This is a genomic window from Lactococcus cremoris subsp. cremoris KW2 (genome assembly GCF_000468955.1).
GTDB classification, from domain to species: domain Bacteria; phylum Bacillota; class Bacilli; order Lactobacillales; family Streptococcaceae; genus Lactococcus; species Lactococcus cremoris.
Window position 1 is genome coordinate 1,845,482 of the sequence record NC_022369.1, and the last position, 115,343, is coordinate 1,960,824.

A 115,343-nucleotide genomic window follows, 5' to 3' on the forward strand; every position below is an offset into this window, starting at 1 on the left:
AACTGTTTTGATTTGCCATTGCTGATTTACTTCTGTTAATTTTATTGCCCCTTTTTGGTCAGTTCTGAGTGTCTTTACCTGATATTTGGCTAAGGTTTCTAAAGTTTCTTGATTGGGATGACCATAGCGATTAGCTTTTCCAACCGAGATTAGTGCAAGTTTAGGATGTATCTCTTTGATGAATTCCGGACTTGAACTTGTTTTACTGCCATGATGCCCCACTTTTAACACATCTACCTGTAATTTGGGATAATTTTGTAGAAGCTTTTTTTCTCCTTCTTGTTCCAAATCTCCTGTAAAAAGAAATTTTGTATGGTAAAAGTTTCCATAAGTCACTATGGAATCATTATTATCCCCTTTTTTAGTGTAACCATTTGATAAAACTTGAAGAAAACTATCAAAAATCGGAATTTTATCCCCAACTTTACTAACATGAATCGGAATTTTTGCTTTTTTTAATTTTTCCACAAAACTACTGTTGGTTAATTCTCCCGGACTGACCCAGATTTCTCTTATTTTTATTTTATCAGCTAAGGACAAGAAATCGCCAACATGGTCAGCATCTGTATGAGTCAGAATAAGTTGGTCAATATGAGCCACCCCCATGGATTCTAAATAAGGAATAAGCGTTTTGTCAGCATTTGATTGCGTCTGCGCTTTTTGCCAATTTTTTTGAGGAAGAGCAAGTCGCCCCCCTGTATCAATCAGAATATTTTCTTTATTAAACTTATCTTGTAGAAAAATACTATCGCCTTGTCCGATATCAACCGCTGTAATGCTTGCTCTCATTGGATTTTTAGTGATGAAAAAAAATAAAAATATAAATCCAACTAAAAAAAATCTCCTTTTTTTATGAGAAAATGAATCTACGAATAAACCAATTAACACAAATAGAATAATTAATTCGAGTGAACTAGGTTTCCCCAAAACAAAGGGGTAATGTAAGGGTAAATCAACTTTATGAACTAGCCATTCTAGAATTTGAAAAATAAAATTTAAATTGAGCGAAAATCCCAAAAATGATATAAGAAAACAGCATAAAAGCAGCGGGAGCAGCATAAAATCAAAAAGAAAACCAAATATAATTGTTAATAATATTGAAAGAGGCTGAAAAATATGGAAATCAAAGATGAGTAACGGAAGAACACAAAGTGAAAGGACTGCTGATTCTGTCAGCACTTTTTTCAATCCATTTAAATTAGAAAAAGGATGGTTAAGCATCGAAATGACAAAAGCATAAAACAAGGTAAGCTGACCGCCAGTCGTCAGTAAAAATTTTGGACTTATGAGCATCAAAACTAATGTCGTCACTCCGATATTATCCAAAGAAGTCAGACGAATATTTTTTTGAAAAAGGGCTCTTAAAACTGAAACTGATAATCCCGTCATAAAAGCATAAAAAATAGAAAATGGAATTTGAACAAGATTCACTATTTCTCTCGTCAGTCCCATGCGAAGAAGTATTTTACGAAACCAATCAATAAAAAAATTTACTTGCATTCCTGATAGAGCAAAAAGATGAATAATTCCTAAAGAGCTGTAAATATCGCTCATCTGATTAAAATCCTTGCTTAAAAAGCCAAAAAGTAAGCCTGTCATATAGTCACTCATCGGTTTTGGAAAATGATTTTGTGTCCAAACAATTGCCTTTCGCCTTAAAGTATGAAGGTCAAAATTCTTTTTTATTTCCACATTTGTAATTTGTTGGATGGTAATCTGTCGATAGATATTTTGACTAGCTAAATATTTTTGGTCATCAAAACCATTAAAATTTCTCTGAGTTTCTGGTATTTGAAGGTTTCCTGTGAAACTTAACTGACAATTTTGACTTAAGTTCTGATAAAATTTTTTCTCTTTTAGACTTTTCAATGTGTCATAGACTTGATAGTTTTGTCCGTTCATTCTCCCCTGAAAACTCAATAAATCACCATTGACTTGAATTGTATCTGAAATTAATTCAATTTTTGAGAGAGTTTTTGGTTGATTTTCATTATCCCTAATACTAAGACTATTGATTAACAGAAAAAATACAGCAAAAACAATTAATATCGGAATCATTAGATAATATTTTCTGAATAAAGCTAGTAAAATTGAGCAAATAAATAAAATAAGCAAGGGTAAATTGTAAGTAAAGATACAAAAATAAAGGAGCACAACAAGATAAGTTAGAAAAATCAGGGGAAATTTAATCAATAGAAATCTCATCTTTCAGTTTTTCTAATGTTTTATCCCCAAAGCCAGATACTTTACCCAAATCCTCTATTGATTTAAAATCACCATTTTTCATGCGAAAATCAATAATATCTTGCGCTTTTTTTTGACCAATTCCAGTCAGTTTTTGTAATTCTGTCAGGTCTGCTTTATTGATATTTACTTTTGGACCACTTGTCGTTGAAATTTGATTACTGACAGAGCTACCAGTAGGACTGTCAGTACTTTCTGAACTTGAACTTTCCCCAACTTTTGGTACATAAATCACTTCTTCATCTTTAAGTTTCGCTGACAGATTGATTGATTTTTGGTCTGCTTGGTCAGTAAATCCTCCCGCTTGCCTAATTAAATCAACAAGGCGCTCATCTGACGAAATTTGGTATACATTAGGTTTTGCAACTGCTCCTTTCAAATCAACCATAATTTCATTTTTATTTTTTTCACTACTGCTACTATTAAATTTACTGACAGAGCTTTTGGTAGAACTAGAGCTCAAATTTTCTACTGACAGAGTTTCAGCTGGCTTTGGTGAATTGGTGAAAATATAAAAAATTCCACCAGCAATAAGTGCACAAACAACTAAAAGCATTATTTTCCAGTATTCTTTTAATTTATCTAAAATTTTTTCCATACTTTTATATACGAAAAAACTCTTGAAAAGTTTCCAAGAGTTAAATTATTAATGTTTTTATTTAAAAATGAACCGGTAAGCCAAGATAATTAGAATAATTAAGATAACAAGAGCCAGTCTTAATGGTGAATTTCGACGCCAAGGATTTTTCTTTTTTCCATTTTTACTGACCACTTTGTCAGCATTTTTTCGCTTTGCCTGTCTTCCTGTCAGTCCTTTAAAGAGTTGACTCATAATCTTCTCATCGCTATAAGAAAGCACATTACGCGCATAAATTTTCTCTCCAGCCTTAGCTATTGCCAGAGTGGCTAGTAACTGTAAGCCAAGAGCAATCCAGGCTTCTGTAGTGGTTGAGTATTGGATGGCTAAACGACTAGTCATCAAAGTTGGACTAATAAAAGGTATAAAACTCAGCACTTTTAAAACAATATTTCCAGGCACAGTTGAGCCTGCAATACCACCAATGTATCCAATCATCGCTAAAAAGGCAATTGGCTGAGTAGCTTGTTGAACTTGGGCTTGTTCATTCACTAAAGAAGCCACAATTGAAGCAAGAATAAGATAACCCAAAATTCCAACCAATGACATCGCGACTAAATAAATTCCAAATCCAAAGGTAATGCCTGAAAGCATTTCACCAATTGCTTTGATTTGGTCTAAATTTCTGATGAATGGATAAGCAACTCCAAATCCGAGAACGTAAATTCCAAGCTGAGTGGTCAGAAGCAAAATAACACCGATAATTTTCCCATAATACTGCACATTTGAGCTTGTTGCCGCAAGTAAAGTCTCCATAATCCGGCTTGATTTCTCATTACCAATTTCTTGCCCTATAATTCCCACATACATCATCATCAATGTGAAAATTAAAATCGAAGCAATTGAACCAATGGCAATATTTGCCCCAGTCTGAGAATTTCCTGTTGATTTTTGCCCAGAACTTGTCTGAGTTTTCATCGTAAATTTAGCTGGACTGAGCAATTCTTGAACATCAGCTGCCGATAGATTTAAACGCTGAGCTGTCTTTGATATATTAACTTGAGTTAGTGCTGCTTGAAAACTTGTTTGGTCAAATTTGACACTTGATTTATTGTCCGTAACAATGGTGTAAGTCCCATCTTCAACAGTCAAAAAACCATCAATTCTCCCTTCAGAAAGCTCATTTTTAACTTCCTTTAAAGAAGATTCATTTTTAATATCAGCTTTTAAACTCTCATTTTTAGAAAGAATTTGAGTTAAAGCAGGATTATCCACGACCGCCAATTGTGGGGTTTGATTGGCCCCGCTACTGATGACCAAACCAATAACTAAGTAGACTGCTCCTAATAAAAAAGGAGAAAGAACGAGAGCCCAAAAACCAACTCCTTTGATGCGACTACGATAAATATTTTTTGCAACAAGCCAAGTTTGATTTTTCATTTCGCCACCCCACTTTTCGCGCTTAGGTCTTCTTGATCATGCTCAGCCACTTCCATTCGGAAAATTTCATCAAGGGAGGGAGGGGATTGAACAAAGGCTTGAACATAGCCATCTTTGGCTACTTTTTGAAAAATTTCACGACCAACATTTGCTTCAGAAATTTTAATTGAACGGCCACTCCCTCTTTTTTCAATTGACTCAACTCCTGAAATTAAGGAGAGTTCATCATTTGATAGGTCCGATTCCAAATAAACACGGGTCCGACCATAAGAAGCTCTGATATCTTCAACAGTACCATTCAATATCGTTTGCCCACCTTTTAGCATCAGCAAGTGGTCAGATAAGAGCTCAACATCACTCATATTATGATTAGAGAAAATAACTGCTGCTCCCTTATCACGACTTCGCTTAATTTCATTTCGCAAAAGTTCTGTATTGACAGGATCAAGCCCTGTGAATGGTTCGTCTAAAATCAAAAATTCAGGTTCATGAATCAAAGTTGCGATAAATTGAATTTTTTGGGCATTCCCTTTTGAGAGTGTCTGAACTTTATCCATTGGTTTTCCAACAACTTCTAAGCGTTTCATCCAATCTTGAAGTTTTAGACGTGCATCTGCCCGTTTCATGCCATGTAGTTCGGCAAAATAAAGAATTTGATCCTCTACCGTCATTTTTTGATAGAGGCCCCGCTCTTCGGGTAAAAAACCAATTTTTTGTTTAATTTCTTGATTTATCGGGCCATCTTGCCAAGTAATTCTTCCTTGGTCAGCTGATATAAAATTAAGAATCATCCGAAAAGTTGTTGTTTTACCTGCACCATTTTGACCAATTAAACCCATAACTTCACCTGGTTTAACCACCATATTGAGATTGTTAACAGCAATTTTGTCTCCAAAGCTTTTGCGAACTTTGTCAATCTTTAATGTCATAATTTTCCTTACACTTCCCTTTTTTTCTAATTATATCATTTTATTTTCACTTTTCACCTACTTTTCTTTGAATAGGTAAGACAAAAATTTGTTAATTTTGTCTTTTTATTTTATCGTTTTCATTTGATTTCTCAACCCATTAAAACACAAGACTAAAAGTAGCAGACTAGCCAAGAAAGCCGGAAGAGCCGAATTATAATTACTCATTCCCCAAAGTAAACCACGCCCCTGTGCTATATAGACTCCAGTATTAATTAAGTCAAGTAAAAATACAAAACTTAGAAAAAGCCATAATACTTTTAATGTTTTCATTCTCCGAATTTTTATGCCAAGTCTCCAGATACGAAAACTAGTAAAAGAAATGAGCAGACTTCCAAAAAGATAAATGAGCTCAATGGTTTGAAGCCAGTAAAAGTGCTGAGGTTCTAAGAGAAGGCCCAGAAGGGTCAGTAGTCCTGCAAAAATCAGGATTGGGATAAAAATGGACCAGATAAATTTGTTCATTTTTTCTTCCTTTCTAATTTATATTTATTTTCTTTAATTTTATTTTAATATTTTTCTTACAAAAGGCAAAATGTTTTACTTCTTTTATAATTTATATAATAAAAAAAACCTTGGTCATTATTCCAAGATTTTTTTTATTTCCTCTTCTGATAAATCTGTCAGTAATTTTGTAGCCTTTACCTCGTCAGATTTTTGTAGTGCTAATTCTAACCAAACAATTCCATACCATTGTTCAAACTTATAACCAGCCTTGGGGAAAAGTCCAATTTGTTGAAATCCAAATTTCTCATGGAAAGCGACACTAGCTGGATTTGGATAAGTAATACAAGCATAGGCCCGTTGATAATTGAGTGCCGCTAAGGCTGTCAGTAACTTTTGATAAAGGGCACTTCCAGCTCCATGTTGTCGCTCCTTTTCATCTAAATAAATTGATAATTCGACCACCCAATCATAAGCCGCCCGTTCACGGTAGGCCCCTGCATAGGCATAACCAATGATTTTACCATTTTCAATCGCTAAAAGATAAGGAAATTGACTCCCAATTTTTTCAATTCGATTTTCAAATTCTTCTAGTGTAGGCACTTCGTACTCAAAAGTAATGGCTGTTTTTTCAACATATGGTCTATAAATCTCTAAAAGTCGCTGAGCATCAGCTTTTTTTGCTAGTCTAAACTCCATCTTATCCCCTTTATAGTTTTTATCTATTATACACCAATTATTAACTAATGACAGAACTTCTCACATCGCTAGATAATAAAATTTTAAAAATAAATAAAAGTGACTATGAGACCTGTCAGTAACTTTCAATTTTTTGAAAAATAAAAAAAGTTGGAAAGTCCAACTTTTACATTTTAACCAACAAGTGTCACAATAATCAAACCAATCAGTGTTAAAATTAGGACAAATCCGGCATTGACAATTGTAAAATATTTTACGAAACCACGCGTTTCGCCCCGCGCATTCATCCGAATCACCTTATAAGCAATCAGTGTTGCCATAGAGGAAACAATTGTTCCAATCCCACCAATATCAGCTCCAAGGACCAAAGAAACAGCATGGGGAGTAAATGGCGAAATCAAGATGGGGGCCGCAATATTAGAAATAAACTGGCTCATAATCACGGTTCCTAAAAAAGAAGCCTGTGGTCCAACTAAGGTATTACTGATAAAATCAGTCAACACATGAATATTAGCGATATTCCCCACAATCAAAAAGAAAAAGATAAAAGTAAATAAAAGATGATAATCAATTCCTTTAAAAAGTCGCGGACGATAAATTAGCACAACTAGAGCAACGATTGCTCCAGCAAGATAAAAATTCACATAACCAAAAACAGAAGCTGCCATTAACAACATCAAAACAACGAAGATAGAAGTTTCAACTTTATTAAATTGATTCACTTTAGTTTCAATAACCAAAGGCTCATTATCGATGAATTGACAAGCAATCATCAAAATCAATAAACCTAAAATCCATAAAGCCCCAGTTCCTTTGAAAAAGTCTAAATTTGTCAGAGGAACACCACCATGATGTGCCGCTACCTTATAAAACGAATAAAGATAGAGATTATGCGGATTTCCTTGCGGAAGCAAGGCAGAACCGATATGACAAGCTGGAACAATTAAAGCTGCCCCAATATAAACTGATTTTCGATTTTTAATTTCTTTAGTAATCGCTAAATAGAGCGGTAAAACCGTCAAAATTGTTAAATCGTTTGTAAAAAAAACGGCTAAAAAGAAGGTAAGTAGCGTCGTAAATCGAACAAGCTGACGCGTTGTTGTACTTCTTTTGACTAAGGTCTGTCCCAAATACTGTAACAATCCTGTTTCCTTAAAACCACCAATGACAAGCATCAATCCTGAAACCGTAACAATGACATGATAATTGAAAAAACGAGTTGTCACTCCACCCAAACTAATGGCAATAATTGCAATAATAAACGAAATCAGAAAAACTTTGTCCACTAGAAACCAGTTTTTAATGGCCGTCCAGATTTTTTGGGATTCGCGCTGAGTAGCTGAATGTTCCACTACTTCTCCTAACTAGCATATAAAATTTTGCACCACAATAAATTATAACATCTAAAGATAACAGTGACAAGCTTTTTCTCACTTAAAAGCGAATTATTTTCAAGTGAACATCTTGACTCAATAGATTCATTATTTTGACGAGATAATCATCTTAAAATTTTATATTTCACAAAACAAAAAATCCCCCTGACTAGGAGGGATCTGAAAGAAATTAAGCTACTCGCTATAGCTTAGTAACGTAACCATGACTTAAAGGTAAACGTTTTCCTATAAGGATAAACATATTCTAACATTTTGTGTATCCGTTTGCAAGAAATAACTGAAATAAAATTAATGTTTTTTTTACATTATAAGTCATATCGATATTTCTCACTTATTCCCGAAAAATTACCATTTTTCTAAGTTCATCGACATTTCCCAAAATTCGTATTCCATCTTACTGCTAATCACAAAAGCTTCAAGCATTTTTTCACGTTCTGACTCATTACTTTCTTGATAAAGTTGATTGATAATGGCACACTCTTTTTCGATTTGTGCCGCAGCCTCTTCACTCGCGTATGTTTCAATCCATCGTTGGTATAAGGCGTTAGAAGAACCCCTATCAATCAAACGAAGTCCAATCTCATGATAAAGCCAAGCGCAAGGCAACATGCCAGCAATAGCTGTATTAACCGTACCATCAACGAGTTGACGATACATATGAGAAACATAATGATAAGCAGTTGGAGCAATAGCGGTTTCTGAAATTTCTTGCTCGGTAATGTCTAAGTCCCTAAAAAAACCTTCTCGAATGAATATTTCACCTTCTTTTAATTCTTCTGCATTTAATTTTAAATGTTCTCGAATCATTTTATCCTCAGTTTTTTCCGCAATATAAAGATAGAGCTTACTAAAGTGCTCTAAATAATAGCGATCTTGAAGTAAGTAATATCGGAAAACATCAGAAGATAAGTTCCCCGTCACTAAACCTTCAATAAAAGGATGTTCAAAACTCATTTCCCAATATTTTGCTGACTTTTCTCTTGCTAATTCAGTAAATAACATTTTCATTTTCCTTAAAATTTTCCATAAGTTAAAAAGTATTTTATATATAACAGTTTTGCACATTATACCATTTTTTAACTGGAACAATGTGCAAAGATCTAGATTATACACTTTGTTTAGACTTCATTTTATCGGCCTATATCCTTTGTTATTAATTTAAAATTTATTAAAACTTCAAGAATAACTTGACCTTTGATAAATTTTATAAAAAAAGAATTTATGATTTAAAATAAATTTTCCAATGGCGATGACAATTTGGATTAAAGACAGCTTTACAATTGATACAATAACCTTGTGAATAATCATTAAAATTCAGCTTTGTTTTACAATGACCACAAAGTACTGGAAAATCTTCTTTTTCAGTAGCCACAAATTGATGATTTTCTAGTTCGTCATGACATTCATAACATGAAAAATATTTTTCACAGCCAGAACATTTTAATGCAACAATATCATTTTCTTGATGGTAATGACTGCACCTGCCCTCATCATCTACCACTTTTCCCCAAATTTTTTCCATCGGTATCTCTCCTGCTTCTCTTACCAATCAACTTTTATAACCTCACCACTCGTGAAAGATTGTAGCTTTCCTGAATCCCCTTTGAGTACTAAACTTCCGTCATCAGCAATTCCTTGTACTTCTCCTTTGACAGAACTCGTTCCTAATTTCAAAGTAACCTCTTTTCCGACTAATAAAGAGCGCTTGCGATATTCTTCAATCAAGTTCGGGTGAGTATAATTTGAAAAATTAGCAATTACTTCCTGAGCCATTTCTGCAATCAATTGATTCCGGTCTATATTTATATTGGGATTAATTCCTTTCACTTTTCCTAATAACTCATCTGGAAATTCCTTAGTTGCCAAATTTAAGCCAATTCCCATAATAAAATTGCTAGCAGAACTCGATTCTAAATCTAAAGCCGCTTCTGTGATAATACCTCCCACTTTATAAGTATCTAGATAAATATCATTAACCCACTTTAACTTAAAGTTTTTATCCTCATAAAATTTTTCAAGTACTTTGACCACGGCAACAGCAGTACTTGTAGTCAATAAACCTATTTTCAAAATATCATGGCTGGGATTAGGTAAAATAAGACTAAAATATAGTCCAGTATCACTTGGCGAATAAAATTTTCGACCGCGCCTCCCATGTCCTTGAGATTGATTATTCGCAACAAAAACAAGCGGATGTTTGACCTCATGAGTCGTCAAATATTGTTTTGCCACTTCCTGTGTAGAAGTCACTTCATCAAAAACGAAAATATCATTTTCAAATTTCATTCCACTATAAAAATTTATCGTATCTTCGTCTAATGATTCATTTCCAATATACTTATATCCTAAATTTTTTCGGCTGACAATCTGATTTCCTTTACGTTTTAAAGTATTGATTGCTTTCCAAATACTCTCACGACTAATATTTAGTTCTTCTGCTAATTCATCTCCTGAAACCCAATTCCCTTTTTGCCGAAGAAGTTCTAACAAGACAAATTGTTTTGTTGTTTGCATAACTATCACTTTCTAAAATAAAGTTCAAAACCTCCTTGCTTTCTAAGGCGTCGAACGATGACGACCGTTAAAATGGCTTTGATACAGTCTCCTGGAATAAAAACTAAGTTAGAAATTAAAGAAGTTAATAGTGGAATATTAGATTGAAAAGATAGCCAGATTGCTCCAACAAAATCCACAAAAATAACCCCAAATAATAAAACAATTATTAACTCTCCAAACCAATTTTGGGAAGTCGTAATTTTTAATTTCTTTAGGAAAAAGCCAATTAAAAATGGGGTAAAGAGCCAGGCTATTTGATAACCACCTGAAGGCCCTAAAAAACTAGCCGCACCACCATTCCCTCCTGTCAGAACAGGTAAACCAATTAAAGCTAAAGCAAGAAAAGCACCTACCGAAATTGTACCATATTTAGGGCCAAGAAGCCCCCCTGCCATCATTATCCCCATATTCTGAAGAATGATTGGCACTGGAATAAAACCAATTGGAATTCCTGGTAAAAATCCCAAGATAATAATAAAAGCAGTCATAAAGGCTGAATAAGTTAATGTTTTGACTTTCTGATTGTTAGTCATGTTGTTACTCCTAATTTTATATTTTACAATAAAAGATTTTTTTATTATACTGGTATCATATCAAATAGTAACCCTATAATCAAATTTTGGTTAACTATTCTTAAAATTATAAGCTTATTGAACAAGGAAACCAGCAATGGAACACAAAAATCAATTTAATTTCTCACATTTAGTTTCTCTTTATGCTGATAAAACAGCTTTAATTATCGGACCAGATAGCTATACTTATCAGCAACTTGGAACTATGATTAAGAAAAGTGCTCAAAAATATAAAAATTCTTTTAAAAAAATTTTGATTGTAAAAAATGAAAACATCATAAATTTTATTACCGAATTTTTCGCAATTATTGAAAGTGGAAATTATCCCCTTGTGATAGATTCTTTTACTCCCAAAACAAATATTGATAATCACTCTCTTCCCGATAACACCTTCTTTTTAGCTGCCACTTCTGGTACAACCGGTCAGCCTAAAATCTACTTACGAGACTGGCTTTCTTGGAAATCAGGCTTTGAAACAATTAATGACTTATTTCAGCTCAAAAAAATTGAAAGTCTGGCAACTACCAGCCCTATGACTACCTCTTTGGGACTTCATAGTTTGGTTTGCTCCTTATATCTTGGTAAAAGCTTCCTCCCCATTACTAGTCCATCACAATTCGGCAAAATTAAAAAAAGTTGGGCTTTATTTACTGTTCCAACCTATCTTTTGAATATTTTTAATGAACTCAGTGCTTTATCTTCTCTCAATACTTTATTTTTAAGCGGAGGAACTTTAAGCCCAGAAACGATTGATAAAATAAAAAATCAACTTCCCTTAACAAAGATGATTGAATTTTATGGGAGCTCCGAAACTAGTTTTATTTCTTGGCAATTTGTAGAAAATGGGAAAAAAACTGCAGCTGTCGGAAAACTTTTCCCGCATACACAAGTTGAATTTGACGATAATCATAGCATCATTGTCAAAAGTCCTTATTTATTTTCTGGATATCTCAATCAAGCTAGCCCTCAGTCATGGACGACTGACGATTTAGGAACTATTAAAAATGACACTCTCTATTTATTTGGTAGACGTGCTGACATTATTGAACACGGGGCTAACAAAATTTTTCCAGAAGAAATTGAGCAATTTGTAAAAGATATATGTCAAGAATGTGCAGCCTTTGGAATATCCGATCAAAAATATGGTCAGAAAATTGCGCTCTTAGTTGTAAAACCACTAGAAAAAGAACTAGTGAAAGAAAGACTAAATCAAGAACTTCCAAAATATAAACGTCCACAAATTTATTTAGAAGCCGAGACACTCTCGCTAACTTCAAATCAAAAACTATCCAGAAAAGAATTAGAACAAAACTACTTTAAAGGAATCTATCATGACTTTTAATAACTCTGTAGGAATAATTGCCGCAAATCGTTTACCAATTGGTAAAATAAATGGTTTTTATAAAAATATTTCCCCTGAAAGTTTGTATCAGAATCTGATTGAACAACAATTTAAGAAAAATTCATTTCTCAAAAAATCTGAGATTGATTATGTCATATTGGGAAATGTAACAAATCAGGGTGGAAATTTGGCCAGACGTTGCGCTTTAAAAGCTGGATTTTCAACTGAGGTCCCTGCTTTCACAATTGATCATCAGTGCGGTTCGGGATTAACAGCATTGATTACGGCCGCAAACTATATCCAGTCGGGTGAGGCCTCCATAATTTGTACAGGTGGGGTAGAAAACACTTCACAATCAAATATCACTATTGATGCTAAGAGTCAATTGCCAATCAAACGGTTTAAAATGGCTCCTGAACCTTATGAAGATCTTGATATGGGAATTATTGCAGATATTACTGCCCTTAAATATAATATTTCTCGTGAGTCTCAAGATCTCTATGCTCTCAATAGTCATCAAAAAGCTAATCAAGCCATCAAAAATAAATCATTGATGAGTGAAGTTCTCCCATATCTGGGCAAGAATTCAAGCATAATCCGAGACCAAACCGTTCGTCCTCATTCATCACTTGAAGCCCTGGCTAAATTATCACCTGCCTTTACTGAAAATGGTCGAACTACTGCTGGAAACAGCTGTCCTATAAATGACGGAGCTTCTTCTCTTATTCTAGCTAATTTAGATAAGCCATTTGATTTTCAAGGCTATTATCTTGGACAAGCAACGATTGCTCTTGCTCCCACAGATTTTCTGCTAGCGCCAATAAAATCAACTGAAAAACTTCTTGAGAAATTCAATCTTAAAGTTGCTGAGATTGAGGCAATAGAATTGAATGAAGCATTTGCCAGTCAAGCCCTCTTATTCCAAAATCATTTTAGGCTTGATGACAGAAAATTGAACTCTTACGGTGGGGCACTAGCTTTTGGTCATCCCTATGGTGCAACCGGTGGAATTTTAATTTCTCGATTATTAAATCGCATAAATAAGCTAGAGAAGCCCTGCCTTGGTATTGCAACTTTATGTATTGCTGGTGGGATGGGAATTTCCATTCTGCTCGGAAATCGGTGGTTTCGCGAATGATTTTACTGACTCAGACAATTATTTCTAAGCATTCTAAAATAAAAAACAAAGAAAAATATCAGATACTTTTTGAAAATCCTTTTTTTGTCAGTAGACTTCCTCAAGTTTGGCAGCTTCTTGAAACTCTTCCTGACAATCTAAAAAATGGACAAAATTGGTTATTGTCAGAAGAGATTAGCCACTTTGCCTCTTCTGATTTTACTTTTGATAAGATTGAACTTTATCTAGTAAGTCAACGAACCACAAGTCATTTTCAAAAATATATTGTGGATTTGAGTTTACAGCTGACAAAGAACAAAAAACTACTGACAGAAATTAAATTAACATTATTATCCGAGGATTCGTGGAATGAAAATATACAAACAAATAAATGAAAGGGATTTGGTAAATTATCTCAAAATAAGTTATGACACTAATCCTTTGCACTCTTTGGAGCAACCAATTATTCCTGGCAATTTGCTTTTATATCTTTTAGAAAAAATGTATCAGAAAACCTATCAGGAACAACTAACATATTTGAAAGTAACTTTTTTTTCACCCGCAGTCTTACAAGAAATTTTATGCTTTGATTTTAATCAAAAAACTTTTCAAATTAATGACACTAATCAAAAAATGATTCTTAAAGGAGTGTGGAACAAATGAAAAAACAAACAATTTTGATTACAGGCGCGACAAGAGGAATAGGTTGGGCACTGGCTCAAGAAGCAATCCGAAAAAAGCATAAAGTCATCCTGACTGGACGCGATCCATTGGCCTTAAAAAAGAGAGCTGATACACTAAAAAAAGACTTTCCAAACGCAGAAATTCAAGCCATTGAATTAGATGTATCTAATCGCCTCAGCATTCAAAAAGCTTCTCAATTAATAACAGAGATTGATATTCTAATTAATAATGCTGGAATTACTGCTGACAGCACCTTTTTAAAAATGACAACAAAGACTTGGGATGATGTTATTTCTACAAACTTAACAGGAGTGTTTAATGTCACCCATGCTCTGATTAATAAGCTTAATCCGGGCGGTCAGCTCATTATGATGACATCAAAATCTGCTCTTTTTGGAAATTTTGGTCAAACAAACTATTCGGCAGCAAAAGCAGGAGTGATTGCTTTAACTAAAACGCTGGCCCAAGAATTAAAAAAGCTTAATCTCCGAGTAAACTGTGTCTCTCCAGCAGCAAAAACCGATATGACACTTCCAATCTTAGAAAAGTTAGAAGAACATTACGGGCAGGAATTACCAAAAGAATGGCAGTTGGGCTCAAGTTCTGAGGTGGCTCATTTTATTATCAATGACTTGATAGACAGACCAGAAACTGGGAAAATTTTTTCAGTGAACGGCTCTGAAATTGGTTATTGGTCAGACCCTGTATTTCATAAACTTTGATAGAAAGAATATAAACATGACTTGGTATCATCAACTTGGGATAAAATATCCACTTTTTCAAGGAGGAATGGCTTGGGCGACTAATGTCGAGTTAGTAGCTGCTGTATCCAATAACGGAGCTTTAGGAATTATCGGTAGTGGTGGCCGAACAGCAAGTGAACTACAGGAAATGATTCGTCAAACTAAAAGACTCACTTCTTCTCCCTTTGGCGTTAATCTAATGCTGCTTGATAAAAATATTGATCAGCTCTTACAAGTCATCTGTGATGAAAAAATATCAGTCGTCACGACTGGAGCTGGCAGTCCTAAAAAATACATTGATACCATTGTGGCTAACCATATCAAACTATTTCCAGTTGTTCCTAGTTTGAAAATTGCCAAAAAAATGTTAGAACTTCCAATAACTGGAATTATCGCTGAAGGGACCGAGGCTGGTGGCCATGTAGGAACGCAAAATCTATCCTCACTCCTTGAGGAAATCGCTTCTCTTTGTCCTCTTCCCCTTATTGCTGCGGGAGGTATACATGATTATCATAGTTTTTCCTCTGCAAAAAATTTAGGTGCTAGTGGTGCGCAAGTTGGTACAGCCTTTCTGCTTGCCAAAGAGTGTCAGATTTCTTCAACCTATCAAAAGCTGATTTGTCAGTCTGAAAAAAATGAAACGATTCTAATTTCAAACAAAAAAGGTCATCTAGCGAGACTCTTAAAAAAACCTTCAGAAACCTCCTCAAACCAATCATTAAAATCTGCAGTTGAACAAGGTGACTTATTAAATGGAGCATTCATGGCCGGAACCTCATCTGCTTATATTAATAAAATTGAACCTGCGGAAACAATTATTAAGCGACTGATGGGAAAATGAATTATTTATTTTGTTTTGGATAAAGCATGATTTGATAGCTTTGCTTCAGATTTTTATATAAAAAATGTTATCCATAATTCTAGATAACATTTTTTATTTTATTTAAGAGATAAAAGATTAATATTCAATCTAAATATTACTTTTTATCAGTTACTAATATTTGTCTGTTTTCGACTTGAAATCACTTTTGAAATCATTGTTACAAGTATTCCTATCATCACTCCAATGACCAAAAGAAGTGGCCATCTCCAATCAAATCCTTTCTTGATTGAAGTGAAAGCTTCGGTAAGATTCTTGATACTCAAAGGTTGTGCAAAGAAATCAAATAATTGATTTTTGTTTGCTTCTTGACTGTGAGTATTAGCTAATACCTTACCGAAATTCTTATTATAATCTTTACTGTCTTTAAGTGATGTATTTCCTGTATTTAAAAGATTATCAGTGTTTTTTAACAACTTTTCGGCAGAACTTTTTGTTTCTTGAGTTGTTGTAACCATTTGCGTAAATTCATTACCATTGTCTTTAATCAATTGGGCACTTTTAGAAGTTTCGTCAGCACTTTTAGAAGTTGAAGTTGATAAATTTGAAATTGTTTTATACAAGTCATCACTTGCTGCTGTATCTTGATAAAGAGCTTTATCATCAGGATTGTATGCTTCCCAAGATTTCAAAGCTAAGTTTTGGTTTTCATTTTTCTTCCATGAATCAAACTGCTGATTAATAGAAGTCATTGTTGTGGAATACCAATCTTGTAGGTCTTTGATATTTTTATTGAAAACATCATCTGGTAAATTTTTAGCTAAAATCTCTTTATTTTTAGTTAGTACATCAATGCTTGTGTTCAAGTCTGTAATTGATTTAATCAAATCATCAATTTTGCTTTGCCCGCTCTTTTTATAATGTTGGACATCTTCATCACTTAATTTATCTTTACGCTTAGCAATATCAATATTTCCATATAAGTAATAAATAGACTCTTTAGATAAATTTTTAAAATCATCAAGGGTTGCAGAATTTGGAAGTTTTATTAACATATCGTCCAAATCATAGTTTGGTTTTCCATAAATCCAAGTAATCAGATTAGCAGTATCATCAATTTGGCTTAATAGTTCTGCAATATCTCCAAAATTATTTCCTCCTAGATATTCTGAAATTTCATTTGCTGGACAAAGTATGTACTTTTCAGAAGTAACATTTTCATTCCCCGTTTCACCCCACGAAAATTTCACCTTAGCTCCTGTGGTTTGCCCTAAAGAAACATTATATTGAATGGTGAATGTAGCAACAGAAGTATTATCTTCATTTTTTGTTGTACCATCGGGATTAGTCGTGATATGATCTTTGTTATAAAGTGTGAGATCATTAGTCCCTACAGTTTCTATAATTTTAGCCTCTTTATTATCAACGGAAGAATTGACATCATATGTGACTTGCACATCAGCTGGATAGTTGAGATTAAGAGAATAATTTACACCTGCAGGTACAGTAATTTTTAATTTTTTTGTAAAAGTTTGCTCTGTATTATTATTAGAAGGGGCATCTCCAAATTTCGCTTGTGCAGGTGTTAGACCAGGATTTACACTTCCATAACGATTAATCAAATCTAGTTCATTTTCATATTTAGCTGTACTGATTCCTTTTTTATGCATGGCAGTAAACAAAGCTGAATAATCTTGACTTGTCCACGCGATGTTGGACACTGAATCATTTAATTTATCCATATAATCGGTTGAGCCAAAGCTATCAGTTTGCCCAAATGAACTTATTAAGTTTTGAGCAAGAGCCTCCCTTGCATTTTCGTCCTTTTGGTAATCACTTGCTATTTTTGAATCATTAAAGTTTGAATTATTTAAGCCTGGGTTAGTTTGAGCAAAAAATTGTGTGTAAAGTTTGTTTTCCAAATCAATTAAATGATCTCGGTTAGCTGTGAGACTATCAATTTGGCTATTAATATCATCATGAATTCCCGTAATTAGCGTATTATAATCCTTCACTTGATTTTGCAGATTAGTTAAGACACCTTTTTCGCTTGAATCATCTTTTTTATAGAAATTAAAGAGATTATTAAGCGTACCAGAGTGTGAATCATCAAATTGTTTAAAATACACTTTTTGGTCATCTTCCGATTGATCAGTAATTCCTTTATTACCATTTTTAAGATTGACATCAGCAATTTGTTTTTGTGTATCAAAATACTGTTTCAAACCCGTTAATTGGCTTGTGAATGTTTTGCTTGTGGAATCAAGCATTGACTGAGTAGATTTTGTAAAACTATTTTGAGACGAAATCCACGCGCTATTTTCTGATTTCAAGCCATTGGCAGAAGAAATAACAGAAGAATAATTTTGTGTTGTTGACTGAAAAGGACCATAGACATCATTAGACAGATTAGTTAAGACATTTCCTTGATTCGTAATCACATCATTCATATTATTCTGTGCTTCTGAGATATTACCTGCCACAGAAGCATAGTACATTTTAACAATGTTTTGATTGAAATCTTTCAAAACACTCGTAATTTTATCATTTAGCACATTTTGTGACAAAGCAGATTGACTAGACTGCAACTTATAATTAACTTGTGATTTGATTGGATTAATATCTTCCAAAGTCAAAATATCATGTGAAAAAGCTTGTGGAATATAAATCACCGCATCAACTGATTTATCTGCATAAGCACGGTCAGCTACAGAACGAGATACCACTTGCCAGTTATATTTAGAATCTCCAGATACCAAACTTACAAAATCTTTCCCAAAGTTATAGTCTTTTTTATTAAAACTTGAAGCAGTATCCTCATTAACAAGGGCAATCGTTGGTTTTGCAACAACTTCTTTCTTTTTAGTTCCAATAGTCAAGTAAACAAAGACGCCTAAAAGGGCGATAAGAGCGACAAGTAAGGATGTAATAATTATCCAATGTCTTTTTTTCATTTTTTTATTCATAATATCTCTTTCATATTTTCAATCATCATTACTGCTTATAAACATACCAAGTTTCATTTGGAGCCTGTTTTAGTTTTCCAGTAACTTCTTCTTTTCTTTGCAATTTTTGATTAAAATAAGTAAAAGTAAGACTTTCTCCTGCCAGTAATTTTTGTCGTTCTTCCTGATTAAAGAAATACGAATCAAAGAAACTGTAAGAGTATAGAATTTTTTCCCCTAAATATTCTCCTTCTGTAATTTTATCAATATATCTTTTTAAATAGTTATATTTTTTAAAAAGGTATTGTCTTTCCTTTTTAGATAAAAATGAAACCACATTATAATTCATTTCATATAGATGGTTAACCTCAGTGATAGTTTCTCGTTCACCGCAGTATTTTTCATAGAGTTCATTAACCTTTTTAGTGTGTTCTATATATGCCAATATTTTTCTTATTTTTCTAGAATCAAACGAAGGAATTTCTCTGTTTGTTTCTAAAAAATTAATTATTTCTTCATATTCTACATTTAACTTCTCATACTCCACAGAAGCTTTTTCTTTTGAATTTAACTTAAAATCAGCTTTCCTTAGATATAAATTAATACCTGTTGTACCCGCTATACCAATAATTGTCCCAATAACAGTGTCTAAAAGCTCCATAACTTACTCCTTTAATCTTTTTTATCTACTAATTTACTTGGAAAATTAGAAACCAAATGTCTCAGTTGTTTGATTTTCATCTGAATTTTCGTTCTCTATGTTTTCTTTCCATTCTCTATATATTTCTAAAAATCTTTCTTCTTCATCAGAATAACCTTTGAAAATGACTTTATCAATATTTTTATTTTGAAAAAATATTGTTGTCTCAGGGTTCATACTCATTGGGTACACTGCACTCATATAATCAGCAAATTTGTCTTCACCTGTTTCTTGATCTGTATATATTGCACCACGTCCCACAATAATTAGTTTTTGCATCCCCTCTTTTAATAGTACGATGCTTCCTAATAGTAATAACTTTTCATTTTGTCCGGTCATATTTATTTTCCTATCTAGTTATTTATTTTCATTCATAATATTTTCTTTAATTTCTTCATAGTCTATGATATGTTTTTTAGTCACATCATTATTTTTTTCTTCTAAATTTGTCCCTTTTATATGTTTTACGAAATATCTAGAGCCATACCACTCAATCTGTGACATTTCTTCCCATTTTCGATATTGTTCACTATATTTTCTTTTATAATATCCTTGGAGAAAAAAGGTAATTCAACATATATCTCTATTAACAGGAATACAATATTTATAATAAACCATAAAGAAGTTATCATAATGAATCCACCTATCCCCGTTTTGATTATTAAAATTTCTGGAAACATTATCTTTAAAATTATATAAATTATAAATAGTAATCCATCTATACTCAAAACATATTTAACAATCCTATTTTTTCTTCCTTGGTCTTTATCAACATCCTCAGTTAATGGAAATAATATCTTTTTCAACGACCTTATTTGATTACCCATGAATAGCGATGTGAGTAAAGTCAATGCAATGTATAAGATTAATATTCCCCATCCCTTTAAACTCTTGAAAAACATCGTTACAAACATTAAATTTATCTCGAGCATTAACCAGATAAAAATATTGTTCACATTTACATGAGTCCAAAATAAGCGTTCTGCTTTAAACCTTATCAAGTGAGAATAAAGCCAAAATATAACAAAGAGTACAAGCATTAGTAAAAATAATCCAAAAGGTAAGAAATTTATATCCGCTTTTGGAATCGGACTATCTTTGTAATGACGAAGTGTTATAGCTTTTGATACAAGATAGATCACATATAGAAGAATAATTAATAAAATTGAAATGATAAAAAGAAGTATAGGTTTCTCATTATCAGTTGAACTATTAATATATTTATTTTGCCAATTCAGCAGTGGGTCATCCTCAAAATTCATACTTTCTTCAAAAGTAGCTGTAAAAATTTTTAATCTTTTCATATATTTATCATCCAAAGCCTATTCTAGATAACCTCGGGAGTTTGGGAATAAATTTTGAAATTTCTTTTGATAGATCTGCACCTTTATTCCAAGTGCCAATTGGATTTTTAATAAAGTCACTTGCTACATTTTTAATTGTATTTAGACCTTCTCCAACCTCATCATACTTTTTATATGCCCAATCCTTCAGATCATCATATGCGTGTGGAAATGCCCATTGAATTCCTGTATTTACAAATCCTACATATGTACTTTCACCTTTTAATCCCATGCTAACTATCTCTTCCTTTTTGAAATTGTTCATGTGCCACGTCATGTTTTCTCCACTAATTACTACTAACGACTCTTTAAATCATCACTAGTAATTAGTAGAATAACTTCTACTATTACTTATCAAACTAGAAACCAATAGTTTCATCAGTTTGAGACTTTTTTTCTTTATCCAAGTCTTCTTTCCATTCTTCATAGACTCTGACATATCGTTCTTCTTCTTCATCGGTAAATCCTTCAAAAACTATTTGGTCAATATCTTCATTATTGAAAAATAGTGCATCTTGTGGATCAATTCCGTTGGGATAAACCACTCCAATATAATCACTAAAAGTTTGACCCTCACCATTATCAAATGATGCTCCACGTCCAACAACCATGAGTTTTGCGGTACCTTCCTTCAAATAAACGATTGAACCTAGTGGTAATATTTTTTCTGACATTTTAACTTCCTTTTCCTTTACTTTATTTTCTTTTTGGCAATTTTTTTCGCTTTACGTTTCCCATACCATTGTTCATCTGTTAATTTCCACGTTTTTTTATACTGATCCTTATATTTTCTAAAGTAATAGCTGGAGATGCTATTTTTTATAATCAACAGTTTTACAAAATATATCGTAAGTAAGCCTAATAATAAAAATAACCAGCTATATACTAAACTCCATAATTCAAAATTTCGTGAAATAAACCCAACTTTAATCGTAACCATATTTATCATCATAATTACTAAAATTATAATAATTAATTTTCGGTTGGAAAAAAAATTCTTTGAACTTTTGCTTTTTTCTTTCGGTAGACTGTAGAGATTTTGGTAAATTACATTCAGCTCACCCCCTATTTGTCTTATCCCAAAAATAATAAGGAGATAAATTTGTAAAAGTATTCCTAACCATCCTACACCCACCAAAGCAAATCCAAATAAAATTGGTCCCAAAGAAACGAATAACAGTAGAGACATAACTGCTCCTGCTATCCCACCTAAAGTGCTGAACGCTACAACATTCCATCTGGGCAGTAAACTTCTTATAATCAACACTACCCAAATAAATATCCATGAAAATACTCCAAATTTAGAGACAACTATAAAAGGTGCCGCCAATCTTGCAGCAAGTACAACATTATTATAATTAAGGATATTTATTTCATCTGATTTAGCATTCAGGAATCCCCCTACCATACTAACTCCCAAAGCATAAAAGAGTATTCCAAAAAATATGATAGCTAATAAGGCAGTCAATATTACATTAACTATTCCCATTTGTTTATAACTATTTTTCACATATTTTTCATACTTTCCTTGAATATTCCTTGATTCATCAAATGAAGCTTGATACAAAGTTTTTTTATTATCCATATGCGTGCTTACCTCCTCCGAAGAAAGAGGTGACATTGTGCCACGCCCCTTGTACAGCTTTACCGACTGATTTACCTGCACTATCTAATTTATCTACAGCCCAATCTCCAGCATGCTCCACAGCTTCATATGCTTTATCTTTCCCTTTAGGATTAAGTGCTCCCCAAATTGCATTTGCACCTCCTGCTACAAAACCTACGCCTGCTCCTATTGCTGTGCCCTCTGGTCCGAAGAAAGAACCAACTTTTGCCCCAGCTAGTGCTCCTTCAATTGGCCCAGCATTCTTCAACTGATTAACCCCCGCATGAACAACAGATTTCCCTGATTTTTGGAATATATCTCCCTTTTCTTTATTAAAGTCTGTGACTATATCATAACCTACGACAAGACCCATTCCAACCCAACCAGCTTTGCCAGCCAATTTTCCTAATGGCTTCAGTTTTGATAACTTAGTTCCTGCAGTAATTGCACCTTTCTTGACAAAATCTGAAGCCCATCCAGCATATTCACCCAGTGGTTTCGTATATTTAGCTATCCCTTTAAAGTCTTTTAATTTTTCTATGTTTTTTAGAAATTGATTAAAGCTTCCATCCATTGAAGACAACAATTTCTTAGCTACTGGATTATCCAGACTTCTTAGTTGTTTTTTTATAGAGCGCCAATCTTGCATTAAATAATTAAATGTTTTTTCACCATGTATTCCAAATCCTGAAAATTTTCCCCGTGTAAGACTACCTGGTTTCATCATCACCATAATAGCCAGAAAATTCTTAGCTCCAAAAGCATTCGCGCCTATTTTGTCTTGAAATGAATGATAGATATCCATAAATTCTTTATATGGTATTCCTGCACGCTTTGCTGCCTCTATAAGTTCATTTTTACTTGGTTCTAAATTTTTAGATTTCTTAAACCATGACTTATCCATTCCTTCCGGCAAACTGTAAGATCCATCTGAATTGATTCTACTTCCATTGAGTGCTTCAACACCTTGCATAGCAATCTTTAAATTAGATACACTATCATGAAACAAGCTATTCGTTGTAGAGTCAAAATGACGCAATTTATCACGCTTTTCTGTCGTTTTGCGAATTTCTTCGTCGACACTGTTACCCCAATTTGACAATTTATTTTTGGCATCTGTAAACTGATGAATCGCTTTATCTACTGCAGCTCCCACAGGATCTGCAATCAATGATAGAATATGGCTTTGATAAACTGCGGTTAGGGCCGTTTGTGCTGCTTTTTGTGCCTCAAGTTCCGCAATATGTGCGGTCAATTTATCTTCATATAATGGTTCATTAGGCATCCCCGACTTTGCTTTGTTAAAGTTTGATAAATCTTGCTTAATCCCATCAATTGCTGAAGTAGTATGTTGGATTGTGGGCAATACACAATCTTCCATCAATCCTAGACCTTTTTTATAAGCCTTACCATCCAGTTTTCCACCTCCAACAATTGTTGTTAAATGTGAGGTTGCCTCTTTAAGGCGTTTTAAAAAGTCTTCACTCATCTGCAAATCATTAGTTAATTGAGTTTTGACTTGTTCGGCATCTCCCGGAATATATATTAATCCCATGCTAAACTGTCCCTTTCTTTTTGGAGGCTTTCTTTTTTATCCTCAGTTTCTTGCGACATCTTTGAATAAGCCAATGCAACTTCTTCTTCTTGATTGTTAATAAAATTACGGATATAAGAATTTCGACCTTGATGCTCTTGTTGTTCCCACTGCGCAGCAATACTTCCTTGACGAATCATTTCACCATCTAATTCCTGAAGTTTATTAAAACTTCGAGAAATTTCATTTTCAAAGTTTTCCAAAGCACGTTTCATTTCGTTCTTTTGGTTTTGAATGTCATCTTGTTCTCGCTCAACATCAAGAATCTGACGATTATATTCTAATCTTTTATCCGCATTTCTATCCTTTACCATCATTTCCCTCCGGAAAATCTATTTCTATCTTGAGTATCTCTGGCTTGAATAATTGTAGCTAAATCTTTGAACTTATCTGCCTGTTTTTTTATACAAGTTGCTAAATCAGACAAATCTGTCAACATTTCTTTGGAAACATTTGCCCCTTTTTTAATACTACCAATATTACTTGACCCAATCGAAATCTTACTTCCTTTAAAACTTCCCGTGTCAACTCCCCAAAATTTGGAAACAGCATCTTGGGCAACATTTATATCAGATTTCATAATTTATCTCCTTCCTATTATTGCGCTAGACTACGAAGTTTATAAAACGGGTCAATTTTTCCCATTGTCATTTCTTCCGACACTTCTTCATCAGATTCTTCAGCTTCTGGAATTTCCGTTAGAGCTTCTTTAAATTGGCTAGCAACTTTAGAAGGCCTTCGTCCATTTTCCATCTGATACAATAAATCCTTTAAGAATTCTTCATCTGCCTCATCAGTATAACCTTCAAAAACCACTTCTTCAATTTCAGAATCAATTAGAGGGAATGTCTCTTGATCGGGTGCTTCACCAAATGGGTGTGGACCAACCAAATATCTTGGTACTGCTTCATCCTCACCTTCTCTCATTGCTCCTCTTGCTAAAACAACGTAAAGTCCTGAATTATTGTCAGTTTCGATCTTGACAATTGATCCCAATCCTAAAAGATTTCCAATTAATTTCAATGCCATATCTATCATTCTCCTTCTTTCTCTGTTGGAATAACAATATTGAATAGTTCCTCATCTTTAATAGAATGAAGGACATTCTTAGCATGAACTTCTTTTTTTACATCCATTGGTAAATTATCAATGAATCGTTGCGTGTTCAAATCACCGCCAAAAAGGAGTTGGTAGGTATTTTCTTTCAAAGGTCCTGTAATACTATAACTATTTGCAATTCGAGACATGTTATCCATGAAAACAAGTTGAACACTAGTATTTTGAAGTCCAATGATTTCTAATACTTGATCAGGACTCATCATTAATTTTTCAAAAATATCTGAAATGCCATTAATGATAACTAATTGTTGATTTTCCTCATTCTTTTCTATTAAATCTTCCAAAGCTTCTTTAACAAGTTGAGATTCTGCCACAAGCATTTTTTTACCAATGTAAAGCGAAACATTCTTCATCAAAAACTCTAAACTATTATTTGTATCAATAACAATAATATTTTCACTAGATACTTGTTTTAAAATTTGGTTTGTTAAGAAAGGATAAATCATTTTTGCTTGTTTAGATGATTCCGGAAAAATACCTAATGTTTTCCCCTTGAAAAGTTCAAATATTTCTGGTTCAGAGCTTGCTTTATTTAAACCAAAGTATAAAACATTACCAGTTTCTTCTGAAATATAATTATCAAAAGTTTTTACATCTAAATCATCTGGAACCATTGGAATCTCATCTGGCAAACTTCCAGACCAAGAGTCGTTCATTGCTGTGATCTCTTGTTCGAGTGCTGCCAATACTTCAACTTCGCTTTCTCCTTTTACTGGTAAGTATATTTGAAGGGCGAGTGGTTGGTCTAGTTTAATTTGAGCACGTCCTGGAAGCTCTACTTGTTCTAACTTATCACGTCCAAATAAATTACTTAAATCACCGTCTTCATTAAGAAAGAGTGCCATTTTAGTTTGGATATTTGCCATCATGTTCATCCGAATGGCATTGTAACGTCCAGCAGTAATGACTAAATAAATTCCGACTGCTGCTCCTTCACGCAAAACTTTCATTAAAAGATTATCAATATTATCTTTACGATTATCGTTTTGGCTTAAACCATCATATGAATCTAGAACATTGACAAGAATCGGTAGTTTCTGCTTAGTTTTAGCCTGGTATTGATTAATATTCGCAACACCTTCTTTTTTGAAAAGTGCCTTACGTTCTGCTAAATTTTGTTCCAAACGGTTAAACATTTTCTGTAACTTTTCATTTTCTTCTAAAGTCACAATATCCGCCACATGGGGGAGATTTTTAAGTGGTAGTAAACCATTAGTCCCAAAATCAAATAAATTAAATTGTACTTGTTCTGGAGTATTTTGTCTTGCCAGATTCATAACCATTGTTTGAAGAGTCACTGACTTCCCAAAGCCTGGACTAGAAAAAATAACGGTATGAGAGGTTTCTTCCAAGTTGTAGTTGTAAACTTCTTGACTTTGCATACTTGGAATATCCAATAATCCCAAAGGAATTGAGAGATTTCGTTTTTTCTTAGTTTTAGGTTCCGCTGTGACAATTGCTTCGCCAAGATTTGGTAGCCACGGTTTATCAGGTTTTGTGTAGCTTGAGTTCTCAAAATTTTTGGCAATTTCTTCTATTGTCGCTTCTAATTGTGTCGGTACATCTTCCTTGACTGCTCCTTGGTCAATGAGGTCTTCACGTGGGTCATAAAGCAATTCCCATTGTCCAGATTCATTAACGCGGTAAATCCGTTCATCTTTGATTTCTTCGGTTGTCGCATGAGGGTTGTAATCAACACCCCCATAACCTGATTGGAAGAGTTCATAAACTTCACTTTCCCCTACTCGAAGATATCCACGCCCTGCATTAGTGATGTGAGCAGCATCTCCTGTTTTAATCAAAGCTTTAGAATTGGCCTCATCTGACATTTTGAGGGCAACTTTAGATTTTGCATTGGCATCAATTTGATCATTGACGACACCATCAGGTTTTTGTGTGGCAAGAATCAAGTGAACCCCAAGTGACCGTCCGATACGTGCAACTGAGGTTAATTCATCTAAGAATTCCGGTACATTTTCTTTTAATTCGGCAAATTCATCAGAAACAAGCATCAAGTGTGGCAGTGGTTTATGTGGATAATTCACACCCTCGCGTGGATTGTTACGTTCACGATAGAGTTTGGTATAGCCAGCAATATTACTTACTCCGTACTCTCTGAATTCACGTTGACGTTTTTTGAGTTCGGCGTTAATAGAAGCTAAAGCTCTTGCTGTTCCGGCACCGTCTAAGTTCGTGATTGAACCCATGAAATGAGGAAGGTCAGCTAGAGTATCAGCAATTCCTCCCCCTTTCCAGTCGATAATCAACATTCCGATGTCTTCTGGTGAAAAGTTAATGGCAAGCCCCATTAAGAAAGTTGTTAAGAATTCAGATTTACCTGAACCAGAAGTCCCTCCGACGATTGCATGAGGTCCATGAACTTGTTCATGTAAATCCCAAAAAGCGAATTCTTTTTTCCCTTTCCATCCTATCATAGACGCGATTGATTTACTTGGTTCCGCCTGCGCCCAGCGTTCAGAAACATTTAAATCTTCAACTGTTTCAACAAGGTACTGCTCAAGTAAGCTCAACCGCTCTGGAATTGCATTTTTTTCTACTTCCATATGTTCTAAGCTAGACATTTGGCGAAGAATTACTTCATAGTTTTCTTTATTTTCAAGTTGAGGATAAGGTTTGTAAACTTTATCCAAATGATGTCCATTATCTTGAATCAAAACGCCTGCTTGTTGATTTTTAACTTCAACAAGGGCCGTGATTGTTTCAGGTAAAAGCTTTTTATCTTCTTTAGCCCAAATCACTGTCACCCCTAAATCGGACATATCCTCAGCTAAAAACTCGTTGAGCCCATGACCAGCAAGGTAAGAATCATCCAAAATCGTGAAGACAAAATGAGGGAGAAAAGTTGGTTTTTCCCGACCAGCAGCATTTAATTCTTGTTTTCTCGAGTTGATAATTTGATAAAAGCTTGACAAAACAATATCTCTTGACTTAGCATTATGCACGATTCCTCGTGTGTTAATTCCTTGAACTTTAAAATGAGGAAGGAAACGCCATTGTTGCCAATCTTTTGCGTAAGACTTTTCAGGTACCAATGTTATGAAATTGAGGTCACGATAGGATTGGAAGAAGGCCATTTGAAGATAAAGGTTTGAAATTGTATCTTTTAAAACATCGTAATTACCAATTAATCCTAGGGTTTGACTTCTTAAATCTAAAGCAATAGGTACATCTTCTTGTTGACTATACTTTTCAACTAATTTTTTAACGTGTGTGGCCCACTCGTCTTCATCACGAGAAGTGTAGTCTGTTTCAACTTTCAAACCTGACGGCTGAGTTCCTGTTCCTAATGAGATTTGTAAGAAATCTTTATTATTAATCATCCGTTCATAAAGACGCGAATCATATTTTTCAATCATCTCTAGCAATTCTTGTGGTGAGGGTTGTTGATAATGGATGATTTCGTTTTCTTGTCGATGTGCCTGACCTATTTTAGAGGTTATCTTCGAAAGATAGGCCTGATAGTCTTCTTCACGATGGCTCTCTCTCTCCAAACGGTCTTTTTTCTCTGTCCGATATTGGGTTACCGTAAAGGTTACTGTCATCAAACTGGCCAGTGCTGTTGCCATCATCATGAGAGGATTACGTCCAGACATAAGAGTCGTAATACTCCCGGCTGCTAGCATCCCTACTGGTGGTAAAATTGCTTTTACTAAACCACCTTTAGGTGCTTGTTCTTTATCTTCAATTTTTTCGTATTTAAATTTTTCTTCAGGAATTTCTAAATTTAAACGGGGAGAACGGCGATATTCTGGAAAATCTTGCGGTTTTTCAAGTTTACGATGTTGCTCTAAGAAAAACTCTGGATTAAAAATAATATCGCGAGCAAATGAAGTTACTTTCCATTGTTCTGAGCGTCTCTCTACCATAAGATCTGGTGTGAGAATACTATCTCCAATATTAACCTCTCGACTAAGGCTATTGGTCAACTTTTCATTATTATAATAGACAAAATCTCCAAGAGGTTTAATAAGTGCTCTAGGATGCTTTTCATCCTCATTATCAATAATTACAAGTGAATCATCCAAAGTTTGGATTGCACGATGTTCATTTTGATTATGAATTATAAGTTCTTGATTATCCAAAAGCAAGAAGTGAGTATGCAAATCTTGCGCAGCAAAAACGATGAATGCGAGCCCTTCAACTTCATTTTTACCTTTAGAAACTCTGCCACCATTTACTAAAACATGGTCATTTACAATCCCAAACATCAAATTTTCATAAGTTACAGTCATTTGCGATTTTGTGAGAGTCACGCGTTCCAACTGGTCTTTTAAGATGAAAATAACGTAGAGAATGTCTTCGGGATGACGGACTTCATACAAGAAATTTTGATTCTCTTTTTGGGAATTTTCTAATTCAAATAGTTCTTTCATATTATTTTCCTAAACTCTTACTTAGCTCTTGAATTTGTTTGTTATATTCTTCAAGTTTTTTCTGTTTTTCATCACCATTCATTGAAGTATTTAGTTTTGTAGCTTGATATAAATCTGTATATGCAAGCAATGTCAGTTGGTCGTCTCCAATGTTTTTAGCTAAGTTCAAAGCTTTTTCAAATTCACCTCGTCCTTGATAAATCCAATAATTCAAGGTATTGTTATCAGTTGTAGATGAGATATTATTTAAAACGGCAGCTTTTTGTGTTTGACTCAGATTTGCCAGATTAATTGATGAAGAAGCTAGGACAAAACGAGCATCTTTAGAGAGTTGATTCGGTTGGTAAGATTTCAAATCATCCAATGTTTTATCATAATGATTTGTGATAAAATCCGCTTGCGCACTCATGATTGCCTTTTGTTTAGGGATTGTAGTTTTTTGGTCAATGACTGTCAAAACAGCCATCGCAATTGCTCCAATTACTGCCACTGATCCAGCATATTTAAAGAAGCGATAGCGTCCTTTAGAAACTTTAACTAAGGCCGCTGCTTCCTTTTGCTTTTCTTTACTCAATTTTGCTTCTACTAAGTGTTGAATTTCCTCAAAAGAATCACATGATGCAATCGCTTGACTAAATTTATCTCTCAAGCTCGTTTCACCATTTACAAAGTTATCGTAAGAAATTTTAGGATTTAATATTGCTAAACTTAGTGCTTTATATTGTGATAAGAATAATTCAGAATCAAAGTTCATTGGAGCCACTCCTTCTCTTATCCCAATATGAACATAAGAAAAGTTCCCATCAATTAGAAAGATATTCTCCGGATGAACAAAAGGTACTTTATAACCTGAATTATGAGCAGTTAGATTTTTTAATTGTAAAATCAATTCTAGGCGTTCAAGTTCTGATTTTCTTTCTAGGATAAGTGACATTAAACTCTTTTCTCTATTAGATAAATCATAAGAAATTTGAAAAGCATATTCTTCATCTTCAGAACTTTCAAGCTTTGTTTTACTTTTAATAAATTCTAGTTCTTGTTGGTTGACTTGTGTGCCTGTTAAGAAAACAATAAACTGATTCTCTTTTCTCTCAACTGCTAATGTGTTCTGTCCATCAAATAATTTCATCTTCTTCTCCTACAATGAGTTGTAAAATATCTCCATTTCCCAACCCTAACTCTTTCAAGGTTAGTCCGCTTCCTAAGGCAACTGATTTTCCTTTAACAATAAAACTCCATTGCTCCGGCAAGTTTTGCCCGTTTGCTTTAAAAGCTTGGGCTAACAATTCAATTAAGCGTCTTGAAGTAACATTTGAAGGAACAGCTAAATCGACTTGTTTTCCTAGCCACTCCAAACTAATTTCAACGTGGTCTTTCATTATTTCCTTCTCTTTCTACGTGTCAAACTTCTAGCAACATATCCGGTTAAAATCATTAATGGTAATGTCAGAAGTAAAAGTATTAACATTCCATTATTCTTAGAGTCTTTCTTCGATTCAGTTGATGCTACATTTGTCTGACTATAATCTCTAAATAATTTCGTTTTAAGACTTTGATAATTCGTTTTATAGAGTTTATTTTGACTTTTTTTACTGAAGTCTATATCATTAACATGCTTTGTTGCTTCTTCAGTATTTCTGGCTTTTTCTTGTGTTTTCTTATCTAAATCTTTTGAGAAAAGTTGAGAGCGAATAGCAAAATCTGAGGTACTAGAACCAGCTCCTGATTGAGTGGTAATCATGTCAGAGTTAAGCTGTAAACTTCCATCACTATCAGCTAAAACAACAAAAGGACTATAAAAAAACAAGAATAGTCCACTAAATATTAAAAATACTTTTCGTTTTTTCATTTAATCTCCATAAAATAAGGTTTATGAGGCCCTATACTCCTTGCCCCTTTTCATATCTACCTTTAGAAAGAGCCAAAATAAAAGAGCACCGCAGGGGGTGCTCATCATTAAAATCCAAAACTTTGAGCATCTTGTGCATCGCGTTCTTCAACAGTATCAGCATATTTATTCAACTGTTGGTTGATACTTTCGAGCAATTCTTCAAATTTACGAACATTTTGTTCTAATTGATTATATTGTTCTAAGTATGCTTGAAAGGCTTGACCTTTCCACTCTTCAGCAATTGTAGAATTCATAGAATTCACTCGTTGAATGGCTTGTTCAATTTGCTCTTTAGATTGAATGTAAACTTGTGCTTGTTGTTTTAGCTCAGCAGGCGTTACGGAAATAGCTCCCATTTTAAATTCTCCTTAAAAAATTAATGTTGTTGTAATCAATACAACTCATTCTCTAACACATGTGTTATATAGACTCCAATTTTTTTACAAGTTTATTTTATCACAATGGATTTGTTATGCCAATAATTTTTTTGTTCTTAAAATGCAAACTAAAAGAACTAAAATAGACAAATAATTTCTATTACATTACTTTTTGATACTTTCTTTACCGCTATTCTTATATTTGCCGCTTCTTACTATTTTTCCAAATGATTTGATGGCAACAAAAAAACGCTTCTTATTAATAAAGAAACGTTTAATAGTATTTTTAAAATTATAAATCTGTAACTTGTACTGATTTTTGGGAATTTTACCCAATAGAACCTTCCATTGAAAAATGGAATTACTTAATCTCATGATATGACCTAAAACATTGATACATAAGCATAAACACTCCTAGAACATTTTTAAAAACGTACCAGATTCATATAGAAGTTTAAGACTTATGCCCCTTTTTTGCCCCTTTTATTTATGGTTCTTGCTGGACTCGAACCAGCGACCGAACGGTTAGCTACCAACTGAACTAAAGAACCTAGTATGATAATCTGTAGCACTTATCTTGGTTATTATATAAGATATATGTGGACGGAACTGCAGATTATCAAAGATACTGTAAAAGAAATCAATTTCTCATCCACTAAATACGTTATAACACACTACTATAAATAATTGACAATTGTCTAAAAAATTGATAATATTTAAATTGTTAGTACCTCTTATTTTTTGTATATACGAAATTTTTTCTGAATTTGTACTAACACTCATCATCCTCTAGTTGGACTCCTTGAAGTCATCCAGCTAGAGCTTTTTTATTTGAAAAAAGCCACTCCGAAGAGCAGCTTAACTCTAGAAATAGGATGAAATCTCACAAACATCCCGAATACATTATAGCATAATATCATTGACAATTGTTCATAAAATTGTTAATATTATAATAGTTAGTGCAAGTTAATCTAGTTTTATACTATATTATTCATACCTTGCTCTAATCACTTTTCGGCACTGGCTTAATGCTAGTGCTTTTTTATATAAAAAAATGCCTCATAAGGGGGAGGAGGCATTTAAGAAAAATTTTATAACGAGCTTCTCATGGATGAAGAAAACTCTAGGAATAAAATATCAGGATAATTTATTATAGCGCTATCATTATTCTTTGTCAATAAAAAAGCGCCCCAGTTAGGAGAGGGACGCTCGGAGTAAACTTTATGAAAAAAGTTTTTTGGAATAAGAACATTATATAACTTTCCGTTTCCGTTGTAAAGAAAAAACGCCCTCGCTTTGGAAAAGGGCGCTTTATCTCTTCATAAACACTTAGCTATTTGTATTTGTAATTGGAATAGCATTCATGATTCCATCATTATAACAATATCAATAAAATGACGAAGTAACATTTATTAACAAAAAAAGCCCTGACCGAAGTCAGGATTTTAATTTACACATTTTTACGATATAGTTTTTCCATTTGTGCTTGATATAGTGGAATAACTGGTGCTTTAGGGAATGCTTTTTGATAATTAGTCCACATTCCTGGGTCTGTAATCCACGAATACATTCCAGCATTAATCATATAGATTCGCTTTGTATCAACTGTTTGAATAAAGTGCATTTCTTCTTCCTCATATTCTATTGTATTATTTATATTAATATCTTCTGTAGTTATTGAATTGCTAGTGCTTCCGCTTCCTGCTAGTGATTTCCATTGATTGGCATTGATATAAGCAAGATTTATATCAAGATTACCGCTCCAATTAGCAAGTGAACCAGCTGAACTATACTGGTGGATAGCCGCTGAACTCCAAGCACCGTAACCGTACCCTTTTCCGTCAGTCCACGGTTCAGATTGATAACCTGTAGGATTCATAGAGGCATATTGCGCAACCCATAAAGGGTTAGTACTTGAAATCGTACTCCAGTTAAACTGGCGAGTAACATCTGATGACATGTAAATCATCGGATTGATTCCAGTTTTTTCTTTTACTCGATTCAGAAATTGACGGGCGCCAACATTTCCCCATGCATTAATTGCCCCAGCTTCAAAGTCTAAAACAAGAACTGCTTTGCCAATATAATTTTTAACAACACTGATAAAAAAATCAGCTTCTGCGATTGGATTTCCTACGCTGGCAAAATGATAGAAACCCAGAAGCTTATTTGTTTGAATCACTTGTCCAGCTTGCTCTTCCCAAGTTGGATTTATATAGTTAGTTCCCTCTGTAGCCTTTATAATGACGAAATCTGAGGGAACAATTCCAGCGTTTAATTCTGCTTGATAGCTGGAAATGTCAATTCCGTTCATATCATTCTCCTTGTTCTGTTGGTTCTGATTTTTCTACTTCTTCAATAATTGGAAAAATAATGTCAGCCGCTTTCTGCGTTGCTTGAGCAACTTGACCAGTAACTTCAACTGCTTTTTCAGTAACCTCTTTAACAGTTTTAACCGGGTCAGAAGTGAAATTCTTTTTCAACTGAGCTAATGATGTTTCAATCTGAGCTTCAATCTGAGCTGGATTGGTTTTGATTTTAATTCGTTTAGCCTCTTCTGTCACATAGTTAATAGCTTCAGACAACTTCTCAGGGTTCTCGTTGAAGTTCTTTTCTGCCCAAGTCACACCTTGATTTGCCAATTTGGCTAAAGCATCGATGTTTTTTACATTGCTATGCTTTTTAGCAGCCTGTGAAATGAAGTAAGACACTACTGTTCCTACTAAAGTTAAAATACCGCTAAAGATTGTCATTAAATTTTGATCCATTTTGTTTTCTCCTTATTTAAAAATTAGTTCGATGACTTCTTTTACCAGTGCAAAAATAATTGCAGAGGAGCCACCTATCCCAAAGATAAGCTTCCAGATATTGCTTTTATCAAGCAGCTTCAATTGAAATTGTCGTTCATCTGAACTCTCGTTTCCTTTAAGAACAGCTTGCAATATTTGAGCATTTTGTTCAGATTGACGAGTATTCTGTTCTCTTAAAAAGCGATTTGATTCATCCACACGAGTCAGACCGTCATTCATTTGCTTTTGCATTTCAACCGACATATCATTAAGTCGAGATAATTCTTTGTCATGTTGCTTGAGCTTGTCCTCGTGTTGCTCCACAAGTTGTTCTAATTCCATAACCCCTGCTTTCTATTTTTCTGGCACTTCATAAGTGGCCAGTTTATTTTTTGAAGCCTCAAACGCTTCTGATATTAATTCGTTTAGCTCATTTTTAGCTTCTTCTGAATTATGAAAATCTTGTGGGCCATTAATTGTTAGCTGTGCTTCTAAAGCTCCCGTTTCATAAGCGGTAAAGCTAAGGTTAGCAACGATATTATCGCCGATAATAATGTCGGTAGTTTCTTGAGTCTGTTTGTTCTTTTTCATTTTTTCTCCTTGTTATGCCGGTGAGGCATCATCGGTAAACCATGTTTGCGTCCCCCGAGGATATCCGCTACTTGTTGCCGGTCCAAACCAAGTACAAACCCCGTCAATTCCAGCATCAATATGCGAACTATTAAAGCTCGAAGTCATATGTGCCGGTATATTTACTGATTTATTAGGTCGATAGCCTAACGGAATTTTACCCACACCGAATTGTTGACCAGAAGTAAGCGATGAATTAATCGTCCCTGTCAAAATTGCAATTACCATTTCCCCACGCCGTTCTAAACTTAAGGTTAAGCCAGCGCCAATTGTTACGGAAGCAGTCTTAGAAGTTTGTCTAATTTCACCATAGACTGTCACGTCGCCTTGCAAAACTGTTTTTCCAACTATCAAAAATTGAAAATTAGGTCTAGCAGATTCTAAAACCAAAGTAACTGCATTAGATTGAGTGTTATGATTATCCATACTAAGTAAAACTGCTTTTTTAGCTGGATCAATAACTTCCCCATCATTAGAGACTGTATTATAATCAGCACTATAGAAAATCAAATTGCCAGAATCAAGAGTAGCTCCTACACTCGTATTAGAGTACCCTCCAGGAACTGAAGGATCAGGTTTTTTGGACACACCCCATGATTTAACAGTCCCATCTTTAACAGACATGCCCGTATCTCCATTTTTTAGCGTGAATGACCCCGCGGTTACATCTCCTAATGCGGTTAATGTCTCTGTGATGATGTTTTTTGCATTTATAAGATTAATAACCCAATTTTTGCCATTCCAATAATACTCAGTATTTGGTTGGATGTTAGTTCCGTCAGAAGCATCAACTGCTGTAATTCCTATATATTTCCAAGTTAAACCTTTAAATTTTGTGGTAGGTTCTTCATCAGAAACAATTTTACCTGGATCACCATCCGAACCATCTTCCCCTGAATCGCCATAAACTGCTTTTTGTTCCACAATATCTTGTGTTAAAGGAGCTTGGTTGAAAGTTGTTCGAGTGATGGACCAAAGGTATTTATTAGTAGCAGTCATTTTTGGCTGACTCGTTTGCCAAACTTCATCTTCCCAAGGATTGGCAGGAGTTGCATCGGTTTGTGTGAGTTGATATTTCTGTTCGATACCAGTCACTGAGCGTCCATCTGTCCCGTCTGTGCCATTTTCTCCATCATTTACGTTGGTTATCGTAACCGAAGCAGTGCCGACTACTTTTTCATTAACAGTAGCTTTATAAGCATAGACCGCTTTTCCATCAATTCCACTAGCGTCCACAGTAATTTCTTGAACGTTTGCTACAAGAGTTCCATCCTTTCTCCACTCATAACTATCGGCTTTAGTTTCTGAAGAATCTGACCCGAAATAAATTCGAGCAGTTAAGGTCGTTGAACCCTTACCGTTCTTAAATTGTAATCCGTTAGTAGTTTCTACTTCCGCCTTATAGGGTATGTTTTGGTCAACTAAATCTTTCATTCTGCCATATAAATCGGCAGAAATTTCACTTTTTAATTTAACAAAATTAGTAAAGGTTATTTTATTATTTAATGGATTAGTAAAACTTATTTCTTGTTCAGATACTCTTGCTGATAAAATTAATCCACCATCTGACTTGTCAAAAGTTGAGTCTTGAACAATTATTGTATCTCCAATATTTAGCTTTTTGTCATTTCCAAGAGCACTTGTAACAGCATTTACTGATACTACTACTTCATAAGTCATTTGAGGATAAGCATATAGTTTAAACTGGCTTACAGCATAATCCCATAAATCATCATTTGAACTTGCGGATGTTTGAACATTTTTATTAGTATATTGATCTGAAGATGTAGATAGGATTTGAGAAGGAAACATATCTCTTGATAAAGGAGCATATGCTGTATTACTACCAGCATCTTTATAAAATTCTAATTGGCCATCAGAATTATAATATTTTCCTTCTATTGATAACCAATTATATTTGTTGTTTGAATCAGTAACAGTAGTTGAATTAAAAAATGTAGATGTTCTATCTCCAGTTGAGGTTATACCATTAATATTTTTACCATAATATAACGTTACATCTTTTCTTAATTGACCAACTCCTCCAGTTTGATATAAATCTAATGTTATATTTTGAAGTGTTCCGTCATCTTTTAGATTTGTTTTAAATTGAAATTCAGCCTTAAAACTATTACAAATAGAAATTATACGAGCTAGTTTTGTTTCGGTACTATCAAAAGAGAGTATTGGATTAGATGTATCTTCATCAATAGTTGAAAAAGGATTATTACCTATTTCAACAACATTATCTGTAATTTTAGCTGCATTTTTAAGATACCAAACAATACTATGGCGAAGATTATTATTATATGGTTCTACATCCTCACTAATCAGTTCAAGATTTAAATTTTCGCATTGTAATTGCATTGAATAATGATCTTGTTGAATATTAATTATATTAAATAAATAATCTTCATCATCGTAACTAAAGCTTATATAGCTTTGTAAAGTCAACAAGGCATAATCAGGATTTACCTTATTAACAGAAAAGTCAAAAGTAGATGTTCCCTCCACTAAATAACGATGCCAATTATCATTAAAATAGTGAAGTGCATCTGGTAGATCATTATTGATAAAACCAATTCTTTTTAATGTTGAGTCATGAATATTTAATTGCATTATAGATACCTTTCTTTCCAAGTCACATCAATATCAGGAGGCACTGCATTATCTCCAAATGAGCAATTAACAATTGATTGACCTGGAGGAACTGAAAATGGTTCTGAACCAGTAATCATCTCATCATTAGCAATTGTAAGTCCTTCTCTTCTATATATTTTTGAACTACTCATATTTACTACAACAACTTCACTATTACCATAATGATGATTATCTGCTGGAATAAATGTTGTAACATCTGTATTGCTATCAATTGTTTTGGTAACATCATTCTTTTGAAAATTAAACATTCTAAGTGATAGATTTGTTATATATTGTGTGTTGACATCTCTTCCTTTTAGTTGCCCCATATATATAAATACTTTTGTACATTTAGTACTTCCAAGCTCTGGAATAGTAATAGGGTAATTTCCTCCTCTATTGCCAAATGTAAAATTGAAAACTCTATCTTTCTTTTGAATTGTAAAATATCCAGTTGTAGAATTAAAATATAAGTTTGGATTAGGAACTTTCCCATCTCCATGACCACCATTATTTAATTCTTGTCCTCCTGGTCCAAATGTTTTCCATGTTCTGGGATGATTACCCCCAATATAAAGTTGAGTTCTAAAGCTATTTCCTCTTGTATCATCTTTATATATTCCTAATCCAGCCATAAGTTTATTGTTAGAATCACAAAATAAAACTTGCATCAGCCCAGTTTGCCCCATTTTTGTTGCTTGCGCCCAAATATTAAATGTTGAAGTAAAATTAGCTGTTCCAACATTTCCTATTTTATCAGCTGGAACATTATAGACTTGCATTGCCCCTTGCATTGACCATGTTCCGCTAGACGGAGGAACACCACCATCTTGTAATCTTAATCCATCATTTTTAAAAACAAGATTTCCTGCAGTTAATAATTGACCATTTTGAGGGTTGCCAACATCATTAGCCACATTAAAATGTCCACTAAAATTACTATTTTGGCTTATACCAGATGGGTTTAAAAGCCATTGAGATTCTACTCTTGTTGTTTCAGTTGTTTTTGAGTCAATCAAAGTTTGATCCTGACTTCCCAATCCAACAACTCCATTTTGACCTGCAATACCTATAAATGCATTATCAGATTTATGAGTAAATTTAAACGTAGGATATGCAGGAATAGTCCCTTGATTATTAATCAAAACATCTACTGAGTTATCTGAATTAACTGTAATGGAACCATTTGTTCCTCCTGAATTATTTGAATTCAATTCTTGTGTATAGCTTGAGATAGCAACACCTGAGGGAACTAAGAATGTTAGGGTTCCTGTTGCCCTTAAAGAAGATATATCTTCAGAAAAAGTAGGTAACTGATCAGGCAATGCATACCAAACTTTATTTGGCTCATCACTAAAAATTAATGGTGAAGGAGTTGAAACATCCAAAACACTAGCAATTTGTTGGCGAATATTAACCCAATCTTTCGGAATACCATCTTTAATGAAAGAAATTGTAATTGTTTTCGCATTAATATAATTATTAACAAATTCTTGACCATATCTTGTAGTTCCTTCTGGTCCAAGATTATTTGTCCATGTTGAGCCAAAATTTCGTTCGATTGAAGTAAATCCATCTACCAAGTCGGAAATATTTTGACCATTAAAACTTATCGTAAATGTCAAATCATAATACCTCCTAATCTATTTTTTCTATTTTGGTATGAATCCTGTGTTTTTTTAATTGTTGGAGCTGCACCTTTAAAGAAACTATTTTCATCAATAATTGGTGCAGGTTGATTTTTAAGAGCTGTTGTTTGTTCTTTTGTCGCTCCAAGAACTTGAGAAAGTAGACTAACAGCTTGAGTTAAAGCAAATTCCATATTACTATTAGAATTTTTTTCATAATTATTAGCATTAATAGTTCTATTTGCTTGGTTCAAAAGTTGAGTCGCTCTTGACTTCTTTTGAGGGTCAAGCGGAATAACCATTTCAGGACGATTTCCTTCAGCTATTTCATAAAATCCATGTGCATCAATGACTCCACCATTTTCATAACCATGTCCATTCCCAAGGAATGATAAGCTTGAACCATAACGGCTTTTAGCATAATTAAGAGCAGCTAATAAGTTATCGTAACCGTTAAAAATATCCCCATGACCGGGGAATTTATTAGCATTGAAAGTTGAGGAAATTGTTTGCATTAATCCTTTTGCAAGGTCACCAGTGATATTGTTAATATCTCCGATATTTCCTTGTACTGCCTTTTCATTACCGCTTGATTCTGTTGCGATTTGGCGAAGTACACGGTCAATCATATCTTGGCTTGTACTCAAGCCGTTAGCTGCAAGCGCCTGTTTAACTTGTCCAGCCCAACGTTGAACACCAGAACCAGATGGTGAACCTTGTGAACCTCCTGCATCTGATTCAGCTTTTTTGAAGAATGATTTTAAGAATTTAATAAAATTATCCTCAGCAGTTTGAGCAGAACCTTTTGCCATCCTAGTTACAACTGGCGGAAAGTCGTTTTCTAAATTATCTAATCCTAATCCATTATAAATAGCTTCTACAACCCCTTTTGGCCCTTTCGAAATAACACTTGTGACATCTTTATAGGTTGATTTAACCCATCCAAGCGCATCTGATAAGAAGCCAGATACACCGTCAGCATGAGCAGGTAAATTAGCTGTTAATGATAAGAATTCTTTTGACATTGAGTGAGGAAGAATCGAAGTACCAGCTTTCAAGTTACGAATTTCAGGGCCCTGTTGTCCAACTGCAAAAATACCACGGCTTGGATGGTGAGCAAGTTCAAACCCTTCTTCACCAACTAAAGCTGTTTCATCTTGCGTTAAACCACGAGTACCTGTCGCAAAACCTTTGAGGCTTACATGCCCAATATTTCCCCAACCCTTATGTAAGAAGTTAAGGACTCCATTAATTCCATCAATAAATGAATTAATTAAATCTCGTGAATTTCTAAATCCTTTACTATATTGGTCAACTGTTTCTCCTTGTTCTTTAGCTGCAGCTTTAACATTTTTATCGGCTTTATCATTAGCTAATTCTACAGTTTTGTCATGAGTTTTTTGAGCCTTATCAGTAACATCTTCTTGTTGTTTTTTTGCTGCTGAAATTGCTCCATCACGTTGTTTTTGAGCATTTTTTACAATTTCATCATATTGGGCTTTAGACATTGATCCATTTTCTGCACGTTCTTTGTCCGCTGCTGCTACTGTCTTCTTGTATTTTTCGTTAGCTGCTTTAACAGCTTCATCTTTTTGCTTTTGAGCCTTATCCTTAACTCCTTTATATTCATCATCAGCCTTTTCAAGCGTATCAATTAATTGTTTTTGATTTAATTTACCTTTTTTATTTTTTAAATCATCAAGTAAATCAAGTTGTTTATTTTGAGCGATCTTAGTAGCAGTATTGATTTGATTATTCATCTGCTCTTCAGATTTTGTTTGTGTTTTAGCATAGTCTTTTTCAATCTTATTCATATTGTTACTATGCTCTTTTTTATTTTGCTCTTGCTTATTATCAAAAGAATTTGTTGCTCTTAAAATTTCAGCCATCATCTCTTTTTGATATTGAGGTGAATTTTTACCGTATTTCTTTTCCAATGCTAAAAGAGCGTCGGTACTTCCGGATTTAATTTTTTTAATTTCAGCATCATGATCTTTAGTTAATCTTGTGTTAGCGTCATTAGCTCTTTTTTGCTCTTTAGAAACACTAGCATAGTAATTATCAGTATTTTTCTTCATCTCATCAAGATTCTTCTTCTGAGCATTTTTTTGTTTCTCATCTGAATCTTTTTGGCCTTTGTTTAATTTGTCAGCCTGTGCTTGACTCAATACACCATTTTTAACTAGAAGGTCAACTTGCTTTTTAGAATCCTTTTCTTGATTTTGATAAAACTTATCAATATCTTTGGACATCTTCGCATAAGCATCAGCAGTTGCTTTCTTAGCTTTTTCAAGTGATTTCTCATCTACAATATCAATAGTTGCTGATTTTTTGATTTTATCCAAGAAGCCTTGGTAGTCCTTAGAGAACTCTTTCATATCTTTTGTTGGTGCTTTTGGGTCGAAATCAACAATAGGTAATTTCTCACTTTTATCTTTTGCATCTTTAATCATTTCTCTAACGGTATCACCAAGCTTTTTACCATACGATGATCCAGCTAGTCCTCCAAGAGACGCCCCAATTACAGTTCCAACACCAGGAATTATTGAACCTATTGCTGCTCCAGCAGCTGCTCCACCTAATGTTCCTCCAACAACATCTCCTTTGTGAACATTACTATCTTTACTTAATAATTCTCCACCAACATTTGAAGCAATTCCCAATCCAGCCACTAATGGAGCTAAGCTCATTAATCTTGGAAGAATTGCAGATATTTTTGATAAACCAGCGGAAGATATTTTTGATAAGCCACCAGAAGCAACAAGTGCTTCACTTTCAGTAGCTAAGCCCCCTTTTGTTACTGTCGAAGCAACTGTTTCAGCTTCAGCGGCGACGCCTTTACCTATAGATGTTTTAATGCCTCCGCCAGATAATGCATCAGATAAAGCATTAATACCTGACATTATTTTAAGTTCATTATTAATTTTTTTAACCATCGATAGAGCATCGCCAATTTTATTAACTGCCCAAATACTAGCGAAAACTTTTGCTGTATTTACAACAAAATCTTTATGTTCCCCGATAAATTTTACGGTATCAACGAGCTTTTGAAATATTTCCGCAATCCAACTAGCTATTTCTTCAAGCCCTTGCTTACCTTCTTTAGAATTAAAAGCCTTAGCCATTGAAGTAGCTGCGTCAGATAAAACTGGCAAGAACTTTTGACCAATCATAATTAAAACAGCCTCACCAGCTGCCTTGAATTGTTTTATCTCCGACTTAACCGATCCCATATTTTTCTTGGCAAGATTTGCAACATATCCTTGACCATCAGCAGAGTTTTTTACTTTATTATTTAGCTCTTCAAGTTCTTTATTATTTTGAGCGAGAATAATACCAGCTTGTTGCCCTGTTGTTCCAAATAATTGTTGAAAAACAGAGTTTTTTTCAGCAGTTCCCATATTTTTTGTATGATCATTTACTATGGACATAATAGTTGTTAAATCCCTTAGGTTACCATTAGCATCTACTAAATCACTATTTTTAATTCCAAGTTTAGAAAGCATATCTTTGGCAGCACCACCAGATTGCAATTGCTCTACTTTATCTTGAAGCTTCCCTATTGCTTCTTTTTGCTTTTCAATAGCTTTAGTTGCTGCTTTAGTATTCCCTGTACCAGAATTAACAACCGCTTGAGCTTCTTCAAGTTTCTTTTGGTGCTCTGCAATTTTTTCATTAAGTGCAGACTCTGATTTAGCAGCATCTTCTTGGCTAGCTGACTGATCACTTAATGCACCAGTAATTGAGTTAATTACTTTACGAAGTCCAGTACCAGCTTTATCAGCTTCTAAACCGTGGTTCGAAAGAATACCAATTGCTGAAGACGCCTCTGATAGTTGAAAACCTGCTGAATGAGATGAGTCACCAACATACTCCATAGCTTTACCCATGCTTGCAAAATCTGTCGCTGTCATATCTGCTGCATAAGCTAATTGATTAACTACATCTTTTGTATTTTTAGTCATTTGTGCTGCATTATCAGTACGCATACCGTAAGCATCAACAACTTGGGAGGTTACGCTCAATACATTATTAAAATCATCGCCAGAAGCAACAGAGGCTTGTAATTCTGAACGCATAGCACCTAAAGCTTCAGTAGATGTATATCCGCGTTTAATAAGTTCTTGATATCCTTCTGCAATTTCTGCTTGAGATTTACCATATTCAACAGAGTATTTAGCGCCATCTTTTTGCATTTGAGCAACATTTTTCGTTACTTCCGCAACTTTTTCTCCACCGGTTACGGCAAGATTTGCTGTTCTAATATAACTGTCTTGTAAATCAGCAGCCATTTGAGAACCTTTTATAGCTGCCGCTCCAATTGCTGCAATACCAAAAGCGCTCTGATATGCTGCATTTTTTACTTTTTGGTATCCTGCTGCCATAGCCGTTGTAGCTTTTTCAGTCGTTTGATAAACAGTATTTAGGCCTTTACCAATGAGAGACTCGGAATTAAACGGCTGCATCTTTGTAACTGCCAAGTTAGCTTCTAAGAGTTTATTTCTATAGTTTAATAATGACGAAGCAGCTTCATTTACCCTTGTTTTTTGCTTAACAAGAGTTTCTGAACTTGTACCCTCAGCAGCTTCTAACCGTTTAAGCTCAGTTACTTGGGCTCTATAAATTTCAGTTTGCTTTGCGTATGAAGTAGATAGACCAGAAACTTCGGCTTTAGCAGCTCCCATTTTATTACGAGTCTTCTCATATAAATCAATTTGAGACTGCATGAGTTTATCATTAGCACTGAGAGATTTATTTAAATCTTCAATTCCTGTTTGTTGATATTCATAAGCTGATTTAGCACGGTTTAATTGCCCAGTCATTGAGGCAAGAGACCGTTCCGCCGTGGTTAACTGAGCATTATATTTTTGATAAGCTTTCTCACCAGCATCAGTATCTCTATTGATTGTCTTCATACCTTCTGAAAGGTTAGCAATATAAGCTTTTTGCTTTTCCATTGCTTCACTAAGACCTTCATAGCGATATTTTGATGCAGAAACAGCATCTCCAGCAGATTTAGCCTGTGCTTCATTAATCTGCCATTCACGAGTACTATCTTTAACTGCTGATTTTAAGCGGTTGATAGCCTCAACAGCCTTTGTCTCATTCAAGTCAATCCCTGTGGTGACTGAATCAACCATTATATCTGCCATTTTTACTCCTTTCTAATTTTTGAGTACAAAAAAACGCCTAATTTATTTAGACGTTTTATTTTTATTTAATTGAGTTTAGTTTAGTTACTCCAAACAGCATTACCATAGGTAACTTTATATGGACCTGTTCCTGGATTATCATAATATAATTTTATTTTAGCTGTTATTCCTGGAGCTATATCTGGGATATCGTTACCATAAGTTGCAGAATCTAAATTCAATGTATTGCTTTGTGAATCAAATACTGATGGATCTGAAGGGTTGAAGTATTGAGAGTCATTTCCCTTATTAGTAAGCGTTAAATCAACTTCTAAAGCTGTCTCCCCATTTTTTGCATCATCCAATTCAACTTGTGCGTTTTCTGTTATAGCAGTAACTGTAATTTCATTTCCTGATTCAGTAGTTGCCGTATTACCAACTTTTAAATTACTTGTTGATGGATCTTCGCTAGATTTATCATTAATATCTACCCAACTTAAAGTTGATTTATATCCATGTTTTGCATCATCTAGTTGTTCTTTTTGAAACATTTTTTTAGCATCATCATTACTTAAAGCGCCATTTTCAACAAGTGTTTTCAAATTCTTCAATGAATCTTTTTCTTGGTTTTCATAGTATGATTTATCATGGGAACTAGATGATTGACTTTGGCTTGTTGATGAAGAACTATTTTTAGATGATTGATTACTTTTTTCTCCGCATGATGCAAGTACTAAAATAGATAAGCAAGCAATCCCCAATAATGATAACTTTTTCATTTAATTTCTCCTGATTTTTAATAAGTAAATTATACCCCTATATACTGCATATTACAAGAGAACAATTATTATTGCCCAAACATCTTCTTCAAATCATCAAATGAAGCCATCTTATTATCTTCATTCGCTTTAAATACATCAATTAAGTCATAATAATCATGATTATCTACTTGCTCTAATGTCCAGTGCCAATTTTCGATAATATTTTTTTCAAATAGTTGTAAATCTATTAATTGATTGTTGTGGTAGACTTTTCGTTCTTCAATGCTTGAACTTTTTTTTCGGCAGAGTCAACCTCCTCAGTAAACATAGTATCGATTTGATCATCATCATACCCTTGAAGTGAAAGAACAAGTTTAGATTGCAAATTCATAAATTGACCACGGTCAAATTCTTCTAATTTATCTACTTCTTTTTTATTTAAACCTAGAATTTCAGTAATAAATTTTTCAGCATTATTAATTACTGACATATCATCAAGAGCGATTGCTTTTGTTAATTCTTCTAGTGTTCCATCCTGAACTGAAGCAAGTTTTTCTTGGCTTTTTGCTAGTTCCAATTGGTAGGCATGCATTTTTTTAATGTTCTTAATTGAAGTTTTAACTTCAAATGATTCTTCTCTAATTTCTGGTAATGATAATTTCATTGTATATCTCCTCTATTTTACTTTTTGTAAAGGAATAGTCAGGTATCGAACCTAATATAATAGACCGTCTATCTATCCCATATAAAAAGCGGATTTCTCCGCCCTTTAATTATGCGTGTGAGGTAGTTGTTGTTGTAGATGATGTAGTAGTAGTTGTAGTTGTTGAATCGTAACCATTAAATACATCTGCCATCATTGTTGTTTCAGTAAAGTTTTCATCCCCACCATCATAGAATTTGATAGCTTCTCCACCCCAACGGCTTACAGAAAATGCTGTAAACGTTAACGCATCGTCAACACGAACATTTGCATTAGTATTAGTTTGCAAGTTCAACGCTGTTTCGTTCATTTTACCAGCAGCGAATCCAACATATTGCGGATTACCAGTACCGATTGTAGTTGTTTGAATCAAGGCTGCTACTTTTGGAACACTTCCTTGTGTATAACCACCTTTACCATCATTAACACGGCCAAGCAATTTGTTTTTAATCGCTACTGGTAGACCATTAAAGTCAAAAGCTACTGAAGGAGTACCTTTTGCAATATCTGCATCTACTTGACCATCATTACCATAAATCATTGTTGGAGCACTTGATACATTAGTGATGTTTGCAGTTTTTGTACCTAACATTTCATCAGTAATTGGGAAGACTCCATTGGTAGATAAACCACCTTCTCCTTTAACGATCGCTCCATTATCATCCAATAGAGCAAGTGTAACCATTTTTAAACCTTTTGTTGCCATTTTAAATTCCTTTCTTAAATAAAAAGCGAGTTAGCTATTTGCTATCTCGCTTAACGTCATGATGCGTTGCACCGTTAAATTTTTAATAATTTGACCTGTGTCAGGGTCTATATAGTGACTTTTTGATTGCGCAATAAGCCAATCATTATTTATAAATGATTTCATCAGATTAATTTCGCTTTGAACAATATTTATATCCGAATCTTCAGCGTTCGAGTAAAAGATTTGAATATAAACACCATACATGAGTGAAATAAAATCTGAGTTACCATAATCATTAGGACCATTATCTGATTCTGTAAGTAAAACCTGAGTTTCATTAATAGAATGTTCTTCTTCTTTGGGGATAGAATCAAGAAAGATTTCATCATGCGGAAAGTCACTAGCTGCAATTATGTCTTGAACAATTTCAACTGGTCTTTTCATAAGTTACTCTCCTTCTTTTTTCTATTAATTATTTTCCTCATTGCCTCAGCTTCTGCTTTTAATATTCCTTGCTGAACAATAGGATTTTTTCTTGTTTCTTCAATAAAATGATCTGCATGAACTGCAACTTCACCAGGCTTTTTATATTTTCTTCCAGAACGTGTTGTAAACTGAGGAAAACGACTACCATTATTAATGATATTGGCAATATATCCTTTTGTATGAGTACCTTTTTCCGTACTTCTTTCCCATCCTACAACACTTTGACCATCTTTAACTCCGTCAATATTCTTATTTTTCATAACAATACTATCTGCTAAATGTGGATCTTCTCCAGTATCACGATGGCGGTAGTGCCTATTTCTAACTTCATAAGCCAATGCTTGCTCAAAAACTTTAGCGCCTGCCTTTGTAACTTCGGCTTTATCTTCTACAGTCATCTTTGTGCTTAATGATTCTGCTTGATTAATGATTAGTTGCATTGCTTCCTCAAAAGTAGCCATATTAAGCTCCTTTCTTCTTCGCTTGAAGAGTCAAAATATCAAATTTAATAAGCTTTGCAGATTCATCTGAAGAAATATTAATAATGTTGTAAAGAACATCATCTATTTGAACACACATTTTCTTTGTAACTAGCTTATTATGTCTAATTGCAATGTCGAATGTATCAGCCGTAGTTGTACCAATTATCTGAAATTGAAGTGCAAGTGATCTCATTTTAGCCGCAAATCGAACATTTAAAACCGTTGCTGGGTCAATTTTTTCAATCTTGCCTCCACTTGGAGCCGTTACTGTTTTAGCAACTCCAATCTGACATTTTCTGTTAAAATCATTCGGTTTGTACGTCTTGACCATCTTGCGCCTCCTTCCACGAAGAATAAAGGCCTCTCAACTGCCCAACCATATGATCTACAGCCGTAGTAGGCGGCATAGTCGTAGAACGATTAATCCACAAATCCATCAAGTAACTAAGAACAGCTACATCATAAATTGGAGAAACATTTTCTACACTGAAAAATGGATCGTCAACTGTATCAGAACTCACTGCATTTTTCACATATGTTGTTGCTGTATCAAAATAAATTTGAAGTTGCGGTTTGCGATCATCATCTTCTGATAGCTGATCTAGTAAGTCATCAACAGTTACTGTCATAAAGCGCCTCCTTTACTTCTTTAACATATAAATCAGATACTTTACCGCTATCCTGATATAAAGCTTCAAGTGGCGGAGTATCTAAATATATTCCTTTGAAAAATAATCCCATATCTTCAGTTACACCAGCATTATGGACAATTTTATTTTTACCTATTGAATCATTAGTTGACCAGGCAAAAGATAATTTATTACTGACTTTTGGAGAAATACCGTAGTGGTACATTGTCCATAATTGAGCCCACATTTCTGCTGTCCATTTTTGTAAAGTTGTTTCAAGTGGTTCAATTGCTCTATAAAGAACAATAGAATTAACATAAACATCATGCCAATATCCAGCTCTAGGATTTTTAATTACCCATTGGGCACCTCCTGAGTTATTTTGAATAGATTCTAACCATTCGATTGGCACTTTTATCGCATCTGTCATTACTTCAAGCGTTCGAGATGAATTAGTGACAGATTTAATATAATCTAGTCCAATGTAACCAATAGTGTCTGAGCAATACCATCTACTTTTTGTAACTGGAACTTTAAACGCTTCTAAATCGAGAATAACAGTATCAGAATCAAGATAAACATAGGTTTCATTCTCTCTTTCAGAATCTTCACTTAAATATCTATAAAATAAATAAGGTTTAATACTTGGGATATAAGACTTATCAAATCTATCATCTTCATATGAATAGACTCTACAATCATTAAATTCCATTAATACAGAATCATCTTCTTTAGCAAATAAAAGGATAATGTCTTTTTTATCCACTCCCAATTTAGACAAACTATTAATCACAGTATGCAATTCCCAAGCAAATCTTTTTTTAGCTGGTTGTGCAAATAAAAATTTCATTATCCTCTCCTATTTTTAAGCGTGGCTAGTTGTAGTTGTTGTAGCCTGAGTTGTTGTAGTTGTAGTTGGTGCTCCAGTGAAGTTCCCTACTTGGTCAGCAATTGCAGCAAATGAACCGGCAACAAAAGCTTCTTTATCTGTTGAAACGACATCAAAACGGTCGATAACACGAATTTTTGTCAAATCTTTTTCAAAAGCACCAGCTCCGATATTAGTTGTCAAAAGCGAAAGATTTTCTCGGTCAAACAAAGTAACTGCTTGTTTTAAATCTCCAAAATAGAGCGGATAAACAGGATTTGAAGCTGTTCCTTTACTTGCTAGCCAACGATCTCCAATTTCAACCACTCGTTTCCCTTTAATTAGGTATTGGTCAGCATTTTTAGGGTCTGGTTGCATCAAGTAATTACCAAGCGCATCCTTAACCAAGCTCAATTTATTGAATCCAGAAGAATTTGTCATCAAAATTGAGGTTGCTTTAATAGCTGGGTCAACGGATGTGTTAATCATTGAGATGATGTCGTCAAAGTTTGCAAGTGTTGGTTTAGTAGGAGCAGCATCCATAACCGCAAGAATGGCTTTATTACGTGTAACAACAACTTTTTTAGCGATCCAACCAGAGAGCCACGCCAAAATATTCTCAGCTGTGTCTTTCAACAAGGTATTAGTGGCTGTAGTAATGCCGCCATAACGTTTGATAACGTATTTAACCAATGAAAGTTTTGGATCATCGTTATCTCCGATTGCTTCGTCTTCAGCATCAAGGTTAGTCAATGCCTTAACATCTGACCATTTCTCATAAACACGAGAACCTGATGCAGTAGTTACATTTTCAACATTGACATATTGCTCAAGAGCATCGTATTGGCGTTTCAAAATATTAATTGCTGTTTTAATATCTTGAGGGATTGTTAAACCAATTGCGTTACCCGCTTCATCAGTGTCAGAAGTCACAAGGTTCACGATTTGAGGGTCGCCTTTAATCATCGCTTTGAAATCAGAAACAAATTTATTTTTTAAATCTTTTTCATCATTGTTTAAAGGTGTTTTATCTTCATTACGCATATTAACGACTTGTTGTGCTTGAGCTTCGACTACTTGTTCATGCCAAGCGTCACGTTTAATTTTTGCGGTTTCATACTGGTTTTTAAGTTTTGCAAAATCTTCTTGAGAAAAATCGTCATCATTCAAAGCATTTTGCATTTTTGCGTTAATGTCAGAAACTTCATTTCCTGACTCTACCCATTTTTCATTGAGTTCATTAAGTGTTAATTCCATTTAAGGCTCCTTTATTTTTCTAATAAAATAGCCAACTTACGAGAACGTAAATCGGCTTGTTTGTTTTCTATAATTGGTTCTTCTTTCGGAGGGTTATTCCGATTTTTGAAATTCATGAAATTCATAAATTCATTAAGTTTATCAGCAGTTGGAATATTGCCGATTGAGTTAGAAAATGCTGGTTTATTAGCATCTACAAACATAATGTTGTCTGCAAATCCTTTATCCACTGCATCTTGAGCTGTCATCCATGTTTCGTTAGACATCAACTGCAATAAGTCAGATTGTTTCATACCAGTTTTTAATTCATAAGCTGCAGCAATAGATTGGTCAACACCATTTAAAACTTTAGCTTCTTGCTCAAAGTCGTCAGCATTTCCTTGGCTACCACTCATAGCCTTATGAATCATCAATTGGGCTGTAGGAGAGATATTTACCGTATCTCCAGCCATTGCAATTACTGAAGCTGCAGATGCTGCCAACCCTTGAATATTTACAGTTACAGGTTTACCATTCATCTTAATAGCAGTATAAATCTCAGAAGCTGCAAATACATCTCCGCCATTAGAAGCGATATTTAAAACAATTTCTTCATCATCAGCATTTACTAAGGCATCATTAACTTTAGATGGACTTGTATAATCGATTCCAAACCAGTCATACATCATTCCGTAACTATTATCAACTACATCTCCTTTAATGTCGATTACTGTCATCATTTACCTCCTTTCTAAGAATAATCACCATGACCACCTCCTTTCCTATGGTACTGGCTCATTACTTTGGCCAGTTGTCTTTTTATTTGTATTTTCAGGGGCTGGTAGGTCTTTAGGAATATATCCTGCTTCTTGCAAGATATATGTAGCTTGATTTTCAGCTACAGCACCCCATCTTGTAGCAGTACTAATAGTAGATAAGTAATTATCACCAAGAGGGTCAATAGCTGGTCTCATGTTAACGCTTATGTGGTCGCTTAACTTATACTCCAATTCACTTATAGCAGGTCTTAAATAGCGATTTAATGCACTTGCGTACATTCCACTTATTTGTTGAATTGAGGATTGTTGGTCACCTTGTCCACCAATATAGCTGTCAGGAAGCCCATATACTTTGGCATATTGCTTAGAAGTCCAATCTGTTTGTGATAATAATTGAGCTACATTTGATTTAATTTCTAGTGCAGTAAATTCTTCAAGGTCATCTAATACTACAGGACCACCACTTCTTGAACGTTTCATAAACGAACGAGAACGAGATGCTTTATCTTTATCACTAAGAAGTCCACCACCTTTAACAGTAAGTACACCAGGAACATTTAATGAACTATTCAATGAACTAATTGTTAATCTATCAGAGGCTCTTTGGATTTTTGATTCACGTCTCAAAGAGTAAAGTGGACTAATTCCAGTTTTACCACCATCAATTGATAGTAGTTTCATATGAATCAAATCGCTCTGTGGAGCTTGTAAAATAGGCTCTATTTTAGGGTCATCAAAAGTGATGTTATAATACATTCCGTTTTCATACTCGAAATAATAAGTATTTACTTGAGATGGCCTTAAATATTCCCATTTCATATCAGCGCCATTAGCATTTCTCCAACGATAAGCGAATGCTTCGCCTCCTAAAAGCAACTGTGCAAACATTGATTGCCAAAACCCATGTTTATTAGCATTAGTACTTGGATTATCAATGATTCCTTGATTCTTTTTCTTTTCAGCATTGATTTTAACTATTGCTAAATCACTAGATAGTTGCAAGATAATAGAAAATAAGTCTGAATTTCTTAATGCTGCACGAGCTGAAACCCATTCATTATTATCACCAAGCAAACTTTCCATTATTTGAGCATCATTTCCATCTGGAAAATAGCTTTGAACACTACCAACTTCTGGCGGATCATTTGTTTGGTTGATAAAGTTTAATATTGGCAAAATCAATTACCTCCCTTCTTTTCTATAAACTCGGAAATTAATCCTGCTAAAATAAAAACAACTGATAAAGTAATTCCTCCAGCTGTTATATTCCACATAAACATTGTTACTGTTATGGTTACTGCAAAAGCAATAAACATAAGTACATCAAATATTTTCCAAATTAAAGAAAATAAGTTTTTAAAAATCTTCATCGAATCCCCAATCATCATCTATTTCATCATCAAGGTCTAATAAGCCAGATTCTTGGCTAGTAACCCATTCTTTTACTTGTTCTGGTGTCATATGCTCAACTTGCCAGCTTCTATCATTTGCCATTCCATAATCTTCAAAATGATTCATACCTTGATATAGAGCATCAATAATTGCATCAACAACATCAATTTTAAGTGTAGCTTTTCGCTTATCTACTTGAATCCCAACTGAGTCTGAGCGTAGAACGGCATTTAATAATGCTTTTTCCATTATTTTGTCATCTAGTCTGCTAACTGTCCCTTCCACAAATATCTTTTGCAAGAATTTAGTAGGATTCATCAATTCACTAGTCCATTGCTTTATAGGTTGTAGATTGAAACCAGTATTATTAAGCAACATTTGAATAACTTTAGTCACTCCCATAGAATCATAACCAAAAAACAAGACATCAAGAGCATTTTCCTCAACATATCTTGTTATCCATTCATAAACCTCATCATCGTTGATTAATCCTTGTTGATGGCTTGTGATTGTACAGAACCCTTTCTTTTCAAGTTCTCTATAGTTAATACCATCTTGCTTTTCTTTGGCTTCAATTGAGCCTGCAGCTTGAAAAGGAATAAACGAATGTTGTTCAACGTGCCATTTCGCTTGCCCTTCTTCACTTACATAAGGGTAAACAAAAGCAACTGCTGTATTATCTGATGACATAGAATAGTCAACACCAACATAACAGCGTTGACCATAGATATTAAATTCAGGAACAATCGCTTTTTCAACATCTGCTAGGTTTAAATAACTGTCTATATCTGATGAAAGCCACATATTAAGATTCTTACATTGGAAATCATGAACAGCACCTGTAAGTACATCATTATCACGCTTATCAAGTAGTCCTTGCATGAGATTATCATGTTCCGAAGCTAAATCTAATAAAGGGTTTGATTTAACCCAAGTATCAGGCTTATAAGTTTCATCTAAACTATCATTACTCCAAATTAAACATAGATAAGTATCAGCATCTCTTAAAAAGTCTTGTTCCATTGCTTGTTGCAGCATCTTCTCATCTTCATGAAAGGGAACTGTAGGGTCAGGATATGCTGTTGAAATTTGAACAAATTGACGGTTAGGAACTTTAACTTGCCCTGATACAATCTTAGAAATCTTCTCACGGCTTTTTACTTCGCCTATTTCATCAAAGATAGCTGTTGTAAAGTGATATGAATCATATTGCCCAGCTTCATGAGAGATTGGACGAATGACATTATTATGATTCCTCATAATAATTTTGTCAGCTTGTAAGCTTAGGTCGGTTTTATCAGCTATATTTTTCCATGGATTAATTGTTCTAAGAACATTAATCATCGATTTTAAATAGCCATATAATTTACCTGTTTGTTTAGCATTAATCGATGAAACTAAAAAGTCCTGGTTACTTAAACCACGACTTTCTACAAAAAATGAATAAGCCATTAATATGGCTAACATATAAGTTTTCCCTTGACCACGTCCTACAGAAATAATTGCGCGACTGAAACGTTTTCCACCTTCTTTATTCCTCCAACCTATTAGTAGAGACAACATAAACTTCTGCCACTCCATTAATTTAGTTGGTTCCATCGTATCAACGTTTGGGGCCATTTTAGAGAACTTCATTAACCTTTTTACATGTTTTACTTCGTAATTAAAAGGAAAATCTTCATTTCCTATCCTTTTTAAGTCCTGTAAATGCCTAAAACATGCTAATTTCATTAAATATCCTGTTGTGTACTTTTCATCTAAGACATCAAAAGCATATTTTGTAGCAGGGTCTTGATATTCTTCTCTAATATCTTCATAATTTAGCGAATGATATGTACCGATAACATCATGGGTTTGAGTTAAATCAATCTTCATCGAAGAAATCCCCCATTCCATCATCTTCATTTTCGTTTGTTTGCATATTAAGTTCCATCAATTCAGAACGTGATTTTGGAGATAAACCTAACTCAGAACCAATCTTTGTAAGATTTTTTATTGCATCTGAGTAAATTTGAGTCATTGGATTACGTTTGAAACCTTGAAACTGTCTATCAATAATTGCACCTGTCATATCTTGCACAGGTTTAAAAATTTCTTGGACCTCACCATGTTTTTTGAGATGTTCGTATGAATTTCTATAAATTTCATACTGAGTACAGTACATTTCGACTAAAAATGAATCAATCTTATCAACTGGTTTTTGTTCCTCAAGAAAGGGAACAGTTTTTCTCCAACAAGCACTTGCGAGAGGAGAAAGGTGTTTAGGAGCGCGATAAGACAACTTCCCGTCATTACTGTCTTTGAACTTCTTAGCTGTCATTTTTTCTCCTTTCTTTTAGTATTTTGACCCCCCCTATATAAAAATTTTAAAAATTGGGTTTTCACGCAAGACGATACCTATGTGTGTGCTTTCCCTGTAAAAATATACGGGGGAGGGTTATTAAAAATTATCGTTCATTTTTTTGAAAATCAGGCACATCTTTTACATTTTTTATGGGGATTACATTTTTAGTTTTATTTCCGTAACCAGTTCCATAATAAATTTGTTCCCACTTAGTTTTCCTTGTGTGGCATTTGCTACAACAGAAAGCCAAGTTATCCATGATGGTCTTACCATTCAAGTCAAACTCAACAGGCACGATGTGGTCCACTATCTTACCAGTTCTTACTCTATTGTGTGCTTTGCAGTACTGACAAAGGAAGTTGTCTCTACGTCTTACTACATCACGTATAGACTTCCATTGCTTGCTTTGATAGAACTTATTCTGCTCTACTTTAATATCGCTATACTCACGCTTGCGTTTGTTATAGTCTTTGTATCGTTTACTATTATCAGTACGATTAGTCCATCGCTCTCTGCTTGCTTGATATGTAGCTTCTTTATCAGCGTGCTTAGTACAATAGTGTAGTGGTCTAATAACCACAGCGTGGCAGTTAGGCTCACGACAGCGTCCAGTCATTGGCATGTTATTTAGCTATCTCCTTAATTAACACTATATCATCAGCTCTAAACAAGTATTCACCTGCAGCAATCCATGGCATACCATTACTTAATTGAGATACAATTGATCCCCATTTTTTATCGCTATATTCAATCTTATAATCACCGTATTTAGTCTCAACATAAATCATCTTACGTTCCATCTTATTCCTCCAACAATAAAAGGCTGCCCAATGGACAACCTATAATAAAATATAATTCAGGATAACGGGATTGAACCGTTCTGTTCTAGCTTATGAAACTAGTGTGACACCTTGCCACCCATCCTGTTTAATTGTGCGGTTTTTCTCCAACCATAATAACACTCTCATTATTAAGTGACTAACCCAATAGGCTCTACTTAAAGCAGCAACTCTTTAAGCTCCTTTTGCTTTTAATGTTAGGACTGAGAACGAAACTCATCAACTTTCACACGATACAGATTTGTTTTTACATATTTTGTAAATAATATCATCTGTTTTTTGCCTTGTGCTACTAATACTAGGCGCTTTTCTTATACCAGAATTTCTTCTGTTCACGGCAAATTGGATTGTTTGATTTACTCCAGAGTTTGATTAAGCTATCACACTCACCCTTATCTGGCAAAGTCATCATCCTGTCGGAATGTGCTTACTTCTATCCAACGAAAAGACCTATGCTCTATGATTATATTATCATGGCACACCTCCAATTTCACACTAGCTTTTACTAGCTCATAACCTCTCGCGATTATATGAAAATATTTCATTAAAGCTATCACTTTAAACAACATTTGCTACTTTACAGCACTTTCAGTAACTGTTAGAAGGCTCTCGGACAAGTATCACCTTGCTTCAACCGAGATGCACAAATTGGAACTGCAGGACTTGAACCTGCGCTAATGTAACCTTACTTCAACGGACTCGAACCGATTTTTCTCGAGGGTTATCGCCCTCGGCTCTACCAACTGAGCTAAGTTCCAACGCTGGTTTTATCGTCCAGCAACGTTATGCAGTATATCCAAACCGAATTAGTTGTTGTTTTTTGCTTTTGCCTTTTACTTCATAATACAAGTATAACAGCAAAAACAAGGGTTGAGGTTTCGTTTTTAGGCAATTTCGTGCCAATTTTTGTCCAAAAATATGCCCTAAAAACAGTGTTGCATTTGTCGATAGATATCATTTCTAAATTTATAGAATATAGTCTTTGCTTTTTTCAATCCAATATCTTTAATTCCTTCAACATCTAAATATTGCATTACTTGGTACCAGTACAAACCAGCATATCCACTATATTTTAGTTCAATAACTCGTTTTTCATCAGGAATCAAGGGCTTAAACCAGAAGTCTAATATCTCTAGCTGCTCTTTCAGTTTAAGATATTCTTCATCACTTTCAAGCTTTTCCTGATTGATAACATGACTTAGTTGTTCCGAACCACCAGAATAGGCTGTGCGAATGCCCAAGTTATCAACTTTTTGTTTGTAAAGATATCTGCTTTCAATTGATTTTATTCTGGCTTCAAGTCTGCCATTGACGTAATCTCCAATAATTCTATCTAACTTATCTGCCATTAATCAAATTCTCCTTTTGTGGTATAATTAAGTTAGAAATTCTTTCAGTGAAGCCCGTTCCCAGCGGGCTTTTTTGTTTAATTAAAATAGTTAATTCCAAAAGCGAGCACTATTATAAAAATCACAGCTAATATTGCAAATATCCATAACCCGATAATCTTAGCTAATAAATATATACCTAAAACATACAGTATAAACAAAGCTACAATTCCAGTTGCAATCAATAACGCTTTACCCATTTAATTTTCACCATCCTCATTTAAGTTAATGAGTACTTCACTACAAATGTTTTCTTTTTCCATAAACTTTTTAGCACTTTTTTCGTCAAAGAAATATTTTTCTACAATACCTTTTGGACCAAGAAAATAACTATCTTTATAAATTACCTTATATTTGTAAAGGTGATATATTTCTATTTCTAATTTGTAAACTTTATTTCTTAACTCAAGCAGTTCATTATTACTATTCAGAGATTTAATCTCACTTTTTAATTTTAAGATCTCTGTTTTACTTGCTTTTTCATTAATTGATAATGCCAGAAGTAAAACTGAAACTGCTATTATGCATAGGGTAATATTTAGTACCATTTAATTCTCTCCTAGTTGAGTTTAACGAGTTCCTAGCTCATTTTATTCGAATCAAATTAAATCTTCTATTTTGCATTCTAATGCTTTTGCAAGAAGTTTATCCCAGCTTTGGTCTTCTGGCAAATCATCATTTTCAAGCCTATTTTTCCGTTCATTGTCTTTAATTAGCTCTATATAGGTTTGTTTAAATGGTTCGACCATTCTTTCAGCTACTTGCTCAACCGAAAGTCCAATTTCTTCTCGTCTTGCTTTTAATTTATTTTTCAATCAACAATCTCCTCGATATAAGCAACTTTGAAAGCTCCGTTGTCAGCAGTGTACCAACCTGCGTTACTTTCGATATACTCAATAACATCAGCATAACTGTCAGCTCCAACTGTATTTTCTACAGTTACGATTCCTTCTGTCTTGCTGATTGCAGCACTATATAACCTAAATTTCTTCATCTCAATCTCAATCCATGTTTTCATCAAGCCATTTTTCATGGCTATGCACGTTCTCTGACTCGTCAAGGTCTGAGCGGTTTAAGCGTTTATCTGTAATGTAGCACCGCCGACAAAAGCGTTCTTCATGAGTGCCAAATAAATACACTCTCCATTTAGACCACTTATGCCCGAACAGCTTACACAAAATTCTCATCCTGCCTCCTCCAGATTATCGTTATTTGACAAACGCTTTTTATGAGCAATACTCATTTTTACTCTAGTTTCAATAGATAAAGTGCTATTCTTTCTAGCTGCTGAAATTCTTGCGTTATGAGTACCATGATTTGCATTTTCTTTTGCCGTAACCCACTCTAAATTATCAATACAATTATTTGTCTTACATTCATCAATATGATTTACTTGAGGTTTTTTGAATGAATTCGGAATAAACGCTTGCGCTACTAATCTATGAACGGAGAAATTTTTTCTTTTCCCTTTAGCGCAAAGCCCAACTATTACATATCCTTCCTTATTATGATTGAACCTCATTTTTTTGATTTTACCTGTATGATTATAATTAAGACTTCTAACATCGCCTAGGTTAGAAACTTCATAATTTTCATACCCTGCAATTACTTTCCAGATTTCTTCCATTGGTTGTCCTCCTATTCCATCGGTGCATTATGACAATATGGGCATTGAGTATCTAGCCCTCTTGTAGTATAGTTTTTTCCACAAATTGAACAATGATATGAATTAACATGTTCATTTATGATTGAATTATATGATTTGATTATCGTCATTCAATCCCTCCCCACCAGTCATTGACCAGCGATATTAGTTTGTCGGTCATAATTTAACGGCCAGTTTCCTATTTCCTTTGTCACGTTTATAACTTGTAGGTGTGCTCCACCAATGTACGGTCTTTAGAGTCACTCCAAACATTTCAGCAAGTTCTTTTGCAGTTCCTTCAGCAAGAAATTCTTCACCCTTATAAACTGCATAAGTAGCATATTCTTTCATCCCTCCACCACTTTCACAAGTTCAACTCCGAGGGATTTGCCTGCGAGGTAGGCAAAACAAATATTTTGATTCTCATCAATCCATTTTCCTATTTTTGTAGCTGCAAGTTGGTTGTCGTAAGGATTTACAGCATTGTATAAAGCGTCTCGTGGAACAGCAATTTTTCTTTGTAAATATTTATTTTGAGTTTCCCAACGTTTATCCAACTCATCCGCAATGCTTTTAGGAATCGTGAGCTGGGCATGAAGCTGTTCTTGGAGTTTTTCAACCGTTTTTTCGCCAGTTAATTTTTTAACTTGACTTTCAGTGTAAACTGCTTCCATGGAACAACCACCCTGACAATAACAATCTTTATCAAACTCATCATGTAAGAATCCATGCACTTTGTTGTAATATCCTATTGGCTCTATCACTACTTCACTCATTTTTCAACTTCTCCACTTCTTTTATTTTTTTAATCTGCCTTTTCATGTAAAGATGAAGTTCTCCAAGTGCTTTCTTCTGTTCCCAAAGGCTATCAGCAATCATGATATCTCTATAATATCGGTCAATATTTTCGTGAACATCTTTCTTTATTTCTGATAGCACCTTTGCAGAGTCCATGGCAAACTTGCTCATTCTCCGTCCTCCACAGGCACAAGCTCAATGAGCGGGTTAATCCATTCAGGATATCTGGTAATTTGTCCGAATTTCCCCATAGTATCTGATTCTATTTCTTCATTAGGGCATATTCTCCCGCTGTTATACTGAATTACAGGTAATCTATATAAAGCTCCACCCATGATTTCTGCAAGTTCTGATTTTGTAAATCTAGAATATTTATTTTCATATCGGCCATCTTTATTTTTAGTATTACATTTTGTAAAACTAACTAATTCGCCCATAAATCCATGACTTATTAGTTGAAAAAATGGCTTGTTCCCATTATTTAATGGGCTAAGAAAAACATAATACATTTTCTCGCTCATTCCGTCACCTCTTTTTTCTTGTTATAAAAATATAATTCAAGTGCTTTGGACATTTTTCTTTTTGTTTCTTCTGAAAGTTTTACACCTCTTCTATTAGATGGTTGACCCTTCCTAGCTTTAGAAACATTTTGATTGTGCCTTCCCCAATTGATATTTTCTTTGGCTGTCATCCATTCGAGATTTTCTACACAATTATCCGTCTTATCTTCATTGATGTGATTGACTTGAGGGAGATTTTTAGGATTCGGAATAAATGCTTTTGCAACCAGCCTGTGTATCAAATGAGCTTTTCCTTTTGTAGAATTGTATAGCCACACTCTTGAATATCCATTTCTTGTTGATACTTCTTTCAAAATCACAACTTTAGATTTTTTTGTGCTTTTTATTCGTCCTAGATTACTCACATAATAACCTTGGTAATCATTGATTTCTTTCCATATCTCTGATTCCATCAATGGTCCTCCACTTTTATCTGTTCATAGCTCCCAGTTTGCATGCTGTCGATTTCTTGCTGGGTGTATTTAAAAGAGTCATAAATAGGCAATTTCTCTTTATCACAAGCATTGTGGCCAACTCTTCGATGAGCCTTTGACATATACCAGTCCACTTGTTCATCGTTCTTACTCATATCAATGTGCTTCAAATAGAACAGTTGCGGTTTTTCGACTTTGAAGCCGTCAAGCCATGCACGCATAAATTCTTCTTGGTGTTGAGAAATCCAAGTTAATATTTTTTCTAATGATTCATCAGATAAATCACTAATAGACTCACCGTATGTAACAGGATTTTTCAACGGGCTATAACCTTTACTTTTAAGATCTTCAATCCACTTTGCAACATCTTCAGGCACGACTGGCAGGGCTTGCTGTGGTTGCCAATCTTTGAATACCGTTAGGAGTTGAGCTTTATTCCAGAACTCTGTGTAATTTGTACTTTTAGAAACTGGTAAATTACTTAATTCTTCTTCAAACTTAGTCATTTTTAATCTCCAATTCTGTTCCAATATATTTTGCTGTCAGAAACCAATCAAGTTTTGGAGAATTTTCTTCTAGCAAAACATTCCAATTAGTCACACTGCAATTAAAACCACTCCGTGACTTTCTGACCTGTGCTGGAGTTGTCACTTGCATAAATCCCGACATATCAAATCCAACTAACCATTGGATTCTTTTCCCTTTTTGATAGAAACCACGTTTCAACTCTTTTTCCTTAACAAAAGATATTAATTCGTTCGCTGTTTCAAACTTAGTCATTTTTCGTGTCCTCCAATACTCTATCTTTAATTTCCTTTTTTGTTACTATTTTCTTTCCGTTCAATATTTCAGAAAGTGTTTTAAATATAAAACGTGAATTTTCATTATAATCTCTATCTATAGTAATTAATTTATGAATGTTATTTAATAATTTATCTATCTTATTTTTTTCCATGTTTTAACCTCTTTCTTATTTTTGGGGGTTTGTGTTATCATATTTTGTACAAAGGAAGTTACTATGACAAATCACATAAAAACTAATGAAGAACTATTCGAAGAACTTCAAGAAAACATCCAAATGCTACAACTTTCCTGTGATAACTACGATGCAGGTAAAAAATTCGTTTCCATAGATATAGCTACTCGATTAAGAGTTATGCTTCATGATACTAAACAGAGTACAAGTCTTTTATCGCATTTGGGATACAAGAACATAAAATTTTTAAATACCGCTTATCCAATTGATCCTCAAAATTTAATGGCAGACTATTGTTTAGTAGGTATAAGTTATAGTCCTGCTGATAATGACCTTGTTTTCTTGCCTTTTCTAAACACAAGCGAAATCAAAGATTGGGTTGAATTTAATAAATGGTGGACTCAGCCAATTTATAGAAACGGTTCAAATACAATCACTCGAAAACAACTCGTCATGCAAATCGCTAATAAAGGTGGTGGTGCTCACAGCGACGGAACTTTGAGTGAAACATTTTATAATTTTTCTAAAAATACAGATGGATGGAGATCAGTCATTTACACTAAAGACGAAGAAGGGAATGAAATAGAATCAGATGGAGAATTTATGGGTAACCTCCATTATGCTTCGTTACGCCAAATAGCGTATGAATTTCTAGAATCTGTTTCTAAAATATAATTTATCGTTTAGTTTCATCTAGCTGCTCCTTTTCAACTACAAATGGCATAAACCACTTGCCGCTGTTTAACTGTATCTGTGCTACATCTTCTTTTTTACATTGGTTCAAGGCTCTTCGTAATGCTAGGTTTTCATCTTTAGATAGCTCTATTACGATATCTTCGCCAATATAACTTCCTTTAGTGAATTTCATTTTGAATCCTCCAAGATAGCTGTAAAACTATTTCCATGCGGTTCTAAAACAAGTATTTTGCGGTTTAAGTATTCAAATGAAACTGCGTTAAGGTCATTACCTTGACTAAATCGGAGTAATTCTTTTTCAGACTTATCTTTCAGAATTACATCTGTTCCTTTTTGCATTACTTTTAGTAAACTTTCAACTGTCATTTCTTATCTCCTTTAAATATCGAATGGGTCATAATTTGGATCGTTTTCTGAACTCCAACACGCTACAGCTTCCCATCCATCAATGTGGCATAATCCGCAAGTTTCGCATGTAAGTTTAGGTTCACACTCATGGCATCCCATGCAATCACAATCTATTTCGTTGCCACATTTATCGCATTTCATTTCTTATCTCCTAATTCTTGAATCCTTTTATGGAAATCTTCCTGCATTTCCTGATTGAATTTATTCTGGCTGTCTAATTCAAATTCTTTTTTGGTTTGCTCACTCGATATATTTTGACTAGCAAGCTTGCTGATTCGCCTAGCTTCATTTCTTGTGTCGTAATATCCCATAACTTATACCTCAAAAATAATAGGGCTGTCGGTGCTATACCTCCTAGAGGGCTTCATTACTCTACCGACTGTATTAAGTTCCTTGCTGCAACACCCTAGTGATTATTTATCCGTTAATTATTTTCATTGCATCTTCAACGCTCCGAGCAATTCCTGCAAGTGCGCCGTTTTTACGCATTGTGTCTAAAAAATTGATTTGGTCAGGTCTCACACGGCCTGTTTCACTTTTTACTTCAATATAAAATACTTGACCGTCTGGTCGAAAACCGTACAAATCCGCATGACCTTTTGGCAATCCTGTATCAAACCAACGACCGTCAATCGTTTGTACTTTCCCAACATTACTGCGAAATATTTTATTTCCAGCTTGCGATACTGCAAGCATTATTTCTGACTGGACTTGATGTTCTGACTTCATAAGTTAAGTTATGGAACAGTTGGAACAGTTTCGATTCAGTCATACCAACATTTGAACCATTGTTCCATTTGTTCCATTAATTTCACACTCCTTTTTTATTTATATATTTATCTTTTTATTTACTATTTCTTATTTATTAAAGGAACAATGGAACAAAAAGATAATAAGTATAGATATATCAAGGTTTTTGAGTTGTTCCATGACTTATTAAATAATGGAACAACTATGGAACAGTTGGAACAGTTTCCCAACACCATATAGGCTTTTCTTTATCTTCACTATCCCAACGGAAACCAATATAATAATTCGGAACATCATTTGTAGGCAAAAACTCATCTTTAGGCCGAATTTTTTTCTTTTGCCAGTTATCAGGTATATTTTTACTTAAATCATTATCAAACTGTCTTTTAGCTAAGGATGTATAACCCGAATCTCTACACCACTCTTGATAGAGCCACCATAAGAAACGAACAGGTAAGACACTTGATTTAAATTGAGGAAACCACTCATTGACAAATTCAATTATTGAGTTGTTCTTTTCTTTGAACTCCTGCATCATCACCTTTGTTGCTTGCGGTTCATCAAATCGTTCAAAGTTTAATTCAATTGCTTTTTTTAAAACATATTGAAGAACTTCTTCGCGGAAAATGTAATCATCTTTGATTGCCCAATTATCGTCCTTAGCAGAAAATGTTTTTCTAAAAGGAATAATTAAGAAACGTCGATAGGTTCCGTTTGTTTTATTTCTGACTTTAGGCAATCCATTTGTAGATTGAATGACCGCTTTTTTATAAAACGAGACATAAGGCTGTTTGCCTTTCTCTTCCACAAACACAGGTTCACCAGTAACTACACTATTAAAGTTTGAACTGTCATCAATGTATAGTCCGGCTTGAACATCATCTCCGATAATCACGGTTTTACCTTCAATCATTGAAAGAGTGAATCGTTCAGAAAATTGATTAATTTTTAAACTCGCTACATTTTGTAATCCAACTAAATTACTAATTAATTGTTGTAATGTTCCCTTACCGTCATTCCCTTCACCGACAAACCAAATAGACTTACGATAAGAGTAATTCCCATTTAAACTTGCTGAGATGACTTGCCATAACAATTTGACAAGTTCTTCATCTCCGCTCATTAAATCAAGTAACCAGTCATCCACATTCCAGCCATTGATATTAGGTGCTTCGATTTCTTCGATATATTCCGTTTCAATTGTTGAAGTGAAAACATATCGGTTAGAAAAAGGTTCTAATTTTTTTGTTTTCTTATTATAGATGCCATTTTTTACAGGAACTAAATCACGGCTTGCTGTACTTTCAACTTCTTTCGCCATGTTTTTAAGGTGAAAGATAACTTGATTTGATTTAGCTTCCGAAAAGCTAGGCTCAAGCCAGAAAATCACATTATGAAAGAAATCTGCTCGTGTTTCATAAATTCCTTTATCAATGTTATAAACAGCCAAACGATCATTAATTTTTACAATTGTCATGTGTTCCTGCATCTTAGTTGCAACAACTAAAGGAGGAACACTTTTTACTTTGTCGTTTTCTTCGAGGTAAAACTCTCTAAATCTTTTGAAATTATTTCTCAGGTCTCTGAGACTCGTAATTTCATTTGTTGGAAAGCTGACAATTTTCTTTGATTCATTATATTCAGCCTCCATCGCTTCGAATTCCATTTCTTCGCCTCATCTCCTTCTTAAACATACTTTCAAAAGTCCTTTCAAACTCTTTATCTTCTAATGGATCACTTGTAGCAAAATTAGCTTGTTTAGCTAATTGATAAACCACATCAAAATCCACATTTCTTAAAAACAAACCACCTATAAATCGAGCTAAAGCATCATTTCTGCCACCACTATCTCCCAAACCATGGACAATTGTTTCAAATAGTTGAGCAGTTTTGCTGCTGCCACTTGTTGTAAATCCTGAAAAATCATAATGGGTATAATTGTCACGGTTTTTCATAATTTGACGAATCAATTCTTTGGGTGCAGTAATAATTGGCAACTGATTATCCCATTTATACTGGCCTTTTCTCGTAACGCTAGGTGGAATCACAACGTAATTATTTTCGTGGGCCTTGATGTCAACTCCTTTTAGAAATCCAATGCGTTGAGTCACGGCCATATCTTCACGTTTCAAGAAAAAGTATTGTCTCCCACCACTTGCCGTTGTTTGTGATAAGGTAGGCTTCCACCATTCTTCATCTAACAGTGGTTGAATGGATTCATAGCCGTTTATATCATTATGAACATCAACGTCTACCACAACGAATTTATCGCACTTCATGGCTAAATTTGCTGTAGGATTTTGTTTCCAAAAAGCTTTGATTTCATCTTCTGTCAGTGGCTCACGATCTGCAAATTCTATCATTGGCTTTTTATCACGAGAAACTGGAATAATAGATATCCCGAGTTTCTTGTAACGTAAGGCCGTCTCAAGCATTATATTTTCCATATTTAGAAAGGTAGAGCGTCGTCGCTAATTTCAGGGGCGCTTTGAGTCGCAAGCATACTGGTTTCCATTTTCTTCACATTCAAGTTTTCGTAAGTCTTGCCATTGGATTCGCTTGTTTCATTCTTAACTGTGACTTTCAAAGCTTTTCCTTCAAGCATCCCAAGATAATCATCTAAGCTCTTGAATTTTGTACCATTTGGAATTCCTGCTTGTTTCGCAAGATTCATAATAGAACCTTCTGGATATTTCCCAGTATCTTTTTTCTGCCAAATTTTATGGAAAATAACACTGTTTTTATGTGGCTGGTCAAAATCAGTACGGATGCGAAGTGGAATATCAAGATAATCAGCTCCATTTGGAGTTGTTTTCTCCATGGAGTGCTCAATAGTTACTTCATAAACACCATCTACAATATTTCCGAATTCTGACGCTTTTTCATAATCGATTTCAAACATTTTTTATTACCTTGTGGCTATAGCCACCCTCTCATTTTTTGTTGTTGGAAAACCCAACCGTTTTTATATCCGTGTTGATTTTTGAATTCAACGAGTTCATCAACACTGTCACACATATCAGCACTGATATATGTAGAAACTCGTTTTTTAAGTTTTTGAACTTTTGCTTCTGTTATTTCTTGAAGCTCAATTTCTTTGATATTTTCAAGCTCTCGCTCAGTTAATTCAGGCTCATGACCACAATATGGACAAGTCCTTGTATTTGAACTATCAAAACATCCGAAACACATCTCACATTGTTTGATTGTCAATTCGCCTTTTGTGTTATACTCAGAACGTTTTTTGGAAATACCACTGAGCGTCCACTCTCTATCCTCATTTGGTAGCCCGTGTCTTGTATAATTTCCAACGTGGTCAATCAGAATCGCTGTTTTACCAGGTTTAGGATTTAATGGCCTCATTGCAAATTGTAAGAATAAGCTGAGTGATTGAGTCGGTCTTAGCATAATGCAAGTTGTCACATCTGGTAAATCAACTCCTTCAGTAAATAATTCAACGTTAATCAGAACTAATATTTCACCAGCTCTAAATTTATTCATGATAGCTTCACGTTCAGTTTTATGAGTTTTACCATGAACCACTTCTGCAGTTATCCCAGCTTGATTAAATTCTTCTGAAATATGTTGTGCTGTTGCTACATTGTGAGCGTAACAGATGGCCTGTTTACCCTTGGATAGTTTATTGTAGTGAGCAATAACATCTCCATAAATCGCTCTTTTAAATGCTTCATCCATTGACTTTTGTGTAAAATCGCCGCTTGTTTTTTTTAGTTGTGAAGTATCAATGATATTTGGGGCATAGTATTTAAAGGGAGCAATATTTCCGTGCTCTTGCAGCCATTTGATGGACTTTCCTGTTATTAAGTCATCAGCCATATCTTCAAATCCTTGACCATTCAAACGAATAGGCGTCCCAGTAAAGAATAGTTTTAAGGCATTAGGGAAAGCTTCCAGTATTTTTTTATAACTATTTGCTTTGATATGGTGTGCTTCATCTACCAGAATGATTTCAGGCGGTGGAAGTTCATCAATTTTCCTAACTAATGACTGAACACTTCCAATCGTGACACATTCCAAATTGACCTGATTTAATTCAAAAGTTTTAACAACCTGATCATTAATTTCTTTTCGGTGACTAAAGAATAGGACATGATTCTTCTTGTCAGTAGCACCTTTGGAAATATCAGCCATCACAACCGTTTTTCCAGAACGTGGTGGACTTTGCACAATGATTGAGCGATTACCTTTTAAGAATGAGCTTTTAATTGATTCCACTAATTCTTCTTGATAATCACGTAACTTCATCTGGTGTATCACCTCCGAAATTAAATAAATCTTCTATCTTACAAGCTGTTCTATCATCTAATCGATTCTTGGCATAAGTTCCTTCACTTCCCTCAAGAATCAAACCTCGTGAGCCTGTTTTTGAATTAACAATGATTCGACCTACTAAATCTGTCAGTCCAAGTAATTGGTTTAAAACAGAAGTTCTGATTTGTGGAACATACTGTGTGATGATTTGCCCAGTTTCTAAATTCAATTCATGCGTATCTTCCCAAGCTGTAACATAGATGTTGATTGGCTTGCTATAAATTGCTGTCAGTATTCTTAAAAAATAGTTCGTCCATTGAGAATAATGCTGCAATTCGTTACTGATACCATTTTTTGATTTTCGTCCTTGTTCAACAAACCAATCTGACTGCAGACTTGAGATATTATCAATTACTAAATTGTCGTATTGATCTAATACGTCATCAATTTCTTTCAAAAAGATGTTAATGTCCTCAGATGGGTGCTCTCTATCAAATGAGATTTTTCCTTCATCATCAATGGTTCTTACATCAACATTTGGGATTCCTTCCAGAACCTTGTGAGAATTATCCATAGATAAGACAATGGTGTTCCCTTTTAAATGTTTAATTTGTGAAGTTTTCCCAAGTCCTGCTTTTCCATAAATTAAGATTCGCCAGTTAGTAGTTCGACTCAAGTCGGTTGCTTTAGTTATTTTCATTATCTAAACCTCAAACTTTCTGACTTCACAAGTTCAGCACCAAGAATCACATTACCTGCTTTAAGTGAATCACTGAGTTTCTTTTCATCCAGTTGCTCTGAATAATAGGCCTTCGGAATCAATGGTTGATTGGTAATCTCTAATTTAGGAGCACTTTTTTGATACCAGAACGTGTGATTGTCCGTTTTTACTTTTTCTTGTTTTGTCATCTTCATAAACTCATAAAGTTTATTTTTGACAAATTTTTCTTTTTTATCGTATGACTTAACTTTTTTCATTTGGTCATCATAAGCTTTTTTGAGAATGTCAGCTTTTGCTTTTTCGACTTCTCTACGAGCTTTCAAATCTTTAATGAAAAAACCGTAACCATCGAATTTTTCTTCCATATTTTCAAAGAATCCGTTACTATCTAACGTATCCATGAAAAGTTCTTCATCTTCATCAGACAAGTTGAGGGCTTCTTGAAACTGTCCTTCAAGCTGATAAAGCGTTAATTTTTCTTCTGCCATTATTTCCTCCGATTTGTTATAATGAAGGTATACACATATACCTAGCCTACGTTGCCGCGTGGGCTTTTTTCTGTCTTATCCATCAGTAAACCTCAAGCAATACTCCGCCGCTTCTAAGTGGCGTAAAGTTCATTGTCTTACCTTGATAAAGCACTGTGTCACTTGTTCGTGTGATAATCCACTTAGCACCTTCGATTAGCGCAGTTTGAAGCGCTTCATCTGCTTCTCTTGATGTTAAAATTGTGTTTTTCATCATTTCTTCCTACTTTTTATAACTTTTATAGCGAGTTGCTTCTTTCCACTCTACAAAATCTTTAAATACTTCTTTATTAATGAAGACAAGTCCGTGAGTTGGATTAAGTACGCCTTTTTTAAATTCAGGTCGATCTCTCATTTCAGTAAGCCAGGCTGTTAATGTGCCTTTTGATAAGCCTTGCCAGACTTCCATAAGGTGTTTTTTGTCGCACCATTCTGCGTCTTCTGCATTTTCAACAGGTAGATAGGTTATTTTTGCGTATGGCATATTGCATCTCCTTTCTTAACGCAATTTGAAATCATCAATGATTTTAAGAATGACTTGATGTGCTTTAGGTGATTGAAGGTGTCCTGAAAGGATATCAATCATTACATTTTTAGCTACTCCGTATTTGGCTGCTAAACTCATTTTTTCAATTCCTGTTTCTTCAATGAATGAATTAACAAGTTTTAGTCCATTGTCACTTGTTGGCATTTTTTAACCTCCGTATATATTTTTGTATAAGAAAAAGTTAGCATATTTGAATCTAGCTCTTGACATTTGTTGTTAAATATCCTACAATAAATGCATAGTTAAAACACCTAACAAAAGCTTTATAAAACATTCTTGGCGGAGCGTTTAAAGTGCTTTTTATAGGTCTATTTGCTAACCAAAAGGCTAACTAATCTCTACAAGAAATATTATAGCATATTTTCCTACATTGTCAATGATTTTGTTGGATATTTACCTATATTTTTTTCTTGTACCCTCTGAAAGGTTGATACAAGTGGATTTATATGAAAAAATAAAAGAGCTTGCAGCTCAAAAAAATATTTCAATTAGACAATTAGAAGAAAAACTTGGATTTGCTAACGCTACTCTTCGGCGTTGGAACAAAAATAAGCCAAGCGTAGATAAAATACAAGCAGTTGCAAAATATTTTAATGTAAGTGTGGATTATTTACTTGGAAATGAAGAATTAAAAAAGACCAATAAGCCAGTTGATTTAAAAAAAGTTATTAGTGAAAAAAAGCCTACCTCTTGGGATGACCCTAGAATAGACTGGAATGAGTGGGTTTCTTTTGATGGTGAACCTATCAGTGATGATGTGAAGAAAATGCTATTTGCAATTTACGGCGACAAACTTACAGACTAATCGGAGGTCTCTATGAATAAACAGGAATTGATAGAGTACCTTCTTTTAGAAATGGAAAAATACAATATTCATATTACTTGTGATGATTGCTTTTCTAAAAATGCTATGGTTAATATCAAAAGAAAGTTGATGATTTATAATCCAACCAAAATATCTGCCTTTAAAATTGCTCATGAGCTTTCCCACGTTATCAATAAAGATATCTGCAGAGGTTCTGAGAATGATACAACAAATCCTCAAGAAGTTAGAGCAAATCGCGAAGCTGTTCTTCTTCTTTGGGAAATATTTGAGGCTAACGGGGGAAGCTACGAATATTTTAATGTGTTTGTAGATATAACAGAATCACCATTTGAACTAGCTGAATCAATCATCAAAAAAGAATATTTAGAGATGCATGAAGCTATCACTGAAATATTTGAAGATGAATTAAAAGTCAGTATTAATAAGCAAGAAATGCATGAATACATTGTAGATTATATTAGCTATTTTGATGTGATTGAATCTGTTAATATTTATCAATTTCTGGATCGTTATCATCTAAGCCATAATTTCTATAATATGGCAGAAATAGAGTTCCAGCAATTATTGGGAGTTGGATAATTTTTTAAATAATGTGCGCCATCACTAAACTGGTAAGGAGAAAATAATGGAAATGTTTACGAAAACACAAAAAGCAAAAAGTGATAACATCTATGAAAAAGAAGTAAAATCACACATAGCTCCAAAGGATGGATTTACACATGTTCTTATGATAAATAGCCTTAGTAAATGGATTAATCAACTTTTTGGAGTAGAAGACAAATATACTACCCAAATAGATAATATTTTAACGAAAATGCAAAAAGAGGGTTATGAAATAATTTCTGTGGAACATACAGCTATTAAAAATCAGGGATTATTTAAGGATATGGAAGGATTCCATACGTTAATTTCTTATAAATAAAAACCAAGAGCAAGCCTTGAACCTCGTTAAAAGAAAGTAATTATATGAATAAAATAGAACTTATTGAAATAAAATCACAAGCCAAATATTGGCTTGTGAGAGCGGAGGGTGGAAGATATTATGATCAATTCAAATATGAACATTTCATATCAGTTCATCATAATGAAATGAGAGTAGCCGATTTTTACTCAAAAGACTTGCTTTTAACAGAAGAAAAGACTATTGAATATTATAAAGAACAAATTGCAAGGAAACATGAGGAAGACAAATTATCAAAACAGCAAATTACATTTGCTGCTAAAAAATTATATAATTTTATCGAAGGCATGAGTATAGGTGATTACGTTGTTGTACCATCAAAAAAATCAAATAAATTTATCATAGGGCAGATAACAAGTGATGTACAAGAAATAGAATCAGCCCCAAATTTACTAATAAATTATGGATATGATAGAAATGCAGATTTGAAAAGGCGAAGTGTTAGATGGATTAATGAAGTTCCAAGAAAAAAAGTTAATGCAAAATTTTTATACAGTACACTTACACTCCATCATTCAATTATTGAAATAACAGAATATGATAAATATATTAATAGTTTAATTTCTCCATTCTACTTCAAAAATGGAAAATTAAATCTTAAATTAAATGTAAATACAGAAAAACCTGTGACTTCAACGATGTGGTCTGCTCTGTACAACTTAATTGACGACAAAAGAAACTTGGAAATAGATGAAGAAATAACTGTTACAAGTAACGTAGAGAGCCCTGGTGATATAAACTTGACCTCAGTCGTTAAATTTGTTTTAGAAAATCAGCAATCTTTGAAGAGCGGTTTGGTAGCGATAGCTATTCTTTTTGGTGAAGTAGATGTTTTTGGTGTTAAATTCAATGGTTTATTCCCTTATATTCACAATAAAAAAATAAGGGATTTAGAAAAACGAAAATTAACTGTTGAAGTTGAAAAGATAGAAAAAGATTCTCAATTAGATGATTTGAAGCGTCAAATAGAAATAGAAAAATCCCGCAAGGAATTGCAGGATATTAGAGAATTGGATATAACTATCGATACACCTAATGTTTCTTACGAAAACGAACCCCAAAGGCAAATGGATTTAGACTTGACTTTGGATGAGGAATGATTTTTATAAAAATCATAAAAATAGAAAATGCGCATAAAATTAAAATATTTGAGAGGCTATATAGGAATATTTCAAAGATAGATAAGACCACTAGATATCCTACAATAACTTGTATTTTATTCAATATATTTACCTCCATTTTGTTTTTCTTAATTTTATAACAATATAAAATAAATATCAAGTGGATATTTATGACAAAAAAATCCGCCCAAACTTTGCACGGCTAGGGTGGATTTAAACTATAAAGTAGTGCAAAAGCTTTTAATAAGCTTTTTTACTATACCATTTTATCAGAAATGAGGTATAAAAATCAAATGTGGATAGAAGATTTAGCGAATGGTAAGTACAAATATTTTGAAAGATATAGAGACCCATTGACAGAAAAATTAAAAAAGGTTTCTGTTACTCTTGATAAAAAAACTCCACGAGCACAGAAAGTTGCACTTAAAGAATTAACTGAAAAAATAAATAAAATACTTTCTCATAATGAAGGAAGTGATATCACTTTTGTTGATTTATATGATGAATATTATAAGAACTGGTCTCCAACGGTCAAAGCCTCATCACTTCGTGGAACAACAGCAAATGATAATCGTATATTAGAGAAAATCGGTAAAAATGCAAAAGCGAGAAATGTAAATCGCCGGTTAATTCAAGATTTAGTAAATGAGATGATGAACGAGGGCTATGCCTATAGCTACTACAATGGTTTCAAGAAAAGATTTCACTCCATTCTAGATTTCGGAGTTAGGATGGGTTATCTTGAAGTAAATGAAGCCAGTTTTGTAAAAGCTCCCAAAAAAACAAAAACTTTTAATGAAGTTCAGGAAAAACGAGATAGTTATCTTGAATTAAGTGATATTAAAAAAATTCTTTCTGTTCTGAGAATAACTTCAAGAGTTGAGCATATTGCCAATTTTGTAGAATTTATGGCATATACTGGGGCTCGTTATGGCGAAACAGCTGCTCTTACAATTCATGAAATAGATTTGGAAAATGGGACAGTAACAATTAACGGCACTTATGACAGGGCGTTGAAAATAAAAACCACTCCGAAGACTGAGTTCTCTTACAGAACAATAACAATCTCAGAAAACATTAAAAATATAATCCAAGAGCAGCTTGACTTATTAGAACTTCATCGTTCTTTGAAAGGTAATGATTTTAATAAAGATAACTATATTTTCTTTACTGTTAATGGTGCTGCGGTTGACTTAGATACTCTCAATGTCGTTGTGAGGAGAGCTGCAGAAAAAGTTGGAATAACAAAGCATATTACATCCCATATTTTTAGGCATTCTCACATTGCTTTACTCGCTGAACTTGGAATACCTCTGAGCGCTGCAATGGATCGAGTGGGGCACACCGACTATAAGACAACTCTTAGCATTTACTCACACGTCACAAAATCTGTTAAGATTGATATTGTTAAAAAACTAAATGAGATTAAATAAAAAAATGCCTCTCAATTACAAGGGGCACTTTTTATTTGCAAGGGGCATAATTAACTTTTAGGGGGCACAAACACATTAATTAATTAACCAGTATGTATCACTAATTATTTAACTTATTTATATATGCCCCTTTAGTGCCCCTTTGAAATTATTTTTTAAAAGATTCAACCAAAAAACATTGATATAACAACACTTTTCTATTTTACCCGATAGAACCTTCCATTGAATAAGAAATCAAGCGATTTAATTCAACAGCATATTCCATTGGTAATTCCTTGGTAAATGGTTCAATGAATCCCATGACAATCATATCTGTGGCTTCTTTTTCTGTCAATCCGCGACTCATCAAGTAATAAAGTTGTTCCTCAGAAATTTTTGAAACTTTCGCTTCATGTTCTAAGGCAACTTGTGAATTGTGAATTTCATTGAATGGAACGGTATCTGATTTTGATAAATCGTCCATCAAAATCGTGTCACATTCAATATGAGAAGCTGATTTTTTAGAATTTTTCCCAAAAGTAACTTGCCCGCGATAATTGACTGCTCCACCATTTTTGGCAATAGACTTTGAAATAATTGAGCTTGAAGTATTTGGTGCATTATGAATCATTTTAGCACCTGTATCTTGATTTTGATTTGCTCCAGCAAAAGCGATTGAAAGCATTGTTCCACGCGCTCCTGGCCCATTTAAATGCACAGCAGGATATTTCATGGATACTTTTGAACCTAAGTTTCCGTCAATCCATTCAACCGTCGCATTTTTTTCTGCAGCAGCACGTTTGGTAACCAGATTATAGACGTTATCTGACCAGTTTTGAATAGTAGAGTAGCGCATATAGCCACCCTCTTCAACAAAGATTTCAACGACTGCCGCATGAAGTGAGCTCGCAGAATAAGTTGGGGCAGTACATCCTTCAACGTATTGAATAGAGGCTCCTTCTTCAACAATAATCAATGTCCGCTCAAACTGTCCTGATTTTTCGTTATTAATACGAAAATAAGCTTGAATAGGAATCTCACATTTGACTCCTTTAGGAACGTAGACAAATGAACCTCCAGACCAGACAGCAGAATTTAAAGCTGCTAATTTGTTGTCAGTTGGCGGAACAAGTTTGCTGAAATATTTTTTGAAAATTTCTGGATAATCACGTAAGCCTGAATCAGTGTCAGTGAAAATAATTCCTAATTTTTCAAACTCATCCTTCATATTATGATAAACAACTTCTGATTCATATTGGGCTGAGGCTCCTGCCAAGTATGAACGTTCAGCTTCTGGAATACCAATTTTTTCAAAAGTATCTTTGATTTCTTGAGGAACATCCTCCCAAGAACGAGCCGCTTTTGCTGATGGTTTTTGATAATAAACGATATCATTAAAATCAATACCAGATAAATCTGGTCCCCATTTTGGCATATCTAGCTTTTTAAAAGCTTCAAAAGATTTTAAGCGAAATTCTAACATCCATTCAGGCTCGTTTTTAGTTTCAGAAATTTCGCGAATGACTTCCTCGGTCAAGCCTAAACCGGTTGTGAATTCAAGTTCTGCATTATCATGAAATCCAAATTTATATTCTTCGAGGTCTTTGACGACTTCTTGTGTACTATTTTCTGTCATTTTTCTTCCTCTTTGGCATTTTATTATTGACAGACTTTTCAGCCTAGCTGACAAGTCTTTAATTTACTGATAAAAAATCTGTCAGTAAATTTTAGCTATTCACCATGAATTACTGTTTCTTGTGCTTCACCAAAATCAATGGCTTTTTTTAGAGCATTCCAAGCTAGGGTTGAACATTTTACCCGAGCTGGAAATTTACTGACACCCGCAAGAAATTGAGCATCTCCAAGTGCTTCTTGACGTTCGTCAGTTTCTCCTGTTACCATTGCTGAAAAAATAGTTGCCAACTCTTTGGCTTCTTCTTTGGTTTTTCCAAGAACAGCCACTGTCATCATTGAGGCTGAAGCTGTTGAAATTGTGCAACCATGACCGCTAAAGGCAATGTTTGAAATCACATCTCCTTCAAATTCAACGGTCAGTCGAATGACATCTCCACAAGTTGGATTATTAAGATCAATCATACAACCTGTATGTAATTCTCCAGCATGACGCGGATTTGATGAATGGTCGAGAATGACTGCACGATATAGATTATCTAATTTAGATAAAGCCACGCTTTCACACTTTCTTTTTTCTAATTTTTATATATTGTTTTGATTTATTTTTTGAAAAAAATTGGAATCTATTCATAAGTAACTGACAGAATTATTATTAGTCAATAAATTTTCTGTCAGTTACTTTTTGCTAATTTAGTCATCAGTCTTTATCCCATTTTTACGAATATATCGAAGGACAAGATTCGCTGCAATCACTACCGCTAAAATAATGATAACAAATAGTATAAGTAAGCCAACCGATCCTTGAACAAGTGAGCGAAAAAGGCTGAGTCCTCCAATAGCATAAATGAAGCCCCATGCTAGATAACCTGGTAACGCAGCAAGCGTATATCTAAACCAAGACCAGTTTGTTAAACCCGCCCCAAATTGAACAGCAGTTTGAAAACCAACCGTTAAAAAAGAGAGGGGAATAATTGGCCAACCAATCCGTTGAATGGCTATAATTCCAGAGGAGGTTTCTGAATTTTTTTCAAGCTTTTTGCCCCACTTTGTTTTTAATATTCCATGGTAACTCAATTTTCCTAGCCAAAAGGTACATTGAGCTCTAAAGAAAACAACAACGAATAAGAAAGTGGTTGCCAACCAAAGTGGGAGGGAGGCGACCCAATTAAGCATATTAATCAAGTTTGAAAAACTCCTTTGTTTTTTGAAGTGCCTCAACCAATTTATCACAGTCTGCTTTGGTATTATAGATATAAAAGCTTGCTCTAGCCGTTGCCGGAGTATCAAGATAATTCAATAATGGTTGAGCACAGTGATGACCAGCTCTTACTGCTACCCCTTCCATATCCAATGCCGTAGCGACATCATGCGGATGAAGTCCTTCAATATTAAAAGCAATGACCCCACTACGTTTTTTGTTATCTTTGGGTCCATAAATTGTTAAGCCTTCAATATTCTGAAGTTTTGGCATCACATAATCTATCAATTCGGCTTCATGTTGATGAATTTGGTCAATTCCAAGCTCTTGAATATAATCAATAGCTGCTCCTAAAGCAATAGCACCCGCAATATTTGGTGTTCCTGCTTCAAATTTCCAAGGAAGTTCTGTCCAGGTTGAATGACTTTCATAAACAAAATCAATCATTTCCCCACCGAATTCGATGGGCTCAAATTGATTAAGTAATTCTTCTTTGCCATAAAGAACACCGATTCCTGTGGGTCCCATCATTTTATGACCTGAGAAAGCAAAAAAGTCCACATTCAATTTTTGAAGGTCAATCGCCATATGAGGGGTAGATTGTGCGCCATCAACGACCAGATAGGCACCCTGTTCATGAGCAATTTTTGAAATTTCCTCTATCGGATTAATCGTCCCTAAGACATTAGAGACATGAGCAATTGACACGAATTTCGTTTGCGCTGTGACTTTTTGACGCAAATCTTCCATATCCAATTCGCCCTCTTTGAGATAAACAAATTTTAAGATTGCCCCTGTTTTCTTAGCTACTTCTTGCCAAGGAACGATGTTAGAATGATGTTCCATAATGGAAATGACAATCTCATCATCTGCTTTCAAGATTTGTCCAGCAAATTGAGCCACCCAATTAATTGAGGTGGTTGTTCCTCTGGTAAATAAGACTTCTTTTGTTGATTTAGCATTGATAAAGGCACGGACTTTTTCACGCGCTGCTTCATATTTTTCAGTTGCTCTCTCTGCTAACGTATGAACCCCACGATGGACATTGGCGTTATCATTTTCATAATAATCCTTTATCGCTGACAAAACGCTCAAAGGTTTTTGAGTGGTTGCTGCATTATCCAAATAAACCAAAGGTTCATCATTAACAATTTGATTCAGAACTGGAAATTCATTTTTGATGCCTTCAAGCATTACATGCCCAGCTTTCTTTCAATAGTTTCAATAAATTCTGCTTGGACTGATTTGACAGGAATTTCACTGACGACTGAGCCAAGGAATCCACGAATAACAAGTCGTTTAGCTGTTTCTTCATCAAGTCCACGAGATTGAAGATAAAATAAATCTTCTTCATCAACCTGCCCAACAGAAGCTGCGTGACCTGCGGTTACTTCATTTTCGTCAATCAAGAGAATTGGATTTGCATCTCCTCGTCCTTTATCAGAAAGCATCAAAACATGAGAAGATTGTTGGGCATCCGCATTTTTGGCTCCTTTGATAATATGACCAATTGCATTAAAGGTCAGAGTTCCTTTATCAAGAATAACACCATTTTGCAAGATATGACCAACAGAATTTAGACCAAAGTTAGTCACTCTTGTGTCAATTCCTTGCGTTTGATGACCTGTTGAAATTCCCACTACTTTTATTTGTGAATGAGAACCATTCCCTTTAAGGTCACTGTCAAAGTCCGCCACAACATTTCCGTCATTCATGACTCCAACTGACCAGTCAACTGTTGCATTATCACCAATTAAACCGCGACGAATAACTGATGCTGTGACATTTTTTCCTAAACGGTCAATGGCTGCAAATTTGACTTGCGCCCCTGCTTTTGCAATAACTTCAACAACTAGATTTGCTGTTGCTTTGGCTGTTTGCTCCCCACTTGTTTCCAAGCGCTCGAGATAATCAACTTTTGCATTTTTTCCTACAATAAGCAAAATTCGTTTATTAAAGGGAACTTCTGATGAACCCTCTTGCATCAAAATTGATTCAATGGGCTCAAGAACTTCCACACCATCTGGAACGTAGAGAACCAAACCAGAATTAAAAGTTGCAGCATTTGCTGCTGTTAAACGACTTTCATTAAAGGGAACGACAGATCCAAAGTTTTCTTCAACTAATTCTGGAATTTCTGTCAAAGCTGAATTAAAATCTGTAAAAATTACCCCTTGTTCAGCCAAGGTTGGTGTCATTTGTTCCATAACCGTTTGGCTTCCAACTTGAACAAGTAAAGGATGATTTGGGATTTCTGTAAAAGTGGGAACAGAGCCAATTTCTTCATTTTCAGAAATTGTTAAATGGTCTAAGCCCCAACGATTGATTTTAACTCGTTCAATATTTGGTAATTCTAAATTTTCAAATTCAAGCGCCGCTTTTTGGCGTAAATCTGACAACCAAGCTGGTTCAGCATGCATTTCTGAAAAGTTTAAGATGTCTTGATTCATAATTATTATTAGCAAGTTTTTATTTTTATAGGTAAACTTATCGATTTATTGACAAATTATTCTGTCAGTAAATTGATGAACAGTTAAACTTACTGACAGCTTTGTCAGTAGATAAAAATAGACTTACTAGCTCCTTTCCTTAAACTTCTTCTTTATATTCTAGTCCAAGTTCCTCAGCAATATTGACATATCCTTCAGTTTCCAGACGTTTAGCCAATTCAGCGCCACCGGTTTTCACCACACGACCATCCATCATGATGTGGACAACATCAGGTGTAATGTAATCAAGCAAACGTTGGTAATGTGTGATAATCAATGCACCAAATTTCTCGCCACGCATCGAATTAACACCTTTTGCAACGACTTTTAAAGCGTCAATATCAAGTCCTGAGTCAATTTCATCAAGAATAGCAAAAGTTGGTTCTAACATCAAAAGTTGTAGAATTTCATTTCGTTTCTTTTCACCACCAGAAAATCCTTCATTGAGATAACGTTCCGCCATCTCTTCTTTCATGCTCAAGACATCCATATTTTTATCCAATTTTTTGATAAATTCCATGACAGAAACTTTATCATCTTCAGCACGTTTGGCATTCATTGCTGCCCGTAAAAACTCTGCGTTAGTGATTCCTGGAATTTCAGATGGATATTGCATTGCAAGAAATAGGCCTAAACGAGCTCTTTCATCAACTTCCATCTCTAAAACATTTTGACCATCAAAAAGAACTTCTCCCTCAGTGACGGTATAATTAGGGTTACCCATAATCGCTGCCGATAAAGTCGATTTACCAGTTCCGTTAGGTCCCATAATTGCATGAATTTCATTGGTATTGATGACTAGGTTGACTCCTTTGAGAATCTCTTTATCTTCAATCGCCACATGAAGATTTTTAATTTCAAGTGTAGCCATTTTTTCGCTCCTTTGAATTGTCAATTGTATTTGACATTTATAGTCTCTATTCTAACAAAAAATTGATAAAATTTGTTATTTTCGCTCATATTATTTTTATCAATCGCAATATAAAAAATAAATGCCATTTGGCTTTTTTAGATACCAAAAAACCTCTATAAAATTAGAGGTTTTTTTATTTTTTATGTCGACTTCTTCGATAATTTTGAATTGGAAATTCTTGTGTCGGTTCATCAACTTCTTCATCTACTACTGAATACTGTTCTTGGTCTTTATTATCTCTTTTGTCAGTCCGTTCAGGGTGAAGAACTTCGTCACGATAAGCTGAATTTCCAACGAATTTCAAAGCTTTCAAGACTGGCTGACGATTTTCACCCAGAATTCCAACAAGTTCAATAAAGATTTCTAGTCCAAAAAGACATGCGATTACTAGTAAGATTCCACCAATTCGACTTGAAAATTGCAAGAGAATCGAGATAAAGGCAAAAATTGAGGCAATTCCATAAATTACAAGTACAGCGCCACGATGCGTAAAGCCAAGTGCCATGAGCCGATGATGCAAGTGCCTTTTATCAGCTGTTGCAATAGATTGTCGATTTAATTTCCGACGAATCATAGCCATGATTGTATCTGTGAGCGGTACTCCCAAAATTAACAAGGGAGTTAAAACGGCTACAGCAGTCGCATTTTTCAAGCCTTGTAAAGAGGCAACCGAGATTATGAATCCAAGGAATAAAGCTCCTGTATCTCCCAAATATATAATTGCTGGGTGATAATTATAGGGAAAGAATCCCATGATTGCAGCTACTACCGTGAAAATAGTAATTGGTAAGAACACATTTGGACTTGGCAGGAAAAAGTAAGAGACAATTCCCATTGTCGTCAGTGAAATAATGGATACCCCACTGGCAAGTCCGTCTAAACCATCAATTAAATTAATCGCATTCGTAATAGCCAGTATCCAAAATACCGTAAAGATAAAGGATAACCAACCCGGAAAAATTAATAAAGGACCACCAAAAGGAATTTTTAAATTATCAAAACGTGCATTGGTAAAGAACCAGATAAAACTCGCAGCAATTGTCAAACCTAAGAGTTTCATTTTAGGTGATATTTCTTTTATATCATCAACCAAACCAGTCAAAACAACAATTCCACCACCCACAATAAAGGGCCAAATGTAACTCAAATAACTAACTAATTGAATGGGATGGTGACCATTTCCGTTTCCGGGAGGTTGGGAATGGATTGGAGGTTGGGCATGCACGATTTGCGGAAGGATAAATAATGTGGCAACCGCAAAAGCAATGAAAATAACCAAACCTCCAGCTGAAGGCATCGGTTTTTTATTGACGCGGCGCTCATTGGGTTTATCCACAGCGCCAATTACCTTAGACACAAAAGTCATAACTGGGGTTAAAATCACTGAAATACCAAAAGTGATAATTATAACCATTAAAAACTTGAGTGCAAAAGGGATTTCTTTTAATGTATCAACCATATTTAGATTTTTCTAAGAACGTCTAAAGCACGCGTTGTGATTAGGCATTCACCATACTCCTGCAAAAATTCTCGACTCATTTTTGTCGCTTCACCATATTCCATCATCCGTGAACGTGTGCTTTCAACATGCATTTTACCTTTTGCTTTTTGATTATCTAAAACAACAAGATAAAAATTACCATCATAACGATAAAATTCTGACTCTTCATCTGCGAATTTCACATTTTTTATTCCAGTCAAGACAGACATCATGTCATCATAACGAATAGAGTAGTATATAAAGTCTGGCTCATGTTCGGCTTCTTCTTTTTTAGCCCCTGGTAAACCAAGTCCAGGTTTAAAATCAGTAATTCCTCGCTCGCGCGCCATATCTGCCCCTATTTCATTTAATTTATTATAAAAACCAGTCATTAATTCTTCAAATTCTTCAGGATCATCTGGAATCTCTCCGCCTTCACCCAACATTGCTTCTTCATGAACAATCATATGGACGCCTTGTGGGAAGGGTTGAATTTGGAAAGTTAACATCCCTACATTTCCAAAACGATTTTCTAAGCCAAGTTCATCAACTAATTCATAGAAAAATTGTTCAATGACTTCTTGATTTCCAAAAAAGTCAGATAACTTGATATCATAATCTGTCAAATCATCAAAAGACAAGGTGATTTTTATAGTGTTTTCATTTATATCCTCATACTTCATTTTGTTTCTCTTTTCTATAATTTATCTTCTATCACTTTACCAGTCTTAATAGTATTATACCACAGACCAGAAAAAAAACAGCACTCATGCCGTTTTTTGATATTCCATATAACTATATGAAACCTTTATTATAAGACTTTAGCTAGAAAGTCTTGGGTCCGTTTTTCTTTAGGGTTTTCAAAGATTTGAGCTGGTTTGCCTTGCTCAACAATTGTTCCATCAGCCATAAATAATACTCTGTCAGCAACTGTTTTAGCAAAGCCCATTTCATGAGTGACAACGACCATCGTCATCCCTTCTTTGGCGAGTTCTTGCATTACTGACAGAACCTCCCCAACCATTTCCGGATCAAGTGCCGACGTTGGTTCATCAAAAAGCATTACATCTGGATTCATAGCCAAAGCCCGAGCAATAGCTACCCTTTGTTGCTGTCCACCTGATAGAGACTGTGGATAGGCTTCTGCTTTATCTGATAAGCCAACTCTTTGAAGTAAATCTTCTGCAGTCTTTAGAGCTTCATCTTTCGTCATTTTCCCTGTTTTTATTGGGGCCAAGCAAAGATTTTCAAGGACTGTCATATTTGGAAAAAGATTAAATTGCTGAAAAACCATTCCCATTTTTTCGCGATGTTTAAAGACGTCTACAGATTTATCAGCAATATTAATTCCTTCAAAATAGACTTCTCCATCAGTTGGTTTTTCTAATAAATTCATTGTTCTTAAAAAAGTTGATTTCCCAGAACCTGATGGTCCAATCATCACAACAACTTCACCTTTTTTTATTTGAATATCAAGTCCTTTTAATACTTCATTCTTCCCAAAATATTTATGCAAATTTTTTATTTCAATTAAATATTCATTCATTATTTCGCATATCCTTTCCCAAGTTTCTTTTCAAACAGAACAAGCAAGCGACTAACAACAAAAGTGACCACAAAGTAGTAAAGTGCAACAAATATCATTGGACTAATTGTTTGGTAAGTCAAATTCGCCACGGTTTGCGCGCCATTGAAAACTTCCATAACCCCAATCGTATAAAGGAGTGAACTGTCCTTAATTATCGTTACAAATTCATTTCCTACGGCTGGTAAAATATTTCGCAATGCTTGAGGTAGGATAACGGTTGTCATCGCTTGTCTTGGTCGAATCCCCAAAGAATAAGCCGCTTCTTTTTGGCCAAGAGGTACTGCTTCAATCCCCGCCCGAACAATTTCCGCCATATAAGCACCAGAGTTCAACGAAATCACGATAATCCCGGGAATCAAACGTCCCAAATCTTGTTGCAAAATTCCTACTTGAAAAGTAGGTAAAGAAATACTTCCCATTAGGCTAAAACCAAGCATGATTTGAACCAGCATAGGTGTCCCACGAAAAATTTCAATGTAGATATTGGCTAGCCAGCGTAATGGAGCAATCTTAGAAATTTTTGCCAATGCTGTGACAATCCCTAAAAGCGTTCCAATTAAGACCACAAAAGCTGAAATAAATATCGTTACAATCATTCCATCATTAAAGTAGGGTAAATATTTCGGTAAAAAATCAAAATTCATATTTTCTCTCTTCTCTTTTATAATTTCTATTTTTATAAAAAAACAATAGCATAATTATAATATAAAAAGTATAAAAATACAATCATTTTTGTATAAAAATTAATTTTAAATAAATAAAAACTCCAATTACGGAGTTTTTATTCTGTCAGTAAATAATCATTCGTTTTTCGGTACTGATGGAAAGTCTGTCAGCGGCAACTAAATGATGAATTTCTCCATCAATTTGTACGGGTTGACTTTCTGCTAGTTCTACGGAAAAGTGTGGATTAACACGATGGAGAAATAAAGGGTGTTTTAAATGAGTTCCACGAAGAACACTCGGAATCAAGGAAAAAGTTCGAAATAAAGAGTGTTTACTGTATTCTACCAAATGAATATCTGCATTTTGGTTGGAAGCTTCTGGGGAAATTTTTACCCCTCCTCCAAAATATGGATGTTTGGTAAAAGTCATCAGGAAAGTTTTTTCTAAAGATATTTGCTGATTTTCTATCTCAATCAAAGCCGGAAATGCTTTTTTAGTGATTAAAACATGTAAAGCGGTCAAAATATAAGAAAAACTCCCTAGCTTTAATTTATTTAGAAATTGCTTAAGTTTTCCTTCATTGGCAGCTTGTACTATCGCCGCATCTAATCCAATCCCAATATTATTTAAAGCATAGCCATTCAATCCTTTAGATTGATAATTCATAATAAAAATTTCATGATTCATTCCACTGCGAGCAGCCTCAAAAGATTCAATTGGGTCAAGAATTAAGTTCAAGCTTCTAGCAAAATCATTACCTGAACCTGATGGAATATACGAAAATGCTTCTTCTTCTGGAAGTTCATTTATAACAAGCGAAATGGTCCCATCACCGCCTATAATCACTAAATGGTCTTCAGCCACTTTAAGTTCTAATATTTGTTTTACTAAATCCCCTTCTTCACCAGGAGCATTAGTTTTAAAAAGTCGATAATCATAATTATTTTTTTCCAAATATGGAATCAGAATCTCCAATGTTCGTGCACCTTTACCTGCACCAGAATTGGGATTTGCAAGGAGATAATAAGTCATAGAATTATTTTACCAAAAATGACAGAGATTTTATGTTTTTAATGATTTTGTCAGTAAATTTAATAAAAAAAGTTACTGACAAAATTTCATCAGTAACTTTTTTATTTATTTTCAAGATTTAAAATTAGTTTTCCACAGTTTCTGTTTCAACTTCTTTTACTTCTGGAGCATTTGTCAAATCAGCTAAAGGTTCGATGTTACGGTAACGGAACATACCAGTACCAGCAGGAATAATCTTACCGATAATAACATTTTCTTTCAAACCAAGCAAGTGGTCTTCTTTACCACGAATTGCGGCATCAGTAAGGACACGAGTTGTTTCTTGGAATGATGCAGCTGACAAGAATGAATTTGTTTCAAGAGAGGCTTTAGTAATACCCATCAAGACTGGACGACCAGTTGCAGGCATTTCACCATTCAAGAGTGCAGTTTCATTCAAAGCTTCAAAATCAGAAATGTCCATCAAAGTACCTGGAAGCACATCAGTTGAACCATTGTCCATGATACGAACTTTACGAAGCATTTGGCGAACCATTACCTCGATGTGCTTGTCACCAATTTCAACCCCTTGTGAACGGTAAGTTTTTTGAACTTCACCGAGCAAGTAAGTTTCCACTGACAAAGCATCACGAACTTGAAGCAAATGTTTAGGTTCAATAGAACCTTGAATCAAAGGCGCACCACGGTGGATAAATTCGCCTTCTTCAACCATCAAGACATCAGCCATACCTACAGTGTAGCTACGAGTATCTGTTTTACCTTTGACAGTAATTTCACGAGTACGAGTTGCGCCATCTTCAACGATTGATTCAACTGTACCAGTTACTTCAGTGATGATTGCTTCCCCTTTAGGGTTACGTGCTTCAAAGATTTCTTGGACACGAGGCAAACCTTGAGTAATATCTGAACTTGACGCAACACCACCCGTGTGGAATGTACGCATTGTCAACTGAGTACCAGGTTCACCGATAGATTGAGCGGCGATTGTACCAACAGCTTCACCAACTTCAACAGCATCACCTGTTGCCAAGTTGATACCATAACAATGTTTACATACACCATGTGGTGTTTTACATGTAAATACTGAACGGATTGTTACTTCTTTAACGCCAGCTTCAATGATTTTACGAGCAATATCTTCAGAAATCAAAGTATCATCGCCAATAATCATTTCACCAGTTTCTGGATGAAGGACTGATTTACGAGTGTAACGACCAACCAAACGTTCAAAGAGTGGTTCAACCATTTCTTTACCAGTTGCAATATCAGCAATCACAAGTCCACGGTCAGTACCACAATCGTCTTCACGAATGATAACATCTTGGGCAACGTCAACCAAACGACGAGTAAGGTAACCTGAGTCGGCTGTCTTAAGGGCCGTATCGGTCATCCCTTTACGAGCACCGTGAGTTGAGAAGAACATTTCCAAGACAGAAAGTCCTTCACGGAAGTTAGAGATGATAGGCAATTCCATGATTTTACCATTAGGAGCAGCCATCAATCCACGCATACCAGCAAGTTGAGAGAAGTTGGAAATATTACCACGGGCTCCAGAGTCCATCATCATAACGATTGGGTTTGTCAAATCTTGTTCTTCAATCAATCGTTTTTCGAGAGACTCTTTTGCATCACGCCAAACACCAGTAACGGCATTATAACGTTCATCATCAGTAATCAAACCGCGACGGAATTGTTTAGTGATTTGTTCTACGCGTTTATGCGCAGCATCAATGATTTCATGTTTATCTTCAACAACAGGAATATCAGCGATACCCACAGTCAAACCAGCCAAAGTAGATTGGTGGTAACCAAGGTCTTTCAAACGGTCAAGGTACTCAGATGTAGCTGTTGTACGGTAACGTTTGAATACTTCGGCGATAATATTTCCAAGATATCCTTTTTTGAATGGACGAACAGTATCGATTCCAGCCAAAACTTCTTTGATGTTTTGACCAGCATCCATAAAGAAGCGGTCATCAGTTGAAGTTGTCAAGTTAACATCAGTTGGTTCATTCAAGTAAGGCATTCCTTCTGGAATGATTGAGTTGAAAATAACTTTACCAACAGTGGTTACCAAGATTTTATCTTGTTGATTTTCAGTCCAAGGCTTATTGAGTGATTTTGTCGCGATACCGATACGTGTATGCAAGTGTACATAACCGTTACGCATTGCGATTTCAACTTCTTCAGGAGTTGCAAAAATCATTCCTTCGCCTTCACGACCTTTTTCTTCCATTGTAAGGTAGTAGTTACCAAGGACCATATCTTGTGATGGTGTAACAACTGGTTTACCATCTTTAGGGTTCAAGATATGTTCAGCAGCAAGCATCAAAAGACGTGCTTCAGCTTGTGCTTCTTCAGACAATGGCAAGTGAATGGCCATTTGGTCACCGTCAAAGTCGGCGTTATAGGCTTCACAAGCAAGTGGGTGAAGACGGATGGCTTTACCATCAATTAAGACTGGTTCAAAAGCTTGAATCCCCAAACGGTGAAGCGTAGGTGCGCGGTTAAGGAGAACAGGGTGTTCTTTAACAACCGTTTCAAGTACATCCCAAACGTCTGAATCTTGGCGTTCAACTTTACGTTTAGCCGCACGAATATTAGCAGCCAATTCTTTTTTTACAAGTTGTGCCATTACAAATGGTTTGAACAACTCAATCGCCATTTCACGTGGAACACCACATTGGTACATTTTGAGTGTTGGACCGACAGCGATAACTGAACGTCCAGAATAGTCAACACGTTTACCAAGCAAGTTTTGACGGAAACGTCCTTGTTTCCCTTTCAACATGTGTGAAAGAGATTTCAATGGACGGTTACCAGCACCAGTGATTGGACGACCACGACGACCATTGTCAATCAAAGTATCAACAGCTTCTTGGAGCATCCGTTTTTCATTTTGAACGATAATATTTGGAGCATTAAGTTCCATCAAACGTTTCAAACGGTTATTACGGTTGATAACACGACGATACAAGTCATTCAAGTCAGATGTGGCAAAACGTCCACCATCTAATTGAACCATTGGACGCAAATCTGGTGGAATAACTGGTAATACGTTTAAGACCATCCAAGATAAAGCATTGCCTGATTTTCTGAAAGCTGACAAAACATCTAAACGACGAATAATTTTTACACGACGTTGTCCAGTCACTGTTTTGAGCTCTTCTTTGAGTTCAGCAACTTCTTTGTCAATATCAACATCATTCAACAAATCTTGAATTGCTTCAGCACCCATTTTTGCAACGAATGAACCAAAACCATTTTTCAAAAGTTGTTCACGATATTCACGCTCAGTCAAGAGTTGTTTTTTCTCAAGATCAGTTTCTTTTGGATCAATTACCACATAACTTGCGAAGTAAATTACTTCTTCAAGTGCACGCGGGCTCATATCCAGAGCGAGTCCCATACGTGATGGAATTCCCTTGAAATACCAAATATGTGAAATTGGAGCAGCAAGCTCAATATGTCCCATACGTTCACGACGTGATTTTGCAGTTGTTACTTGAACACCACAAAGTTCACAGACTTGATTCTTATAGAAAACACCTTTAAGTTTTCCACAAGCACATTCCCAGTCTTTTTGAGGACCGAAAATACGTTCGTCAAAGAGTCCTTCACGTTCAGGTTTTTGTGTACGATAGTTAATTGTTTCTGGTTTTTTTACTTCACCGAATGACCAGTAACGAATTTTTTGTGGAGATGCGATACCAATACGCATACTCTCAAATTTATTTACATCAACCAATTCTTTCTCCACTTCTAATAAATTTAACGCTAGACGATTTTGAGATTAGAGATTTACTGACAGCAATTTTTGTCAGTAAATAAATCTCAAAATATTAATTACAAAATCTTATTTTTCAATATCAGCGTTAATCAAAGCTTCTTCTTCAGCTTCTGCTTGTGCAACAATTGCTTCTTGAGCTTCAAGCATTTCCGGAGTAATTTCTGTATTATCTGGACGAGTCATTACTTCATCTTCATCCAATTCACGCAAGTCAAGAACATTACGATCAGCATCGAGGACTTTCATATCAAGACCAAGTGATTGTAATTCTTTAACCAATACGCGGAATGATTCAGGAAGACCTGGTTTAGGAATACGTTCACCTTTAACAATAGCTTCATAAGCGCGCGTACGTCCAATCACGTCATCTGATTTGTAAGTTAAGATTTCTTGAAGAACATTGGCAGCACCATAAGCTTCAAGCGCCCAAACTTCCATTTCCCCGAAACGTTGTCCACCGAACTGTGCTTTACCACCGAGCGGTTGTTGTGTAACGAGTGAGTAAGGACCAACTGAACGTGCATGGAGTTTATCATCAACCATGTGGTGAAGTTTAATCATGTACATGACACCGACTGAAATTCGGTTATCAAATGGTTCACCAGTACGTCCGTCATAGAGAACTGTTTTCGCATCAGCAGCCATACCAGCTTCTTTAACAGTATCCCAGATATCTTCATCAGAGGCTCCATCAAACACTGGTGTCGCAATGTGAATACCAAGTGTACGAGCAGCCATACCTAAATGGAGCTCCATAACTTGTCCAATATTCATCCGTGATGGTACCCCAAGTGGGTTCAACATGATATCAATCGGTGTTCCATCTGGTAAGTAAGGCATATCTTCCACGGGAACGATATTTGAAACAACCCCTTTGTTACCGTGACGACCGGCCATTTTATCCCCAACGTGAATCTTACGTTTTTGAGCAATGAAGACACGAACGAGTTTATTCACACCTGATGGTAATTCATCACCATTTTCACGGGTAAATACGCGAACGTCATGAACGATACCGCCTCCACCGTGAGGAACACGAAGTGAAGTATCACGAACTTCACGAGCTTTTTCACCGAAGATTGCACGAAGCAAACGTTCTTCTGGTGTTGGATCAGTTTCACCCTTAGGTGTTACTTTACCAACAAGCAAATCACCATCTTTAACTTCGGCACCAATACGGATAATTCCTGATTCATCAAGGTTTTTGAGCGCTTCATCCCCAACGTTTGGAATTTCGCGTGTAATTTCTTCAGGGCCAAGTTTTGTATCGCGAGTCTCTGATTCATATTCTTCAATTGCGATTGATGTATAAACGTCATCTTTAATCAAACGTTCAGACATGATTACGGCATCCTCGAAGTTATAACCTTCCCAAGTCATATAGGCAACGAGTGGATTTTGACCAAGGGCCATTTCTCCATTTTCCATAGATGGACCGTCAGCGATGATGTCATTTTTTTCAACTTTTTCGCCAAGACGAGCCAATGGACGTTGATTATAAGAAGTTCCTGAGTTAGAACGACGATATTTTGTAATATTGTAAATATCAAGTTCACCAGATGTACGGCGAACACGGATTTCATTACCGTCAACATACTCAACTACACCTGCATGCTTAGCAAGAAGGGCAGCTCCTGAGTCGCGAGCGGTTTGATGTTCCATACCAGTACCAATCCAAGGTGCATGTGGGTCAATCAATGGAACTGCTTGACGTTGCATGTTGGCACCCATGAGGGCACGGTTGGAGTCATCGTTTTCCAAGAAAGGAATACAAGCAGCAGCGACGGCGATAACCTGTTTAGGTGAAACGTCCATATAGTCAGCTGTTGAAGCTTCAACTTCAATATTGTTACCTGTATGACGAGCCATAACTGTTTCATTAGCAAAGCGACTATCATCAGTCAATGGTGAGTTCGCTTGGGCTACAGTGTAGTTATCTTCTTCATCGGCAGTCAAATATTCAACTTCGTCAGTAACAATTCCATTCACACGGTCAACGCGACGATATGGTGACATGATGAAACCATATTCATTAACTTTGGCATATGATGACAAGTTGTTAATCAAACCGATGTTTGGTCCTTCAGGTGTTTCAATAGGACACATACGGCCATAGTGAGTGTAGTGAACGTCACGCACTTCATATGAAGCACGGTCACGAGAGATACCCCCAGGTCCTAAGGCAGAGAAACGACGTTTGTGTGAAAGCTCAGACAAAGGATTATGTTGGTCCATAAATTGTGACAACTGTGATGAACCAAAGAATTCTTTGATTGAAGCTGTTACAGGACGAATGTTAATCAAACCTTGCGGTGTGATATTTTCATTTTCTGAAGATGACATACGTTCGCGAATGACACGTTCCATACGTGAAAGTCCGATACGTACTTGGTTTTGAAGTAATTCACCAACTGAACGAATACGACGGTTACCCAAGTGGTCAATATCGTCCACTTTACCGATACCTTCAGCAAGTCCAAGCCAGTAGCTGATGTTTGAAATAACATCGGCTGGTGTCAAGACACGACATTCTGAATCTGGATTACCATTTGAGAGCAATGTCACAACACGTTCTGAATCTTTAGGAGAATAAACTTTAATACTTTGCAAAGTGATTGGTTCTGGAATTACTGCATCGTCAGAAGGTTCAACAACGAAGTTTCCAAGACCATTATCAAGCAATGGTTCGATTAAATCGAGCACATCACGAGTCACAAGTGTATCTGTATTAACAAGAATTTCGCCAGTTTCTGGATCAACAATTGGCTCAGCCAAAGTCAAACCAAGCAAACGGTTTTTAAGAGCTAGTTTTTTGTTAAATTTATAACGTCCAACAGGAGCAAAATCATAACGTTTTGGATCGAAGAAACGCGCAACAAGTAAGCCACGTGAGCTGTCTGCTGTTTTTGGTTCTCCTGGACGCAAGCGGTCATAGATGTCTTTGAGGGCTTCTTCTACACGAGTGTCAGCCGGATTTTTATGAACATCTTTTGCAATTGTGTCTGTCAAAAGTTGAGTTTCACCCAACAATTCAAGGATTTCGTCATCTGAACCAAATCCAAGCGCACGAAGCATTGTTGTGAAAGTTAATTTACGAGTACGGTCAATACGAACATAACCAATGCCTTTAGCATCTGTATCCAACTCAAACCAAGCTCCACGGTTAGGAATTGTGGTATGTCCAAAACTTTCAAGACCATTTTTATCCGTTTTAAGGTGGAAATATGAACCTGGACTACGTACCAACTGGCTGACGATCAAACGTTCTGAACCATTATTGATAAATGTCCCCATTTCAGTCATGAGTGGGAAGTCACCAAAGAAGACTTCTTGTGTTTTTAATTCACCAGTTTCTTTATTTACAAGACGGAAGGTTACATAGATAGGTGCTGAATAGTTTGCGTCATGTGCGCGAGCTTCTTCAACAGTGTATTTTGGGGTTTTCATTTCATAACCAACAAATTCGAGTTCCATTGTACCCGCAAAGTTGTCGATTGGAAACATTTCTTTGAAGACATTTGCAAGACCTTCATCGAGGAAGTTTTTATAACTTAATGTTTGAACTTCGATGAGGTTTGGCAAACCGATTACTTCTTTAATACGTGAAAAACTGCGTCTTGTACGGTGTTTACCGTATTTTACGTCATGTCCTGCCAAGTGTTTTCTCCTCTATTTTTTAGATTTGATTAAAAAAGTCTGTGTTTTTGATGAATTTTTAATTAAAAAAACCGAAAAGTCTGTAGTTTGTCTTTTTAATAACTTTTCTGGTTTATTCAATATAAAAGACGCCAAAAAAGCAACGAAAACAGTAGTGTTTCGTTGCTTACAAAGCCTATGGGGACAATATATCCCACAGATTTTGCTGACAAACCATTATTTCTATTATACTATTTATTGTAGAAATTTTCAAGGCTTATCTAGCTTATCATTCAATTTTTTCAATAATACTTTTAAAGGCTTCTAATTCTGAACGAGATAAGGATTGAACCAATGAAACAAAGGTTTCATTTCGCCGTTTGGTTTCCAGCTCTGACAGCATAATATAAGACATTTGATTTCCGATAAATGTTGATAGAAAATCTGCCAAGATTGCTTCTTCTTGATTTAATGGTGCATCAGTCAAGAGAAAAACAGTTCCTAATCTTAGATGATTCCCTTCAATAGGAATAAGAGTCAAATATTGATTAGCAAATTTTCCTGAGAGTTCTTTTACTGATTTCAAAATTGAATGAGTCATTTGTTCGCTTTCACTCATTTCATATTGATTTAAAATTTCTGTAGATAGTTCTTTGGAAATTTTTTGATAAGTAAAAAAGTTCTGGAGGTTCATATCAGACTGATAGAATTTTTCAGAAAAACCGTAACCAAGAAAATTGCGTTTTGTATCTATCATAAAAAGTGTACATTCTAAAATTTTAGCACTTTTCTCCGCAACATCTTGATAAGGTAATGATTTTTCGAGATCGATAAATGATCTTTTCAAAGTGACATTAATCTCTTTTATTTTGTCATAAATTTCCTTCAACTTCTCTCCCTTTCTCTACCCATAAAAGGCAATGAGTATTCCTATGATTACTTTTATACTACCATATAACGTTTAAGATGTCAATTTTCTTAACGAATTTGCAATAATTAATTTTCCGGCTTAAATATTGCTGCTTTTTTAAGTATTTGCTATTTTATATCTAATGACTATGTGATATAATATATGTGTTACAAATATTAAAAATATTTATTCAATACATATTGAGGTGATTTTAATGTTCTATGACCGTTTAAAAACTTTAGTTATTGATTCTCAGAAATCTTTCAACCAAGTCGAGAGAGAATTGAGATATCCCAGAAATGCCCTAGCCAACTATCGCTTGGGAAAAGAACCCTCTGCCAAAAGATTGACAGAAATTGCTGATTATTTTAATGTCACGACCGAGTATCTTCTTGGTAAAGATGACAAGTACAGTTATAATAAAGCAAAACTCTTGTTTGAGTATCTAACCTTAGACAATAAACAGCATCTGCTTAATTATATTCAAAATCGAATTGATGAGCTTGAACTTCTTGAAAGAGAACCAATCTCTTTGAGTGCTGGGCAATTTGTCTTTTGCGGCGATAACACGTGGGCTCTTCAAGACAGTAAAAAAACGATTAAATTACTCACTAAACAACTTCCTGAAAGTTACGATGCTGTTTTTGAATTAATCGGTGGTTCTTTAGATGATGAAGCCCCTGGAAATGGAGATTTACTCTTCGTTAAATTTACTGATATTGATTATACGGATTCTGTTCGTAATTTCTTATTACAACACGACCATTTTGCCAAATTATTAGTTACAGAAAATAAACTGGTTTGTTTAAGTCGTGATGGCGGAAAACTTGCTGAAGTACCTGATTTATCTTGTAAAATTACCAAAATTTATCGTTTTGGAAGTTCTTAATTTGATTTTTTCCATTAATTTTCATGGCTTTAAAAAGTACTGATAGAATCGTCAGTGCTTTTTATGCAAGTGTGATATAATGTAAAAAATATCCATAATCTTAGGAGGTCGAATATGACTAGAGTTCAAGATGATTTATTTGCTACTGTTAATGCAGACTGGTTAAAAGAAGCACAAATTCCAGCTGACAAGCCCAGAATTTCAGCATTTGATGAATTAGTTTTAAAAAATGAAAAGAATTTAGCTCATGATTTAACTGAGTTATCCAAAAATCTTCCTACTGATAATCCAGAATTACTTGAGGCTATCAAGTTTTATAATAAAGCGGGAGATTGGGAAAAGAGAGAACAAGCTGATTTTTCTGCTGTAAAAGCAGAACTTGCCAAAGTTGAAACTTTACAGTCTTTCAAAGATTTTCAGGAAAATCTCAGTCAACTTATTCTCCATTCACAAACTTCTGTTCCTTTCTCTTTTAGTGTTGAACCAGATATGAAAGACGCGATTCACTACTCTCTTGGATTTTCTGGACCAGGCTTACTTTTACCTGATACTAGTTATTATGATGAAAAACATCCTCGAAAGAAAGAATTACTTGATTTTTGGACGAAAAATACTGCAGAAATTTTAGCTCGCTTTGAAGTGGAAAATGCTGAAGAAATTGCCCAAAATGCCGTCAAATTCGATGAGCTTTTAGTTCCGTCAGCAAATACTTCTGAAGAGTGGGCAAAATATGCTGATCTTTATCATCCAATTGCTACTGACAGCTTTGTCAGTGAAGTTAAAAACCTAGATTTAAAAACTTTAATTAAAGATTTAGTAAAAACTGAGCCTGATAAAGTCATTGTTTATGAAGATCGTTTTTATGAATCATTTGATTCACTTATCAATGAAGAAAACTGGTCAATCATTAAAGCTTGGATGCTGACAAAAATTGCCCGTCGCGCTACTTCTTTCTTCAATGAAGACCTTAGAATCCTTGGTGGGGCTTATGGTCGTTTCCTTTCAAATGTTCAAGAAGCTAGAAGTCAAGAAAAACATCAACTTGATTTGACCGAATCATATTTCAGCCAAGTTATTGGTTTATTCTATGGTCAAAAATATTTTGGAGAAGCTGCAAAAGCCGACGTAAAACGGATGGTTGCTGCAATGATTAAAGTTTACCAAGAACGATTACGTAAAAATGATTGGCTCAGTCAAGAAACTGCTGAAAAAGCAATTGAAAAATTAGATGCCATCACACCTTTTATTGGTTTTCCTGACAAATTACCTGAAATTTATCGTCGCTTAAAAACGACTTCTGGTTCTCTTTACGAAGATGCCCTTAAATTTGATGAAATTTTGACTGCTCGAACCTTTGAAAAATTCTCAGAAGATGTGGATAAAACAACTTGGCATATGCCAGCTCATATGGTCAATGCTTATTACAGTCCAGATAGTAATACAATTGTTTTTCCTGCAGCTATCCTCCAAGCCCCATTCTATTCTCTTGACCAATCATCATCACAAAACTATGGTGGAATTGGTGCAGTTATCGCTCATGAAATCTCTCATGCTTTCGATAATAACGGTGCCCAATTCGATAAAGAAGGGAATTTGAACAAGTGGTGGTTAGATAAAGACTACGAAGCCTTTGAAGAAAAACAAAAAGAAATGATTGAGCTCTTTGATGGCGTTGAAACTGAAGCTGGTCCAGCAAACGGAAAACTCATTGTGTCAGAAAATATTGCTGACCAAGGTGGAATCACTGCTGCGCTAACCGCAGCCAAAGAGGAAGATGATGTTGATTTGAAAGCTTTCTTTAGCCAATGGGCTAAAATTTGGCGCATGAAAGCAAGTACAGAATTCCAACAAATGCTTTTATCAATGGATGTCCATGCTCCTGCTAAGCTCCGTGCCAATATTCCACCAACAAATCTTGAAGAATTTTATGAAACTTTTGATGTCAAAGAAACAGACCAAATGTATCGTGCACCAGAAAAACGCCTTAAAATCTGGTAATTAAATTTATAAAAAAAGTACCTCTTCTAGAAGTACTTTTTTTATCTATCAAAGCAGTTCATCTTCGATAACTATTTTCCCTTGAGTTGTAAATGAAACTCCTTCTTTTTTCAAAAGTTCCATTTGTTCACTTTTGGCAGGTTCCGGCAGTCCAATTGTTCGGTCTGAACGAACTACACGCCACCAAGGAAGTCCATATTTTTTGGACATGGAGTGCAATACTCTCGAAACCTGTCGGGCCCCATTTGAAAGACCAGCCAAGTGTGCCACATCTCGGTAGCTCATCACTTCTCCTTCTTTTAGATTGAGAATGACTTCTAAAATCTTTTTTGTATTTTCGGTGATTTCAGCCATTTTTTATCCTTTTTTAGCATTTACTAATAAGTCTGTCAGCAAATATTTTACTGACAGACTTATTTTTTGTTAAATATGTAGTTTTCGACGGAGAGATAATCCTCTTGGACCAAACCACTTCTCTAAAAGTCCTAGTTTGGCAGCAAACCAGAGGTAAGTATAAAATCCTGCACCACCGGCTATCGCCGCAATAAATACTGACGCAATACGCCCTGGGCTCTTACCGAAGATAAATCCTAAAATAACTTCAACAATAATTACCACAATCGCCATAAATCCTGTCAGTAAAGCTGCCCCCTGAATTCCACGAATTGTATTCTTAATTGAAAAATGAGTTAATTCGTGTAATTTTCTGATGAACAAGAAAACGCCAATTAAGAAGGAAATCGTTGTCGCAAGTAAAGGTCCATAAGTATGGAAAATAAGAATCATCGGAACTTGTAAAACCAATTTGATAACAAGAGTCAGTGTGAAGATTCGCATTGCCAAACGTTTATGATCCATCACCGTCAGCGGAGGATAGACAATCATATAAAGTCCCAATAAGAAAGTTTGTAAGATAGCAAAGACAAACAAGCTACTTTGCAAACCAGAAGGAATTTGGTAAAAAATTGTATAAATTGGTTTGGTCAACAGTGACATTCCAATCACGGCCGGAAGCATAAAGCCAACATATAATTGGAAATTATAACCGACCAATGTTGCAAGCTCACGCCGATTTCCCTGAACATAATGTTCTGTAATCAATGGGTCTGATACAGAACCTAGCGTCAAAGCCACGCCCAATAAAACCATGGTCAATTTATCTGTATTGGCCGAGAAATAACTCATCAAAACAAGTAACTCATTATGACTATAATTTGTTACCCAAGGCATCATATTCATGAAAGTTGAGTTATCGATAATTTTGAAAATTTGAATAGCTGAGCCAATGACAATAAATGGAATAGCGGTATGTAGGGTTGATCTTAAAATTTCTAAAGCATTTATTTTAGACTTTACAGGACCTGGATTGATTAATTTATTAAGATTTCCCGATTTTTGTAAGTAATAAAATAAAACAGCATAGGAACCTAACATCCCGATAAAAGCAGCTAAAGTGGATTGCGTCACAGCATTTTGCCAGTTATGTGAACCTAATTTCATGATAGCAAAAGTCGCCGCCAACATCCAAATGACCCGAACAATTTGCTCTAAAAGCTGACTCATAGCGTAAGCTTTCACTTGATTTAACCCTTGGAAATATCCCCGAATAACGGACATCGAAGGAAAAATCAAGACCGCTAAGGCAAGACTTTTCATGACCGGAATCAAATCTGCACTATCTTTCCCTCCAACGAGTGTCGATAGTGGACCGGCGAGAAAGAACATTAGTCCTGAAGCAATAATCCCTAGAACTAACATGACTCCGAGCATTTGGCGTACCAGACGATAGGCCATATTGGGGTCATCCAAGGTATTGTAACGCGCCACTTCACGCGCGATTGCCGCTGGAATCCCCACTGTTGAAATCAAAAGGAAAAGGGCATAGATGTTATATCCCATGCTAAAGAGGGAGTTAGCTTCATTACCAAAACGTCCCATCCAAGCATACCAAGGAATAATATAGATGACACCTAAAATTTTCCCAATCATATCTGCACCAGTCCGCCAAGCAGCACCCGAGAGCATCTGATCTTTTGATTTTGCAGCCGTTTTTGGTGACTGCTGACCCGTATTCATTATTTTTTCTGAATCTTCCATTGTTCCATTTTACCCTAAGTTCTGTATTTTGACAATAAAAGAATAATTTTAGATCATTAATTCACGATGTCATCTATTACTATCAAGTAAATAAATGGGACATGCGTCAGGTCTTTGCTTATGCTATAATATAGGGTAATGGGATTTTTCCCTTAGTTCCTTGCTTTTAGAAAGGTATCGCACGCTTCGCGATAAATAGGCATTCCTCACATGATTAAACTCGAACAAGTTGTAGAAATACTAAAAAAAGATAATAACTTTCGTGAGATTTCTTCTGCTGGCGAATATTATTTCAATTGGCCAAAAGAAGTAAACTTTGACCAGCTCTCTTATGATTCACGAAAATCAACTAAAGACACCCTTTTTTTTGCCAAGGGTTTAAATTTTAAAAAGGAGTATCTGACAGATTTAGAAGCTGCTTTTTATGTTTCAGAATTTGATTATGAAGTAGCTCTTCCAGCAATTATCGTAACCGATGTTAAAAGAGCAATGGCTCTAATTGCCGCTAACTTTTATGAATTCCCTCAAAATAAATTAAAAACCCTTGCCTTGACTGGGACCAAAGGAAAAACAACTTCTGCTTACTTTGCTAAAGCAATTCTTGACAAAATGAACGGAGGTAAAACTGCCCTTTTATCAACTGCCCAAACTACTCTTGATGGACAAAATTATTTCAAATCAGAACTGACAACACCTGAAAGTCTTGATTTATTGGAAATGATGGCAAAAGCTCTGGAAAATGGAATGACACATTTAGTAATGGAAGTTTCAAGCCAAGCTTACAAGACTGAACGAGTTTATGGTTTAACTTTTGATGTTGGTGTTTTCTTAAATATTTCTCCTGACCACATCGGTCCAGTTGAGCACCCAACTCTTGAAGATTATTTTTACTGCAAACGTCAACTTCTTAAAAATTCACGTTATTTTGTTGCCAATGCCGAAATGAACCACTTTGCAATCATTAAAGAAGAACTCAATGAACGGAAAATTCCTCATGCTTTCTATGGTGCAGATTCTGAAAATGAAATTATAGAATCAAAAGGACTTCATTTTGTTACTGACGGCTCTGTCAGTGGAGAATTTGATATTCGCTTGTTAGGACGATTCAACCAAGAAAACGCCTTGGCTACAGCATTAGCAACCAAAGCACTTGGTGCTTCTTTTGAAAATATTCGTCAAGGTTTAGCTTCAGCTATCGTTCCAGGAAGAATGGAATTACTCACCGCCAAAAATGGGGCACACATTTACATTGACTATGCCCACAACGGTTTGTCGTTAGAAAATCTCGTTGAAGTTGTTGAAGACCATCATGCTGGTCAGCTTTTCTTAGTTCTTGGTTCAACCGGAAATAAAGGGGAAAGTCGTCGTAAAGATTTCGGACAAGTCATTGAAAACCATTCTCGTCTAAATGTAATCTTAACAACGGACGATTCAAACCGAGAAAATCCCAAAACAATTGCTGACGAGATTGCTTCATTTGTTAGTCGTGAGCTGGACTTTGAATTGGACCGTGAATCTGCAATTAAAAAAGCTATCAGTAAAACTCAAAATTCTGATGATGCTGTCATTATCGCTGGAAAAGGCGCGGATATGTTCCAATTGAAGGACGGGAAACGTGAACCTTATATCGGAGATAGTCCTGCTGCTCAAAAATATCTCTAATTTACTGACAGAAGTTCTATCAGTAAATTAACTAGAGAAAAACGACTCGAAATTGAGTCGTTTTTCTCTTTTATTCTTTAACTAAGCAAAAGAATTAACAACGGCAAGGATTCTCTGCAATTCTGCATGAGTTTCATAGCTCACTGTATCCGAATAAAGAAGTGCAGAAAGTTTACGAGATGAGTATCCAACCTTCTCACTTACCTCATCAATGTGCAACTTCTTTTCCTTCATCTTGTACAAAATTGCTTCCTTAAAATTGTTTGTAATTTCTTCTTGTTGAAATTGCGAAAGATTGTTAAATTCATCACTTGAATAGTTGACTAAATCCTTTGAATTCATCTGTATCGCCTCTTTTTATTTTATTTAGTAAAATCAATGACCATCCGGCCTTCAATTTTTCCTGCTTTCATTTCATCAATAATCTCATTGATTTCTTCAAGCTTGCGTGTCGCAACAATTGGTTTGACTTTACCTTCAGCACCAAATTGAAAAGCTTCTGCTAAATCAAGTCTTGTTCCAACAAGTGAGCCGGCAACTTCCACACCATCAAAAACAACTGTCGGAACAGACAAAGTCATTTCGGTATTAGGCAGTGCCACCGCAACCATTTTACCCATTGGTTTCAAAGAAGCGACTGCTTGTTCAAATGCTATTCTTGCAACGGCGCAAACAACAGCACTTTGTGCTCCTAAACCACCAGTGATTTTTTTTATTTCATCAATTGGATTGACTTCACCAGAATTGATAATCACATCTGCACCAATTTTTTTAGCTAAGTCTAATTTATCTTGATTAATATCAACTGCAATTACTTTTGCCCCAAAAACATTTTTAGCGTATTGAATAGCTAGATTACCTAGTCCACCGGCACCAAAGATGACTTGCCAATCTCCTGGCTTAACTCCAGAAACCTTGATTGCTTTGTAAGTCGTAACTCCAGCACAAGTGATTGAACTTGCTTCAATAGGATCAAGTCCCTCTGGAACTTTTACCGCATAATCAGCTGTTACAATCGCTTGTTCGGCCATTCCACCGTCAACTGAATAACCAGCATTTTTGACCTCTCGACAAAAAGTTTCATTACCAGAAACACAGTATTCGCAATGCCCACATCCTTCGAAAAACCAAGCGACTGACACGCGATCTCCAACTTTTAAGGAAGTGACTTCACTACCAATTTCTTTGACAATACCGATTCCTTCATGACCAAGGACCGTTCCAGCTTTGTTGCCATAATCGCCTGCTGCTACATGCAAGTCTGTATGACAGACTCCACAATATTCCATGTCGAGTAAAGCTTCATTGGGCTTAATCATCCGAAGTTCCTTTTCAACAACATCCGCATAGCCATCCGGATTTTGCCGTACTACTGCTGCTTTCATAAGAAAGTCTCCTCTATATATTATATTTTTGTAAACGCATTCTTTTTAATTTATTATAACACTTTTCACCTCATTTTGTATCATTAAAGTAGCAAAAAAATATTTTTGACCAATAAAATATCTTATTTCTATTTAAGTAATTTTTATACCAGTTTTTCTTTAAATTTTTTAAGATTCATCTGTGATTTTTCCCTCTCTTTTACGTATAATATAGAAAGAATGAATTTAGAAATAAAACTAAAAGAAATATTCGGTTATGATTATTTCCGAAATGGTCAAAAACAAATTATTGAACAAGTCTTAGCAGGACAAGCTACTCTTGGCATTTTGCCTACTGGAGCTGGAAAATCAATTTGTTATCAACTACCAGCCGTTATCCAATCTGGGCTCACACTGGTAATCTCACCACTTATCAGTCTAATGAAAGATCAGGTTGACCAACTTAATATCGCTGGAATCCCAGCAACTTTCATCAACTCTACTCTTGAAGAAGGTGAATCTTATCAAAGAATGCGACAAGTAGAAAATGGTGAAATTAAGCTTCTTTTTGTTGCGCCCGAACGTTTTTCATTAGATTATTTCAATAGTTTCTTACAAAAACTTCCAATTGACTTAGTTGCCATCGATGAAGCCCACTGTATTTCGCAATGGGGGCATGATTTCAGACCTAGTTATGTCGATTTTGCAGCTCATCTCAAAGATTTACCTACACGGCCCACCGTCTTAGCTCTCACTGCTACTGCGACTCCAAAGGTTGCCGACGATATCCAATCCTTGCTCTCTATATCCCCCAGCCACACCATCAAAACTGGATTTCTTCGAGAAAACCTCCGTTTTGAAGTGGTTAAAGGGATGGATAAAAGAACTTTTCTTAAAAATTATCTTAAAAATCAGGAGAATGAGTCTGCTGGAATTATCTACGCCAGCACCCGTAAAGAAGTTGAAGAAATTTGTGAGTGGCTCAATCATAATCATTTTAAAGCCGTTCGTTACCATGCTGGGCTGAGCGAGCGAGAACGTCAAATGAACCAAGAGCTTTTTCTATTTGACGAAGTGCCAATAATGGTTGCAACCAATGCTTTTGGGATGGGAATTAACAAACCAAATGTTCGATTTGTGATTCACTATGCCATTCCCGCAACAATTGAAAGTTATTATCAAGAAGCTGGTCGTGCAGGACGTGACGGCTTAGAATCAGATGCAATTTTACTCTTTTCTCCAAATGATTTGCGAATTCGTAATTTTTTGATTGAACAAGGTGAAGGGGATGAGGGACATAAAGAACTTGAATATGAAAAGCTCCGTCAAATGCAAGCTTACACAAGTGCTGAAACTTGCCTCCAACGCTACATTCTCCAATATTTTGGTGATGAAGGAGAAGACTGTAAGAAATGTAGTAATTGTCTTGATGAAAGAGAACTTCTTGATATCACCGTTGATGCCCAAAAGGTTCTTTCTTGCGTGGTAAGAATGGGTGAGCGATTTGGTAAGACAGCTGTAGCACAAGTGTTGATCGGTTCTAAAAATAAAAATATTGCCAAATGGAATTTTGAAGGCCTCTCCACTTTTGGAATTATGAAAAATTACTCCCAAAAGACAGTCGGAGAATTAATCGACTTTTTATCTGCGGAGGGTTATCTCAATGTTACAACTGGAAAATTTCCCCTCCTTCTCCTTTCAGCCCAAGGTCTAAAAGTACTCAAGGGCCAAGTGAAAGTCTCTCGAAGAGCAAGCTTGATTATTGAATCTAAGGCGACTGTTGTTCATCATTTTGATGAAGAGTGTTTTGCAAGTATTCGTTCGCTTCGACTCGAACTTGCAAAAGAAGAAGGCGTTCCTCCGTTTATGATTTTTTCTGATAGTGCCCTTAAAGAAATGGCACAAGTTCTTCCAGATAGCCCAAGCCAATTTTTACAAATTTCTGGTGTAGGTCCAGTTAAACTTGAAAAATATGGCACACTTTTCATTGACAAAATATCTGAATATAAAAAAAGCTGAGTAGATACTCAGCTTTTTTTGAAAGATAATTTAGTCTTACTTATTTTTCTTTTTATAATTACGCATCATGAAGTAAGCAATAATACCAAAGATAAGTGGTCCACCAATCATTGAGATAAATGAGGTCAACATTTCTGATAATGCTTTTGCAGTTTGGTCAACAGCTGGTAATTGAACATAGTTCACAATCGGTTGAATAATTGTGAAGAAGTTCGCGCCACCAACGACTACTAAGACCAAAATTGTCAAGAAATTAACAACGAAGTTTGATTTAAAGAACTCAATTGGTTTAGCAATATTTTTATTTTTCTTGAAGTACCAGAAAGCAATAACAATGAAGAGATAAGGCAAGGTCATAGAAACATTAGCCATATAAGTCAAAATGAGGAAGAATTGACTTGCACCACCTTGTGAAGTCAAGAAATTCAAAACAATAATCAAAGTAACAATTGCAAATTGAATCCACATTGCAAATTTTGGCATACCTTCTTCATCAAGTTTACCTAATTTACCAGGCCAAAGTTTTTCTGGTGTACCAGTAATCAACTGTTTGATTGGGCTGTAAGTTAAGGTAAAGAAAGCACCCATATAGGCAAGAAGCATTGAAAGACCAATATAACGGGCAAAAATTCCACCAAGCATATCCGCTCCAGAAGTAGAAAGTCCAAGTGCATGACCAACTGCTTCACCAAGATTTTGCAAAAGCATATAAGGAACAGTTCCAAGGTTCATTGACCCATCTTTTATTGCTGGAATCCATTGTGAATAATCAACAAAGAATCCAACGCTAAGAATAGCTACTGAGTAACCCACCGCAATAATAAGTGCTGATGTAATAATTCCACGAGGGAAGTTTTTCTCTGGTTCATGTGTTTGATCGACTAAACCGGCGATTGATTCTACCCCACCATAGGCAAATACAGCAAAGACAAGAAAGGCGATAAAAGCAACGATACTACCATCAAAAGTTGGATTAGGAGATGACGTAAAAGCAGCAAGGTTAATTGGTGTTGCAGGATGTCCATTAACAACTAGTACAAGAACTGCGCCAAGAATTAAAATAACATTGAGCGAAAGAACGGCAATCCCAGCAATAGAGGTGAATTTTTTAATTGTTTCGACCCCTTTAGATACCATAAATGTAATGACGGCCATCCAAACAACGGCTGCAATTGAAATCCAAAGTAATGATGGCGTATGTGTTGAATTACCAAAAATTAAATTCACCATTGGAATCAAAATTTTATTTGCGACACTTACCATCCAAATGACATAAGAAGCATACCACATGAATGTTCCAATAAAGGCGAAAGTAGGATTAACTGCCTCACTCATCCATGAGTAGATTCCTCCTTTTTCATCTTTAAATGCTGATCCCATTTCCGTTACCATAAAGGCAAAGGGGAGGAAAAAGAGGAGAGCTCCGATAATATACCAAGGAATAGCACCGTAGCCCATTTGATAGAAGGCAACTGGGATATTCCCAAAGCCAAAGACAGTCGTAAAGATCATCAACGAGAGACCTACGAGTGAGAGTTTACCTTTTGTGTTTTGTGACATAATCTTTCCTTTTTACATTGATTAATAATTTTATCAACCAATTTATTTTTAAAGTGTTGAATGATTAACTAAATTTTACTTACAAATCTGTCAGTAAAATCTTTAGAAACAGAATAATATTGTAGACAGTAGCAGAAAGTTATCGAAAAGTAGCGATTAGTCTGAAAATTACATGCTAAGCGCAAAGCAAGCCGCTCAAGTAGATTTTTTAATAAAAACCTTCTTGGGCGACTTGTTCTTTTATTATCGAGTCCTTAAAAATAATAACTCTATTTTTTCTTTTATTTTGCTACTTCATTATTCAAACGGATAATTTCAAGCAAAGTATCTACTGCTTTTTCCATTGTTTGTACAGAAACAAATTCAAAACGTCCGTGCATGTTTTCTCCACCAGCAAAAAGGTTTGGTGTTGGAAGTCCCATAAACGAAATTTTAGATCCATCAGTCCCACCACGGATTGGTTCAATAATTGGGGCAATATCAAGATTTTCCATTGCTTTTTTGGCAATATCAATAATTGACATATCTTTTTCAATGATTTGAGCCATATTGTAGTATTGATCTTTAATAACTGGTTTTACACGGTTTTGACCAAGTTCAGCATTCATTTTATCTGCAATCTCTTGCATCAAAGCTTTACGTTCGTTGAATTTGCCTTCTTCATGGTCACGAATAATATATTGAGCTCTTGCTTCTTCTGGTGTACCATCAAGTTTCAAAAGATGGAAGAATCCTTCACGACCTTCTGTTTTTTCAGGACGGTCAAATTCTGGAAGTGCATTATGATAGTCAATTGCCAATTGCAAAGCGTTAACCATCATATTTTTTGCTGTACCAGGGTGAACGTTTTTACCTTGGAATTCAATCACTGCACCAGCTGCTGAGAAAGTTTCATATTGAAGTTCTCCAAGTGGTCCACCATCTACAGTGTAAGCAAAGTCAACATCAAAGTCAGCAACGTCAAACTTATCAGCACCTACACCAATTTCTTCATCAGGACCAAATCCAACTCGAATTTCGCCATGTTCAAAATCAGGATTAATGTTCAAGAGGTAATCAGCCAAAGTCATGATTTCAGCGACACCAGATTTGTCATCTGAGCCAAGCAAAGTTGTTCCATCAGTATGAACCAATGTTTGCCCTTTGTAGTTTTTAAGATTTGGAAAATCTTTTGGATCAAGTGTAAACTCAGTATCCCCAAGTTGAATCACAGACTCCCCATCATAATTTTCCAAAATTTGTGGATTAACTCCTTCTGCATTAAAATCAGCGGTATCCAAGTGAGCTAAAAGTCCAATTTTACGCACTTTTTTATCTGTGTTTGCAGGAATTGTCCCGATAACATAACCATTTGATTCAAGATAATGAACATCTTTGAGCCCAAGAGCTTTCATATCTTCACCCATTTTGTGGGCAAATTCTACAAGCGCTTGTGTTGAAGGTGTTGTTGTGCTATTTTCATCTGAACGTGTGTTTACTTTAACATATTCAAGAAAACGTGGTAACAGTTTTTCGTACTTCATTGGTTCTCCTTTAATTTATTCTAATCACCTATTTGTCTCCCAATGAGATAAAAGGCTCAATAGCTGTGGTTTGTTGAATTTGAGCAATAATAAAAGATTTAGCATCATCATATTTTTGCTCTGGAATCACTTGTTCTGAAAACTCCAAAAGACATTTATATTCTTTTTCAGAAATCTTTTCAATATAATTATATTTTTCAAGTACATTGACAAAAATATCACTTTTATTTTTGACGATGTCTTTACGCATGAATTTCAAGAGAAAAGTCGTCATATATTTTAATGCATACTCAGGGTCCACATCTCCAATCATTTGATAAATTTCTTTTTCAAATGCTGTTAAAGGGAGATTACTCGCTACTTTATTAAAATAATTGGCGAGTGTTGGTGTAACTTTTGTATTTTCTGGATATTCCTTGTAAGAAAAAGATGTCACAAAATTCAATATAACTTGATTCGTTTGATTAGTTAATCTGGGATAGCAATTGCTTTCTTGCAATAACTTCTCAATCCGTGAATTTTCTTCAATAAAAATCGGCTGTTCATAGATATTTCTCTGCGGTTCAGCCTTTTTATCCTCTATTCTTTTCCAGTCAAAATCGCTGTCTTTAAAAATATGAAAACCAAGTGAATAACGCTTATCCGAACGTAAGATTAGGCCAGCAGCAATGAATGAATCAATCTGCCGGTCCATATTTTTTACGTCAGCAAAATCTTTATGAATCTGTCTTAGCATGACTTCATCATGTTCTGCTAAATATTCTATCAAATCTTTAAAAAAGGGCTGACCTGTCAGCCGATTTTCATTATAGATTTTAATAGTCATTATTTATTAAAGCTTTCAGTCAATTGTGGAACAACTTGCTTTTTACGTGAAACAGCTCCCGCAAGGAAAGCATGGTCATCAGTAAGTGTAAAATTGAAGGCCGCTTCTGATTTTTCTGGGTGTGCGCCCAATGCAATGATTTCAGAGTTTGAGTTAACAATATCCGTAATCATAAAGACAAAATCATCATATCCATTTGCGTTCATTGAAGCTTTAATTGCTACTTTAATATCTGAAAGACGTTCCAAAACTTCTGGAATATCAACTGTATTAACTTGTGCAATACGTACGCTTGAACCATTCAATTCAAAAGTTTTAGCATCAATATCAATCAATTCTTCTGCTGATTTAGTTGACAAATTTGTTCCAGCTTTAAGCATTGACAGACCGTATTCTTCAAGATTTACACCAGCAATTTCAGCAAGTTCTTTAGCTACCTTATGGTCTGTTACGTGAGTCGTTGGTGATTTCAAGAGCAAAGTGTCAGAAATCAAACCTGAAAGTAAAAGTCCTGCAACCTCTTTAGGAACTTCAACATTAGCTTCAAGGAATTTACGGTAAACAATTGATGATGCAGAACCAACAGGTTCAACAGTCATAAATAAAGGTGCTGCTGTATTAAAGTTAGCTACACGATGATGGTCAACCACACCATAAATTGTTAGGTCTTCAATATCAGAAATTGATTGTTGGAATTCATTGTGGTCAGTTAAAATTACTGTATCCACACCTTCTTCTTTGGCTGATTTTACAACGCGTGGAGCTTTTACTCCAAAGTAATCCAAGACAAATTGTGTTTCTTCATTGGGAGTCCCAAGAGCAACAACCTCAGTATTAAGGGCACCATTTGGACGGTGATTGCTCAAGTATGAGAAACCGTATGATGAACCAATAGCGTCAGTATCAGGTTTTTGGTGACCAAAAACAAGTATTTTATCAGACATTTTTTTACCTCAATTTAAAAATTTTTATCTCTCACTCTTCTTTCATTTTTCTATAAAATAGAGTGAGCTTATCATCTCTTAAATTATATCAAAAATTGACTGATTAAGCACACTTTCATTTTCATTTAAGTCTCTTTCTGCTTATTTGTTCGGTTATAACAAAAAATGGATTTGAAATATTTTCAAATCCATTTTATTTTTTATTTTATTCGTTCTAAATAGTCTTGATAAGACTCTGTATTCATGATTTCTTTAGCATTATGAACACGGTCTTTCGTTGGCGGTTTAACCCCTTCAAGTGGATATTTCCAACCTAATTCACGCCATTTAAATTCACCCATTGTATGGTAGGGTAAAATTTCAAATTTCAAAACATTTTTCAAAGTCTTAACAAATTCACCCAATTGTACCAAATCTTCATCAAAATCACTTTCACCAGGGACAAGAACATGACGAACCCACATGGCATTGCCACGGTCTGATAAATATTGAGCAAAAGCCAAAATATTGTCATTTTTGTTAGCTGTCAGTTCTTTATGACGTTCTGGATTGATTTCTTTGATGTCCAACAAGACCAAATCAGTATAATCTAATAATTCATCAATTTTTCCAGTCACATATTTGTCAGTCAAATAAGGTTGAGCTGCTGTATCAAGCGTTGTATGAATACCAAGAGATTTTGCATATTTAAAAAGAGCCAAAACGAAGTCAATTTGAAGAAGGGCTTCACCACCGGAAACAGTAATTCCCCCTTTTTCTCCCCAGAATCCCCTAAAGCGAAGCGCCTCATCCATGACATCTTCTACAGTCCGTTTTGTGGCTTTATCCGATTTCAAAGCCCAAGTATCAGGGTTATGACAATACTTACAACGCATCCGACAACCTTGCATAAAGATAATAAATCTTACACCAGGCCCATCAACAGAACCAAATGATTCAGTTGAATGAATCAGTCCGGTCACTTTTTTTAGTTCATCTATATTTTCTGACATCATTTTCTCCAATTTCAAACACTATTTCACACCACTATCATACCGCAATTCGCTGATTTTATCAAATTAAATTCTGTCAGTAAAATATCCTACTAACGGCTCTGTCAGTAACTTTCTCTTAGCAAATTAAGCTCGGTCAGTCAATAAATGTAAGGGTTTAACTAATTAAAGCTTTTTGATTAAATAAAAATACTGACAGAATTTCTGTCAGTATTTTTTTAAATTTCTGTTTCTTCTGGTTCAACGTCAAATTCAACACGAAGTTTAACCACACGTTTTCCAGAAACTTCTAAACTTGTCAGTGAAAAATGATCTTCCTCATTATCAACTTTGCAAACAATTTGTTGTCCTTTGGCCGGAATTTTCCCAGTCGTTGCCAAGAAGTAACCCGCAATGGTATCTACGTCATTACTTTCAAGATGAGTATCAAATTCTTCATTGAAGTCGTTTAGAGTCATTTTCCCTTGCACGACATAGAGGTTTTCGCCAATTTTGAAAACTTCTTCTTCGGCAATATCTGTTTCGTCATCAATTTCACCGACGATTTCTTCTAGTAAATCTTCCAATGTTACTACACCTTCAACGCCACCATATTCATTTAGCAATACTGCCATTTGATTTTGGGTTTTGCGCATTTGACGCATCAAATCGTCAACGAAGATTGTTTCAGGGACAAACAATGGTTCTTGAAGAATTTCCCGTAGGTCAATATCATCAAAACCATGCTCAAAACTATATCTCAAAAGTTTTTTAACATGTAGAATCCCTAGAATATTATCTTTGTCATCATCATAAACTGGAACTCGTGAATAAGTTTCGTTCAGAATAGCTGTAATATTTTCACGTGAGTCGTCATTAATATCGATCATGAAGGCGTCAGTTCTTGGAACCATAATTTCACGCGCCACCAATTCATCCAAACTGAATACACCAGTAATCATCTCACGTTCATTATCATCAAGTGCTTCATCGTTGGTATTAAGTAAATACTCAATTTCATCACGAGTCATACTTTCATCCAAATCATCAAATTTCATTGGTGTCAAACGACTCAAGACGTTGGTTGAACTTGCTAAAAACCAAACAAAAGGTTTCATCACTTTTCCTAAAAATTGGATTGGTGGTGCGACCCGTAGGGCCATTTTTTCTTTGAGGTTTTGGGCAATTCGTTTAGGATAAAGTTCACCAAATACGAGTGAAACATAAGTCAAAATAGCTAAAACAATAATTTGAGATAAAGTTTTAGCCAGTGCCGTTCCACCTAATAATGGTGCTAGGCGAGATGACAAAGCTTCGGCCAAACTAGCCCCCGCTAAAATGTTAATCAGAGTAATCCCAATCTGAATTGTCGAGAGGAAATTACTTGGTTGATTAAGAATATTAACAAGGTTGATATATTTCTTATCACCTTCGCTGGCCTTTTGCTCTACTTTTGTCCGGCTGAGACTGACCATGGCCATCTCACTGGCTGAGAAGAAGGCATTTAAAGCTGTTAAAAAAATTAGTAAAAGAATCTGCAAGAGTATCGATACACTCTCGGGATCAGGGTTTGACATTAGTGCTCCTTGAAAAAGATATTATAGTGTTTATTTTAACACTTAAAACTTAGTTAGCTCGAATTTAAGAAAATAAGAGTTAACATTTTAGATAGAATTATTATATCATATTTTTGTTCTCATTTTGAAATAATTTTTCTTTGTTCGGCTTTATGGTTATTATAAAGACTATTGGCAAATTTTACAATTTCTTTGACCAAACAATAGGCCGGAACAGCAATAATCATTCCAAGAATTCCGTATAAGCTTCCTGAAATTAACATCAAAATCATAACTGTAACTGGATGCACTTTAACGGCAGAACCAACAATTTTAGGATAAACCAAATTTCCATCAAGTTGTTGTAAGACGAGAACATAGATTACCGCAATTAGGGCTGTAATTGGACGATTAAAAGCAACCGTTACAACCATTGGTAAAACCCCGATATATGGTCCCGCATAAGGAATAAGGTTAGTAACACCCGCAAAGAGTGCAAAAAGGAAAGCATAAGGAATTCCCAAAACCATATAACCGACGAAAACGACAATGAAGACCAATAAAGCATCAAGCGCAACTCCAGAAATATAACGAGAAATCGTATGATTCATATTTTCCAAAAGTTCAAAGATATTAAGTTTATCTTCTGTCAGTACATTTTCTTTCAAGAATGGAATAATTTTTTCACCATCTTTGAGCATGTAGTAAAGAAGAATTGGAACTAAAATCATTACCATGATAATGCTCGTGATAATACTTACAATACTTCCAACACTTATCGTAATACTGTTTAAAAGATTATGCAAAATATCAGTATAAGAAAGATTTAGTCTTTCAACAAGGCTCTTAATATCAAGTTGTTCATAAATATGCGAGAATCTTGGGTTATGTTGAAGTCCTTCTATCCATGTTCGAATCTGAGGATAAGCTTTCCCAGTGGCATTAATCAAACTTGTCAGCTGTGTAATTAAACTTGGAATGACTGATGCAACTGCAAAAATAATCATTCCTAAAATAAGTATAAGAACAATGAAAATTCCAAATACTTTTTTTATTTTTAGCTTTTCTTCCATAAAAGTAACAACCGGATTGAAGACATAATATAAAAAACCTGCAATAATAAACGGAACAAATAAGAGCGTCAGTAACGTCTTTATGGGCTGAAATACAAATTGAATCTGAGTCAATAGAAAAATTAGCAAAGTAACGGCTAATATTTCAACTGTCCAGAAGAATAATTTACTTTTTTTGAACATAGATTTCCTTTATTTAATTTATTTTTATCTTTCTCAAAATAAATCATTATTTTAAGTCAAGTGAGTTTTATTGAAAGAACCCTAGGCTTATATCCCTAATACTATCTATAATACCATAAACTGATTTACCGCGCTAGGTTAGCCTTCAAACAAAAAACAAGTCATCTAAATATTATTCTTTTAGCGCCTTTCACATTCAAAAGTTCCCTCTAAAAAAGCATAGATAAAATCTACTGGCGTTTGTAAAGTCTATAAATATAAAAAAACACCTACAAGGTGTTTTGCTACGGCTAAAAAGAGAACTCATTCTCTTTTTAGCCAGTCTAAAGTCTTATTATCCATCGCTTCGGCTAACAATAAATCACTAAGCTTTAATTTCTCTAATTCTAGTGCATAAAGATTTTGAGCTTTAGTTAAAGTTTCAATCACTAGACTCTCACTCTCAAGTGTGTGTGCTTTATTTGGAAAGATGCGCTGCCCGATATGACTAAGGTCAGCACTAATGAATTCTTCCCCCTCTACTGCAGCCATTACGTCCTTTAACGAAATTTCATTTATTCTTTTTTTTAGTTTAAAGCCACCATCCTTACTTGCTGTAGACTCTATTAAATTATTTACCACTAATTGCCTTAATACTTTTTTTAGAGAGGAGTCGGAAACTTCCAATAATTTGCTGAGCGTTTTACTTTTCAAGGCTTGTTGGTCTTTTTGAGTCGCTAAAATTAGTAAAACATAAACGGCTTCCTCTAAATGTTTGGACAGTTTCATTTATTTTCCAATCCCTCAATCATTTCTTTTACAACTTTTTCTACTCTGATAGGTTTTATATTTTTAGAAAAAACTCCCAAAATATTGAATAAGGGAACCAATTTTGATAGTCTATCTCTCCTATCTCCTCCATAAACTAAAGTAGGTTCGACGACAACTACAGGTATCTCAGATTCTCTCAACATATTAATTAATTTCGCTTTTGTATTCAAAAAATATTTAGGTCCAAGTTTTCCTCCTATCATGCCCATGGCCTTAACTTTTTTTATTTGAGCAATTTTTAGCATTACTTCTGCTGGTTGATCATTTATCTCTCTTGATTTAAGTTCATCTTTTTCTGGTGCTCCAATTAAATTTATAATGAAGTCAACCTCTTGTGGTAAGAGTTTTTCCAATTTTTCAAAATCATTTACATCTGCTTTGATGTTGACCACATTAGGATGCTCAAACTTATTTTTACCACTTCTTGAAATTGTGTAGATTTTAATATCATTATTCTTATTTATCCACATTTCTGTAAGATGTCTTCCTATATAGCCATTTCCGCCTAATAAAACAATATTCATCATTTCTCCTTACAATTCGTAGATTTATTTAATCTATGGATATTTTATATCTAAAGATGGAATATGTCAAGGATTTTAATCAGAAATTTTGTAAAATATTTTATTCTTCTTAAAACTAGGCTCTATGCAGCACATACAATATAATCCTAAACTATCAGATGTAGTAATTCCAACACTTGCAAGTATCTGTAGAAAGCTTTATAATAAATCCAAGGCTTTTATGTAAACTAATCTTTAGGAGAACTTATGGAAATTAGAGTGACTCGTGACACGATGTCCGATATTTATTTTGATGCTTTACGAATTCGCAATCAAGTTTTTGTCAAAGAGCAAGGCGTCCCTTATGAACTTGAGGTTGGTAATGCCCTTGAGGAAGCTTCTGCTGTTCATTTTGTCCTTTATGATGAAGGAGTTGCCAAGGGGACTGTTCGCTTACTTACTGATTTGGATGAAAAGACAGCATTGGTTCAACGAATGGCAATTTTAAAAGAAGCCCGAGGACATGGTTATGCAGCAATTTTGATTGACCGCCTGATTGAATTTGCCAAAGAAACTAAGCTAAATAAATTAGAACTTCATGCGCAACTTTCTGCACGAGGTTTGTATAGTAAATTTCATTTTAATGAAGTTGGACAAATTTTTGAAGAAGCAGGGATTCAGCATATTCAGATGGAAAGAACTGATTTTAGTGACCAATAGTTTATATTTTCTTAATTAACAAATAATAAAAACCTGACTAAAGTCAGGCTTTTATTTTATATCTTATTCCCATTCAAAGCTCTTTGAAGTTCTTTCACAGAGTCAGAAACCGAACTAATCATTCCATCTTGTGTTGTTCCAAGATGTTTTTGCAAAGCTTTAATTGTAGCTTGGCCAAATAGTCCGTCTTGTTCAATGCCTAAGAATCTTTGCAATGCTTTGACCACGTTTGAACCTGTCAGTGATGAATCAAATTGCGCTGCAGAAATATTTTGATTAAAGGTCTGTTTGTACTGATGGCTAATTACTCCGTCTTTTCCGGCTGTATCAAAGTATTCTTGTAGCCGTTTAGCGGTCGCATTTCCAAACTGTCCGTCAACATTTAATGTAACCATTTGAGTTTTGTTGTCAGTATTTACTGAGCCTGAACCAACAATTCGGTAAAAATGATGTGGGAGGCGAGTGCTCATGTATGCATCATTTATATCAACCACAATTCCGTTGTGAGTATGGGAAAACGTTTAGAAGATAATGGATTTTCTATGGGCAGACAGGAGCTTTTAGAATATCTCCTCAGAGAAATTGAAAAATGTGGATTTGAGATTTTTGCTGTGGATATTTTGCCAATCCCCGCAGCAGTTAATGTTGATAAAAAGTTAAAGATTTATAACTTTAAGGAGGCCTCTCCTTTTGAAATAGCTCATGAACTCATTCATATCCTTAATAAAGATAATCATCGTCGAGAATATTTTGACGCAATAAATCCTCAAGAAGTGAGAGCAAATCATGAAGCACTTCTTCTCTGGGAAATATTTGAAGCTAATGGAGGGACTTATGAATATTTTAATGTATTTGTTGATATAACGGATGCCCCATTTGAATTAGCTTACTCAATCATTAGCAAAGAATATTCTGAAATGCATGAAGCTATTACCGAGATATTTGAAGATGAAATAAAAGTTACTATTAACAAAAAAGAAATGCACGACTATATTGTTGATTATATTAGCTACTTTGATGTGCTTGAATCTGTTAATATTTATCATTTTTTAGACCATTATCATCTAAATTATTGCTTATATGAATTAGCAGAAACAGAATTTCAAAAAATCTTTAAGGTTGCATAAAATATTCAATCATAAATTCTAACCATAATCAGGAAAATTTATCCACGGATTAAAGAGGCAGTCATATAAAAAAAAGTTACTAACAGCCCTGTTAGTAACTTTTTTATTACTGTTTATATATTTATAATTTATTTCATTAATTGTGCAATTCTTATTTGAAGTTCTGGTACAAGTTGGGGCTCAAACCAAGGATTTTTGGCTAGCCAAATGTTATTTCTTGGACTAGGGTGAATAAGTGGAAAATATTTTGGCAGATATTTTTCAAAATCACGAATCACTTCTGTTGTTTTTGCTGACGATTTTAGATTTAAATAGTATTTTATCGCATAAGATCCAACCAAAACAAAAAGTTCAATTTCTGGCATTTGTTGCAAAAGTGGTTTATGCCATTTTTCGGCAAAACCTTTTCGAGGGGGCAAATCCCCTGATTTTCCTTTTCCTGGAAAATAAAAATCTAAGGGTAAAATTGAAATTTTATTCGATTGATAAAATGTTTCTCGGTCAATTCCTAGCCAGTCACGCAAACGTTCTCCTGATGGATCGT

At 34.9% G+C, this 115,343-nt stretch carries 125 protein-coding genes and 2 tRNA genes (2 of these 127 running past the window's edge); 18 read left to right on the forward strand and 109 right to left on the reverse strand.

The window, feature by feature from the left end:
- The 11 genes from KW2_RS08720 to KW2_RS08770 all read right to left on the reverse strand — a co-directional run.
- Positions 1 to 2,205 carry the 5' portion of a DNA internalization-related competence protein ComEC/Rec2 gene (locus KW2_RS08720; protein ID WP_021037686.1) on the reverse strand. The gene continues 6 nt to the left of window position 1, outside the view, so only the first 2,205 of its 2,211 coding nucleotides appear in the window; its start codon is at positions 2,203 to 2,205; the stop codon falls past the left edge of the window.
- Positions 2,186 to 2,842 (reverse strand): helix-hairpin-helix domain-containing protein, encoded by a 657-nt coding sequence (locus KW2_RS08725; RefSeq protein WP_021037687.1) that lies wholly within the window; start codon positions 2,840 to 2,842, stop codon positions 2,186 to 2,188. The genes KW2_RS08720 and KW2_RS08725 overlap by 20 nt, the downstream gene beginning before the upstream one ends.
- 57 nt (positions 2,843 to 2,899) lie before the next feature.
- Positions 2,900 to 4,261, reverse strand: coding sequence for an ABC transporter permease (locus KW2_RS08730; protein ID WP_021037688.1), 1,362 nt, complete (start codon positions 4,259 to 4,261; stop codon positions 2,900 to 2,902).
- Positions 4,258 to 5,190: an ABC transporter ATP-binding protein gene (locus KW2_RS08735; protein WP_021037689.1), complete on the reverse strand. Its 933-nt coding sequence runs from the start codon at positions 5,188 to 5,190 to the stop codon at positions 4,258 to 4,260. Before KW2_RS08735 ends, KW2_RS08730 begins: the two co-directional genes overlap by 4 nt.
- Positions 5,191 to 5,295: 105 nt before the next feature.
- Positions 5,296 to 5,694, reverse strand: coding sequence for a hypothetical protein (locus KW2_RS08740; RefSeq protein WP_021037690.1), 399 nt, complete (start codon positions 5,692 to 5,694; stop codon positions 5,296 to 5,298).
- Positions 5,695 to 5,811: 117 nt separating this feature from the next.
- The gene (locus KW2_RS08745) at positions 5,812 to 6,372 is read right to left on the reverse strand and encodes a GNAT family N-acetyltransferase (RefSeq protein ID WP_021037691.1); all 561 of its coding nucleotides are present in this window, start codon (positions 6,370 to 6,372) and stop codon (positions 5,812 to 5,814) included.
- 173 nt (positions 6,373 to 6,545) lie between these two features.
- Positions 6,546 to 7,724 (reverse strand): SLC13 family permease, encoded by a 1,179-nt coding sequence (locus tag KW2_RS08750; RefSeq protein WP_021037692.1) that lies wholly within the window; start codon positions 7,722 to 7,724, stop codon positions 6,546 to 6,548.
- 387 nt (positions 7,725 to 8,111) lie between these two features.
- Entirely contained in the window at positions 8,112 to 8,768 is a 657-nt protein-coding gene (gene tenA, locus KW2_RS08755; RefSeq protein ID WP_011835701.1) for a thiaminase II, read from the reverse strand.
- Positions 8,769 to 8,985: 217 nt separating this feature from the next.
- On the reverse strand, positions 8,986 to 9,288 hold the full coding sequence (locus KW2_RS08760; RefSeq protein ID WP_021037693.1) for a CHY zinc finger protein: 303 nt from the start codon (positions 9,286 to 9,288) through the stop codon (positions 8,986 to 8,988).
- 20 nt (positions 9,289 to 9,308) lie between these two features.
- Complete coding sequence (locus tag KW2_RS08765; RefSeq protein ID WP_021037694.1) at positions 9,309 to 10,280, reverse strand: biotin--[acetyl-CoA-carboxylase] ligase; 972 nt, start codon at positions 10,278 to 10,280, stop codon at positions 9,309 to 9,311.
- A gap of 5 nt (positions 10,281 to 10,285) precedes the next feature.
- Positions 10,286 to 10,855 (reverse strand): biotin transporter BioY, encoded by a 570-nt coding sequence (locus KW2_RS08770; protein ID WP_021037695.1) that lies wholly within the window; start codon positions 10,853 to 10,855, stop codon positions 10,286 to 10,288.
- A 136-nt stretch (positions 10,856 to 10,991) separates the two neighbouring features.
- Between KW2_RS08770 and KW2_RS08775 the strand changes: the two genes are divergently transcribed.
- Genes KW2_RS08775 through KW2_RS08800 form a run of 6 tightly spaced genes read left to right on the forward strand, consistent with a single transcriptional unit; the run spans position 10,992 to position 15,621 of the window.
- Complete coding sequence (locus KW2_RS08775) at positions 10,992 to 12,236, forward strand: AMP-binding protein (RefSeq protein ID WP_021037696.1); 1,245 nt, start codon at positions 10,992 to 10,994, stop codon at positions 12,234 to 12,236.
- Positions 12,226 to 13,374 (forward strand): acetyl-CoA C-acyltransferase, encoded by a 1,149-nt coding sequence (locus KW2_RS08780; RefSeq protein WP_021037697.1) that lies wholly within the window; start codon positions 12,226 to 12,228, stop codon positions 13,372 to 13,374. Before KW2_RS08775 ends, KW2_RS08780 begins: the two co-directional genes overlap by 11 nt.
- Positions 13,371 to 13,748, forward strand: coding sequence for a hypothetical protein (locus tag KW2_RS08785; protein WP_021037698.1), 378 nt, complete (start codon positions 13,371 to 13,373; stop codon positions 13,746 to 13,748). Before KW2_RS08780 ends, KW2_RS08785 begins: the two co-directional genes overlap by 4 nt.
- Positions 13,723 to 14,016 (forward strand): hypothetical protein, encoded by a 294-nt coding sequence (locus KW2_RS08790; RefSeq protein WP_021037699.1) that lies wholly within the window; start codon positions 13,723 to 13,725, stop codon positions 14,014 to 14,016. The genes KW2_RS08785 and KW2_RS08790 overlap by 26 nt, the downstream gene beginning before the upstream one ends.
- Positions 14,013 to 14,759 carry an SDR family NAD(P)-dependent oxidoreductase gene (locus KW2_RS08795; protein WP_021037700.1) on the forward strand — a complete coding sequence of 249 codons (747 nt, stop codon included), beginning with the start codon at positions 14,013 to 14,015 and terminating at the stop codon, positions 14,757 to 14,759. The genes KW2_RS08790 and KW2_RS08795 overlap by 4 nt, the downstream gene beginning before the upstream one ends.
- A 16-nt stretch (positions 14,760 to 14,775) precedes the next feature.
- Entirely contained in the window at positions 14,776 to 15,621 is an 846-nt protein-coding gene (locus KW2_RS08800; RefSeq protein WP_021037701.1) for an NAD(P)H-dependent flavin oxidoreductase, read from the forward strand.
- Positions 15,622 to 15,767: 146 nt separating this feature from the next.
- Here the strand turns inward: KW2_RS08800 and esaA are convergent, their stop codons facing one another.
- From esaA to KW2_RS09065, 56 genes are all read right to left on the reverse strand, one after another.
- The gene (gene esaA, locus KW2_RS08805) at positions 15,768 to 18,566 is read right to left on the reverse strand and encodes a type VII secretion protein EsaA (protein ID WP_021037702.1); all 2,799 of its coding nucleotides are present in this window, start codon (positions 18,564 to 18,566) and stop codon (positions 15,768 to 15,770) included.
- 28 nt (positions 18,567 to 18,594) lie between these two features.
- Complete coding sequence (locus KW2_RS08810; protein WP_021037703.1) at positions 18,595 to 19,206, reverse strand: hypothetical protein; 612 nt, start codon at positions 19,204 to 19,206, stop codon at positions 18,595 to 18,597.
- A 45-nt stretch (positions 19,207 to 19,251) separates the two neighbouring features.
- The gene (locus KW2_RS08815) at positions 19,252 to 19,584 is read right to left on the reverse strand and encodes a DUF4176 domain-containing protein (RefSeq protein ID WP_021037704.1); all 333 of its coding nucleotides are present in this window, start codon (positions 19,582 to 19,584) and stop codon (positions 19,252 to 19,254) included.
- A gap of 125 nt (positions 19,585 to 19,709) precedes the next feature.
- A complete protein-coding gene (locus KW2_RS08820; RefSeq protein WP_021037706.1) occupies positions 19,710 to 20,549 on the reverse strand; it encodes a hypothetical protein in 840 nt (279 codons plus the stop codon).
- Between the two features lie 7 nt (positions 20,550 to 20,556).
- A complete protein-coding gene (locus KW2_RS08825) occupies positions 20,557 to 20,865 on the reverse strand; it encodes a hypothetical protein (RefSeq protein WP_021037707.1) in 309 nt (102 codons plus the stop codon).
- An 82-nt stretch (positions 20,866 to 20,947) separates the two neighbouring features.
- Entirely contained in the window at positions 20,948 to 21,262 is a 315-nt protein-coding gene (locus KW2_RS08830; protein WP_021037708.1) for a DUF4176 domain-containing protein, read from the reverse strand.
- Between the two features lie 17 nt (positions 21,263 to 21,279).
- Complete coding sequence (locus tag KW2_RS08835; protein ID WP_021037709.1) at positions 21,280 to 22,173, reverse strand: hypothetical protein; 894 nt, start codon at positions 22,171 to 22,173, stop codon at positions 21,280 to 21,282.
- Entirely contained in the window at positions 22,166 to 23,749 is a 1,584-nt protein-coding gene (locus KW2_RS08840) for an LXG domain-containing protein (RefSeq protein ID WP_021037710.1), read from the reverse strand. The genes KW2_RS08835 and KW2_RS08840 overlap by 8 nt, the downstream gene beginning before the upstream one ends.
- Positions 23,740 to 24,102, reverse strand: coding sequence for a hypothetical protein (locus KW2_RS08845; protein ID WP_021037711.1), 363 nt, complete (start codon positions 24,100 to 24,102; stop codon positions 23,740 to 23,742). The genes KW2_RS08840 and KW2_RS08845 overlap by 10 nt, the downstream gene beginning before the upstream one ends.
- Positions 24,102 to 24,368, reverse strand: a complete 267-nt coding sequence (locus KW2_RS08850; protein ID WP_021037712.1) for a hypothetical protein — start codon at positions 24,366 to 24,368, stop codon at positions 24,102 to 24,104. The genes KW2_RS08845 and KW2_RS08850 overlap by 1 nt, the downstream gene beginning before the upstream one ends.
- Positions 24,369 to 24,385: 17 nt before the next feature.
- On the reverse strand, positions 24,386 to 24,817 hold the full coding sequence (locus KW2_RS08855) for a DUF4176 domain-containing protein (protein ID WP_021037713.1): 432 nt from the start codon (positions 24,815 to 24,817) through the stop codon (positions 24,386 to 24,388).
- A 5-nt stretch (positions 24,818 to 24,822) separates the two neighbouring features.
- Positions 24,823 to 29,301: a type VII secretion protein EssC gene (gene essC / locus KW2_RS08860; protein WP_021037714.1), complete on the reverse strand. Its 4,479-nt coding sequence runs from the start codon at positions 29,299 to 29,301 to the stop codon at positions 24,823 to 24,825.
- A 1-nt stretch (position 29,302) separates the two neighbouring features.
- Positions 29,303 to 30,430, reverse strand: coding sequence for a type VII secretion protein EssB (essB, locus tag KW2_RS08865; RefSeq protein WP_021037715.1), 1,128 nt, complete (start codon positions 30,428 to 30,430; stop codon positions 29,303 to 29,305).
- A complete protein-coding gene (locus KW2_RS08870) occupies positions 30,417 to 30,680 on the reverse strand; it encodes an EsaB/YukD family protein (RefSeq protein WP_011835706.1) in 264 nt (87 codons plus the stop codon). Before KW2_RS08870 ends, essB begins: the two co-directional genes overlap by 14 nt.
- Positions 30,680 to 31,150, reverse strand: coding sequence for a type VII secretion protein EssA (gene essA / locus KW2_RS08875; RefSeq protein ID WP_011835707.1), 471 nt, complete (start codon positions 31,148 to 31,150; stop codon positions 30,680 to 30,682). Before essA ends, KW2_RS08870 begins: the two co-directional genes overlap by 1 nt.
- A gap of 107 nt (positions 31,151 to 31,257) precedes the next feature.
- Positions 31,258 to 31,548 carry a WXG100 family type VII secretion target gene (locus tag KW2_RS08880; protein ID WP_011835708.1) on the reverse strand — a complete coding sequence of 97 codons (291 nt, stop codon included), beginning with the start codon at positions 31,546 to 31,548 and terminating at the stop codon, positions 31,258 to 31,260.
- 511 nt (positions 31,549 to 32,059) lie between these two features.
- Positions 32,060 to 32,120, reverse strand: a tRNA-OTHER gene (locus KW2_RS08885).
- Between the two features lie 899 nt (positions 32,121 to 33,019).
- Positions 33,020 to 33,883, reverse strand: coding sequence for a GH25 family lysozyme (locus tag KW2_RS08890; RefSeq protein ID WP_021037716.1), 864 nt, complete (start codon positions 33,881 to 33,883; stop codon positions 33,020 to 33,022).
- A 1-nt stretch (position 33,884) separates the two neighbouring features.
- Positions 33,885 to 34,337: a phage holin gene (locus tag KW2_RS08895; RefSeq protein WP_021037717.1), complete on the reverse strand. Its 453-nt coding sequence runs from the start codon at positions 34,335 to 34,337 to the stop codon at positions 33,885 to 33,887.
- A gap of 12 nt (positions 34,338 to 34,349) precedes the next feature.
- The gene (locus KW2_RS08900) at positions 34,350 to 34,700 is read right to left on the reverse strand and encodes a hypothetical protein (protein ID WP_021037718.1); all 351 of its coding nucleotides are present in this window, start codon (positions 34,698 to 34,700) and stop codon (positions 34,350 to 34,352) included.
- Between the two features lie 12 nt (positions 34,701 to 34,712).
- Entirely contained in the window at positions 34,713 to 34,949 is a 237-nt protein-coding gene (locus tag KW2_RS08905; RefSeq protein WP_021037719.1) for a hypothetical protein, read from the reverse strand.
- Between the two features lie 12 nt (positions 34,950 to 34,961).
- Entirely contained in the window at positions 34,962 to 37,502 is a 2,541-nt protein-coding gene (locus KW2_RS12160) for a hypothetical protein (protein WP_187288327.1), read from the reverse strand.
- A 104-nt stretch (positions 37,503 to 37,606) separates the two neighbouring features.
- Positions 37,607 to 39,253, reverse strand: coding sequence for a distal tail protein Dit (locus KW2_RS08915; RefSeq protein WP_021037721.1), 1,647 nt, complete (start codon positions 39,251 to 39,253; stop codon positions 37,607 to 37,609).
- Positions 39,250 to 44,409 carry a phage tail tape measure protein gene (locus KW2_RS08920; protein WP_021037722.1) on the reverse strand — a complete coding sequence of 1,720 codons (5,160 nt, stop codon included), beginning with the start codon at positions 44,407 to 44,409 and terminating at the stop codon, positions 39,250 to 39,252. The genes KW2_RS08915 and KW2_RS08920 overlap by 4 nt, the downstream gene beginning before the upstream one ends.
- Before the next feature lie 80 nt (positions 44,410 to 44,489).
- Complete coding sequence (locus KW2_RS08925; protein ID WP_021037723.1) at positions 44,490 to 45,167, reverse strand: DUF4352 domain-containing protein; 678 nt, start codon at positions 45,165 to 45,167, stop codon at positions 44,490 to 44,492.
- Positions 45,168 to 45,396: 229 nt separating this feature from the next.
- Complete coding sequence (locus KW2_RS08930) at positions 45,397 to 45,813, reverse strand: phage tail assembly chaperone (RefSeq protein ID WP_021037724.1); 417 nt, start codon at positions 45,811 to 45,813, stop codon at positions 45,397 to 45,399.
- 109 nt (positions 45,814 to 45,922) lie between these two features.
- Positions 45,923 to 46,558: a phage tail protein gene (locus tag KW2_RS08935; protein ID WP_021037725.1), complete on the reverse strand. Its 636-nt coding sequence runs from the start codon at positions 46,556 to 46,558 to the stop codon at positions 45,923 to 45,925.
- Between the two features lie 30 nt (positions 46,559 to 46,588).
- The gene (locus KW2_RS08940; protein WP_021037726.1) at positions 46,589 to 46,984 is read right to left on the reverse strand and encodes a DUF806 family protein; all 396 of its coding nucleotides are present in this window, start codon (positions 46,982 to 46,984) and stop codon (positions 46,589 to 46,591) included.
- Positions 46,981 to 47,487, reverse strand: coding sequence for an HK97 gp10 family phage protein (locus KW2_RS08945; protein ID WP_011835805.1), 507 nt, complete (start codon positions 47,485 to 47,487; stop codon positions 46,981 to 46,983). Before KW2_RS08945 ends, KW2_RS08940 begins: the two co-directional genes overlap by 4 nt.
- Before the next feature lies 1 nt (position 47,488).
- On the reverse strand, positions 47,489 to 47,839 hold the full coding sequence (locus KW2_RS08950; protein ID WP_021037727.1) for a phage head closure protein: 351 nt from the start codon (positions 47,837 to 47,839) through the stop codon (positions 47,489 to 47,491).
- The gene (locus KW2_RS08955; protein WP_021037728.1) at positions 47,814 to 48,137 is read right to left on the reverse strand and encodes a head-tail connector protein; all 324 of its coding nucleotides are present in this window, start codon (positions 48,135 to 48,137) and stop codon (positions 47,814 to 47,816) included. The genes KW2_RS08950 and KW2_RS08955 overlap by 26 nt, the downstream gene beginning before the upstream one ends.
- Positions 48,121 to 48,987, reverse strand: a complete 867-nt coding sequence (locus tag KW2_RS08960; protein ID WP_021037729.1) for a hypothetical protein — start codon at positions 48,985 to 48,987, stop codon at positions 48,121 to 48,123. Before KW2_RS08960 ends, KW2_RS08955 begins: the two co-directional genes overlap by 17 nt.
- A gap of 15 nt (positions 48,988 to 49,002) precedes the next feature.
- On the reverse strand, positions 49,003 to 50,262 hold the full coding sequence (locus KW2_RS08965) for a phage major capsid protein (RefSeq protein WP_021037730.1): 1,260 nt from the start codon (positions 50,260 to 50,262) through the stop codon (positions 49,003 to 49,005).
- A gap of 11 nt (positions 50,263 to 50,273) precedes the next feature.
- Positions 50,274 to 50,981, reverse strand: coding sequence for a head maturation protease, ClpP-related (locus KW2_RS08970; RefSeq protein WP_080656303.1), 708 nt, complete (start codon positions 50,979 to 50,981; stop codon positions 50,274 to 50,276).
- A gap of 42 nt (positions 50,982 to 51,023) precedes the next feature.
- A complete protein-coding gene (locus KW2_RS08975; RefSeq protein WP_014735131.1) occupies positions 51,024 to 52,202 on the reverse strand; it encodes a phage portal protein in 1,179 nt (392 codons plus the stop codon).
- A complete protein-coding gene (locus KW2_RS08980) occupies positions 52,199 to 52,408 on the reverse strand; it encodes a DUF1056 family protein (RefSeq protein ID WP_010905936.1) in 210 nt (69 codons plus the stop codon). The genes KW2_RS08975 and KW2_RS08980 overlap by 4 nt, the downstream gene beginning before the upstream one ends.
- A complete protein-coding gene (locus tag KW2_RS08985; protein WP_021037732.1) occupies positions 52,377 to 54,287 on the reverse strand; it encodes a terminase large subunit in 1,911 nt (636 codons plus the stop codon). Before KW2_RS08985 ends, KW2_RS08980 begins: the two co-directional genes overlap by 32 nt.
- Positions 54,277 to 54,732, reverse strand: coding sequence for a phage terminase small subunit P27 family (locus tag KW2_RS08990; protein ID WP_021037733.1), 456 nt, complete (start codon positions 54,730 to 54,732; stop codon positions 54,277 to 54,279). Before KW2_RS08990 ends, KW2_RS08985 begins: the two co-directional genes overlap by 11 nt.
- A 127-nt stretch (positions 54,733 to 54,859) precedes the next feature.
- Complete coding sequence (locus KW2_RS08995) at positions 54,860 to 55,378, reverse strand: HNH endonuclease (RefSeq protein WP_021037734.1); 519 nt, start codon at positions 55,376 to 55,378, stop codon at positions 54,860 to 54,862.
- A gap of 1 nt (position 55,379) precedes the next feature.
- Positions 55,380 to 55,556 (reverse strand): hypothetical protein, encoded by a 177-nt coding sequence (locus KW2_RS11800; RefSeq protein ID WP_021037735.1) that lies wholly within the window; start codon positions 55,554 to 55,556, stop codon positions 55,380 to 55,382.
- A 687-nt stretch (positions 55,557 to 56,243) separates the two neighbouring features.
- Positions 56,244 to 56,353: transfer RNA gene (locus KW2_RS12065), tRNA-OTHER, on the reverse strand.
- A 165-nt stretch (positions 56,354 to 56,518) separates the two neighbouring features.
- Complete coding sequence (locus KW2_RS09000) at positions 56,519 to 56,944, reverse strand: RinA family protein (RefSeq protein ID WP_021037736.1); 426 nt, start codon at positions 56,942 to 56,944, stop codon at positions 56,519 to 56,521.
- Positions 56,945 to 57,021: 77 nt separating this feature from the next.
- Positions 57,022 to 57,183: a hypothetical protein gene (locus tag KW2_RS12165; RefSeq protein WP_021037737.1), complete on the reverse strand. Its 162-nt coding sequence runs from the start codon at positions 57,181 to 57,183 to the stop codon at positions 57,022 to 57,024.
- Entirely contained in the window at positions 57,184 to 57,531 is a 348-nt protein-coding gene (locus tag KW2_RS09005) for a hypothetical protein (protein WP_021037738.1), read from the reverse strand.
- Positions 57,532 to 57,582: 51 nt separating this feature from the next.
- A complete protein-coding gene (locus tag KW2_RS09010) occupies positions 57,583 to 57,798 on the reverse strand; it encodes a transcriptional regulator (RefSeq protein ID WP_021037739.1) in 216 nt (71 codons plus the stop codon).
- Complete coding sequence (locus KW2_RS09015) at positions 57,795 to 57,977, reverse strand: hypothetical protein (RefSeq protein WP_021037740.1); 183 nt, start codon at positions 57,975 to 57,977, stop codon at positions 57,795 to 57,797. Before KW2_RS09015 ends, KW2_RS09010 begins: the two co-directional genes overlap by 4 nt.
- A gap of 7 nt (positions 57,978 to 57,984) precedes the next feature.
- Positions 57,985 to 58,170: a DUF1660 domain-containing protein gene (locus KW2_RS09020; RefSeq protein ID WP_021037741.1), complete on the reverse strand. Its 186-nt coding sequence runs from the start codon at positions 58,168 to 58,170 to the stop codon at positions 57,985 to 57,987.
- Complete coding sequence (locus KW2_RS09025) at positions 58,167 to 58,610, reverse strand: NUMOD4 domain-containing protein (RefSeq protein ID WP_021037742.1); 444 nt, start codon at positions 58,608 to 58,610, stop codon at positions 58,167 to 58,169. The genes KW2_RS09020 and KW2_RS09025 overlap by 4 nt, the downstream gene beginning before the upstream one ends.
- Positions 58,611 to 58,805: 195 nt before the next feature.
- On the reverse strand, positions 58,806 to 58,979 hold the full coding sequence (locus tag KW2_RS12170) for a hypothetical protein (protein WP_021037743.1): 174 nt from the start codon (positions 58,977 to 58,979) through the stop codon (positions 58,806 to 58,808).
- Positions 58,976 to 59,404 carry a hypothetical protein gene (locus KW2_RS11805; RefSeq protein WP_021037744.1) on the reverse strand — a complete coding sequence of 143 codons (429 nt, stop codon included), beginning with the start codon at positions 59,402 to 59,404 and terminating at the stop codon, positions 58,976 to 58,978. Before KW2_RS11805 ends, KW2_RS12170 begins: the two co-directional genes overlap by 4 nt.
- On the reverse strand, positions 59,397 to 59,597 hold the full coding sequence (locus tag KW2_RS09040) for a hypothetical protein (protein ID WP_021037745.1): 201 nt from the start codon (positions 59,595 to 59,597) through the stop codon (positions 59,397 to 59,399). Before KW2_RS09040 ends, KW2_RS11805 begins: the two co-directional genes overlap by 8 nt.
- Positions 59,594 to 59,947 carry a hypothetical protein gene (locus KW2_RS09045; RefSeq protein WP_021037746.1) on the reverse strand — a complete coding sequence of 118 codons (354 nt, stop codon included), beginning with the start codon at positions 59,945 to 59,947 and terminating at the stop codon, positions 59,594 to 59,596. The genes KW2_RS09040 and KW2_RS09045 overlap by 4 nt, the downstream gene beginning before the upstream one ends.
- Positions 59,944 to 60,399, reverse strand: coding sequence for an NUMOD4 domain-containing protein (locus KW2_RS09050; RefSeq protein WP_021037747.1), 456 nt, complete (start codon positions 60,397 to 60,399; stop codon positions 59,944 to 59,946). The genes KW2_RS09045 and KW2_RS09050 overlap by 4 nt, the downstream gene beginning before the upstream one ends.
- A complete protein-coding gene (locus tag KW2_RS09055) occupies positions 60,399 to 60,926 on the reverse strand; it encodes a DUF1642 domain-containing protein (RefSeq protein ID WP_021037748.1) in 528 nt (175 codons plus the stop codon). The genes KW2_RS09050 and KW2_RS09055 overlap by 1 nt, the downstream gene beginning before the upstream one ends.
- The gene (locus KW2_RS09060) at positions 60,919 to 61,200 is read right to left on the reverse strand and encodes a hypothetical protein (protein WP_021037749.1); all 282 of its coding nucleotides are present in this window, start codon (positions 61,198 to 61,200) and stop codon (positions 60,919 to 60,921) included. The genes KW2_RS09055 and KW2_RS09060 overlap by 8 nt, the downstream gene beginning before the upstream one ends.
- Complete coding sequence (locus KW2_RS09065; protein ID WP_021037750.1) at positions 61,193 to 61,375, reverse strand: hypothetical protein; 183 nt, start codon at positions 61,373 to 61,375, stop codon at positions 61,193 to 61,195. The genes KW2_RS09060 and KW2_RS09065 overlap by 8 nt, the downstream gene beginning before the upstream one ends.
- Before the next feature lie 63 nt (positions 61,376 to 61,438).
- Here KW2_RS09065 and KW2_RS09070 point away from each other — a divergent pair, with 63 nt between their 5' ends.
- Positions 61,439 to 62,071, forward strand: a complete 633-nt coding sequence (locus tag KW2_RS09070) for a hypothetical protein (protein ID WP_021037751.1) — start codon at positions 61,439 to 61,441, stop codon at positions 62,069 to 62,071.
- Position 62,072: 1 nt separating this feature from the next.
- Here the strand turns inward: KW2_RS09070 and KW2_RS09075 are convergent, their stop codons facing one another.
- The 13 genes from KW2_RS09075 to KW2_RS09130 all read right to left on the reverse strand — a co-directional run bounded on the left by KW2_RS09075 (position 62,073) and on the right by KW2_RS09130 (position 69,461).
- Positions 62,073 to 62,264: a hypothetical protein gene (locus tag KW2_RS09075; protein WP_021037752.1), complete on the reverse strand. Its 192-nt coding sequence runs from the start codon at positions 62,262 to 62,264 to the stop codon at positions 62,073 to 62,075.
- The gene (locus KW2_RS09080) at positions 62,261 to 62,458 is read right to left on the reverse strand and encodes a DUF1125 domain-containing protein (protein WP_011835825.1); all 198 of its coding nucleotides are present in this window, start codon (positions 62,456 to 62,458) and stop codon (positions 62,261 to 62,263) included. The genes KW2_RS09075 and KW2_RS09080 overlap by 4 nt, the downstream gene beginning before the upstream one ends.
- A gap of 179 nt (positions 62,459 to 62,637) precedes the next feature.
- Positions 62,638 to 62,811: a DUF1497 domain-containing protein gene (locus tag KW2_RS09085; RefSeq protein WP_021037754.1), complete on the reverse strand. Its 174-nt coding sequence runs from the start codon at positions 62,809 to 62,811 to the stop codon at positions 62,638 to 62,640.
- A 106-nt stretch (positions 62,812 to 62,917) separates the two neighbouring features.
- Complete coding sequence (locus KW2_RS09090; RefSeq protein WP_021037755.1) at positions 62,918 to 63,229, reverse strand: VRR-NUC domain-containing protein; 312 nt, start codon at positions 63,227 to 63,229, stop codon at positions 62,918 to 62,920.
- A gap of 223 nt (positions 63,230 to 63,452) precedes the next feature.
- Positions 63,453 to 64,916 (reverse strand): DNA primase family protein, encoded by a 1,464-nt coding sequence (locus tag KW2_RS09095; protein WP_021037756.1) that lies wholly within the window; start codon positions 64,914 to 64,916, stop codon positions 63,453 to 63,455.
- A complete protein-coding gene (locus KW2_RS09100) occupies positions 64,891 to 65,685 on the reverse strand; it encodes a bifunctional DNA primase/polymerase (RefSeq protein ID WP_041168654.1) in 795 nt (264 codons plus the stop codon). The genes KW2_RS09095 and KW2_RS09100 overlap by 26 nt, the downstream gene beginning before the upstream one ends.
- Positions 65,686 to 65,699: 14 nt before the next feature.
- A complete protein-coding gene (locus tag KW2_RS09105) occupies positions 65,700 to 66,152 on the reverse strand; it encodes a DUF669 domain-containing protein (protein ID WP_021037758.1) in 453 nt (150 codons plus the stop codon).
- Positions 66,153 to 66,169: 17 nt separating this feature from the next.
- The gene (locus KW2_RS09110; protein ID WP_021037759.1) at positions 66,170 to 67,516 is read right to left on the reverse strand and encodes a DEAD/DEAH box helicase; all 1,347 of its coding nucleotides are present in this window, start codon (positions 67,514 to 67,516) and stop codon (positions 66,170 to 66,172) included.
- Positions 67,503 to 68,222: an AAA family ATPase gene (locus KW2_RS09115; RefSeq protein ID WP_021037760.1), complete on the reverse strand. Its 720-nt coding sequence runs from the start codon at positions 68,220 to 68,222 to the stop codon at positions 67,503 to 67,505. Before KW2_RS09115 ends, KW2_RS09110 begins: the two co-directional genes overlap by 14 nt.
- Positions 68,222 to 68,731, reverse strand: a complete 510-nt coding sequence (locus KW2_RS09120) for a siphovirus Gp157 family protein (RefSeq protein WP_021037761.1) — start codon at positions 68,729 to 68,731, stop codon at positions 68,222 to 68,224. The genes KW2_RS09115 and KW2_RS09120 overlap by 1 nt, the downstream gene beginning before the upstream one ends.
- Positions 68,732 to 68,813: 82 nt before the next feature.
- On the reverse strand, positions 68,814 to 68,984 hold the full coding sequence (locus KW2_RS11810) for a hypothetical protein (RefSeq protein WP_021037762.1): 171 nt from the start codon (positions 68,982 to 68,984) through the stop codon (positions 68,814 to 68,816).
- 9 nt (positions 68,985 to 68,993) lie between these two features.
- Positions 68,994 to 69,254 carry a hypothetical protein gene (locus KW2_RS09125; protein WP_021037763.1) on the reverse strand — a complete coding sequence of 87 codons (261 nt, stop codon included), beginning with the start codon at positions 69,252 to 69,254 and terminating at the stop codon, positions 68,994 to 68,996.
- Between the two features lie 15 nt (positions 69,255 to 69,269).
- Positions 69,270 to 69,461, reverse strand: coding sequence for a hypothetical protein (locus KW2_RS09130; protein ID WP_021037764.1), 192 nt, complete (start codon positions 69,459 to 69,461; stop codon positions 69,270 to 69,272).
- A gap of 292 nt (positions 69,462 to 69,753) precedes the next feature.
- On the opposite strand from KW2_RS09130, the gene KW2_RS09135 reads away from it, so the two are divergent.
- From KW2_RS09135 to KW2_RS09155, 5 genes are all read left to right on the forward strand, one after another.
- Positions 69,754 to 70,122 carry an XRE family transcriptional regulator gene (locus KW2_RS09135; RefSeq protein ID WP_021037765.1) on the forward strand — a complete coding sequence of 123 codons (369 nt, stop codon included), beginning with the start codon at positions 69,754 to 69,756 and terminating at the stop codon, positions 70,120 to 70,122.
- A 12-nt stretch (positions 70,123 to 70,134) separates the two neighbouring features.
- Positions 70,135 to 70,722 carry a hypothetical protein gene (locus KW2_RS09140; protein WP_021037766.1) on the forward strand — a complete coding sequence of 196 codons (588 nt, stop codon included), beginning with the start codon at positions 70,135 to 70,137 and terminating at the stop codon, positions 70,720 to 70,722.
- A 46-nt stretch (positions 70,723 to 70,768) separates the two neighbouring features.
- Positions 70,769 to 71,065 carry a hypothetical protein gene (locus KW2_RS09145; RefSeq protein ID WP_021037767.1) on the forward strand — a complete coding sequence of 99 codons (297 nt, stop codon included), beginning with the start codon at positions 70,769 to 70,771 and terminating at the stop codon, positions 71,063 to 71,065.
- Positions 71,066 to 71,109: 44 nt separating this feature from the next.
- Positions 71,110 to 72,204 carry a hypothetical protein gene (locus tag KW2_RS09150; protein ID WP_021037768.1) on the forward strand — a complete coding sequence of 365 codons (1,095 nt, stop codon included), beginning with the start codon at positions 71,110 to 71,112 and terminating at the stop codon, positions 72,202 to 72,204.
- A gap of 314 nt (positions 72,205 to 72,518) precedes the next feature.
- Entirely contained in the window at positions 72,519 to 73,658 is a 1,140-nt protein-coding gene (locus tag KW2_RS09155; RefSeq protein WP_021037769.1) for a tyrosine-type recombinase/integrase, read from the forward strand.
- A gap of 202 nt (positions 73,659 to 73,860) precedes the next feature.
- On the opposite strand, the gene sufB is transcribed toward KW2_RS09155, so the two are convergent.
- The 14 genes from sufB to KW2_RS09225 all read right to left on the reverse strand — a co-directional run bounded on the left by sufB (position 73,861) and on the right by KW2_RS09225 (position 92,953).
- Positions 73,861 to 75,273, reverse strand: a complete 1,413-nt coding sequence (gene sufB, locus KW2_RS09160) for a Fe-S cluster assembly protein SufB (protein WP_004255207.1) — start codon at positions 75,271 to 75,273, stop codon at positions 73,861 to 73,863.
- 95 nt (positions 75,274 to 75,368) lie between these two features.
- The gene (gene sufU, locus KW2_RS09165; protein ID WP_011676796.1) at positions 75,369 to 75,827 is read right to left on the reverse strand and encodes a Fe-S cluster assembly sulfur transfer protein SufU; all 459 of its coding nucleotides are present in this window, start codon (positions 75,825 to 75,827) and stop codon (positions 75,369 to 75,371) included.
- Between the two features lie 135 nt (positions 75,828 to 75,962).
- The gene (locus KW2_RS09170; RefSeq protein ID WP_011835709.1) at positions 75,963 to 76,445 is read right to left on the reverse strand and encodes a hypothetical protein; all 483 of its coding nucleotides are present in this window, start codon (positions 76,443 to 76,445) and stop codon (positions 75,963 to 75,965) included.
- Position 76,446: 1 nt separating this feature from the next.
- The gene (locus KW2_RS09175; RefSeq protein WP_021037770.1) at positions 76,447 to 77,664 is read right to left on the reverse strand and encodes a cysteine desulfurase; all 1,218 of its coding nucleotides are present in this window, start codon (positions 77,662 to 77,664) and stop codon (positions 76,447 to 76,449) included.
- Positions 77,664 to 78,920, reverse strand: a complete 1,257-nt coding sequence (sufD, locus tag KW2_RS09180; protein WP_021037771.1) for a Fe-S cluster assembly protein SufD — start codon at positions 78,918 to 78,920, stop codon at positions 77,664 to 77,666. The genes KW2_RS09175 and sufD overlap by 1 nt, the downstream gene beginning before the upstream one ends.
- A 139-nt stretch (positions 78,921 to 79,059) precedes the next feature.
- Entirely contained in the window at positions 79,060 to 79,830 is a 771-nt protein-coding gene (sufC, locus tag KW2_RS09185; protein WP_011835712.1) for a Fe-S cluster assembly ATPase SufC, read from the reverse strand.
- Between the two features lie 175 nt (positions 79,831 to 80,005).
- A complete protein-coding gene (locus KW2_RS09190) occupies positions 80,006 to 81,331 on the reverse strand; it encodes an MraY family glycosyltransferase (protein ID WP_011676801.1) in 1,326 nt (441 codons plus the stop codon).
- 2 nt (positions 81,332 to 81,333) lie between these two features.
- Positions 81,334 to 82,035, reverse strand: coding sequence for an adaptor protein MecA (locus tag KW2_RS09195; protein ID WP_011676802.1), 702 nt, complete (start codon positions 82,033 to 82,035; stop codon positions 81,334 to 81,336).
- A gap of 128 nt (positions 82,036 to 82,163) precedes the next feature.
- Positions 82,164 to 82,898 carry an amino acid ABC transporter ATP-binding protein gene (locus KW2_RS09200; protein WP_011835714.1) on the reverse strand — a complete coding sequence of 245 codons (735 nt, stop codon included), beginning with the start codon at positions 82,896 to 82,898 and terminating at the stop codon, positions 82,164 to 82,166.
- Entirely contained in the window at positions 82,898 to 83,584 is a 687-nt protein-coding gene (locus tag KW2_RS09205) for an amino acid ABC transporter permease (RefSeq protein ID WP_021037772.1), read from the reverse strand. The genes KW2_RS09200 and KW2_RS09205 overlap by 1 nt, the downstream gene beginning before the upstream one ends.
- Positions 83,585 to 83,729: 145 nt before the next feature.
- Positions 83,730 to 84,638 carry a diacylglycerol/lipid kinase family protein gene (locus tag KW2_RS09210; protein ID WP_021037773.1) on the reverse strand — a complete coding sequence of 303 codons (909 nt, stop codon included), beginning with the start codon at positions 84,636 to 84,638 and terminating at the stop codon, positions 83,730 to 83,732.
- Between the two features lie 124 nt (positions 84,639 to 84,762).
- Positions 84,763 to 88,386 carry a DNA-directed RNA polymerase subunit beta' gene (rpoC, locus tag KW2_RS09215; protein WP_021037774.1) on the reverse strand — a complete coding sequence of 1,208 codons (3,624 nt, stop codon included), beginning with the start codon at positions 88,384 to 88,386 and terminating at the stop codon, positions 84,763 to 84,765.
- A gap of 108 nt (positions 88,387 to 88,494) precedes the next feature.
- Positions 88,495 to 92,085 (reverse strand): DNA-directed RNA polymerase subunit beta, encoded by a 3,591-nt coding sequence (gene rpoB / locus KW2_RS09220; protein WP_011835718.1) that lies wholly within the window; start codon positions 92,083 to 92,085, stop codon positions 88,495 to 88,497.
- Between the two features lie 268 nt (positions 92,086 to 92,353).
- Complete coding sequence (locus tag KW2_RS09225) at positions 92,354 to 92,953, reverse strand: GAF domain-containing protein (protein ID WP_011676808.1); 600 nt, start codon at positions 92,951 to 92,953, stop codon at positions 92,354 to 92,356.
- Between the two features lie 235 nt (positions 92,954 to 93,188).
- Here KW2_RS09225 and KW2_RS09230 point away from each other — a divergent pair, with 235 nt between their 5' ends.
- Together KW2_RS09230 and pepO are read left to right on the forward strand one after the other, a co-directional pair.
- Positions 93,189 to 93,863, forward strand: coding sequence for a helix-turn-helix domain-containing protein (locus tag KW2_RS09230; RefSeq protein WP_021037775.1), 675 nt, complete (start codon positions 93,189 to 93,191; stop codon positions 93,861 to 93,863).
- Between the two features lie 114 nt (positions 93,864 to 93,977).
- The gene (gene pepO / locus KW2_RS09235) at positions 93,978 to 95,861 is read left to right on the forward strand and encodes an endopeptidase PepO (RefSeq protein WP_021037776.1); all 1,884 of its coding nucleotides are present in this window, start codon (positions 93,978 to 93,980) and stop codon (positions 95,859 to 95,861) included.
- Between the two features lie 48 nt (positions 95,862 to 95,909).
- Here pepO and KW2_RS09240 read toward each other — a convergent pair whose 3' ends face one another.
- Both KW2_RS09240 and KW2_RS09245 read right to left on the reverse strand, forming a co-directional pair.
- Entirely contained in the window at positions 95,910 to 96,215 is a 306-nt protein-coding gene (locus KW2_RS09240; protein ID WP_011835721.1) for an MGMT family protein, read from the reverse strand.
- Between the two features lie 69 nt (positions 96,216 to 96,284).
- Positions 96,285 to 97,958, reverse strand: coding sequence for a putative polysaccharide biosynthesis protein (locus KW2_RS09245; RefSeq protein ID WP_011676812.1), 1,674 nt, complete (start codon positions 97,956 to 97,958; stop codon positions 96,285 to 96,287).
- 210 nt (positions 97,959 to 98,168) lie between these two features.
- On the opposite strand from KW2_RS09245, the gene KW2_RS09250 reads away from it, so the two are divergent.
- Positions 98,169 to 99,620 carry a UDP-N-acetylmuramoyl-L-alanyl-D-glutamate--2,6-diaminopimelate ligase gene (locus KW2_RS09250; protein ID WP_021037777.1) on the forward strand — a complete coding sequence of 484 codons (1,452 nt, stop codon included), beginning with the start codon at positions 98,169 to 98,171 and terminating at the stop codon, positions 99,618 to 99,620.
- An 81-nt stretch (positions 99,621 to 99,701) separates the two neighbouring features.
- Here the strand turns inward: KW2_RS09250 and KW2_RS09255 are convergent, their stop codons facing one another.
- Both KW2_RS09255 and adhP read right to left on the reverse strand, forming a co-directional pair.
- Positions 99,702 to 99,962 (reverse strand): hypothetical protein, encoded by a 261-nt coding sequence (locus tag KW2_RS09255; protein WP_011676814.1) that lies wholly within the window; start codon positions 99,960 to 99,962, stop codon positions 99,702 to 99,704.
- 20 nt (positions 99,963 to 99,982) lie between these two features.
- Positions 99,983 to 101,005, reverse strand: coding sequence for an alcohol dehydrogenase AdhP (gene adhP, locus KW2_RS09260; protein WP_021037778.1), 1,023 nt, complete (start codon positions 101,003 to 101,005; stop codon positions 99,983 to 99,985).
- 219 nt (positions 101,006 to 101,224) lie between these two features.
- On the opposite strand from adhP, the gene recQ reads away from it, so the two are divergent.
- On the forward strand, positions 101,225 to 103,003 hold the full coding sequence (gene recQ / locus KW2_RS09265; protein ID WP_021037779.1) for a DNA helicase RecQ: 1,779 nt from the start codon (positions 101,225 to 101,227) through the stop codon (positions 103,001 to 103,003).
- A 36-nt stretch (positions 103,004 to 103,039) separates the two neighbouring features.
- Here recQ and yjeM read toward each other — a convergent pair whose 3' ends face one another.
- The 9 genes from yjeM to KW2_RS09310 all read right to left on the reverse strand — a co-directional run bounded on the left by yjeM (position 103,040) and on the right by KW2_RS09310 (position 112,973).
- Positions 103,040 to 104,563 carry a glutamate/gamma-aminobutyrate family transporter YjeM gene (gene yjeM / locus KW2_RS09270; RefSeq protein WP_011835726.1) on the reverse strand — a complete coding sequence of 508 codons (1,524 nt, stop codon included), beginning with the start codon at positions 104,561 to 104,563 and terminating at the stop codon, positions 103,040 to 103,042.
- Between the two features lie 281 nt (positions 104,564 to 104,844).
- The gene (gene pepT / locus KW2_RS09275) at positions 104,845 to 106,086 is read right to left on the reverse strand and encodes a peptidase T (RefSeq protein ID WP_011676821.1); all 1,242 of its coding nucleotides are present in this window, start codon (positions 106,084 to 106,086) and stop codon (positions 104,845 to 104,847) included.
- Between the two features lie 28 nt (positions 106,087 to 106,114).
- The gene (locus tag KW2_RS09280; protein ID WP_021037780.1) at positions 106,115 to 106,912 is read right to left on the reverse strand and encodes a DUF1803 domain-containing protein; all 798 of its coding nucleotides are present in this window, start codon (positions 106,910 to 106,912) and stop codon (positions 106,115 to 106,117) included.
- Positions 106,912 to 107,856: a manganese-dependent inorganic pyrophosphatase gene (locus KW2_RS09285; protein WP_021037781.1), complete on the reverse strand. Its 945-nt coding sequence runs from the start codon at positions 107,854 to 107,856 to the stop codon at positions 106,912 to 106,914. Before KW2_RS09285 ends, KW2_RS09280 begins: the two co-directional genes overlap by 1 nt.
- Positions 107,857 to 108,056: 200 nt before the next feature.
- On the reverse strand, positions 108,057 to 108,848 hold the full coding sequence (pflA, locus tag KW2_RS09290; RefSeq protein ID WP_011676824.1) for a pyruvate formate-lyase-activating protein: 792 nt from the start codon (positions 108,846 to 108,848) through the stop codon (positions 108,057 to 108,059).
- Between the two features lie 218 nt (positions 108,849 to 109,066).
- Complete coding sequence (locus KW2_RS09295; protein WP_011676825.1) at positions 109,067 to 110,404, reverse strand: hemolysin family protein; 1,338 nt, start codon at positions 110,402 to 110,404, stop codon at positions 109,067 to 109,069.
- A 119-nt stretch (positions 110,405 to 110,523) separates the two neighbouring features.
- Positions 110,524 to 111,639 (reverse strand): AI-2E family transporter, encoded by a 1,116-nt coding sequence (locus tag KW2_RS09300; RefSeq protein ID WP_021037782.1) that lies wholly within the window; start codon positions 111,637 to 111,639, stop codon positions 110,524 to 110,526.
- Positions 111,640 to 111,942: 303 nt separating this feature from the next.
- Positions 111,943 to 112,407: an Rrf2 family transcriptional regulator gene (locus tag KW2_RS09305; RefSeq protein WP_011676827.1), complete on the reverse strand. Its 465-nt coding sequence runs from the start codon at positions 112,405 to 112,407 to the stop codon at positions 111,943 to 111,945.
- A complete protein-coding gene (locus tag KW2_RS09310; RefSeq protein ID WP_021037783.1) occupies positions 112,404 to 112,973 on the reverse strand; it encodes an NAD-dependent epimerase/dehydratase family protein in 570 nt (189 codons plus the stop codon). The genes KW2_RS09305 and KW2_RS09310 overlap by 4 nt, the downstream gene beginning before the upstream one ends.
- A 246-nt stretch (positions 112,974 to 113,219) precedes the next feature.
- Between KW2_RS09310 and KW2_RS09315 the strand changes: the two genes are divergently transcribed.
- Positions 113,220 to 113,672, forward strand: coding sequence for a GNAT family N-acetyltransferase (locus tag KW2_RS09315; RefSeq protein ID WP_011676828.1), 453 nt, complete (start codon positions 113,220 to 113,222; stop codon positions 113,670 to 113,672).
- A gap of 56 nt (positions 113,673 to 113,728) precedes the next feature.
- Here KW2_RS09315 and KW2_RS09320 read toward each other — a convergent pair whose 3' ends face one another.
- The gene (locus KW2_RS09320) at positions 113,729 to 114,142 is read right to left on the reverse strand and encodes a peptidoglycan-binding domain-containing protein (RefSeq protein ID WP_021037784.1); all 414 of its coding nucleotides are present in this window, start codon (positions 114,140 to 114,142) and stop codon (positions 113,729 to 113,731) included.
- Between the two features lie 72 nt (positions 114,143 to 114,214).
- Between KW2_RS09320 and KW2_RS09325 the strand changes: the two genes are divergently transcribed.
- Complete coding sequence (locus KW2_RS09325) at positions 114,215 to 114,799, forward strand: hypothetical protein (RefSeq protein WP_041168741.1); 585 nt, start codon at positions 114,215 to 114,217, stop codon at positions 114,797 to 114,799.
- Positions 114,800 to 114,927: 128 nt separating this feature from the next.
- Here the strand turns inward: KW2_RS09325 and KW2_RS09330 are convergent, their stop codons facing one another.
- Positions 114,928 to 115,343, reverse strand: partial view of a uracil-DNA glycosylase family protein gene (locus KW2_RS09330; protein ID WP_021037786.1) — the 3' portion only. It continues 166 nt past the right edge of the window; the window shows 416 of its 582 coding nt (coding positions 167-582); its start codon lies off the right edge, out of view — the gene reads right to left on this strand; it ends in the stop codon at positions 114,928 to 114,930.

Bases quoted from the DNA above. Each gene is read 5' to 3' on its own strand.
- KW2_RS08765 (WP_021037694.1), bottom strand. From the start codon at position 10,280: ATGCAAACAACAAAACAATTTGTCTTGTTAGAACTTCTTCGGCAAAAA.
- KW2_RS09005 (WP_021037738.1), bottom strand. From the start codon at position 57,531: ATGGTACTAAATATTACCCTATGCATAATAGCAGTTTCAGTTTTACTT.
- KW2_RS09115 (WP_021037760.1), bottom strand. From the start codon at position 68,222: ATGAAAATAACTAAAGCAACCGACTTGAGTCGAACTACTAACTGGCGA.
- KW2_RS09200 (WP_011835714.1), bottom strand. From the start codon at position 82,898: ATGAATGAATATTTAATTGAAATAAAAAATTTGCATAAATATTTTGGG.
- sufC (WP_011835712.1), bottom strand. From the start codon at position 79,830: ATGGCTACACTTGAAATTAAAAATCTTCATGTGGCGATTGAAGATAAA.
- KW2_RS08785 (WP_021037698.1), top strand. From the start codon at position 13,371: ATGATTTTACTGACTCAGACAATTATTTCTAAGCATTCTAAAATAAAA.
- KW2_RS09140 (WP_021037766.1), top strand. From the start codon at position 70,135: ATGAATAAACAGGAATTGATAGAGTACCTTCTTTTAGAAATGGAAAAA.
- KW2_RS08880 (WP_011835708.1), bottom strand. From the start codon at position 31,548: ATGGGAGCTATTTCCGTAACGCCTGCTGAGCTAAAACAACAAGCACAA.
- pepO (WP_021037776.1), top strand. From the start codon at position 93,978: ATGACTAGAGTTCAAGATGATTTATTTGCTACTGTTAATGCAGACTGG.
- KW2_RS08845 (WP_021037711.1), bottom strand. From the start codon at position 24,102: ATGGTAAAGGATAGAAATGCGGATAAAAGATTAGAATATAATCGTCAG.
- KW2_RS09020 (WP_021037741.1), bottom strand. From the start codon at position 58,170: ATGAGAATTTTGTGTAAGCTGTTCGGGCATAAGTGGTCTAAATGGAGA.
- KW2_RS09055 (WP_021037748.1), bottom strand. From the start codon at position 60,926: ATGACTAAGTTTGAAGAAGAATTAAGTAATTTACCAGTTTCTAAAAGT.
- KW2_RS08950 (WP_021037727.1), bottom strand. From the start codon at position 47,839: ATGGTCAAGACGTACAAACCGAATGATTTTAACAGAAAATGTCAGATT.
- KW2_RS09015 (WP_021037740.1), bottom strand. From the start codon at position 57,977: ATGAAGAAATTTAGGTTATATAGTGCTGCAATCAGCAAGACAGAAGGA.
- KW2_RS08890 (WP_021037716.1), bottom strand. From the start codon at position 33,883: ATGAACGGAATTGACATTTCCAGCTATCAAGCAGAATTAAACGCTGGA.
- KW2_RS08745 (WP_021037691.1), bottom strand. From the start codon at position 6,372: ATGGAGTTTAGACTAGCAAAAAAAGCTGATGCTCAGCGACTTTTAGAG.
- recQ (WP_021037779.1), top strand. From the start codon at position 101,225: ATGAATTTAGAAATAAAACTAAAAGAAATATTCGGTTATGATTATTTC.
- essA (WP_011835707.1), bottom strand. From the start codon at position 31,150: ATGAAAAAACGAAAAGTATTTTTAATATTTAGTGGACTATTCTTGTTT.
- KW2_RS09250 (WP_021037777.1), top strand. From the start codon at position 98,169: ATGATTAAACTCGAACAAGTTGTAGAAATACTAAAAAAAGATAATAAC.
- KW2_RS08735 (WP_021037689.1), bottom strand. From the start codon at position 5,190: ATGACATTAAAGATTGACAAAGTTCGCAAAAGCTTTGGAGACAAAATT.
- KW2_RS09070 (WP_021037751.1), top strand. From the start codon at position 61,439: ATGACAAATCACATAAAAACTAATGAAGAACTATTCGAAGAACTTCAA.
- KW2_RS08935 (WP_021037725.1), bottom strand. From the start codon at position 46,558: ATGGCAACAAAAGGTTTAAAAATGGTTACACTTGCTCTATTGGATGAT.
- KW2_RS08955 (WP_021037728.1), bottom strand. From the start codon at position 48,137: ATGACAGTAACTGTTGATGACTTACTAGATCAGCTATCAGAAGATGAT.
- KW2_RS09150 (WP_021037768.1), top strand. From the start codon at position 71,110: ATGAATAAAATAGAACTTATTGAAATAAAATCACAAGCCAAATATTGG.
- KW2_RS09085 (WP_021037754.1), bottom strand. From the start codon at position 62,811: ATGGGATATTACGACACAAGAAATGAAGCTAGGCGAATCAGCAAGCTT.
- KW2_RS09120 (WP_021037761.1), bottom strand. From the start codon at position 68,731: ATGGCAGAAGAAAAATTAACGCTTTATCAGCTTGAAGGACAGTTTCAA.
- KW2_RS09305 (WP_011676827.1), bottom strand. From the start codon at position 112,407: ATGAAACTGTCCAAACATTTAGAGGAAGCCGTTTATGTTTTACTAATT.
- KW2_RS08835 (WP_021037709.1), bottom strand. From the start codon at position 22,173: ATGGATAATAAAAAAACTTTGTATCAAGCTTCATTTGATGAATCAAGG.
- KW2_RS09090 (WP_021037755.1), bottom strand. From the start codon at position 63,229: ATGAAGTCAGAACATCAAGTCCAGTCAGAAATAATGCTTGCAGTATCG.
- sufB (WP_004255207.1), bottom strand. From the start codon at position 75,273: ATGACAGAAAATAGTACACAAGAAGTCGTCAAAGACCTCGAAGAATAT.
- KW2_RS09210 (WP_021037773.1), bottom strand. From the start codon at position 84,638: ATGACTTATTATCTCCTTGCAAATCCCAATTCTGGTGCAGGTAAAGGT.
- KW2_RS09125 (WP_021037763.1), bottom strand. From the start codon at position 69,254: ATGCCATACGCAAAAATAACCTATCTACCTGTTGAAAATGCAGAAGAC.
- KW2_RS08725 (WP_021037687.1), bottom strand. From the start codon at position 2,842: ATGGAAAAAATTTTAGATAAATTAAAAGAATACTGGAAAATAATGCTT.
- tenA (WP_011835701.1), bottom strand. From the start codon at position 8,768: ATGTTATTTACTGAATTAGCAAGAGAAAAGTCAGCAAAATATTGGGAA.
- KW2_RS09205 (WP_021037772.1), bottom strand. From the start codon at position 83,584: ATGAATTTTGATTTTTTACCGAAATATTTACCCTACTTTAATGATGGA.
- KW2_RS11805 (WP_021037744.1), bottom strand. From the start codon at position 59,404: ATGAGTGAAGTAGTGATAGAGCCAATAGGATATTACAACAAAGTGCAT.
- KW2_RS09255 (WP_011676814.1), bottom strand. From the start codon at position 99,962: ATGAATTCAAAGGATTTAGTCAACTATTCAAGTGATGAATTTAACAAT.
- KW2_RS08985 (WP_021037732.1), bottom strand. From the start codon at position 54,287: ATGAAGATTGATTTAACTCAAACCCATGATGTTATCGGTACATATCAT.
- KW2_RS08840 (WP_021037710.1), bottom strand. From the start codon at position 23,749: ATGGGATTAATATATATTCCGGGAGATGCCGAACAAGTCAAAACTCAA.
- KW2_RS08855 (WP_021037713.1), bottom strand. From the start codon at position 24,817: ATGGCATTGAAATTAATTGGAAATCTTTTAGGATTGGGATCAATTGTC.
- KW2_RS08940 (WP_021037726.1), bottom strand. From the start codon at position 46,984: ATGAAAAGACCAGTTGAAATTGTTCAAGACATAATTGCAGCTAGTGAC.
- KW2_RS09110 (WP_021037759.1), bottom strand. From the start codon at position 67,516: ATGAAGTTACGTGATTATCAAGAAGAATTAGTGGAATCAATTAAAAGC.
- KW2_RS09300 (WP_021037782.1), bottom strand. From the start codon at position 111,639: ATGTTCAAAAAAAGTAAATTATTCTTCTGGACAGTTGAAATATTAGCC.
- KW2_RS08730 (WP_021037688.1), bottom strand. From the start codon at position 4,261: ATGAAAAATCAAACTTGGCTTGTTGCAAAAAATATTTATCGTAGTCGC.
- KW2_RS09040 (WP_021037745.1), bottom strand. From the start codon at position 59,597: ATGAGCAAGTTTGCCATGGACTCTGCAAAGGTGCTATCAGAAATAAAG.
- KW2_RS09280 (WP_021037780.1), bottom strand. From the start codon at position 106,912: ATGACTATTAAAATCTATAATGAAAATCGGCTGACAGGTCAGCCCTTT.
- KW2_RS08900 (WP_021037718.1), bottom strand. From the start codon at position 34,700: ATGGAATTAGAACAACTTGTGGAGCAACACGAGGACAAGCTCAAGCAA.
- KW2_RS08930 (WP_021037724.1), bottom strand. From the start codon at position 45,813: ATGAAATTATCATTACCAGAAATTAGAGAAGAATCATTTGAAGTTAAA.
- KW2_RS09065 (WP_021037750.1), bottom strand. From the start codon at position 61,375: ATGGAAAAAAATAAGATAGATAAATTATTAAATAACATTCATAAATTA.
- KW2_RS09240 (WP_011835721.1), bottom strand. From the start codon at position 96,215: ATGGCTGAAATCACCGAAAATACAAAAAAGATTTTAGAAGTCATTCTC.
- KW2_RS08780 (WP_021037697.1), top strand. From the start codon at position 12,226: ATGACTTTTAATAACTCTGTAGGAATAATTGCCGCAAATCGTTTACCA.
- KW2_RS11800 (WP_021037735.1), bottom strand. From the start codon at position 55,556: ATGGAACGTAAGATGATTTATGTTGAGACTAAATACGGTGATTATAAG.
- esaA (WP_021037702.1), bottom strand. From the start codon at position 18,566: ATGAATAAAAAAATGAAAAAAAGACATTGGATAATTATTACATCCTTA.
- KW2_RS09230 (WP_021037775.1), top strand. From the start codon at position 93,189: ATGTTCTATGACCGTTTAAAAACTTTAGTTATTGATTCTCAGAAATCT.
- KW2_RS09025 (WP_021037742.1), bottom strand. From the start codon at position 58,610: ATGGAAGAAATCTGGAAAGTAATTGCAGGGTATGAAAATTATGAAGTT.
- KW2_RS09095 (WP_021037756.1), bottom strand. From the start codon at position 64,916: ATGGAATTCGAAGCGATGGAGGCTGAATATAATGAATCAAAGAAAATT.
- essB (WP_021037715.1), bottom strand. From the start codon at position 30,430: ATGAAATTATTTGATGGACAGAACACATTAGCAGTTGAGAGAAAAGAG.
- KW2_RS09325 (WP_041168741.1), top strand. From the start codon at position 114,215: ATGGGCAGACAGGAGCTTTTAGAATATCTCCTCAGAGAAATTGAAAAA.
- adhP (WP_021037778.1), bottom strand. From the start codon at position 101,005: ATGAAAGCAGCAGTAGTACGGCAAAATCCGGATGGCTATGCGGATGTT.
- KW2_RS08905 (WP_021037719.1), bottom strand. From the start codon at position 34,949: ATGAAAAAGAACAAACAGACTCAAGAAACTACCGACATTATTATCGGC.
- KW2_RS09310 (WP_021037783.1), bottom strand. From the start codon at position 112,973: ATGAATATTGTTTTATTAGGCGGAAATGGCTATATAGGAAGACATCTT.
- KW2_RS12165 (WP_021037737.1), bottom strand. From the start codon at position 57,183: ATGGGTAAAGCGTTATTGATTGCAACTGGAATTGTAGCTTTGTTTATA.
- KW2_RS09060 (WP_021037749.1), bottom strand. From the start codon at position 61,200: ATGACTAAGTTTGAAACAGCGAACGAATTAATATCTTTTGTTAAGGAA.
- KW2_RS09170 (WP_011835709.1), bottom strand. From the start codon at position 76,445: ATGCTTAATTGGGTCGCCTCCCTCCCACTTTGGTTGGCAACCACTTTC.
- KW2_RS09000 (WP_021037736.1), bottom strand. From the start codon at position 56,944: ATGGCAGATAAGTTAGATAGAATTATTGGAGATTACGTCAATGGCAGA.
- KW2_RS09245 (WP_011676812.1), bottom strand. From the start codon at position 97,958: ATGGAAGATTCAGAAAAAATAATGAATACGGGTCAGCAGTCACCAAAA.
- KW2_RS08825 (WP_021037707.1), bottom strand. From the start codon at position 20,865: ATGACGTGGCACATGAACAATTTCAAAAAGGAAGAGATAGTTAGCATG.
- KW2_RS08800 (WP_021037701.1), top strand. From the start codon at position 14,776: ATGACTTGGTATCATCAACTTGGGATAAAATATCCACTTTTTCAAGGA.
- KW2_RS09155 (WP_021037769.1), top strand. From the start codon at position 72,519: ATGTGGATAGAAGATTTAGCGAATGGTAAGTACAAATATTTTGAAAGA.
- yjeM (WP_011835726.1), bottom strand. From the start codon at position 104,563: ATGTCACAAAACACAAAAGGTAAACTCTCACTCGTAGGTCTCTCGTTG.
- KW2_RS08870 (WP_011835706.1), bottom strand. From the start codon at position 30,680: ATGAAAGACCACGTTGAAATTAGTTTGGAGTGGCTAGGAAAACAAGTC.
- KW2_RS08820 (WP_021037706.1), bottom strand. From the start codon at position 20,549: ATGAAAAGATTAAAAATTTTTACAGCTACTTTTGAAGAAAGTATGAAT.
- KW2_RS09080 (WP_011835825.1), bottom strand. From the start codon at position 62,458: ATGACAGTTGAAAGTTTACTAAAAGTAATGCAAAAAGGAACAGATGTA.
- KW2_RS08795 (WP_021037700.1), top strand. From the start codon at position 14,013: ATGAAAAAACAAACAATTTTGATTACAGGCGCGACAAGAGGAATAGGT.
- KW2_RS08790 (WP_021037699.1), top strand. From the start codon at position 13,723: ATGAAAATATACAAACAAATAAATGAAAGGGATTTGGTAAATTATCTC.
- KW2_RS09100 (WP_041168654.1), bottom strand. From the start codon at position 65,685: ATGCTTGAGACGGCCTTACGTTACAAGAAACTCGGGATATCTATTATT.
- KW2_RS08760 (WP_021037693.1), bottom strand. From the start codon at position 9,288: ATGGAAAAAATTTGGGGAAAAGTGGTAGATGATGAGGGCAGGTGCAGT.
- KW2_RS09105 (WP_021037758.1), bottom strand. From the start codon at position 66,152: ATGTTTGAAATCGATTATGAAAAAGCGTCAGAATTCGGAAATATTGTA.
- KW2_RS08960 (WP_021037729.1), bottom strand. From the start codon at position 48,987: ATGAAATTTTTATTTGCACAACCAGCTAAAAAAAGATTTGCTTGGGAA.
- KW2_RS09050 (WP_021037747.1), bottom strand. From the start codon at position 60,399: ATGGAATCAGAGATATGGAAAGAAATCAATGATTACCAAGGTTATTAT.
- KW2_RS08770 (WP_021037695.1), bottom strand. From the start codon at position 10,855: ATGACTAACAATCAGAAAGTCAAAACATTAACTTATTCAGCCTTTATG.
- KW2_RS08970 (WP_080656303.1), bottom strand. From the start codon at position 50,981: ATGATGACAGTAATCGACATTAAAGGAGATGTAGTTGATAATAGTTAC.
- KW2_RS08740 (WP_021037690.1), bottom strand. From the start codon at position 5,694: ATGAACAAATTTATCTGGTCCATTTTTATCCCAATCCTGATTTTTGCA.
- KW2_RS08830 (WP_021037708.1), bottom strand. From the start codon at position 21,262: ATGTCAGAAAAAATATTACCACTAGGTTCAATCGTTTATTTGAAGGAA.
- KW2_RS09045 (WP_021037746.1), bottom strand. From the start codon at position 59,947: ATGAGCGAGAAAATGTATTATGTTTTTCTTAGCCCATTAAATAATGGG.
- KW2_RS09195 (WP_011676802.1), bottom strand. From the start codon at position 82,035: ATGAAGTATGAGGATATAAATGAAAACACTATAAAAATCACCTTGTCT.
- KW2_RS08810 (WP_021037703.1), bottom strand. From the start codon at position 19,206: ATGGAGCTTTTAGACACTGTTATTGGGACAATTATTGGTATAGCGGGT.
- KW2_RS08775 (WP_021037696.1), top strand. From the start codon at position 10,992: ATGGAACACAAAAATCAATTTAATTTCTCACATTTAGTTTCTCTTTAT.
- KW2_RS08895 (WP_021037717.1), bottom strand. From the start codon at position 34,337: ATGGATCAAAATTTAATGACAATCTTTAGCGGTATTTTAACTTTAGTA.
- KW2_RS08995 (WP_021037734.1), bottom strand. From the start codon at position 55,378: ATGCCAATGACTGGACGCTGTCGTGAGCCTAACTGCCACGCTGTGGTT.
- sufD (WP_021037771.1), bottom strand. From the start codon at position 78,920: ATGAATCAAGACATCTTAAACTTTTCAGAAATGCATGCTGAACCAGCT.
- KW2_RS09190 (WP_011676801.1), bottom strand. From the start codon at position 81,331: ATGGTTGATACATTAAAAGAAATCCCTTTTGCACTCAAGTTTTTAATG.
- pepT (WP_011676821.1), bottom strand. From the start codon at position 106,086: ATGAAGTACGAAAAACTGTTACCACGTTTTCTTGAATATGTTAAAGTA.
- KW2_RS09130 (WP_021037764.1), bottom strand. From the start codon at position 69,461: ATGCCAACAAGTGACAATGGACTAAAACTTGTTAATTCATTCATTGAA.
- KW2_RS09320 (WP_021037784.1), bottom strand. From the start codon at position 114,142: ATGAGCACTCGCCTCCCACATCATTTTTACCGAATTGTTGGTTCAGGC.
- KW2_RS08965 (WP_021037730.1), bottom strand. From the start codon at position 50,262: ATGGAATTAACACTTAATGAACTCAATGAAAAATGGGTAGAGTCAGGA.
- KW2_RS09285 (WP_021037781.1), bottom strand. From the start codon at position 107,856: ATGTCTGATAAAATACTTGTTTTTGGTCACCAAAAACCTGATACTGAC.
- KW2_RS09175 (WP_021037770.1), bottom strand. From the start codon at position 77,664: ATGCTTGAAGGCATCAAAAATGAATTTCCAGTTCTGAATCAAATTGTT.
- KW2_RS08945 (WP_011835805.1), bottom strand. From the start codon at position 47,487: ATGGCTACTTTTGAGGAAGCAATGCAACTAATCATTAATCAAGCAGAA.
- KW2_RS12170 (WP_021037743.1), bottom strand. From the start codon at position 58,979: ATGAAAGAATATGCTACTTATGCAGTTTATAAGGGTGAAGAATTTCTT.
- KW2_RS08815 (WP_021037704.1), bottom strand. From the start codon at position 19,584: ATGACCGGACAAAATGAAAAGTTATTACTATTAGGAAGCATCGTACTA.
- essC (WP_021037714.1), bottom strand. From the start codon at position 29,301: ATGAAAGAACTATTTGAATTAGAAAATTCCCAAAAAGAGAATCAAAAT.
- KW2_RS09295 (WP_011676825.1), bottom strand. From the start codon at position 110,404: ATGTCAAACCCTGATCCCGAGAGTGTATCGATACTCTTGCAGATTCTT.
- KW2_RS09075 (WP_021037752.1), bottom strand. From the start codon at position 62,264: ATGAAATTCACTAAAGGAAGTTATATTGGCGAAGATATCGTAATAGAG.
- KW2_RS09145 (WP_021037767.1), top strand. From the start codon at position 70,769: ATGGAAATGTTTACGAAAACACAAAAAGCAAAAAGTGATAACATCTAT.
- KW2_RS08925 (WP_021037723.1), bottom strand. From the start codon at position 45,167: ATGAAAAAGTTATCATTATTGGGGATTGCTTGCTTATCTATTTTAGTA.
- KW2_RS08980 (WP_010905936.1), bottom strand. From the start codon at position 52,408: ATGATGATTGGGGATTCGATGAAGATTTTTAAAAACTTATTTTCTTTA.
- pflA (WP_011676824.1), bottom strand. From the start codon at position 108,848: ATGTCAGAAAATATAGATGAACTAAAAAAAGTGACCGGACTGATTCAT.
- KW2_RS09315 (WP_011676828.1), top strand. From the start codon at position 113,220: ATGGAAATTAGAGTGACTCGTGACACGATGTCCGATATTTATTTTGAT.
- KW2_RS08990 (WP_021037733.1), bottom strand. From the start codon at position 54,732: ATGACAGCTAAGAAGTTCAAAGACAGTAATGACGGGAAGTTGTCTTAT.
- KW2_RS11810 (WP_021037762.1), bottom strand. From the start codon at position 68,984: ATGAAAAACACAATTTTAACATCAAGAGAAGCAGATGAAGCGCTTCAA.
- KW2_RS08920 (WP_021037722.1), bottom strand. From the start codon at position 44,409: ATGGCAGATATAATGGTTGATTCAGTCACCACAGGGATTGACTTGAAT.
- KW2_RS08850 (WP_021037712.1), bottom strand. From the start codon at position 24,368: ATGAAATCTGATATAAATGTTGCCCAAGATGCTGTTTCCAAATTTTGG.